Source organism: Niveibacterium sp. (assembly GCF_041909475.1).
In the GTDB taxonomy this organism is placed as follows: domain Bacteria; phylum Pseudomonadota; class Gammaproteobacteria; order Burkholderiales; family Rhodocyclaceae; genus Niveibacterium.
This window is the reverse complement of the sequence record NZ_JAYRDJ010000005.1, coordinates 1-112,396: the sequence shown is the minus strand read 5'-3', so window position 1 is coordinate 112,396 and position 112,396 is coordinate 1. Positions and strand designations below refer to the sequence as shown.

General features: G+C 65.0%; 103 protein-coding genes and 1 other annotated feature (1 of these 104 cut by a window edge). Of the genes, 38 read left to right on the top strand and 65 right to left on the bottom strand.

Annotation, left to right across the window (positions count from 1 at the left end; translation table 11 throughout):
- The 6 genes from mfd to serB form a co-directional block, all read left to right on the top strand.
- Positions 1-3,387, top strand: the 3' portion of a protein-coding gene (mfd, locus tag ACE3P0_RS06065; protein WP_374400890.1) for a transcription-repair coupling factor. 48 nt of this gene lie to the left of the window's left edge; only the last 3,387 of its 3,435 coding nucleotides appear in the window; its start codon lies off the left edge, out of view; it ends in the stop codon at positions 3,385-3,387.
- Between the two features lie 216 nt (positions 3,388-3,603).
- Complete coding sequence (rquA, locus tag ACE3P0_RS06060) at positions 3,604-4,323, top strand: rhodoquinone biosynthesis methyltransferase RquA (RefSeq protein WP_374400888.1); 720 nt, start codon at positions 3,604-3,606, stop codon at positions 4,321-4,323.
- A 139-nt stretch (positions 4,324-4,462) separates the two neighbouring features.
- Positions 4,463-5,806 carry an HD domain-containing phosphohydrolase gene (locus tag ACE3P0_RS06055; protein WP_374400886.1) on the top strand — a complete coding sequence of 448 codons (1,344 nt, stop codon included), beginning with the start codon at positions 4,463-4,465 and terminating at the stop codon, positions 5,804-5,806.
- Between the two features lie 95 nt (positions 5,807-5,901).
- Positions 5,902-6,837: an acyltransferase gene (locus tag ACE3P0_RS06050; protein WP_374400884.1), complete on the top strand. Its 936-nt coding sequence runs from the start codon at positions 5,902-5,904 to the stop codon at positions 6,835-6,837.
- Between the two features lie 111 nt (positions 6,838-6,948).
- Positions 6,949-8,022, top strand: a complete 1,074-nt coding sequence (locus ACE3P0_RS06045) for a 3-deoxy-7-phosphoheptulonate synthase (protein WP_374400882.1) — start codon at positions 6,949-6,951, stop codon at positions 8,020-8,022.
- Positions 8,019-8,858 carry a phosphoserine phosphatase SerB gene (gene serB, locus ACE3P0_RS06040; RefSeq protein WP_374400880.1) on the top strand — a complete coding sequence of 280 codons (840 nt, stop codon included), beginning with the start codon at positions 8,019-8,021 and terminating at the stop codon, positions 8,856-8,858. The genes ACE3P0_RS06045 and serB overlap by 4 nt, the downstream gene beginning before the upstream one ends.
- 57 nt (positions 8,859-8,915) lie before the next feature.
- Here the strand turns inward: serB and clpB are convergent, their stop codons facing one another.
- A complete protein-coding gene (clpB, locus tag ACE3P0_RS06035) occupies positions 8,916-11,498 on the bottom strand; it encodes an ATP-dependent chaperone ClpB (RefSeq protein ID WP_374400878.1) in 2,583 nt (860 codons plus the stop codon).
- Positions 11,499-11,668: 170 nt separating this feature from the next.
- Here clpB and ACE3P0_RS06030 point away from each other — a divergent pair, with 170 nt between their 5' ends.
- Entirely contained in the window at positions 11,669-12,175 is a 507-nt protein-coding gene (locus ACE3P0_RS06030; protein ID WP_374400876.1) for a phasin family protein, read from the top strand.
- Between the two features lie 17 nt (positions 12,176-12,192).
- Here the strand turns inward: ACE3P0_RS06030 and ACE3P0_RS06025 are convergent, their stop codons facing one another.
- The 6 genes from ACE3P0_RS06025 to mobB all read right to left on the bottom strand — a co-directional run bounded on the left by ACE3P0_RS06025 (position 12,193) and on the right by mobB (position 18,371).
- Entirely contained in the window at positions 12,193-14,046 is a 1,854-nt protein-coding gene (locus ACE3P0_RS06025) for a diguanylate cyclase (protein ID WP_374400874.1), read from the bottom strand.
- Positions 14,039-15,868 carry a diguanylate cyclase gene (locus ACE3P0_RS06020; protein ID WP_374400872.1) on the bottom strand — a complete coding sequence of 610 codons (1,830 nt, stop codon included), beginning with the start codon at positions 15,866-15,868 and terminating at the stop codon, positions 14,039-14,041. Before ACE3P0_RS06020 ends, ACE3P0_RS06025 begins: the two co-directional genes overlap by 8 nt.
- A 92-nt stretch (positions 15,869-15,960) precedes the next feature.
- Positions 15,961-16,410, bottom strand: coding sequence for a molybdopterin synthase catalytic subunit MoaE (gene moaE, locus ACE3P0_RS06015; protein ID WP_374400870.1), 450 nt, complete (start codon positions 16,408-16,410; stop codon positions 15,961-15,963).
- Positions 16,411-16,419: 9 nt separating this feature from the next.
- Entirely contained in the window at positions 16,420-16,674 is a 255-nt protein-coding gene (gene moaD / locus ACE3P0_RS06010; protein ID WP_374400869.1) for a molybdopterin converting factor subunit 1, read from the bottom strand.
- Positions 16,675-16,677: 3 nt separating this feature from the next.
- A complete protein-coding gene (gene glp / locus ACE3P0_RS06005; RefSeq protein ID WP_374400867.1) occupies positions 16,678-17,880 on the bottom strand; it encodes a gephyrin-like molybdotransferase Glp in 1,203 nt (400 codons plus the stop codon).
- Positions 17,877-18,371 (bottom strand): molybdopterin-guanine dinucleotide biosynthesis protein B, encoded by a 495-nt coding sequence (mobB, locus tag ACE3P0_RS06000; RefSeq protein WP_374400865.1) that lies wholly within the window; start codon positions 18,369-18,371, stop codon positions 17,877-17,879. The genes glp and mobB overlap by 4 nt, the downstream gene beginning before the upstream one ends.
- A gap of 152 nt (positions 18,372-18,523) precedes the next feature.
- Here mobB and ACE3P0_RS05995 point away from each other — a divergent pair, with 152 nt between their 5' ends.
- Positions 18,524-19,297 carry an enoyl-CoA hydratase gene (locus tag ACE3P0_RS05995; RefSeq protein WP_374400863.1) on the top strand — a complete coding sequence of 258 codons (774 nt, stop codon included), beginning with the start codon at positions 18,524-18,526 and terminating at the stop codon, positions 19,295-19,297.
- Positions 19,298-19,366: 69 nt separating this feature from the next.
- A complete protein-coding gene (locus ACE3P0_RS05990) occupies positions 19,367-20,716 on the top strand; it encodes a hypothetical protein (protein ID WP_374400861.1) in 1,350 nt (449 codons plus the stop codon).
- A gap of 9 nt (positions 20,717-20,725) precedes the next feature.
- Here ACE3P0_RS05990 and ACE3P0_RS05985 read toward each other — a convergent pair whose 3' ends face one another.
- The 6 genes from ACE3P0_RS05985 to mltG form a co-directional block, all read right to left on the bottom strand.
- A complete protein-coding gene (locus ACE3P0_RS05985; protein WP_374400859.1) occupies positions 20,726-21,361 on the bottom strand; it encodes an ankyrin repeat domain-containing protein in 636 nt (211 codons plus the stop codon).
- Positions 21,358-22,128, bottom strand: a complete 771-nt coding sequence (locus tag ACE3P0_RS05980; protein WP_374400857.1) for a TatD family hydrolase — start codon at positions 22,126-22,128, stop codon at positions 21,358-21,360. The genes ACE3P0_RS05985 and ACE3P0_RS05980 overlap by 4 nt, the downstream gene beginning before the upstream one ends.
- 90 nt (positions 22,129-22,218) lie before the next feature.
- On the bottom strand, positions 22,219-22,584 hold the full coding sequence (locus ACE3P0_RS05975) for a PilZ domain-containing protein (RefSeq protein WP_172200366.1): 366 nt from the start codon (positions 22,582-22,584) through the stop codon (positions 22,219-22,221).
- Positions 22,581-23,624 (bottom strand): DNA polymerase III subunit delta', encoded by a 1,044-nt coding sequence (holB, locus tag ACE3P0_RS05970; protein ID WP_374400855.1) that lies wholly within the window; start codon positions 23,622-23,624, stop codon positions 22,581-22,583. Before holB ends, ACE3P0_RS05975 begins: the two co-directional genes overlap by 4 nt.
- Entirely contained in the window at positions 23,621-24,238 is a 618-nt protein-coding gene (gene tmk, locus ACE3P0_RS05965) for a dTMP kinase (protein WP_374400853.1), read from the bottom strand. Before tmk ends, holB begins: the two co-directional genes overlap by 4 nt.
- Positions 24,235-25,242 carry an endolytic transglycosylase MltG gene (gene mltG, locus ACE3P0_RS05960; protein ID WP_374400851.1) on the bottom strand — a complete coding sequence of 336 codons (1,008 nt, stop codon included), beginning with the start codon at positions 25,240-25,242 and terminating at the stop codon, positions 24,235-24,237. Before mltG ends, tmk begins: the two co-directional genes overlap by 4 nt.
- Before the next feature lie 126 nt (positions 25,243-25,368).
- Here mltG and ACE3P0_RS05955 point away from each other — a divergent pair, with 126 nt between their 5' ends.
- Genes ACE3P0_RS05955 through ACE3P0_RS05945 form a run of 3 tightly spaced genes read left to right on the top strand, consistent with a single transcriptional unit; the run spans position 25,369 to position 27,439 of the window.
- Positions 25,369-26,409, top strand: a complete 1,041-nt coding sequence (locus ACE3P0_RS05955) for a folate-binding protein YgfZ (RefSeq protein WP_374400849.1) — start codon at positions 25,369-25,371, stop codon at positions 26,407-26,409.
- Between the two features lie 32 nt (positions 26,410-26,441).
- Positions 26,442-26,735 carry a DUF4936 family protein gene (locus ACE3P0_RS05950; protein ID WP_374400847.1) on the top strand — a complete coding sequence of 98 codons (294 nt, stop codon included), beginning with the start codon at positions 26,442-26,444 and terminating at the stop codon, positions 26,733-26,735.
- The gene (locus ACE3P0_RS05945) at positions 26,726-27,439 is read left to right on the top strand and encodes an NRDE family protein (RefSeq protein ID WP_374400845.1); all 714 of its coding nucleotides are present in this window, start codon (positions 26,726-26,728) and stop codon (positions 27,437-27,439) included. The genes ACE3P0_RS05950 and ACE3P0_RS05945 overlap by 10 nt, the downstream gene beginning before the upstream one ends.
- Here ACE3P0_RS05945 and ACE3P0_RS05940 read toward each other — a convergent pair.
- From ACE3P0_RS05940 to ACE3P0_RS05880, 13 genes are all read right to left on the bottom strand, one after another.
- Positions 27,436-27,876, bottom strand: coding sequence for a GNAT family N-acetyltransferase (locus ACE3P0_RS05940; RefSeq protein ID WP_374400843.1), 441 nt, complete (start codon positions 27,874-27,876; stop codon positions 27,436-27,438). The genes ACE3P0_RS05945 and ACE3P0_RS05940 overlap by 4 nt on opposite strands.
- Positions 27,873-28,772 carry an LD-carboxypeptidase gene (locus tag ACE3P0_RS05935; protein WP_374400841.1) on the bottom strand — a complete coding sequence of 300 codons (900 nt, stop codon included), beginning with the start codon at positions 28,770-28,772 and terminating at the stop codon, positions 27,873-27,875. Before ACE3P0_RS05935 ends, ACE3P0_RS05940 begins: the two co-directional genes overlap by 4 nt.
- Before the next feature lie 13 nt (positions 28,773-28,785).
- Complete coding sequence (tadA, locus tag ACE3P0_RS05930) at positions 28,786-29,250, bottom strand: tRNA adenosine(34) deaminase TadA (RefSeq protein WP_374400963.1); 465 nt, start codon at positions 29,248-29,250, stop codon at positions 28,786-28,788.
- Between the two features lie 20 nt (positions 29,251-29,270).
- Positions 29,271-29,501: a DUF6116 family protein gene (locus tag ACE3P0_RS05925; RefSeq protein WP_374400839.1), complete on the bottom strand. Its 231-nt coding sequence runs from the start codon at positions 29,499-29,501 to the stop codon at positions 29,271-29,273.
- A gap of 22 nt (positions 29,502-29,523) precedes the next feature.
- Positions 29,524-30,132, bottom strand: a complete 609-nt coding sequence (locus ACE3P0_RS05920; RefSeq protein ID WP_374400837.1) for a 2'-5' RNA ligase family protein — start codon at positions 30,130-30,132, stop codon at positions 29,524-29,526.
- A gap of 1,055 nt (positions 30,133-31,187) precedes the next feature.
- Positions 31,188-32,413, bottom strand: a protein-coding gene (locus ACE3P0_RS05915) for an IS3 family transposase (RefSeq protein WP_374400835.1) whose coding sequence is annotated in 2 segments (ribosomal slippage) — positions 31,188-32,125 and positions 32,125-32,413 — 1,227 coding nt in all. Because the reading frame shifts where the segments join, the coding sequence is not laid out codon by codon here.
- Positions 32,019-32,135, bottom strand: a sequence feature (AL1L pseudoknot). (Overlaps the previous gene by 117 nt.)
- Positions 32,414-33,305: 892 nt before the next feature.
- Positions 33,306-33,710, bottom strand: coding sequence for a hypothetical protein (locus tag ACE3P0_RS05910; protein ID WP_374400833.1), 405 nt, complete (start codon positions 33,708-33,710; stop codon positions 33,306-33,308).
- A gap of 283 nt (positions 33,711-33,993) precedes the next feature.
- Positions 33,994-35,397 carry an efflux transporter outer membrane subunit gene (locus tag ACE3P0_RS05905; RefSeq protein ID WP_374400831.1) on the bottom strand — a complete coding sequence of 468 codons (1,404 nt, stop codon included), beginning with the start codon at positions 35,395-35,397 and terminating at the stop codon, positions 33,994-33,996.
- Positions 35,390-38,521, bottom strand: a complete 3,132-nt coding sequence (locus ACE3P0_RS05900; protein ID WP_374400829.1) for an efflux RND transporter permease subunit — start codon at positions 38,519-38,521, stop codon at positions 35,390-35,392. Before ACE3P0_RS05900 ends, ACE3P0_RS05905 begins: the two co-directional genes overlap by 8 nt.
- A 9-nt stretch (positions 38,522-38,530) precedes the next feature.
- Positions 38,531-39,679 (bottom strand): efflux RND transporter periplasmic adaptor subunit, encoded by a 1,149-nt coding sequence (locus ACE3P0_RS05895; RefSeq protein ID WP_374400828.1) that lies wholly within the window; start codon positions 39,677-39,679, stop codon positions 38,531-38,533.
- Between the two features lie 125 nt (positions 39,680-39,804).
- The gene (locus tag ACE3P0_RS05890) at positions 39,805-40,470 is read right to left on the bottom strand and encodes a DUF3313 family protein (protein WP_374400826.1); all 666 of its coding nucleotides are present in this window, start codon (positions 40,468-40,470) and stop codon (positions 39,805-39,807) included.
- Between the two features lie 129 nt (positions 40,471-40,599).
- Positions 40,600-41,169 (bottom strand): glycine zipper 2TM domain-containing protein, encoded by a 570-nt coding sequence (locus ACE3P0_RS05885; protein WP_374400824.1) that lies wholly within the window; start codon positions 41,167-41,169, stop codon positions 40,600-40,602.
- Between the two features lie 37 nt (positions 41,170-41,206).
- Positions 41,207-42,040, bottom strand: coding sequence for a hypothetical protein (locus ACE3P0_RS05880; protein ID WP_374400822.1), 834 nt, complete (start codon positions 42,038-42,040; stop codon positions 41,207-41,209).
- A gap of 170 nt (positions 42,041-42,210) precedes the next feature.
- Here ACE3P0_RS05880 and ACE3P0_RS05875 point away from each other — a divergent pair, with 170 nt between their 5' ends.
- Both ACE3P0_RS05875 and ACE3P0_RS05870 read left to right on the top strand, forming a co-directional pair.
- A complete protein-coding gene (locus ACE3P0_RS05875) occupies positions 42,211-43,752 on the top strand; it encodes a hypothetical protein (RefSeq protein WP_374400820.1) in 1,542 nt (513 codons plus the stop codon).
- A gap of 745 nt (positions 43,753-44,497) precedes the next feature.
- Entirely contained in the window at positions 44,498-45,694 is a 1,197-nt protein-coding gene (locus ACE3P0_RS05870) for an STAS-like domain-containing protein (protein WP_374400818.1), read from the top strand.
- 419 nt (positions 45,695-46,113) lie between these two features.
- Here ACE3P0_RS05870 and ACE3P0_RS05865 read toward each other — a convergent pair whose 3' ends face one another.
- Positions 46,114-46,938, bottom strand: a complete 825-nt coding sequence (locus ACE3P0_RS05865) for a GNAT family N-acetyltransferase (RefSeq protein ID WP_374400816.1) — start codon at positions 46,936-46,938, stop codon at positions 46,114-46,116.
- Between the two features lie 95 nt (positions 46,939-47,033).
- On the opposite strand from ACE3P0_RS05865, the gene ACE3P0_RS05860 reads away from it, so the two are divergent.
- Entirely contained in the window at positions 47,034-49,196 is a 2,163-nt protein-coding gene (locus ACE3P0_RS05860) for a 3'-5' exonuclease (protein WP_374400814.1), read from the top strand.
- A 67-nt stretch (positions 49,197-49,263) separates the two neighbouring features.
- Here ACE3P0_RS05860 and ACE3P0_RS05855 read toward each other — a convergent pair whose 3' ends face one another.
- Together ACE3P0_RS05855 and ACE3P0_RS05850 are read right to left on the bottom strand one after the other, a co-directional pair.
- Positions 49,264-49,587 carry a hypothetical protein gene (locus ACE3P0_RS05855; protein ID WP_374400813.1) on the bottom strand — a complete coding sequence of 108 codons (324 nt, stop codon included), beginning with the start codon at positions 49,585-49,587 and terminating at the stop codon, positions 49,264-49,266.
- 98 nt (positions 49,588-49,685) lie between these two features.
- Positions 49,686-50,768, bottom strand: coding sequence for an AraC family transcriptional regulator (locus ACE3P0_RS05850; protein WP_374400811.1), 1,083 nt, complete (start codon positions 50,766-50,768; stop codon positions 49,686-49,688).
- A gap of 98 nt (positions 50,769-50,866) precedes the next feature.
- Here ACE3P0_RS05850 and ACE3P0_RS05845 point away from each other — a divergent pair, with 98 nt between their 5' ends.
- From ACE3P0_RS05845 to ACE3P0_RS05835, 3 genes are read left to right on the top strand one after another with little or no spacing between them, the layout of a single operon-like run.
- Complete coding sequence (locus ACE3P0_RS05845; protein WP_374400809.1) at positions 50,867-52,468, top strand: FAD-binding oxidoreductase; 1,602 nt, start codon at positions 50,867-50,869, stop codon at positions 52,466-52,468.
- A gap of 2 nt (positions 52,469-52,470) precedes the next feature.
- On the top strand, positions 52,471-54,012 hold the full coding sequence (locus ACE3P0_RS05840) for a glycerol-3-phosphate dehydrogenase/oxidase (protein ID WP_374400807.1): 1,542 nt from the start codon (positions 52,471-52,473) through the stop codon (positions 54,010-54,012).
- Complete coding sequence (locus ACE3P0_RS05835) at positions 54,009-55,583, top strand: FGGY-family carbohydrate kinase (protein WP_374400805.1); 1,575 nt, start codon at positions 54,009-54,011, stop codon at positions 55,581-55,583. The genes ACE3P0_RS05840 and ACE3P0_RS05835 overlap by 4 nt, the downstream gene beginning before the upstream one ends.
- 6 nt (positions 55,584-55,589) lie before the next feature.
- Here ACE3P0_RS05835 and ACE3P0_RS05830 read toward each other — a convergent pair whose 3' ends face one another.
- From ACE3P0_RS05830 to ACE3P0_RS05810, 5 genes are all read right to left on the bottom strand, one after another.
- The gene (locus ACE3P0_RS05830; protein WP_374400803.1) at positions 55,590-56,081 is read right to left on the bottom strand and encodes a hypothetical protein; all 492 of its coding nucleotides are present in this window, start codon (positions 56,079-56,081) and stop codon (positions 55,590-55,592) included.
- 155 nt (positions 56,082-56,236) lie between these two features.
- The gene (gene bfr / locus ACE3P0_RS05825) at positions 56,237-56,716 is read right to left on the bottom strand and encodes a bacterioferritin (RefSeq protein ID WP_374400801.1); all 480 of its coding nucleotides are present in this window, start codon (positions 56,714-56,716) and stop codon (positions 56,237-56,239) included.
- Complete coding sequence (locus ACE3P0_RS05820) at positions 56,670-56,921, bottom strand: (2Fe-2S)-binding protein (RefSeq protein WP_374400799.1); 252 nt, start codon at positions 56,919-56,921, stop codon at positions 56,670-56,672. The genes bfr and ACE3P0_RS05820 overlap by 47 nt, the downstream gene beginning before the upstream one ends.
- A gap of 205 nt (positions 56,922-57,126) precedes the next feature.
- Entirely contained in the window at positions 57,127-57,774 is a 648-nt protein-coding gene (locus tag ACE3P0_RS05815; RefSeq protein WP_374400797.1) for a BON domain-containing protein, read from the bottom strand.
- Positions 57,771-58,364, bottom strand: a complete 594-nt coding sequence (locus tag ACE3P0_RS05810; protein WP_172204554.1) for a phosphoheptose isomerase — start codon at positions 58,362-58,364, stop codon at positions 57,771-57,773. Before ACE3P0_RS05810 ends, ACE3P0_RS05815 begins: the two co-directional genes overlap by 4 nt.
- A 24-nt stretch (positions 58,365-58,388) precedes the next feature.
- Here ACE3P0_RS05810 and ACE3P0_RS05805 point away from each other — a divergent pair, with 24 nt between their 5' ends.
- Both ACE3P0_RS05805 and ubiA read left to right on the top strand, forming a co-directional pair.
- Positions 58,389-59,063: a chorismate lyase gene (locus ACE3P0_RS05805; protein ID WP_374400795.1), complete on the top strand. Its 675-nt coding sequence runs from the start codon at positions 58,389-58,391 to the stop codon at positions 59,061-59,063.
- A complete protein-coding gene (ubiA, locus tag ACE3P0_RS05800; RefSeq protein ID WP_374400793.1) occupies positions 59,060-59,932 on the top strand; it encodes a 4-hydroxybenzoate octaprenyltransferase in 873 nt (290 codons plus the stop codon). The genes ACE3P0_RS05805 and ubiA overlap by 4 nt, the downstream gene beginning before the upstream one ends.
- 3 nt (positions 59,933-59,935) lie before the next feature.
- On the opposite strand, the gene ACE3P0_RS05795 is transcribed toward ubiA, so the two are convergent.
- The gene (locus ACE3P0_RS05795) at positions 59,936-61,225 is read right to left on the bottom strand and encodes a tetratricopeptide repeat protein (RefSeq protein ID WP_374400791.1); all 1,290 of its coding nucleotides are present in this window, start codon (positions 61,223-61,225) and stop codon (positions 59,936-59,938) included.
- Between the two features lie 83 nt (positions 61,226-61,308).
- Entirely contained in the window at positions 61,309-62,334 is a 1,026-nt protein-coding gene (locus ACE3P0_RS05790) for a PEP-CTERM sorting domain-containing protein (protein WP_374400961.1), read from the bottom strand.
- A gap of 244 nt (positions 62,335-62,578) precedes the next feature.
- On the opposite strand from ACE3P0_RS05790, the gene ubiD reads away from it, so the two are divergent.
- Both ubiD and ACE3P0_RS05780 read left to right on the top strand, forming a co-directional pair.
- Positions 62,579-64,060, top strand: coding sequence for a 4-hydroxy-3-polyprenylbenzoate decarboxylase (gene ubiD, locus ACE3P0_RS05785; RefSeq protein ID WP_374400789.1), 1,482 nt, complete (start codon positions 62,579-62,581; stop codon positions 64,058-64,060).
- A 21-nt stretch (positions 64,061-64,081) separates the two neighbouring features.
- Complete coding sequence (locus ACE3P0_RS05780) at positions 64,082-64,654, top strand: phosphoribosyltransferase family protein (protein ID WP_374400787.1); 573 nt, start codon at positions 64,082-64,084, stop codon at positions 64,652-64,654.
- 5 nt (positions 64,655-64,659) lie between these two features.
- Here ACE3P0_RS05780 and ACE3P0_RS05775 read toward each other — a convergent pair whose 3' ends face one another.
- The 3 genes from ACE3P0_RS05775 to ACE3P0_RS05765 form a co-directional block, all read right to left on the bottom strand.
- A complete protein-coding gene (locus tag ACE3P0_RS05775) occupies positions 64,660-65,304 on the bottom strand; it encodes a response regulator (RefSeq protein WP_374400785.1) in 645 nt (214 codons plus the stop codon).
- A gap of 4 nt (positions 65,305-65,308) precedes the next feature.
- Positions 65,309-66,673, bottom strand: a complete 1,365-nt coding sequence (locus tag ACE3P0_RS05770; RefSeq protein ID WP_374400783.1) for a cache domain-containing protein — start codon at positions 66,671-66,673, stop codon at positions 65,309-65,311.
- Positions 66,674-66,865: 192 nt separating this feature from the next.
- On the bottom strand, positions 66,866-67,807 hold the full coding sequence (locus ACE3P0_RS05765; RefSeq protein WP_374400781.1) for a hypothetical protein: 942 nt from the start codon (positions 67,805-67,807) through the stop codon (positions 66,866-66,868).
- 234 nt (positions 67,808-68,041) lie between these two features.
- Between ACE3P0_RS05765 and ACE3P0_RS05760 the strand changes: the two genes are divergently transcribed.
- From ACE3P0_RS05760 to ACE3P0_RS05750, 3 genes are all read left to right on the top strand, one after another.
- Positions 68,042-70,105 carry a carbon starvation CstA family protein gene (locus tag ACE3P0_RS05760; RefSeq protein WP_374400779.1) on the top strand — a complete coding sequence of 688 codons (2,064 nt, stop codon included), beginning with the start codon at positions 68,042-68,044 and terminating at the stop codon, positions 70,103-70,105.
- A 16-nt stretch (positions 70,106-70,121) separates the two neighbouring features.
- A complete protein-coding gene (locus ACE3P0_RS05755) occupies positions 70,122-70,319 on the top strand; it encodes a YbdD/YjiX family protein (RefSeq protein WP_172204574.1) in 198 nt (65 codons plus the stop codon).
- Positions 70,320-70,399: 80 nt separating this feature from the next.
- Positions 70,400-71,428, top strand: a complete 1,029-nt coding sequence (locus tag ACE3P0_RS05750) for a GTP-binding protein (protein WP_374400777.1) — start codon at positions 70,400-70,402, stop codon at positions 71,426-71,428.
- A 13-nt stretch (positions 71,429-71,441) separates the two neighbouring features.
- Here ACE3P0_RS05750 and ACE3P0_RS05745 read toward each other — a convergent pair whose 3' ends face one another.
- Entirely contained in the window at positions 71,442-72,314 is an 873-nt protein-coding gene (locus ACE3P0_RS05745) for an endo alpha-1,4 polygalactosaminidase (RefSeq protein ID WP_374400775.1), read from the bottom strand.
- A 27-nt stretch (positions 72,315-72,341) separates the two neighbouring features.
- Complete coding sequence (locus tag ACE3P0_RS05740) at positions 72,342-73,307, bottom strand: potassium channel beta subunit family protein (protein WP_374400773.1); 966 nt, start codon at positions 73,305-73,307, stop codon at positions 72,342-72,344.
- 151 nt (positions 73,308-73,458) lie between these two features.
- Here ACE3P0_RS05740 and ACE3P0_RS05735 point away from each other — a divergent pair, with 151 nt between their 5' ends.
- Positions 73,459-73,845: a thioredoxin family protein gene (locus ACE3P0_RS05735; RefSeq protein WP_374400771.1), complete on the top strand. Its 387-nt coding sequence runs from the start codon at positions 73,459-73,461 to the stop codon at positions 73,843-73,845.
- Positions 73,846-73,863: 18 nt separating this feature from the next.
- Here ACE3P0_RS05735 and dacB read toward each other — a convergent pair whose 3' ends face one another.
- On the bottom strand, positions 73,864-75,285 hold the full coding sequence (dacB, locus tag ACE3P0_RS05730) for a D-alanyl-D-alanine carboxypeptidase/D-alanyl-D-alanine-endopeptidase (protein ID WP_374400768.1): 1,422 nt from the start codon (positions 75,283-75,285) through the stop codon (positions 73,864-73,866).
- 161 nt (positions 75,286-75,446) lie between these two features.
- On the opposite strand from dacB, the gene ACE3P0_RS05725 reads away from it, so the two are divergent.
- Positions 75,447-76,031, top strand: coding sequence for a hypothetical protein (locus ACE3P0_RS05725; RefSeq protein ID WP_374400766.1), 585 nt, complete (start codon positions 75,447-75,449; stop codon positions 76,029-76,031).
- Positions 76,032-76,176: 145 nt separating this feature from the next.
- Here ACE3P0_RS05725 and ACE3P0_RS05720 read toward each other — a convergent pair whose 3' ends face one another.
- The 10 genes from ACE3P0_RS05720 to ACE3P0_RS05675 form a co-directional block, all read right to left on the bottom strand.
- Positions 76,177-77,376, bottom strand: a complete 1,200-nt coding sequence (locus ACE3P0_RS05720; RefSeq protein WP_374400764.1) for an NnrS family protein — start codon at positions 77,374-77,376, stop codon at positions 76,177-76,179.
- 122 nt (positions 77,377-77,498) lie between these two features.
- Positions 77,499-78,332 (bottom strand): caspase family protein, encoded by an 834-nt coding sequence (locus ACE3P0_RS05715; RefSeq protein ID WP_374400762.1) that lies wholly within the window; start codon positions 78,330-78,332, stop codon positions 77,499-77,501.
- A gap of 145 nt (positions 78,333-78,477) precedes the next feature.
- Positions 78,478-78,924 (bottom strand): phosphate-starvation-inducible protein PsiE, encoded by a 447-nt coding sequence (locus tag ACE3P0_RS05710; RefSeq protein WP_374400760.1) that lies wholly within the window; start codon positions 78,922-78,924, stop codon positions 78,478-78,480.
- Between the two features lie 127 nt (positions 78,925-79,051).
- Positions 79,052-80,116: a class II fructose-bisphosphate aldolase gene (gene fba / locus ACE3P0_RS05705; protein WP_374400758.1), complete on the bottom strand. Its 1,065-nt coding sequence runs from the start codon at positions 80,114-80,116 to the stop codon at positions 79,052-79,054.
- A 233-nt stretch (positions 80,117-80,349) separates the two neighbouring features.
- Positions 80,350-81,426, bottom strand: coding sequence for a class II fructose-bisphosphate aldolase (gene fbaA, locus ACE3P0_RS05700; protein ID WP_374400756.1), 1,077 nt, complete (start codon positions 81,424-81,426; stop codon positions 80,350-80,352).
- 39 nt (positions 81,427-81,465) lie between these two features.
- The gene (pyk, locus tag ACE3P0_RS05695; protein ID WP_374400754.1) at positions 81,466-82,902 is read right to left on the bottom strand and encodes a pyruvate kinase; all 1,437 of its coding nucleotides are present in this window, start codon (positions 82,900-82,902) and stop codon (positions 81,466-81,468) included.
- A 171-nt stretch (positions 82,903-83,073) separates the two neighbouring features.
- Positions 83,074-84,258, bottom strand: coding sequence for a phosphoglycerate kinase (locus ACE3P0_RS05690; RefSeq protein ID WP_374400752.1), 1,185 nt, complete (start codon positions 84,256-84,258; stop codon positions 83,074-83,076).
- Positions 84,259-84,481: 223 nt separating this feature from the next.
- Positions 84,482-85,480, bottom strand: coding sequence for a type I glyceraldehyde-3-phosphate dehydrogenase (gap, locus tag ACE3P0_RS05685; RefSeq protein WP_374400750.1), 999 nt, complete (start codon positions 85,478-85,480; stop codon positions 84,482-84,484).
- A gap of 111 nt (positions 85,481-85,591) precedes the next feature.
- On the bottom strand, positions 85,592-87,595 hold the full coding sequence (tkt, locus tag ACE3P0_RS05680; protein ID WP_374400748.1) for a transketolase: 2,004 nt from the start codon (positions 87,593-87,595) through the stop codon (positions 85,592-85,594).
- 180 nt (positions 87,596-87,775) lie between these two features.
- Positions 87,776-88,651: a phosphoribulokinase gene (locus ACE3P0_RS05675; RefSeq protein WP_374400746.1), complete on the bottom strand. Its 876-nt coding sequence runs from the start codon at positions 88,649-88,651 to the stop codon at positions 87,776-87,778.
- Between the two features lie 122 nt (positions 88,652-88,773).
- Here ACE3P0_RS05675 and ACE3P0_RS05670 point away from each other — a divergent pair, with 122 nt between their 5' ends.
- On the top strand, positions 88,774-89,013 hold the full coding sequence (locus ACE3P0_RS05670; protein WP_374400744.1) for a hypothetical protein: 240 nt from the start codon (positions 88,774-88,776) through the stop codon (positions 89,011-89,013).
- Positions 89,014-89,030: 17 nt separating this feature from the next.
- Here the strand turns inward: ACE3P0_RS05670 and ACE3P0_RS05665 are convergent, their stop codons facing one another.
- Both ACE3P0_RS05665 and ACE3P0_RS05660 read right to left on the bottom strand, forming a co-directional pair.
- The gene (locus tag ACE3P0_RS05665) at positions 89,031-89,831 is read right to left on the bottom strand and encodes an inositol monophosphatase (RefSeq protein ID WP_374400742.1); all 801 of its coding nucleotides are present in this window, start codon (positions 89,829-89,831) and stop codon (positions 89,031-89,033) included.
- Between the two features lie 2 nt (positions 89,832-89,833).
- The gene (locus tag ACE3P0_RS05660; RefSeq protein ID WP_374400740.1) at positions 89,834-90,391 is read right to left on the bottom strand and encodes a thioredoxin family protein; all 558 of its coding nucleotides are present in this window, start codon (positions 90,389-90,391) and stop codon (positions 89,834-89,836) included.
- 40 nt (positions 90,392-90,431) lie between these two features.
- Here ACE3P0_RS05660 and ACE3P0_RS05655 point away from each other — a divergent pair, with 40 nt between their 5' ends.
- The 5 genes from ACE3P0_RS05655 (at position 90,432) to ACE3P0_RS05635 (ending at position 95,833) form a co-directional block, all read left to right on the top strand.
- Complete coding sequence (locus ACE3P0_RS05655; RefSeq protein ID WP_374400738.1) at positions 90,432-91,154, top strand: 16S rRNA (uracil(1498)-N(3))-methyltransferase; 723 nt, start codon at positions 90,432-90,434, stop codon at positions 91,152-91,154.
- Between the two features lie 109 nt (positions 91,155-91,263).
- Positions 91,264-92,586 carry an amino-acid N-acetyltransferase gene (gene argA / locus ACE3P0_RS05650; protein WP_374400959.1) on the top strand — a complete coding sequence of 441 codons (1,323 nt, stop codon included), beginning with the start codon at positions 91,264-91,266 and terminating at the stop codon, positions 92,584-92,586.
- 10 nt (positions 92,587-92,596) lie between these two features.
- Complete coding sequence (locus ACE3P0_RS05645; RefSeq protein ID WP_374400736.1) at positions 92,597-94,300, top strand: diguanylate cyclase; 1,704 nt, start codon at positions 92,597-92,599, stop codon at positions 94,298-94,300.
- Positions 94,301-94,380: 80 nt separating this feature from the next.
- Positions 94,381-94,653 (top strand): oxidative damage protection protein, encoded by a 273-nt coding sequence (locus ACE3P0_RS05640; RefSeq protein WP_374400734.1) that lies wholly within the window; start codon positions 94,381-94,383, stop codon positions 94,651-94,653.
- A gap of 157 nt (positions 94,654-94,810) precedes the next feature.
- Positions 94,811-95,833 (top strand): phospholipase A, encoded by a 1,023-nt coding sequence (locus ACE3P0_RS05635; protein ID WP_374400732.1) that lies wholly within the window; start codon positions 94,811-94,813, stop codon positions 95,831-95,833.
- Positions 95,834-96,597: 764 nt separating this feature from the next.
- On the opposite strand, the gene ACE3P0_RS05630 is transcribed toward ACE3P0_RS05635, so the two are convergent.
- The gene (locus tag ACE3P0_RS05630) at positions 96,598-97,386 is read right to left on the bottom strand and encodes a sugar nucleotide-binding protein (RefSeq protein ID WP_374400730.1); all 789 of its coding nucleotides are present in this window, start codon (positions 97,384-97,386) and stop codon (positions 96,598-96,600) included.
- A gap of 181 nt (positions 97,387-97,567) precedes the next feature.
- On the opposite strand from ACE3P0_RS05630, the gene ACE3P0_RS05625 reads away from it, so the two are divergent.
- Positions 97,568-98,041 carry a bacteriohemerythrin gene (locus tag ACE3P0_RS05625; protein ID WP_374400728.1) on the top strand — a complete coding sequence of 158 codons (474 nt, stop codon included), beginning with the start codon at positions 97,568-97,570 and terminating at the stop codon, positions 98,039-98,041.
- Here ACE3P0_RS05625 and ACE3P0_RS05620 read toward each other — a convergent pair.
- The 7 genes from ACE3P0_RS05620 to ACE3P0_RS05590 all read right to left on the bottom strand — a co-directional run bounded on the left by ACE3P0_RS05620 (position 98,013) and on the right by ACE3P0_RS05590 (position 104,898).
- On the bottom strand, positions 98,013-98,975 hold the full coding sequence (locus ACE3P0_RS05620; RefSeq protein WP_374400726.1) for a sugar phosphate isomerase/epimerase family protein: 963 nt from the start codon (positions 98,973-98,975) through the stop codon (positions 98,013-98,015). The genes ACE3P0_RS05625 and ACE3P0_RS05620 overlap by 29 nt on opposite strands.
- Positions 98,972-100,786: a putative bifunctional diguanylate cyclase/phosphodiesterase gene (locus ACE3P0_RS05615; protein ID WP_374400724.1), complete on the bottom strand. Its 1,815-nt coding sequence runs from the start codon at positions 100,784-100,786 to the stop codon at positions 98,972-98,974. Before ACE3P0_RS05615 ends, ACE3P0_RS05620 begins: the two co-directional genes overlap by 4 nt.
- Before the next feature lie 173 nt (positions 100,787-100,959).
- Positions 100,960-101,352 carry a YidB family protein gene (locus ACE3P0_RS05610; RefSeq protein ID WP_374400722.1) on the bottom strand — a complete coding sequence of 131 codons (393 nt, stop codon included), beginning with the start codon at positions 101,350-101,352 and terminating at the stop codon, positions 100,960-100,962.
- Between the two features lie 60 nt (positions 101,353-101,412).
- Entirely contained in the window at positions 101,413-102,561 is a 1,149-nt protein-coding gene (locus ACE3P0_RS05605) for a glycosyltransferase family 4 protein (protein WP_374400720.1), read from the bottom strand.
- A gap of 10 nt (positions 102,562-102,571) precedes the next feature.
- A complete protein-coding gene (locus ACE3P0_RS05600; RefSeq protein ID WP_374400718.1) occupies positions 102,572-102,940 on the bottom strand; it encodes a diacylglycerol kinase in 369 nt (122 codons plus the stop codon).
- Positions 102,907-104,115: a glycosyltransferase gene (locus ACE3P0_RS05595; protein ID WP_374400716.1), complete on the bottom strand. Its 1,209-nt coding sequence runs from the start codon at positions 104,113-104,115 to the stop codon at positions 102,907-102,909. Before ACE3P0_RS05595 ends, ACE3P0_RS05600 begins: the two co-directional genes overlap by 34 nt.
- A 3-nt stretch (positions 104,116-104,118) precedes the next feature.
- Positions 104,119-104,898, bottom strand: a complete 780-nt coding sequence (locus ACE3P0_RS05590; RefSeq protein WP_374400714.1) for a UDP-2,3-diacylglucosamine diphosphatase — start codon at positions 104,896-104,898, stop codon at positions 104,119-104,121.
- 153 nt (positions 104,899-105,051) lie between these two features.
- Between ACE3P0_RS05590 and rpiA the strand changes: the two genes are divergently transcribed.
- Together rpiA and phoU are read left to right on the top strand one after the other, a co-directional pair.
- Positions 105,052-105,726: a ribose-5-phosphate isomerase RpiA gene (gene rpiA / locus ACE3P0_RS05585; RefSeq protein WP_374400712.1), complete on the top strand. Its 675-nt coding sequence runs from the start codon at positions 105,052-105,054 to the stop codon at positions 105,724-105,726.
- A 48-nt stretch (positions 105,727-105,774) separates the two neighbouring features.
- Positions 105,775-106,452 carry a phosphate signaling complex protein PhoU gene (gene phoU, locus ACE3P0_RS05580; protein WP_374400710.1) on the top strand — a complete coding sequence of 226 codons (678 nt, stop codon included), beginning with the start codon at positions 105,775-105,777 and terminating at the stop codon, positions 106,450-106,452.
- A gap of 70 nt (positions 106,453-106,522) precedes the next feature.
- On the opposite strand, the gene ACE3P0_RS05575 is transcribed toward phoU, so the two are convergent.
- On the bottom strand, positions 106,523-106,696 hold the full coding sequence (locus ACE3P0_RS05575) for a hypothetical protein (RefSeq protein WP_374400709.1): 174 nt from the start codon (positions 106,694-106,696) through the stop codon (positions 106,523-106,525).
- Positions 106,697-106,857: 161 nt separating this feature from the next.
- On the opposite strand from ACE3P0_RS05575, the gene galE reads away from it, so the two are divergent.
- Entirely contained in the window at positions 106,858-107,895 is a 1,038-nt protein-coding gene (gene galE / locus ACE3P0_RS05570; RefSeq protein WP_374400707.1) for a UDP-glucose 4-epimerase GalE, read from the top strand.
- Positions 107,896-107,906: 11 nt separating this feature from the next.
- A complete protein-coding gene (locus ACE3P0_RS05565; RefSeq protein ID WP_374400705.1) occupies positions 107,907-109,343 on the top strand; it encodes a mannose-1-phosphate guanylyltransferase/mannose-6-phosphate isomerase in 1,437 nt (478 codons plus the stop codon).
- 82 nt (positions 109,344-109,425) lie between these two features.
- On the opposite strand, the gene secF is transcribed toward ACE3P0_RS05565, so the two are convergent.
- Positions 109,426-110,364, bottom strand: coding sequence for a protein translocase subunit SecF (gene secF, locus ACE3P0_RS05560; protein ID WP_374400704.1), 939 nt, complete (start codon positions 110,362-110,364; stop codon positions 109,426-109,428).
- 63 nt (positions 110,365-110,427) lie between these two features.
- A complete protein-coding gene (gene secD, locus ACE3P0_RS05555) occupies positions 110,428-112,284 on the bottom strand; it encodes a protein translocase subunit SecD (protein WP_374400702.1) in 1,857 nt (618 codons plus the stop codon).
- Between the last annotated feature and the right edge of the window lie 112 nt (positions 112,285-112,396).

Below are 112,396 nucleotides of genomic sequence, written 5' to 3'. Positions count from 1 at the left end.
ATTCCGGCCGCCGGCCGCCGCATCGATCTGCCACGCCTGCATGGCTCCGCCGACGCGCTGGCGCTTGCGCAACTTGCCAGCAAGCAAGCGCTGGCAGTCATCACCGCCAACCCCCTCGACGCGCAGCGTCTGCGTGACGAAATCGCGTGGTTTGCGCCCGGCCTGCGCGTGCATCTGCTGCCGGACTGGGAAACGCTGCCGTACGACGCCTTCTCGCCGCACCAGGATCTGGTGTCGGAACGCTTGGCAACGCTCTACGCGATCCAGCGCGGCGACGCGGACATCACGTTGGTGCCCGCCTCCACCGCGCTCTACCGGCTCTGCCCGCCCTCCTTCCTCGCCGCGCACACCTTCTTCATCAAACAAGGCGATCGGCTCGATGCCGACGCGCTGCGCGCGCAAATGGTCGTGGCCGGCTACGAGCATGTGACGCAGGTGGTGCGGCCCGGCGAATTCTCGGTACGCGGCGGGCTGATCGATCTGTTCCCGATGGGCTCACAGCTGCCCTTCCGGATCGAGCTGTTCGATGAAGACGTCGACACGATCCGCACCTTCGACCCCGATTCTCAGCGCACGGTCTACCCGACCAAGGAAATCCGCCTGTTGCCGGCACGCGAGTTTCCGCTCGACGAAAAGGGCCGCACCGCGTTCCGCGCGCGCTTTCGCGAAGTCTTTGAGGGTGATCCGTCGCGCAGCCCGATCTACAAGGACGTGTCGAACGGTCTGGCGCCGGCAGGGATCGAGTACTACCTGCCGCTTTTCTACGAGCAGACGGCAACGGTGCTCGATTACCTTCCGGCCAACGCGGCGCTGACGCTGCATGGCAACGTGCCCGCCGCGTTCGACGACTTCTGGCGCGAGACCAACAGCCGCTACAAGCTGATGGCGGGCGACCCGGCCCGGCCGCTGTTGCCGCCGGCGCAACTATTCCTCTCTGCCGAGCAGTTCTTCTCCGCCACCGGTGAGCGCCCACGCATCGTGATCGGAGACAAAGGGGCCGGCGAAGCCTCGGCGGCACTGCCCGAGTTGGCGGTCGAGCGCCGCGCCGCAGACCCCCTGCATCGGCTCAAAGGCTTTATCGGCGGGTTCGCCGGTCGAGTGCTGGTGGTCGCCGAGTCCGCGGGTCGCCAGCAAACCCTGCTCGACTACTTTGGCGAGTACGGCGTGGCGGCGAGTGCGTCGGCCGACCTTGCCGCCTTCGTTGCCGGCGACGCACCGCTCAGCGTCTTGCATGGCCCGATCGCGAGCGGCTTTGTGTTGCCGCAAGCCAAGATTGCGATCGTGACCGAGGCGGAGCTCTACGCCACCCAGGCACGCACCCGTTCCCGGCGCGACAACCGCAAAGCCGCCACGATGGAAGGTTGGCTGCGGGACTTGTCCGAACTGCGTGTCGGCGACCCGGTGGTACACGTCTCGCATGGCATCGGCCGCTACCTTGGCCTGGTACACCTGGATCTCGGCGAGGGCGAGACCGAGTTTCTCGATCTCGAGTACAACGGCGGCGACAAGCTGTATGTACCCGTATCGCAGCTGCATGTGATCAGCCGCTATGCGGGCGCAGACCCCGAAAACGTGGATCTGCACCGGCTCGGCAGCGGCCAGTGGGACAAAGCCAAACGCAAGGCGGCGCAACAAGTGCGCGATACCGCTGCCGAGCTGCTGGCGCTCTACGCCAAGCGCGCGGCACGCGAAGGGCACCGTTTCGATTTCAAGCAGCACGATCTGGAGGCGTTCGCCGAAGGTTTCGGCTTTGAGGAAACCCCGGATCAGCTTGCCGCCATCGAGGCGGTGGTTGCCGACATGCGCTCGGGCCGCCCGATGGATCGCCTGGTCTGCGGCGACGTCGGGTTCGGCAAGACTGAAGTCGCGCTGCGCGCCGCGTTCATCGCGGTGGCCGACGGCAAGCAGGTTGCGGTACTCGCGCCGACCACCCTGCTCACCGAACAGCACTATCAGACCTTCGCCGATCGCTTCGCCGACTGGCCGGTGAAGATTGCGGAGCTTTCGCGCTTCCGCAGCGCCAAGGAACAGGCGGATGCGCTGAAGTTGTTGTCCGAAGGTAAGGTCGACATCCTGATCGGCACGCACCGGCTGTTGCAGAAAGACGTCGAATTCAAGCGCCTCGGTCTGGTGATCATCGATGAGGAACACCGCTTCGGTGTGCGGCAGAAGGAGGCGCTGAAGACCCTTCGTGCGGAAGTCGACATCCTCACGCTGACCGCTACCCCCATCCCCCGCACCCTGGGCTTGGCGATGGAAGGATTGCGCGAGTTCTCGGTAATCGCAACGGCTCCGCAGAAGCGCCTTGCGATCAAGACCTTCGTGCAGAAACACTCCAAGGGCGTGGTGCGGGAAGCGGTGTTGCGCGAGTTCAAGCGCGGTGGCCAGGTGTATTTCCTGCACAACGAGGTCGAAACGATTGAAAACGTGCGCCAGCAACTCGCCGAGATGCTGCCCGAAGCACGCATTGTCGTGGGCCACGGCCAGTTGCCGGAGCGTGAGCTCGAACGCGTGATGCGGGACTTCACGACCCAGCGCGCCAACCTGCTGCTGTGCACGACGATCATCGAGACCGGCATCAACATCCCGACCGCAAACACCATCATCATCCACCGCGCAGACCGCTTTGGCCTGGCGCAACTGCACCAGTTGCGCGGCCGCGTCGGGCGCTCGCACCACCAGGCCTACGCCTACCTGTTGACCGACCCGCACGCCAAGCCAACGCCGCAGGCACAGAAACGCCTCGAGGCGATCTCGATGATGGAAGAGCTCGGCTCGGGCTTCTACCTCGCGATGCACGACCTGGAGATCCGCGGCGCCGGCGAGGTGTTGGGCGAAAACCAGAGCGGCGAGATCCAGCAGATCGGTTTCTCGCTCTACAGCGAAATGCTCAAGCGCGCGGTGAAGGATCTTCAATCTGGCAAGGAGCCGGATCTCGCGCAACCGCTGGATGTGACCTCCGAGATTAACCTACACGCACCGGCCTTGCTGCCGAGCGACTACTGCAGCGACATCGGCGAACGTCTGACGCTCTACAAGCGCATGGCCAACGCAGACAGCAACGATGACCTGCTGGCGATCCAGGAAGAACTGATCGACCGCTTCGGTGAAATGCCGGCGCAAACGCAGACCTTGCTCGATACCCACCGCCTGCGCATCGCGGCGCGGCCGCTGGGCATCATCAAGATCGACGCGTCGGAGTCGCGCATCAACCTGCAGTTCGTGCCAAATCCGCCGATCGAGCCGATCCGTATCATCCAGTTGATCCAGAAACATCGGCACTACAAGCTCGCCGGGCAGGACAAGCTCACGGTGACCATCGCCTCCGAAACGCTGAAGGATCGCGTCGCTCGCATCCGCGACGTGCTGAAGGCGCTGGCGGGCTAGCCCTTGTTTGGTTGATCAACAGGGAGCGGCACTAAGCAAGGGCCACTCGCGTGCCGACGCACCGGGGTCTGCTGCTGAGACAGGCTTCTTTGCGCATTCGCAAATGCGGCCTTTGTTGTGGCCGCAACGCTGGGGGGCAGCGTTTGCCATGGCGCAAGCGGACTCGGAACGAGCGGTGCTAACCTGCGAACTCCCAGAAACAGCCGGCGAAAAACGATGACCAACGAAGCCATCGCAACACAGCGAGCCCCTGCGGCCCGCGCGCCCGAAGCGGGCCTGCCCGACTACATGACGGAAGTCTATGACTGGGCCTATGTGAATCCGCGCTGGGTGCGCTTCCTCGACCGCAATGCAGTTGTCAGCACCCTTCTCTTCGGTAATGCAGGCCGTCTGATGCGTGCTTACCTGAAGCGGATCAAGCCCGGCATGCGCGTATGGCAGGTCGCTCATGTGTACGGCGACCTCGTAAAACAGGTTGCGCAACGCGTCGGGGCAGAGGGTCACTTCGACCTGACCGACGTCACGCCGATCCAGATCTCACAGGCCCGCGGCAAACTTGCCGGGGTGCCGCAAGCGCATGTCACCGAGCACGATGCCTCCACCTGGGCGGGCAATGCGGACTACGATCTGGTCTGCAGTTTCTTCCTGCTGCACGAGGTTCCGGACGCACTCAAGCATGCCGTGGTCGATCGCATGCTCAGTCGCGTTGCGCCGGGCGGAACAGTGTTCTTCGTCGACTATCACCGCCCTGCCCTCTGGCAGCCGGTGGGGTGGCTGCTGCGGCTGGTCAATCACTACCTCGAACCGTTCGCCTATGCGATGTGGCGCCGCGAGATCCGCGACTTTGCCAGCAACGCCGAGGCCTTCACCTGGCACAAGACCACCTACTTTGGGGGCGTGTATCAGGCCGTTGAAGTTCGGCGCCGCGAAGCCTGACGTAGCCAGCGCGAACCGGGGGCTGCGGGCGTGAATTGCCAAGGCAGCCACCGCACCATCCATCGCCTGCTCTGCCGTTCTCCTCTCAAGCCGGCGGCCGCACGGCCGTTGACTGCGGCAGGAGGACAATTTGGCCGTCATGTCGGGACCCACTGAAGCCCACTACATCCACCCTGACCAGCTGCGGATCGGGCTCTACATCCATCTCGACCTGTCGTGGATGGATCACCCCTTCTCGTTCTCGTCGTTCAAGATCCGCAACGACGGGCAGATTGCCCAGATACGCGCACTGAAACTGGCGCGCATTCGTTATTCGCCAGAGCGCAGCGACGCCGAGCCCGCGCCCGCGCTCGTCCCAACGGTAAGCACCATCGTCGAGGCAGAGGCTGTTGGGGACACGGACGCCGTGCCTAGCGCCGACCAGCGTGCTGTCGCCCCCGTTGGCGAGGACCCTGCGATACAGGCCAAGCGCGATCGTGCGGCACGTCTTAGAGCGCGACGTGATCTTTTTGCGCGTTGCGAGCGCGACTTCATGCGCGTCACGCACACGGTCAAGCTCGTCGCCCAGAACGTCATCAACAAACCGGAATGGGCCAAGGAAGAGACCACAGTGCTGGTCGGCTCCTTGGTAGACAAGTTACTGGCGGACGGTGACATGGCGGTCAACCTGATGGCCGACCGCATCGGCGGCGAAGACGTCTACGTCCATTCGTTGAACGTTGCCGTGCTGTCATTGATGCTGGCGCGTGAGCAAGGCATGGCGCGCGACGAGCTGGTATCGCTTGGCCTTGGCGCTTTCTTCCACGACATCGGCAAGCTCGACGTGCCCCCCAAGGTGCTGCTCAAACAGGAGCCGCTGACCCACGCTGAGAACCTGCTGCTGCGCGAACACGTTGTATTCGGCAGCAAGATCGGTGCGCGTATCGGCCTGACGCCCGATGTGCTCGCAGTCGTTGCGCAACATCACGAGCACGTCGATGGCAGCGGCTATCCGCGTGGAGCAACGGGCGAACGGATCACGCTGCTGGCGAAGATCGTTGCCATCGCCAACACCTACGACAACTTGTGCAACCCGGCAAACCCGCAACGGGCGATGACGCCTCATGAGGCGCTGGCGCTCATGTACGCGCAGTACCGCAACCGCTTCGAGGCTGCGCCGCTGAACACCTTCATCCGGTGTCTGGGGGTCTATCCGCCAGGCACGATCGTGGTGCTGAACAATGACGCATTTGGCCTGGTTGTGTCGGTCAATTCCAGCCGCCCGTTGAAGCCGGATGTACTCGTCTACGATGCTGCGATTCCCAAGGACGACGCGATCATCCTAAGCCTTGAGCAGGAACCTGAGATCCAGATCGCGCGCACCCTGCGGCCAGGCCAGTTGCCGAAGACAATTTTCGACTACCTTTCGCCGCGCAAGCGGGTGGCCTACTTCTTCGACACCCCACGCCCTGCGGCCAGCGAGCCCGCTGCTGCAAGCACATGAAGTGAGGGCTGCGAGAACGCGGCGCGGTGATTCAGTGCTGCGATTGCGCAGCTATCAACCCGAGTTGGCCCCGCATACTTTAAAATCTGTCGCCTATGACGCGACAACTCCAACTCCCCAAGCCCTCACCCGCCCAACACATCGTTGGCCTCATCAAAGGGTGCATTACCAGCCTGATCGTTGCCCTCAACACGCTGATCGTTTTCTCGGCAATGATCCCGTTCGCACTGCTGAAAGCGGCGCTTCGCACCGCCGGCGTACGGCGTTTTTGCGACCGTATCCTCAATGCGCTCGCGGCCACCTGGGTGCGCATCAACGGCGGATGGATCAGCGCGGCTCAGCCGATTCGCTGGGATGTGGAGGGCGTTGATACGCTCAACCCGCGTGGCTGGTATCTGGTCAGCAGCAACCACCAGAGCTGGGTCGACATCCTCGTGCTGCAAAAGATCTTCCTGGGGCGGATCCCCTTCCTTAAGTTCTTCCTCAAGCGCGAGCTGATCTATGTGCCGGTGATCGGCCTTGCATGGTGGGCTTTGGACTTCCCCTTCATGCAGCGCAAGGGTGGCATGAGCCGCGGCAAGACCGATCTGGCAACGACGCGCAAGGCCTGCGAACGCTTCCGTCTGATCCCCACTTCGGTGATGAATTTCCTTGAAGGCACCCGATTCACGCGCGAAAAGCACCGTACGCAGCGCTCGACCTTCAAACACCTGCTCAAGCCGCGCGTGGGTGGTATCGCCACGGCGCTGGGGACGATGGGCGACATCTTCGACGCGCTGCTCGACGTAACGATCGTGTATCCGCAAGGCGTGCCGACGTTCTGGGACATCCTCTCCGGACGTGTACGCGAAATCATCGTGCGGGTGCGCTCGCTCGAAATCCCGCGAGATCTCCTTGACGGCGACTACGAACGTGACGCCGCCTACCGCGCCCGAATCCAGGCGTGGATCGTCGACATGTGGACGCACAAGGACCAGCAGATCGACGAATTGCTCGCGCAATTCTCAGCTTCTGCCAAGCCGCGCGTCTGATCGTCCCCCGCTGTTCCGCCCGCGAATAACGCGGGCGATCCTGCCGGCGCGAGAGGTCGCGCGCCGGATCGCGTAAAATCTCGCCTCCGCAGTTTTTAGCAGGAGAGCGAGATGATCGCCCAAACCGAAAACCTCAATGTGCTCGGGCTCGACCCGATGCCGTCGCCGGCCGAAATCAAGGCGCACGTCCCGCTTACCGAAGCTGCCGCAGCAACCGTGGTGCAAGGCCGTACGGTGCTTGGCCGCATCCTCGACCGCCAGGATCCGCGTCTGATCGTCGTTGTCGGCCCGTGCTCCATCCACGATCCGATCGCCGGGCTGGACTACGCGAAACGCCTGAAGGCGCTGGCTGATGAGCTCTCGGATACCCTCTACATCGTGATGCGGGTGTACTTCGAAAAGCCGCGCACCACGACAGGCTGGAAAGGCTTCATCAACGACCCGCATCTGGACGACTCCTTCCGCATCGTCGAGGGCATGGAACGCGGCCGCCACTTCCTGCGCGACGTCGCGGAGATCGGACTGCCGGCCGCCACCGAAGCGCTCGACCCGATCGCCCCGCAGTACTACGGCGACCTCGTGAGCTGGACTGCGATCGGCGCCCGCACCTCCGAATCCCAGACGCACCGCGAGATGGCTTCGGGCCTGTCGACACCGGTCGGCTTCAAGAACGGCACCGATGGCTCGCTCGATGCGGCGATCAACGGCATCCTGTCGGCCGCGGCGGCGCATAGCTTCCTGGGCATGAACGATCGCGGCGAGGCTTCGATCATCCGTACCGGCGGCAACAAGTACGGGCACGTCGTGCTGCGTGGTGGCGGTGGTCGCCCGAACTACGACAGCGTTTCGGTGAAGCTCGCCGAGCAGGCGCTCGCCAAGAGCGGGCTGCGGCAGAACCTGATGGTCGACTGCTCACACGCCAATTCCTGGAAGAAACCCGAGTACCAGCCGCTGGTGCTGCGCGACGTGGTGCATCAGATCCGCGAGGGCAACAGCTCGATCATCGGCGTGATGATCGAGAGCTTCATCGAAGCCGGCAACCAACCGATCCCGAAGGATTTGTCCGAACTGCGCTACGGCTGCTCGGTCACCGACGCCTGCGTGAGCTGGGAGACTACCGAGGAGATGCTGCGCCACGCGCACGAGGTGCTGGCGCCGGTCATCGCTGCACGAGGCCGCGGGTGAGCGACATCCTGATTCTGCAGGGGCCGGAAGTATCGACCCCTGCCCTGAAGTCCATCGCCCGCCTCACCGGCGCGTCCGCGATCGAGCAGATTCATCCGGCTGCCTTTCGCCTCGTAGGCGCACAGCCCCATGACGAACTCGCCGAGCAGTGCGTCGCGGCGCAGCTCGATTTCGGCTGGGTACCCGCCGGACGCAAGCTCGGCGATTTCGGTCTCTTTGTCACCGATATGGATTCGACGCTGATCACGATCGAGTGCATCGACGAGATCGCAGACATGATCGGCGTGAAGCCCCAGGTGTCGGAGATCACGGAAGCAGCCATGCGCGGCGAGTTGGACTTCTCGGAGTCCCTCACGCGCCGCGTGGCGCTGCTTGCCGGCCTGGAAGTAAGTGCGCTAGACCGTGTGTATACCGAGCGCCTCGCGCTCAACCCGGGTGCTGAGCAGCTGATGCGCCGGCTCAAAGCGGCCGGGCTACGCACAGTACTGGTGTCCGGCGGCTTCACCTTCTTCACCGATCGCTTGAAAGAACGCCTCGGCTTCGACCACACGTTTGCGAATCGCCTCGAAGAGCAAGACGGCAAACTCACGGGTCGCGTGCGCGGCGCGATCGTCGACGCGGGCGCAAAACGCAACGCGCTGGAAACCTTGCGCGACGAGTACGGCATCGCCCCCACGGCAACCATTGCTGCCGGCGACGGCGCAAACGACCTCGATATGTTCGGCGTGGCAGAACTCTCCTTTGCATTCCGAGCGAAGCCCGTAGTGCGCGCCAAAGCAAGCTACGCGCTGGATTTCAGCGGCCTCGACGGCATACTGCCCCTGTTGGGAGCCTGAACAGAAAAGGCCCGGAAGACTCCGGGCCTTTTTGTTAAAGCCACGCTGGATTGACGCTCAGCTGGGTTTGCGGAACGTAATGGTACCGCCCTCGGCATCGACGACAACCGTATCCTTCGCACCGAACTTGCCCTCTAGGATCAGTTTCGCGAGTGGGTTCTCGATGTGCTCCTGGATCGCGCGCTTGAGCGGTCGGGCGCCGAACACCGGATCGAAGCCCGCCTTCGCGACTTCGTCCAGCGCCGCATCCGAGGCCGTCAAACCGATTTCCAGCCGCGCGAGGCGTTTCTCCAGATACGCCAACTGGATCTTGGCGATCGAGCGGATGTGCGTGTCGGCCAGCGCGTGAAAGACCACCACCTCATCGATCCGGTTAATGAATTCCGGCCGGAAGTAGGTCTTCACCTCCTGCATCACCGCGTCCTTCACCGCCTCGTAGGTCTGCCCCGCCATCGCCTGGATCATCTGGCTACCGAGGTTGGAGGTCATCACGATCACGGTGTTCTTGAAGTCCACCGTGCGGCCCTGGCCGTCGGTCATGCGGCCGTCGTCCAGCACCTGCAGCAGCACGTTGAAGACGTCCGGGTGCGCCTTTTCAACCTCGTCGAACAGGATCACCGAGTACGGCTTGCGACGCACCTGTTCGGTCAGGTAGCCGCCTTCCTCGTAGCCAACGTATCCCGGCGGCGCGCCGATAAGACGCGCGACCGAGTGCTTCTCCATGAACTCGCTCATGTCGATGCGGATCAGGTGCTCCTCGCTGTCGAACAGGAAGCCGGCGAGCGTCTTGCACAGCTCGGTCTTGCCCACGCCCGTCGGGCCGAGGAACAGGAAGGAGCCATACGGGCGGTTTTCTTCCGACAGGCCGGCACGCGAGCGGCGAATGGCATCCGACACCCGTTGCACCGCCTCGTCCTGCCCGATCACGCGCTCGTGCAGCTTCTCCTCCATTTTCAGCAACTTCTCGCGCTCGCCCTGCATCATCTTGGCGACCGGGATGCCGGTTGCGCGCGACACCACTTCAGCGATCTCTTCGGCACCCACCTGGGTGCGCAGCAGTTTGTTCGGCTTGGTATCGCCCTCCTTGCCTTCCGCCGCCTTCAGCTGCGCTTCGAGCTTGGGCAGCTCGCCGTACTGAAGCTCGCTCATCTTCTGCCAATCGCCTTTGCGTTTGGCTTCATCCATCTGCACGCGCAATTTGTCGATCGCTTCCTTGATGTGCTGGCTGCCGGCTACTTGTGCCTTCTCGGCTTTCCAGATCTCGTCGAGGTCGGCGTATTCCTTCTCAAGCCGTGCGATTTCCTCTTCGATCAGGCCCAGGCGACGCTGCGAGGCTTCGTCCTTCTCCTTCTTCATCGCCTCGCGTTCAATCTTTAGCTGGATCAGCCTGCGGTCAAGCTTGTCCATCGCCTCCGGTTTGGAGTCGATTTCCATCTTGATGCGCGCTGCGGCCTCGTCGATCAGGTCGATCGCCTTATCCGGCAGGAAGCGGTCGGTGATGTAACGGTGGCTCAATTCCGCCGCCGCGACGATCGCCGGGTCGGTGATGTCGACACCGTGGTGCAGCTCGTATTTCTCCTGCAAGCCACGAAGGATCGCGATGGTGGATTCAACCGTCGGCTCGTCGACCAGAACCTTCTGGAAGCGCCGCTCAAGTGCCGCATCCTTCTCGATGTACTTGCGGTACTCGTCCAGCGTGGTGGCGCCGATGCAGTGCAGTTCGCCGCGAGCCAGCGCGGGTTTGAGCATGTTGCCGGCGTCGATCGCGCCTTCGGCCTTGCCCGCGCCCACCATGGTGTGGATCTCGTCGATGAAGACGATGATGCGGCCCTCTTCCTTCGCGATGTCGTTGAGCACCGCCTTCAGGCGTTCCTCGAACTCGCCGCGGTACTTTGCACCGGCGAGCAGCGCGGCCATGTCGAGCGACAACACGCGCTTGCCCTTCAGGGTTTCCGGTACTTCGTCATTCACGATGCGCTGCGCGAGGCCCTCGACGATGGCCGTTTTGCCGACGCCCGGTTCACCGATCAGCACCGGGTTGTTCTTCGTACGGCGCTGCAGGATCTGGATCGCGCGGCGGATCTCGTCGTCGCGGCCGATCACCGGGTCCAGTTTGCCGCTACGCGCCCGCTCGGTCAGGTCCAGGCAGTACTTCTTCAACGATTCGCGTTGCGCCTCGGCATCCGCACTGCCAACGCTGGCACCGCCACGCACTGCTTCGATGGCGTTCTCCAACGGCTTGCGCTGCAGGCCGTGCTCCTTCGCAAGGCGCCCCGCTTCACCTTTGTCCTCGGTCAGCGCGAGCAGGAACATCTCGCTGGCGATGAACTGGTCACCGCGCTTTTGCGCTTCCTTGTCGGTGAGGTTAAGCAAGTTGCCAAGGTCGCGCCCAATCTGCACTTCACCACCCGCACCCTGCTGTTTGGCGATGCGATCGAGCGACTGCTCCAGTGCCCGCTTCAAGGGCGGCACGTTGGCACCGGCACGCTGCAGCAGTGATACCGTGCTGCCGTCGTCCTGGTTCAGCAGCGCCAACAGCAGGTGTTGCGGCTCGATGGTCGGATTGTCGTTACCCACCGCGATGCTCTGGGCATCCGCGAGGGCGGACTGGAATTTGGTCGTTAGCTTGTCGAAACGCATGGTGGCATTCCTCCCTGTTTCATTGAAGCGAACATTGGGGAGGTCTGCCGGCATTTCAACCGGCCTCATTCATCGCTTGACGACTATCAACCGGCCGCCGTCATATTTTGCAGTGCAGCAATCAAGCTGCTATGGTTAAAGAAGTAATGCCAACCAAAACGGGAGACACTATGAGCAACAAAGCCGACGCCGGCATGCAGGCCATCCATCAGCGCAATCTCGAGCTCGCAGCCAAGATGGCGCAGATGTCGTTCGAGAATGCCCGCAAGATCATCGAGTTGCAGGTGAACCTCGCACGTGAGCTGTTCGAAGACGGGCTCGCCAACGCCACGGACGCCAGCAGCGTCACCGACCCTGCCGAAGCGCTGCAGGTACGTTCACGCCTGGCGCAGAAGACGGCTGAGCGCATGCTCGGCGTGACCCGCGAAATCGCCGGCATGACGGCGAGCGCACAGGCCGAATTCGGTAAGATCGTTGGTCAGCAGTTGACTGGCGGCACCGACCTCACAGATGCCATGCAGCAAGCATTCAAAGGCGCCGGCTTCAACCCGACGGATGCGATGGCGGTGGCGCAGAACGCCTTCGACGCCGCACGCGGCATGTATGAACAGATCGCCAAGGTGTCGATGGACGCCCTCTCGGCGACTACTCAGGCGGCTACCCGCAAGGGCAAGTGACCGCTGGCAGGCCTTGATCAGGCTGGCTCGCCCGGCCTGTCGAGGCTGGGTTCGCTCTGGTAAACGCGCCGCTTGCCGGCGCGTTTTGCTCTCAGCAAGGCTGCATCGGCCAACGCAAGAACGGTATCTGCATCGGGCGAGTGCGCCGGATATGCTGCAATACCGGCTGAATAGCTCAAACCCTTCAAGACCTCACCCGTCGAGAGCTCAAAGAAAAGTTCGGCGAACGATTCGAGAATGCCCCGAATCCGGATCGCCGCTGCTTCCGCATCCAACCCTGTCAGCAGCACGCAGAATTCTTCGCCACCAAAGCGGCAACAGTAATCCGTGCCGCGCGTGTTTTCTCGCAGCAGCGTGGCAAGCCGCCGCAGCACTTCGTCACCCACCGCATGGCCGTGCAGGTCGTTCACTCGCTTGAAGGCGTCCAGATCGATCAGCGCGACGGCTACCGGATGCCCGTCGCGGGAAGCGCGCTCGATCTCGCGTGGTAGCACTTCGGCGAGGAAACGCCGGTTGTAGAGGCCGGTGAGCGGATCGGTGATCACCTGCTCCTGCAACGCGGCCTGCAGTACCTGGATTTCATCCAGACGCTGCGAGAGGCTCTGGTTGAGTGCCTGTACCGTTGCGTGGGCGGTTTCAGCCGCTTCGCGCTTGCGCCGCTCGAAGTCGCGCTCGACCTGGTTGCGATACAGCTCGTAACGGGCCTGCAGCGACAGGCGCTCGGCGCGGGCAGCAACCTTCTGCAGCGCGACATAGCGGTCGCGATGACGCCGCTCATACTCGTAAGCCAGATCCCATTCCTCGCGGTCCGCGAACAGCGAGGCTGCTTCGGAAAACAAGCGTAGCGCGTGAGTGTGCGTAACGAATGCCGGCGGATCGGCTTCCAGGCAGCGGAGCTCTGCGAGCGCTTCGTCAAGTCGCCCCTCGGCGCGCAGCAGCGACAGGCTGGATAGATGAATCTGCGGAACAAGTTGGGCTGTCGCGCTGGATTCCATCGCGCGCATCACGGCATCGAGCCATTCGCGCGATTCGCCGAGCCGGCCCAGTTCGCGCAGCGCGTCGGCCATCATCAACTGGTAATGCAGCCGGTCATTGCCGACATCGGCCAGATCGACCAGGGGCGAGAGTGTTTCCAGTGCGCGCGGCGCCGCGCCTAGCTCAATCGCTGCGGCCGCGACGTTGCTCGCTACGAGGTAGTAGCGCTCCTGCATGCCGAGCTGTTGTGTCACCGCCCAGGCCTCCGACAACAGCGCCTCAGCGCTGCGCAAGTTGCCAAAGCGCAGATGCGTGACACCGAGGTTCATCAGCGTGAACACCAGTTCCGGCGCGGGCTCCACCCGTCTTAGCAACTCGATGCTGCCGTAGCGCAAGCGGAATCCATCCTCCTCCTGCCCCTTGCTGATCAGCAGACCGCCGAGGGCGGATTGCGCCCAGGCTTGATCGTGCAGCGCCGCGCGTCGTCCGCATCCGTCGATCCATTCGCGCATCGCGGACTCCGCCGCAGCGTCATCTGCGAGTAACAGGTCGCGCGCGGCATGCAGGCGCGCCAGTGTCAGCCAAGCCTCGTCGCCAGCAAGCTCGAAAACGCCGGCGAGGTTGTGCGCATAGGCCGTCTGCTGGCGCACGGCTTGGCGATCGAACTGCTCGAGCGAGAGCAGCACCAGATCGATCCGGGCGGTGTCTACGGCCGCACCACGTCGCACCGTGCGCTCACGGATCGGCAATGCGAGGCGCCGTACCGTCTGTGGCCAGCCAAGACGCGCGCGCCAAAGGTGTTCCGCGATGGTCCGCCAGTCGCCTTCTATCGAGGCGAGTTGTTCCAGACCACGCGGCAAGGGGGTGTGCTGCATGCGATCCTTCGAATCAATCATCCTGCGGCTGTCCGGCCGCGATCGCGATGCGGTTTCGCCCGCTTTGTTTGGCGCGGTACAGCGCCTCATCGGCGGTCGCAATCCAGCGGTCGACCGCGCGCGGGTGCTGGTGAATCCAGTCGCTTAACGGTGCGACGCCGCCCGAGAAGCTCACGCGTAGCGCGCCACTCTGCTCCGGCAAGGGCGAACGCGAGCCGAATGCCGCACGAAGTTGGTCCAACAGTTGTGCAGCTGTGAGCGCGTCGCAGTCCGGCATCACCACGCAGAACTCCTCGCCGCCAAAACGGGCGACGACGAGGCCGTCAACCGGCAGCGTCGTCAGCGCGGCAGCCAGCGCGCACAACACGCGATCACCTTGCGCATGTCCAAACTGATCATTGATCTGCTTGAAGTGGTCTGCATCGACAAGGCACAGACTCAGTGGCCTGCTCTCGCGCACGCAGCGCGCGATTTCGGTTGGCAGCAGCTCCTGCAGAAAACGTCGGTTGTACGTGCCGGTGAGCGGATCGCGGATCGCTTGTTCGCGTAGTTCGCCCTGAAGGCGTTCGATCTCCTGCACGCGGGCCGCCAGCGCCGCGTTCAGCGCTTCAATTTCGAGCCGCGCGAGCTCGGTTTCTTCACGCCGCCGCACCTCGAAGTCACGGTCGACGATGGTCTTGCGCACCTCGTAGCGGGTGTGCAGAGATAGGAAATCGGCCCGCTGGAACTCGCGGTCCATCTCGATCGAATACATGTGATGCTGGCGCGCATAACGGAAAGCGGCACGGTCATCACCACAGCCATGCATGATCTCGGCCGCTTCGAGCAGCAGCTGCAGCTCGTAGATCGGGTCGTCGATGTGCATGGGTTCCGCCTCGGCCCTGAACAGCGCTTCCCGGGCCTCGTCGAACCGCCCCTCGCGACGCAGCAAGCGCATCGCGGCGATGCGCAAATAGAGCGCGTTCTGCAGATCGATCGCGCTTGTACCGAGCCCGACGACTTCATCGAGACATTCGCGGGCGGCATCCGTCTGGCCAATCGCCGATCTGGCCTCGGCGCGCACGATCTGGAAGAAGGCGTACTCACGCAGGTCGTAGTCGCGCTCCACCCGCGGCGCGAGCGCCTCCATGAAGCGCGATGCCTCGTCGGCGCGACCGAGCTGGATAAGGTCGTACGCAAGGTTGCCGGCGCAGATGTTGGTCATGCCCAACAGGGATTGCTCCTCGACCAGGCTGAGTGCGTCGCGCAGGTGGGGTTCGGCCGCCGCAAAGTTGCCAAAGCGCACATACATCACGCCGACGTTGAGCATCACCATCGCCAGCACGGCGGTCGGCGGAATGCCATTCAGCAGCTCAAGCGCCTCGTACCAAGCGGTAACGGCTTCGACATGGCGCCCCTCGTCCACCTCGATGGCGCCGCAGGAATTCAGCAGGCGCCCAAGATCGGCCGGATCGAGCAGTTCGCGAGCAGCGGGTAGCGCCTCGCGGATCAGCGCCAGCGCCTCCGCCCGGCGTTCCAGATCGGCCAGCGCGTTGGCCTCGGTCACGACGCAACGCAGGGCATTGCGCAGATCGCCCTGCGCGGCGAGGCTCGCCCGGATGCGTTGCGCCTCGGCGACCACGGCAACCGGATCGTGCGCCATGCGCGCGCGGATCGTCAGCAGCAGAAGCTTGCCGAGTAGCAGGGTATGTGGATCGCCCGCCATGCGGCCGGCACGTTCCAGCCCCAAAGCCAGATCGTGCGCTTCTTGCGGCTCGCGTAGCAGCAGGCCCCAGACGCGCTCGAACTGCGCATGCAGATCGGCCCAGCGGTGCGTCGAGTTTGTGGATGCCGCTGGGGTCACGTCAGGCGGGCGGGCTGTTTGAATGCGCTCAGTTTAAGCCAAGGCCGTGCAAGGCTGAAGTGCTCCGTGACGGCGGGCGCCACGCTAATGCATCAAGGCTGTTGCCAGCGTGCGGCGGCCTCGTCGTCGGCCTCCCGCGCATCCACCCATCGCGCGCCGGCCGGCGTTTCTTCCTTCTTCCAGAACGGCGCCTTGGTTTTCAGGTAATCCATGATGAAGGCGCAGGCGGTAAAGGCATCGCCCCGGTGCGATGCGGTCACACCGACGAAAACGATCTGCTCGCCCGGCATTAGGCGGCCGACGCGATGGATGATCCGAACATCCCCCAGGGCCCAGCGATCGCGCGCCTCGGTTTCGATCGCCGCCAGCGCCCGCTCGGTCATGCCCGGATAGTGCTCGAGTGTCATCGCCAGCACCCCGTCCGATGCACCGCGCACCAGACCCACGAAGCTCGCCAGCGCGCCGCAGTCCGAACGCCCGGCCGTCAGCCGCGCCGTTTCGGCCCCCACATCGAAGTCGTCTGTCTGGACTGAAACGCTCATCGTTCAGCCTCAACCGCCCGTTACCGGCGGGAAGAAGGCAACCTCGTCGCCATCCATCAGCGGGTGTGCGGCGCCCACCATGTCCTGGTTGACCGCAGTGCGCACCGCGCGGCCAGGTGCCAGTGCAAGCCAGTCACCCCCTTGTGCGGCGAGCGATTCGCGCAGCGCGCCGACACTGGCGATCGCTGGCGACAATTCGTAGCTCAGCGCGCTGACACCAAGCGCTTCGCGCAGCGAGGCGAAGAACAGAACCTGGATTGCCATGACTTAGTACGTCTCCCGCAAGCTGATGTATGGCAGCCGTTCGCCCGCTGTAAAGCTGCGGCCCGGTGCGATATCGAGCAGCCCGTCAGCCCAGGCGCACGAACTCAGCACGCCCGAGCCCTGGCGCGGGTGCTGGACTGCGCGGCCTTCGGCATCGAGTTGCACGCGCACGAATTCGCGCCGGCTTTCGGCGCGCGGCCAGTCAAACCCGGCCGGCACTTCACGGCGCGCCGGCATCGGGTCTTGCAAGCCCATACGTCGCAGCAGAAATGCTTGCACCAGCATCACGAAGGTCACAAAGGCGGATACCGGGTTGCCGGGCAGGCCGATAAAGTCCGCGTCACCGACGCGGCCGAATGCGAGCGGCTTGCCCGGCTTGATCGCGATCTTCCACAGCGACAAGGCGCCTTCGGCTTCGACCGCGGCCTTCACATGATCTTCCTCGCCGACCGACACGCCGCCGCAGGTCAGCACCACGTCGTGATCGGCCGCAGCACGGCGCAGCGCGTCCCGCGTTGCGCCAAGATCGTCGCGCACGATGCCAAGATCGGTCACGTTACAACCCAGCGTGGCCAGCAGGCTGCGGACCATGTAGCGGTTGGAGTTGAAGATCGCACCGGGTACCAGCGCCTCGCCCGGTTCGCGCAACTCGTCGCCGGTAAAGAACACCGCCACCCGCAAGCGACGCAGCACACTCACGGTCGGAACGCCGATCGACGCGGCAAGGCCGATGCCCGCGGCGTTGAGCCGCGAGCCGACGCTCAGCACCGGGGCACCAACCTCGATGTCTTCACCCCGACGACGGATGTTCTGCCCGATGCGCGGCAGTTCATCGACGACGACGCCATCGCCGTCGGCGCGACAGCGCTCCTGCATCACGACTGCATCGGCGCCGGGCGGAATTGGCGCGCCGGTGAAGATGCGAGCCGCTGTACCCGCCACCAGCGGCACCGGGTCAGCGCCGGCCGGCACGCGCTGACTCACTGGCAAACGGATTGCCGGTTGCGTTACGTCCTCGACACGAAGGGCATAACCGTCCATCGCGGAATTGTCATGAGGCGGTACCGCAAGGGCAGACACCAGATCAGCCGTGAGTACGCGGCCGCTTGCATCGAGCAAGCCCACCGACTCGCGCTCGGCAACCGGGCGCGCCGCCGACAGCAACTGGCCAAGCGCTTCTTCAAAGGTCAGCAAAGGGGCTTTCATGCGAGCTCGACCGCTTTCAGGATGAACATGGCAATTTGACCCGGATCGTTCAGATCAAGTTGCGGCAAAGACACGTCGAGCGGCGCGTCGGATGCAATCGCGACGATGTTCGGAAACTTGTCGTGCAGCATCGGATGGCCGGCCGCCGGACGGTGGATCTCGATCTTCGGGATCGGCGTTGTCCGGAAGCCTTCAACGAGAACCAGATCGACCGCCGCAAGGCGCGCCAACTGATCGTCCAGTGTCGGCTCGGCCTCGTCGCGCAATTCGTGCATCAGCGCCCAGCGCTGGCCGCCGGCAAGCAAAACCTCGCAGGCACCTGCTTCACGGAAGCGGAAGGAATCCTTGCCCGGTTTATCGATGTCGAAACCGTGGTGGGTGTGCTTGATCAGCGATACCCGCAAGCCACGCTCGCGGATCAAGGGGATCAGGCGCTCGATCAGGGTTGTCTTGCCGGAGCCGGAATAGCCGGCAAATCCGAAAACCTTCATGGGATACGTCGATGCGGGAAAAGGCGAAGCATCGCAGAAGCGCCCCGCCCTGCCAACGGCGCGGATCAAGGCGAAATCGGTCGCCGCTTGGATTTCAGGGTCAATTCACGATACCGTACCGTATGGAGAGCGCGCTTGCAGACGGGAGACACATGCCACAGCACTCAACGATTGCCACTGAAACGCTGGATCGCGTCGGGATCATCCGGCTCAATCGACCGGAGAAGAAGAATGCGCTCACCGCGCAGATGTACGAAGCACTGATCGCGGCGCTGCAGCAGGCCGAGGCCGATCCGCAGATCCGCGTGCTGCTGATCGCAGGTTCCGACGAGGTCTTCAGCGCCGGCAACGACATCGTGGACTTCCTGGCCAATCCGCCGCTTGATGATCAGGCGCCCGTCATGCGCTTACTGGCGCTGCTGACCGAATTGCGCAAGCCGCTGGTTGCCGCGGTGTGCGGGCCGGCGGTCGGCATTGGCACGACGCTGCTGCTGCACTGTGATCTGGTCGCCTGTGGCGAACGAACCACCTTCGCGATGCCTTTCGTGAATCTCGGTTTGTGTGCGGAAGGCGGCTCCAGCCTGCTGCTGGCGCAACGAGTGGGCAGCGCGCGCGCGAACGAGTGGTTACTGTTGGGGGAACCCATCACCGCCGCGCAGGCTGCGACGGCGGGCCTGGTGAACGTCGTGCTGCCAAATGCCGAGGTGTTCGCTCATGCGCTCGATTGGGCAAAGCGTTTGGCGAGCAAGCCGCCCAGGGCGCTGCAAGGCACCCGCGCGCTGATCCGCCATGCTTCGGCCGCCGCTGCGAGGCAGGCGATTTCGAGCGAGGGCGCGCTGTTCCGCGAGTTGCTGCAATCGGAGGAAGCGAAAGAGGCCTTCGCCGCCTTTGTCGAGAGGCGCAAACCCGATTTCAGCCGTTGCTGAACGCGGCGGGGCTTGACTCCGCCTTATCCGCCCCGATACTCGGCTCAGCCCCCTTCAGGAGCCCGTATCGTGGCCACGCCCCAAGCCAGGCTTTCCGGCAGCGCCTCGCTTGCATCCTGGCTGAACCAGCGCTGCGCGTGCGTGACGCTCGATCGCGGCGAGTTACTGCACGAGCTCTGCGGCGATCCGCAAGACGGTGCGCTGCTGGCGATGATCGAAGATGCGCGCCCCAACCTGTTTTCGGACACCACCGTGTTCGTCGCAGAGCGCGATCTGGCGGCGATGCGGGCCTTTGTCGCCGCGCACGAGCGCATCGTCGCCCTGCCCGGCTGGCATGCCCGCGCGCTCGCCGATGCCCCGCCCGCCGCGGGCATATCGAGCCGCGCGCGCAGCGTCTTCATGGGCTACGACTTCCACCTTGGCGACGACGGCCCACGGCTGATTGAAATCAACACCAACGCCGGTGGCGGTTTGCTCAACGCAGCACTCGCGCGGGCTCAGCTGGCGTGCTGCAACGCCGTTCGTGGTGACGGGGCCTCGCTCGATTCCGGCGCGGGCGTCGCGGCCGGATTCCTGGCGATGTTCCACAACGAATGGCGGCTCGCGCGTGCTGACGCGCCGCTGACCCACATCGCGATCGTGGACGAATCGCCGTCCTCGCAATACCTGCTGCCGGAATTCCTGCTCTTCCAGCGGCTCTTCGAGCGCTCGGGAATCCGCGCCAGCATCTGTGACCCTGCCGAGCTTCGGTTGCGCGACAGCAAGTTGTGGCTTGGCGAACTGGTGGTGGATCTGGTCTATAACCGCAGCACCGACTTCGCATTTGATCAGGCAGCGAGCAGCGCTTTGCGCCTTGCATGGGAGCGTGATTCAGCCGTTGTGACGCCGCATCCTCGCGCCCATGCGCTGTACGCTGACAAGCGCCATCTTGCGCTGCTGTCCGACGCTGCTTTCCTCGAATCGATCGGCACGGCACCGGCTGACGTGGCCCTCTGCGCACAGGTCGTTCCGCACACGCGCCGGGTCACACGACATGACGCTGAAGCACTCTGGCAGACACGGCGGGAATGGTTCTTCAAACCGGCGAGCGGATTCGGCAGCAAGGCCGCCTATCGCGGCGACAAGCTCACCCGACGCGTGTTCGAGGAGATCATTGCGGGGGACTACGTGGCGCAACACATCGTGTCACCCTCCCCCCGCGTCAAACGGGTCGATGGCAGTCCGGTCGAGCTCAAGAGCGATCTGCGTGCCTACGCCTACTGCGGTAAAGTCCAGCTCTTCGCTGCACGCCTCTACCGCGGGCAGACCACGAACTTTCGTACGCCCGGGGGCGGTTTTGCGGCCGTCGCGGCAGTAGCTGAAGCGCCTCATGCAGCGGCCGGAGAGGCGCAAGAAGCAGACGCGCCGATCGAGCGCTGAGGTGTGGCGCTAGTCCGCCGCGCCAGCGCGGCGCAGACGGGCCGCGACCTCGGCCCGGTCGTTTGCCAACGCCCAGCCCAAGGGTGTGAGGCCTCGATCGCTGCGCAGCGTGATATCCGCGCCCGCCACGAGTAGTTGCTCAACGATCGCGAGGTAGCCACCGCGGGCCGCCAGCATCAGAGCCGTCGCGCCGTTATCCGCCCGTGCATCAACGCGCGCGCCAGCGGCAAGCAGGCGTTGCACGATTCGCTCGTGCCCCATATAGGCCGCGTAGTGGAGCGGCGACCAGGCATTCGGGATTTCCAACGGTGCGCGGGCCGCAATGAAGGCGTCCACCGTATCTAGATGGCCGTTCATGGCTGCGAGTGCAATCGCGCTCTCACCCGCGCTGCTGTGCAAGGCCGGGTTCGCGCCGCGCGCGAGCAGCAGCGCGACCACCTCGGTCTGCCCGTTTCGCGCAGCCTGGATCAGCAGCGTGCTGCCGCGAAAATCCAGCGCATCGATCGCGCCGCCTTCGTCCAGATAATCGCGCACGACGGACACCCGGCCCATTTCCGCGCCGGTGCGGGCTGCGTCAAGGCTGGTTGCCGTTGCCGGGCCTGCCAGGCAGAGCGCAAGCAGCAGGAGCCAGAGCCGCTTCCTCATCGGCTGGCGGCGGAGAAAAGGCGGAAGAAGTTTTCGGTCGTCGCGGTCGCGATCTCGTCGACCGACACGCCACGCAGCCGCGCGATTTCCTGCGCAACGTGGGGCACGTAGGCCGGCTGGTTCAGTTTGCCGCGATAGGGAACTGGCGTCAGATAGGGCGAATCCGTTTCGATCAGCATCCGGTCAAGCGGCATGCGGGTGGCGACGTCCTTGATCTGCGCTGCGTTCTTGAACGTCACGATGCCCGAGAAGGAGATGTAGAAGCCCAGCTCCATCGCGCCGGCCGCCACGTCCCAGGATTCGGTGAAGCAGTGCATCACACCACCGCAGGCATCTGCCCCTTCTTCCCGCATCAGGCGCAGCGTGTCGTCCGCGGCGTCACGGGTATGCACGATCAGCGGCTTGCCGCAGGCCTTGGCGGCGCGGATGTGCTGGCGGAAGCGCTCGCGCTGCCATTCCGGCTTGTCCTTGTGCCAGTAGTAGTCGAGCCCGGTTTCGCCGATCGCCACCACCTTGGGGTGCTGGGCGAGCGCCTGCAGGCGGGCCGCGTCCGGGTCCTCACCTTCGCTGTGTTCAGGGTGCACACCCACCGAGCAAAACACGTTCGGGCGGGCCTCGGCGATGGCGAGTACACCGGGCAGGCGCTCGATGCTGACGCCGGCGCACAGTGCATGCGTCACGCCCACCTCGCGCATATCGGCGAAGAGCTTGTCGCCGAGGTCAACGAGGTCAGAGAAGTCAATGTGGCAGTGGGAATCAACGAACATGGCTATCCAGACGTGTGGCGCGCACACGCGGCGATGAGGTGTCGGGCACGATCAGTGCGCAGGCGCCGCAGCGCTTGCGCCAGCGAACGATCAGATGGTGTGGGTCGGGCGGTTCGAACCGATGTGCGCGCCGAGCACCTGCTCGATCTTCGCGCGCACAGTCGAACCGCTTTCATCTTCGGTGAATTGCACACCGACGCCCTGCGTGCGGCCGGCCTGCGCATTGGGCGGCGTACACCACACCACCTTGCCCTTGACCGGCAGCTTGGCCGGGTCATCCATCAGTTGCAGCAGCATGAACACTTCGTCGCCCAGACCGTAGGTCTTGTTCGTGGGGATGAAGAGGCCGCCGTTGCGGATGAAGGGCATGTAGGCCGCGAACAGGGCGGACTTCGAGTTGATGCTGAGCGACAGCACCGCGGGACGCGCAATGGTGGATGGCTGAGGCGTACTCATGCGGTTCTCCCGGTAGCGAGGCGGCGACAGTATCGCAGCAGGGTATCTTCGAGCAGCAGGCGTGCGTTGAGCGGATGCGCCGCAACACGGCGCAGGTTCAGGCCGTCATTGTAGCAACCGAGCGCTTCTTCGGCGCTCCAGCCGCGGACCAGGCCACGCAGCGCGGATTCAGCGTCGGCGAAGTAGCGAAGTGGCGCATCGGAAGCCGCCGCGGCGAGGTCGGCGTACCAGCGCAACAACCAGTCGGCGAGCCGTGGCATGTCGAAACCAGCCGCCTGCGCGTCCTTGCTGCGCAACCAAGTGTCCCAGCCGCCCGCCAGTTCCACCGGATCGCGTTGCGGCAGCGTCGTGATGTCCTTGACGAAGCGTGCGCGGCAGGCGGCAAGTGGCCCCGAAGACAGTTCTTCTGCCGCGACCGGCATGCCGCCGGCGAATCCAAGCCACACCGCTGCGTCCTTGATGCCGCGATCGGCCAGCCAATCGGCCGCTTGCGCCGCCTCGGGCGCGGGGAAGTCCCAGCGCTGCGCGCGGCTGCGAATCGTCGGCAGCAAACGATCCGGCGCTCGCGTGATCAGCAGGAACAGCACCCCCGTGGGCGGCTCCTCAAGCAACTTCAGCAGGCCGTTGGCGGTGACTGCGTTCATCGCTTCCGCGGGATCGACCAGCACGACACGGCGATCGTCGCGATGGCCCTTGCGGGTCAAAGCATCTTGCAGTTGGCGGATCTGTTCGACCTTGATCTGCCGTGACTTGGCGCTCTCCTTGTCGCTGTCGCCCGCTTCGTCGCCCGCATCGTCCGCTTCCGGCACCAGACGGAACAGATCGGGGTGCGTGCCGGCGACGCGCCAGGTGCAGGCCTCGCACTTTCCACACGCGTAGCCTTCGCTATCCGGTTGGTCGCACAAACGCGCGGCCGCAACAGCCTCGGCAAACTGGCGCTTGCCCCCTCCGGGCGGGCCGGCAAACAGCAAGGCGTGATGACCCCTTTCGCCCGCCGCGGCCAAGCGTTTCCAGAGCGTTTGATGCCACGGAAGAATCATGCGAAGAAACGCCTCCGGATTACGTCTTCCACCTCGCGCTGGATGTCGCCCGGTGCGCACGTTGCGTCCAGCACATGGAAGCGGTGGGCGCATTGTTGCGCCCGCGCAAGGTAGGCGGCGCGCACGCGCGCAAAGAAATCGGCCTGCTCGCGCTCGAAGCGGTCGCCTTCGCTGCGGCTGGCGGCCATCCGCGCGGCGGCGATGGCCGGATCGAGGTCGAACAGGAAGGTGAGGTCAGGCTGGCGATGCGGATGCACCCATTGTTCCAGCACTGCGAACTTCGCCGCATCGAGGCCGCGCCCGCCGACCTGGTAGGCATAGGTCGCATCTGAGAAGCGGTCGCATACGACCCACTGCCCCGTGGCAAGCGCAGGCTCGATGCGTGCAGCGAGGTGCTCGCGCCGCGCGGCGAACATCACGAGCGCTTCCGTCTCAAGATGCATTGCTTCATGCAGCGCCAGTTCACGCAACTTTTCGGCGAGTGGCGTACCGCCCGGCTCACGGGTTTGCACCACGTCGCGCCCTTGGCTTGCAATCAGCGCCACGGCCGCGGCGATCTGGGTGCTCTTGCCGGCACCGTCAATTCCTTCAAACGTGATGAAGCGTCCGCTCATCGGTTGTTGCCCTTGCGTTTCTGATAGCGCGCGACGGCGCGATTGTGTTCATCCAGCGTACGGGAAAATTCGCTCGACCCATCACCGCGCGCCACGAAATACAGGTAAGGCGTGCGCGGCGGATGCAAGGCTGCGGCCAGCGCTGCCTCACTGGGCATCGCGATGGGGGTCGGCGGCAAGCCGCGACGGGTGTAGGTGTTGTACGGCGTATCGGTCTGCAGATCGATCTTGCGCAGGTTACCGTCGAAATTCTGGCCCAGCCCGTAGATGACGGTCGGGTCTGTCTGCAGCGGCATGCCGATCCGCAGACGGTTGTAGAACACCGATGCGATACGCGGCCGGTCTTCGGCAGTGCCGGTTTCCTTTTCGATCAGAGAGGCCATGATCAGGGCTTCGTAAGGCGAGCTAACCGGCAGATCGGCATCGCGTTTCGACCACGCATTATCGAGGTGCCGCGCCATCGCCCGCTGCGCGCGCGCCAGCAAAGCGAGATCGCTGCCCCCCTTGGCATAGAAATAGGTGTCGGGCATGAACTGGCCCTCCGCGCTGCTCGCATTCACGCCCAGGCGCGCGAGCACCTCCTGATCGCTGAGGTTGGCCGTGTCGGCCTTGAGCCCCGGCAAACGGGCCAGCTCCTCGCGCAAGCGCCGGAAGGTCCAGCCATCAACGAGAACAAATTCGCCTTGCGAGGCATCGCCGCGAACCAGCTTCTGCAACAAGGACCACGGCGTCACGCCCTCGGTGATTTCGTAGCTGCCGGCCTTCACTCGCGATGCGTGCCCGCTTGCGCGCGCCAGTGCCTCGAACAGCCAGGGATTGATGTCCACCCCGGCTGCGGCGACCTGCCGCGCAACCTGGCGCATCGAACTACCCTGCTCGATCTCGATATCCAGCGGAGAACTGCGCAGCGCAAGCGGACTGGTAGCCCGCCACGCAAGCAACAGCAAGAAGATCAAGCCCAGAAATGTGAGGGCCAGCAGCAGGCGACGAAAGAAAAGACGCATCAAGGGAACCGCGTGACGGATTAAGGGCCGAATACGCAAAGGCGCCCCGCGGGGCGCCTCTTGTGGGCTCGTATAATAGCCCCACATCTGCATTACCTGAATCCCGAAACGAGGATCGATCACTCCATGCAATCACCTTGGCTGCTGCACCTTGACCAGATTGGCGCCCGCTTCGCGGAAGACGCACCCGGCACGGTTTCGTTTTCGGACGACCCGCGATCCGAGGTGGCGCGTGCGGCAAGCGGCACTGTGGTGGTGCCGCTGACTCACCTGGGCACCTTGCGCGCATCCGGCGAAGATGCGTCCGCCTTCCTGCACAACCTGATGTCCAACGACATCAAGAAACTGGAGCTGCATCGCGCGCACTGGAATAGCTTCAACAGCCCCAAAGGGCGGATGCTGGCGAGCTTCCTGGTGTGGCGTGACGGGGCAGATTTCCTGCTGCAGCTCTCCGCCGATCTGCTGGCTGCGATGCACAAGAAGCTCGGCATGTATGTGCTGCGTTCGAAAGTGCGCTTGACCGACGTAACGCTCGACTACGCGGTCATCGGGCTTGCAGGCCCGGCGGTGGCCACAACGCTTGACGCTGCTGGACTGACCCTGCCGCCGGAGGCGATGAGCGTGTCGCAGGGCGCGATTCAGGTGATCCGCATCGACGCCGCACGCGTCGAAGTCCACGCGCCGGTCGCGCAGGCCGGCGACCTGTGGAAGAAATTCGTCGCTGCAGGCGCTGCGCCGGCAGGCACGGCAGCCTGGCGCTGGCTCGACATTCGCGCCGGTGTTCCGGTGATCACGGCGGCGACGCAAGACGAGTTCGTCGCGCAGATGCTCAACTTTGAACTGATCGGTGGTGTGAGCTTCCAGAAAGGCTGTTACCCCGGTCAGGAAATCGTCGCCCGCACGCAATATCTTGGCAAACTGAAGAAGCGGATGTTCCGCGCACGGCTGGTGAGCACCGAGCCGCCGCGGCCGGGGGACGATCTTTTCGCGCCGGATTTCGGCGAGCAGTCGTGCGGCAAGATCGTCACTGCGACGGCTGCGCCGGATACCGGCTACGAAGTGCTTGCCGTGGTCCAGCTTGCGAGCCGCGAAACCAACGAAGTGCATCACGGTGCGCCGGCAGGCGACCTGCTGCAGTTCGAGCCCCTGCCCTACACGGTTTCGTAGGCGCACATTCCAAACTCGCGCCCCGGCACGCGGTGAGCCACCTCTACATCTACTACCGCATCCAGCCCGGCGCCGACGACACGGCGTCGGTGCTGGCGCACGCGTTGCTCGCGTCGCTCGCGCCCCACGCTCGCCATGTCAGTTTGATGCGGCGCGCCGATGACGCAGCGACTTGGATGGAAGTCTACGAGAACGTGGCCTCGGTCCCCCACTTGCTGGCTGCACGCGAGCTTGCGGTGTCTGACTGCGGCCTTGCCGATTTCATCGTCGGTGGCGCCACCCACGTCGAGCATTTCGTGCCGCTGGAAGCGCCTACGTGTGCCTGATCCTGCTGGCCTGGCAGACGCACCCCGATTTTCCGCTGCTGGTCGCTGCCAACCGCGACGAATTCCATGAACGCCCGACACAGCCCGCGCACTGGTGGCCCGATGCGCCGGAAATCTATGCTGGCCGCGATCTGCGGGCTGGTGGCACCTGGACGGGCATCACGCGCAGCGGCCGCTTCGCCGCACTGACAAACATCCGCGCGCCGGCACAACAGCGCAGCGATGCGCACAGCCGCGGTCAGATCGTCACGGCGGCCTTGCAGGCGCCGCAGATCGAGGCGTTTCTGCTGGAAATCGAACAGACCGCCTCGCGCTACAACGGTTTCAACCTACTGGTGGGTGATCGCGAAGCGCTGTGGCACTTCAACAGCGAGCAGGCGCGAGCCGAGCGCGTGGCACCGGGCATACACGGACTTTCCAACGCAAACCTCGATACGCCGTGGCCCAAGCTCACCCGCGGTTCGGCCGGGCTCGCTGACGCGGTGAAGCGGCGAGCAGGCCCCGAGGCCTTGTTCACGGTGCTGTCAGATGAGCAACTTGCGCCCGACGACGCGCTGCCAGATACCGGTGTGCCGCTGGAATGGGAGCGTTGGCTCTCGGCGATCCGGATCAATGCACCCGGCTACGGCACCCGCAGCCAGTCGGTCGTCCTGCTTCCACGCGAGGGCGAACCGCGCTTGATCGAGCGGGTGCTGATCCCCTAGCCCGCGTTCAGCGCGAGACTCATCGGGACGTGCGGAATACCCGCCTCCCAGAACGCCTCGCCGTCGACATGGAATCCCAGGCGCTCGTAAAAACCGGCTGCGCTTTGCTGCGAATTGAGCGCGACATGCGAATGCCCCGCTTCGCGCGCCGCGTCGATCATCCAGTGCATCAGCGCCAAACCAACGCCGCTGCCGCGCCACGGCGCGAGCACCGCGACGCGGCCGATATGGCCGTCCGGCAAGAGCCGCGCGGTGCCGATGGGGCCGCCCGCGCCATCCACCGCCAGCGCATGCACACACAGCGGGTCCATCGCGTCCCATTCGATCTCGGCGGGTACATGCTGCTCCTCGACGAAGACCGTCGTTCGCACAGCCTTCAGCAAGGGTTGCTCGGTTGCCCAATCTGCGCGGCGCACCGCAAACATCCGTTCGTTCATGACTTCGCCGATCCTTCAAGCCGATAGTCGAGAGACCAGCCACTCTCATCGCTTTCGAGCACCGCCTGCCCGCCAAAGGGCAGCGTCAACTTGTCCGCTACATGCCCGATCGGTAGACCGGTCAGGATCGGTAGATCGAATCGCTCGCGCAGGTAGCGCAGCATCGCGTCGAGGTCGAATCCATTGTCAGTCGCGCCAGGGCGGTAGCCGCCGAAGTCACCCAGCAGTAGCGCGCGCTGACGGCCGAGCACGCCGGAAAATTGGAGTTGATGCAGCATGCGCTCGATCCTGAACGGCGGTTCGGCCACGTCTTCGAGGTACAGGATTCCGCCCTCTAGCGCCGGCATCCATGGTGTGCCGACCAGATGCGCGAGCATGCTCAGGTTGCCACCCCAAAGCGGTCCGGCAAGCTCGCCACGCCAGGCTTGCGCCACGTCGACCCGCACTGCATCTCGCCGCCCGTCGAGCATTCGGCTGAAATGCTCAAGGGTGAACGCACTGACTGATTCGCTACCGAAATCCGGCGCCACCATCGGCCCGTGCAGGCTAACGCCACCAGCGCGCAGCAGGCCACACTGCAACGCCGTGAAATCGCTATGGCCGACCCACAACTTGCCGCTGCGGGCCAGGCGCGCGAAATCGATGCGATCGAGCAGACGCGTCAGCCCATAACCGCCGCGCAGCGCGACGGCAACATCGACGCGCGGATCTGCCGCCATGCGCTCGATCGACGCCAACCGGGTCTCGTCGTCGCCGGCAAAACGCGTGTCGCAGCACAAGAGCGATTCGTCCAGCACAACCGTGTGACCCAGCCCACGCAGTCGCTCTGCGGCGCGCTCGACACTCTGTTGATCACGAACGAAGCCCGAGGGGGCGAAGAAACCGAAGCAGGCCATGCCAGACGAACTCTCAGGTGCGATCGCGGCGCTTGCGGCGCATAGCGAAGAAGTTAGAGAGCATCGCACCGCATTCGCTGGCCAACAAGCCACCGCGAATGCCGGCGTGATGGTTCAGCTGTGTCTGCGCGTAGAGGTCAATCACGCTGCCGGCGACGCCGGTCTTCGGATCAGTCGCGCCGAACACGATGCGTTCGACGCGCGCGTGGAAGATCGCACCGGTACACATCACGCAGGGCTCCAGCGTCACATAGAGCGTGGTGCCAGGCATGCGGTAGTTCTGAAGTTGCTGCCCGGCGTCACGTAGCGCGATGACCTCGGCATGCGCTGTCGGATCGTTGGCGAGGATGGGTTGATTGAAACCGCGACCGACGACGCGCCCGTCCAGCACGACCAGCGCGCCAACCGGCACCTCGCCAGCGTCCGCCGCCCGTTGCGCGAGCACCAGCGCCTCGCGCATGAAGGCTTCGTCCGCCATATCAAACAAGGCGTCGCCGCTCATCGTTTCGGCGTCGATTCTTCAGGCTCCCGCCGTTTGCGGATCGATGCCAGCAGCAGCGTCCCGAGCGCCAGCAACAGTTCGTCGACAAAGGGGACGAAATCCGGGATCAGCAGATCGAAAACGAACAGGCCCAAAGTCAACAGAAAGAGCTGCGGAAAGCGCAGCCGTTCCGCGAAGCGCAGCAGTGCGCCGGGTAGCAGGCGTACAAGGAAGCCGGGGATTGCCATCAAAGTCTCCCAGAGCGGGGCGTCAGTCGCAGAGCGGCCAGCGACCGAGAATTTCGTAGGGGCACCCTGAACCGACCCGGTTGCGAATCAGCACGAATTCATGCGCCGACCAGCCGATCGGTTCAATCGCATGCTCCGGCACGACTTGCGCATCGTAGGCCAGCGTCAGATGTGGCGTGGCGACGGCGGCGCTGGGGCGTCCCATCGCCGCCGCGAGCGCTGCGCCCAGGTTCGCAGCGCCAGCGTTGCCGCACTCTCCCCTCAACACCACCGGGGACACCGCACCGGGCGGCTTGCGCCCGGCAAAACTCAGCGCGCGCTCAAAACTCAGATCAACAGCAGTTCGGCGGATCTGCGCGGCAACACGAACTGCGTCAGTGGCGAGCACATCCGATTGATCCGCAGCAATCTTCACACCCCACAGCGAAACATGCAGTCGATCCGTTCGCTGCATTCGGCCGGAGAGCCGATACTCGATGTGCAAAGCCCGAGCGGCCGCCATGATTGCCGGGATGACGTCCGCCGGCGGCTGAAGCGCGAAGAACAGGTCGTCGCGCTCCGCCTGCTCGGGCTGCGGTTCAAAGCCGGCCAGCATCATCTGGCCGGCCCCGGCACCTTTGCTTTTCCTCATCGCGAGTGCACGCGCACGAACGCGGTTATTCCCACTCGATCATCAACTGAGTCGCTAAGCCCTCGCCCCTTATAAGTTGTAGAACGCACAACCCTTCGCATACCGTCATTATTACCGTCAGAACACAAGGGGGTGTTTGGCACAGCGAAATCGCTACGCTTCACTGATGGAGGACTCAATCGACCTATGGCTTGCTCCCACTTGCAACGCAAGCCTCGCAGACAGAATGTCTGATTCGTGCCGCCTGCCGATAGCTGGCAACCGCAGCAAAGGCGAGCCTCCGTCACATTTCCACTCCAGGCTCGCTGCAGAAAGGCGCCGGGATCGTCGGTTGCGCGCAAATAAGATCGCCGCGTGCCCGACTAACTCTCCAGTCAGGCCAATCACTCACCTCCTGAGCTAAGTCCTCTATACAACGGACCGCCGCGTAGACATAGCCGAGGAGCTTAAAGTCTAAGGCGTAACCGCTGCATGTCTCCACACGTCGCCTTTCCTTCGTCCCAATTCGGAAGAGTAATCGGATTGCAACGCGAGCGAATCTTCGCTGCGGCCAATGACCGTCGATTGGGGTAAGCAAGCGCTTGGCGAGCCCTTGAGATTGCTGATTCAAGCCAACCCCGAACCAGCATCAAATAACCGTCTTGGCTGACGGACTCGCGGATCGGGGGCGACTTCGGAAGGCAGCGACCCCACAGACAGTAGAACTCCACCTACTCAGAGAAAACCGACAGCATCGTCGGCGCCAGTTATCTTTGGCAGTGACCTCCGCTTACGCAGAGAAACCGTAACCAGCCCCTGCGAGGATTGGAATCCCCGTTAAGGTTAACCTCCGAGTAAGCGGAGAGTTGAAGTATACCAAGTTGTTGGGCTAGCAAAAAGGTCGAACTCATCCGTTCGGCCGCGACGCCGCCCGATCTGCACCGCACTTGAACCTTCAACCGCCTAGGTAAAAGGTCAGAGCGCAGCGCCTGCGTTCATTGATCAACTGACTCGGCGTGACAACGGTCCTCTAGCTTTGAATCACCCCGGCTTTCGCGGAGGCCAGTTGGTTTAAGTCAGACGGTCGCGGCCTGACCAGCGCGTTGTCGATGGTAATGGGTTTCGAATTCGGCAGGAGGGACGTGGCCCAGCGGACCCATCAGCCGATGATGGTTGAACCAGGCCACCCATTCGAGCGTCGCGAGTTCGACGGCCTGTTTGGTCTTCCATGGACCACGGCGGTGAATCACCTCGGCCTTGTAGAGGCCGTTGATCGTCTCGGCCAGCGCGTTGTCGTAGCTGTCGCCCTTGGATCCGACTGAAGGTTCGATGCCCGCCTCAGCCAGCCGCTCGCTGTAGCGAATTGAAAGGTATTGGGCGCCTCTATCGGAGTGGTGCACCAAGCCATCCTGTTCGCTGGGCTGGCGGTCGTAGAGCGCCTGTTCGAGCGCATCGAGCACGAACTCGGTGTGCATCGAACTGCTCTGGCGCCAGCCCACGATGCGACGGCTGAACACGTCGATGACGAAGGCCACATAGACCCAGCCCTGCCAGGTCGAGACGTAGGTGAAGTCCGACACCCAGAGCTGATTGGGCCGCTCGGCTCGGAACTGCCGATTGACGCGATCGAGCGGGCACGGTGCCTTCGGGTCCCCCACGGTCGTACGCTGTGCCTTGCCCCGGCGCACGCCCTGTAGCCCGAGCTGACGCATCAACCGCTCCACGGTGCAGCGCGCCACGGCGACGCCCTCGCGGTTGAGTTGGCGCCAGACCTTCTCGGCTCCATAGACCTGCAGGTTGGCCTGCCAGACGCGCTGCACCTGCGGCAGCAGACTTGCGTCGCGTTGGGCTCGCGGCGAGCACAGCGCCGGGCTGCGATGACGTGCGGCATGGCGCCAGTACGCCGATGGGGCGATCCGCAGGACACGGCAGATCGACTCGACCCCAAACTGCGTTCGGTGCTGATCGACGAAAGTCTTCAGGACTTGATGCGGCGGTCGAGCTCCGCCTGCGCGAAAAACGCGCTGGCCAGCTTGAGGATCTCATTGGCTTTGCGCAGCTCGCGCACCTCACGCTCCAGATCCTTGATGCGCTGCGCCTCGGCCGTCGTGACGCCATCACGCACGCCGGCGTCGACCTCATGTTGCTTGACCCACGTGTGCAGCGTCTGCGGCACGCAGCCGATCTTGCCGGCGATCGACTCGATGGCGGCCCACTGCGACGGGTATTCGCTGCGGTGCTCTTGCACCATGCGCACCGCGCGCTCACGCACCTCAGGGGAAAACTTCGGGGAATTCTTCATGGCTCCATCTTCTCAAGAGTGGGAGCCTCCTCAAAACCCGGGGCGATTCAGAGGACGGGCCTAACGGTGTTGCCAAGCAAGAACAAGCGATGCTTACGATGCGAGACTTTCTCGCCAAATCAGGAGTGGGTCAGGTTCTTCTCGACAAGATGATGGCCAGTGCATCGAACAAGATCTATTGGTTGAGTTCTGCTGACATTCGTGATCTTGGGACGTATTCCCCCGGTGTCGAAGAACAACTTATTGCTAACTGCAACTACGACGCCGACAGAGACGAGACGCTTAACGCCATGGAATTTGCTAAGTCTTCCAAGGACGGGGTTCTCGCTTGCGTTCGAAGGTATACCGAGCGGCACTATGGCTCGCTTAGGGAGTCCGCCATTAAGCGCATGCGTAAGGGGTGGCGGCCATGGATTTGAGGGCCGTAGGTTGGGCTAGGTGCTGCGAAGCCCAACGTCACCATCAACCGCAACGCCGTTGCGCAGGTTCGTTGGCCGGGTTCCCGCACCCGGCGGGCGTGTTACTTCTTTTGCTTCGCCAAAAGAAGTAACCAAGAAAAGACGACCCGAAATAGTGCAGTGTCTGCACACACTGCCCGCTCCAGCGGCGCGGAGCAGTGCTCCGCGAAACCCCGCTTACGCCGTTCGCGGTCAGACACTGCGTGTCTGACTTCCCTCGCGTGCTCGCGAAGTCGGGCGGCTGCGGAACTCGGCCCTGTGGGCCTCAGACAGTCCTCGCCGTCGGCGCTATGCGCCGATCCCCCGACCCTGCTGCGCCACTCGGCGCTCTCGATGGGAATAGTCGGAGGCGTCGGTCGAACAACGCCGGTGTGCTGTCCTTAGCAGGTTGGCTGGGCTCGTACCTACCTGCCCGGCGTCGCGCAGCAATCACCTTATGGCTTGTACGCCGGCTCGAGTTCGGCAAGCGCTTTCTGAATTGCGGTGCGCACGGCGGGTTTGTCGATGATCTCGCCGCAGTAGAGCAGCGGAAGTGCCTTATCTGGTTCCGGGCCGGCCTCATTGCGGATCACGGCCATGTCACCACTCGCGGTTTCGTGCGCCACTTGCTCTGCGATGCCAGACAAGGCTTCGATATCGCCTTTCATGCGTTGCACAATCACGGCCGCCCACGCGTCACCTTGATCCTTGAGTAAGGGCTGGGGCTGGTGAGTCAGGCAACTTGCGATCGCATAGCCTTCGACATCGCGCAGCACTTCCGGTCGCTCGGCACCGACTGGCGATTGAGTGGCACACCCGACCGCAGCGAAGCCGAACAGCAGCAAGATGATTCGGGTCATGTCAGCTCCCAGAACTCTCCCAGCGACGTTTTGATGTTGGGATAGGTTGAATTGACGTAGGTTGAATAGGGCCGTAGCTTGGGCTGAGTGCAACGAAGCCCAACGTCACTATCAACGGCAACGCGATTGCGCAGGTTCATTGGCCGGGGTCCCGCCCCCGGCGGGCGTCTTAGCTGCCAAATGAGCCTTGGGGGCTACCGGTTGCCCGCACTACGCCTCTGCGCTCGCCAAGGCCGATTGCCGCTGGGCAGGCTCTCGGCGCACTGCGCCAGCGGAGTGATGCTCACTGCACGGCTTCCCACCCCCCGCCCAGCGCTGCGAACAGGCTGACCGTATAGGCCAGTTGCTGGTTCTGCAGGTTCACGACGTCGAGCTCCGCCTGCAGTTGGTTGCGTTCGGCGTCGAGGACATCCATGAAGCTGGTGAGTCCCTCCTGGTAGCGCAGGAAGGAGATGTGCTGCGCTTCGCCGAGTGCGGTGGCGCGCTGGCGTTTGCCGTCGACCTGCTCGCGCGTCTTGCGCAGATTCACGAGGCCGTCTTCGGTTTCGCGGAATGCGGTCTGCACGGTCTTCTGGTAGTTGGCGACCATTTCGCGCTCGCTGGCCTCGGCCTGGCGCAGCTGGTTTTTCAGCTGGCCGCCCATGAAGATCGGTTGCGCGAGGCCGGCGGCGAGGCTCCACAACGCGCTGCCGGGGTCGCCCAGCTTGTGCAGGTCGCTGCTCTCGTAGCCGGTGGCGCCGGTGAGCGAGATCTTGGGGAAGAAGGCGGCGCGCGCGGCGCCGATGTTGGCGTTGGCGGCGCGCAGCTGGGCTTCGGCGGCGAGCACATCCGGCCGGCGTTCGAGCAGCTGCGAGGGCAGGCCGGCGGGGATGTCGAGATCGGCGGTCAGCGTGTCGATGCCGCGACCGCGCGGCACCGGCCCCGGGTTGCGGCCGAGCAGGATGCTCAAGGCGTTTTCCTGCAGCGTGATCTGGCGCTCCAGATCCGGGATCGTGGTGCGGGTCTGCTGCGTCTGCGCACGCGCCTGGGCGTAGTCGTAGCCCGAGGCCACGCCGCCTTCGAAGCGCCGCTGCGTCATGTGCTGGGTTTGCTCTTGCGTGGCGAGGTTGATGCGGGCGATTTCGAGCTGGCGGTCGAGCGCGAGCAATTTGAAGTAGGCAGTGGCGACCTGCGATTCGAGCGAGATGCGCAGCGCCTGCTGGCTGTATTCGCTGGACAGCAGTTTCTCGCGCGCGGCGTCGCTGGCGTTGCGCAGGCGGCCCCACAGGTCCAGCTCGTAGGACACGCCGATGGTCGCCTTGATGTCTTCGCCGTGCCGGTCGCCCGGCAACCGCGGCGCGGCTTCGGCGCTGCGCATCGTGTGCTGGTCGCTGAGGCCGCCGGTGACCTGCGGGTAGCGCTGCGCATCGGTGATGCCCAGTTGCGCGCGGGCCTGCTCGATGCGGGCGTAGGCGACCTTCATGTCCTTGTTCTCGGCGAGCGCGCTGTCGATCAACTGGTTCAGCGCGTCGTCGCCGAAGAGCTTCCACCATTCGCTGGGCACAGCGGCCTCGCTGCGGGCGCCGGTGTGCTCGGCCTGGCCCCATTGCGGGGGGGCTTCCACATCCGGGCGCAGATACACCGGGGCCATGTTGCAGGCGGTGAGGCTCAGCAGCAGCGGCAGGATCGCAAAGCTTGTCTTACGCATGGTCATGCTCCTTCGTCGCGGCGGCGGGCTGCTTGGCTGCGCCCTTGCCGGACACCAGGGAAAAGAACATCGGAACGAACAGCACGGCGAGGAAGGTGGCGGCGAGCATGCCGCCGATGACGCCGGTGCCGATCGAGTGCTGGCTGTTGGCGCCGGCGCCCAAGCTGATCGCGAGCGGCACCACGCCGAGGATGAAGGCCATCGAGGTCATCACGATCGGGCGGAAGCGCAGGCGCGCGGCCAGCAGCGCGGCGTCGCGGGCACTGTGGCCCTGCTGGTGGAGCTGGTGCGCGAACTCGACGATCAGGATCGCGTTCTTCGCGGCCAGCCCGATCAGCGTGATGAGGCCGATCTGGAAGTAGATGTCGCAGTTGAGCCCGCGCAGCCACACCGCGGCGAAGGCGCCGAAGATCGCGAAGGGCACGGCGGTCACCACCACCAGCGGCAGCTTCCAGCTTTCGTACTGCGCGGCGAGGATCAGGAACACCACCACCAGGCCGAACGCGAAGGCCAGCGTGGCGGCGCTGCCGGCGCGCTTTTCCTGGAAGGCGGTGCCGGTCCAGGCCAGCGCGTAGCGTTCGGGCAGCACTTCCTTGGCGACGCGCTCGATGGCGGCAATCGCCTCGCCCGAGCTGTGCCCCGCCGCCGGGTTGGCCATGAGCTTCGCGCCCATGAAGCCGTTGAAGCGGTTGATGATCTCCGGCCCGCTGATCTGGCGCACGTCGGCGACCGCGCCGAGCGGAATCATCTGGCCGCCACTCGAACGCACATACACCTTGCCTACGTGCTCCGGCCGCATGCGGGCATCCGCTTCGGACTGCAGCAGCACGCGGTAGGTCTGGCCGAACTTGTTGAAGTCGTTCACATAGAGGCTGCCGAAGGTGGCCTGCAACGCGTCGAAGATGCTGTTGATCGGCACACCCAGCGCCTTGGCGCGGTCGCGATTCACATCCACATAAATCTGCGGCACGTTGGCGCGCATCAGTGTGGTGACGCCGGTGAGTTCCGGCTGCTGGCCGGCCTTGGTGATGAAGTCCTGCGTAACCTTGGCGAGCTGCTGGATGTCGCCTTCGCCGCGGTTCTGGATGTAGAACTCGGCGCCGCCGGTGGTGCCCAGGCCCGGAATCGGCGGCGGGTTGAAGCCGAGGATCATGGCTTCGCGGTTGCCTTGCGTGCCGTGCATGAAGTCGTAGATCGCGTTGCGGATGTTGAGCGCGACGCCGCGTTCCTCCCACGGCTTCATCACCGAGAACACCGTCGCGGCGGACGTCTTCAGGTTGCCGGTGAGGATGTCGTGGCCGGAGAGCACCACCACATCCGCATTGCCTTCGAAGCCCTTGGCGGCGTCACCCGCCTGTGCGGCGACCTGCTTCGTGCGCGCGAGCGAGGCGGCGTCCGGAAGCTGTACGGTGGCGAGATAGTAGCCCTGGTCTTCCGGCGGAATCAGCGCGGTCGGCACCGTCTTCACCAGGCCGCCGAGCATCAGCAGCACACCGCCGGCGCACAGCAGCGCCAGCGCCCAGCGGCGGATGATCGCGGCGACCGCGGCGCCGAAGCGCTCGGTGGCCTTGTCGAACAGGCGATTGAACCAGCGGAAGACCGCCGCCGGCTCGGTGTGGCCGGGCTTGAGCAGCAGCGCGCACAGCGCCGGGGTGAGCGTCAGCGCGACGAAGCCGGAGATCGTGACCGACACCGCGATCGTGATCGCGAACTGCTTGTAGAGCTGACCGGTGAGGCCGCCGAGGAAGCCGACCGGCACGAACACCGCGCACAGCACCAGCACGATCGCGACGACCGGGCCGGTGACTTCCTGCATCGCGCGCAGCGTGGCTTCGCGCGGTGGCAGATGCTCGTCGCGCATGATCCGCTCGACGTTCTCCAGCACCACGATCGCGTCGTCGACGACGATGCCGATCGCCAGCACCAGGCCGAACAGCGTCAGCGTGTTGATCGAGAAGCCGAGCAGGTACATGCCGGCGAAGGTGCCGACCAGCGACACCGGCACCGCGATGCAGGGGATCAACGTGGCGCGGAAGTTCTGCAGGAACAGGAAGACCACGAGGAAGACCAGCACGATCGCTTCGAGCAGGGTCTTCACCACTTCGTGGATCGAGGCCTTCACGAAGGGCGTGGTGTCGTAGGGCACGCTGTAGCTCACGCCTTCGGGGAAGCTGGTCGCCAGCTGCGCCATCGTGGCCTTCACCGCGTTGGCCACGTCCAGCGCATTGGCGCCGGGCTGCAGGTAGGTTGCGACCATCACACCCGGCTCGCCGTTGAGCGTGCCGGACATCGAATAGTCGCGCGCGCCGAGCTCGACGCGGGCGACGTCGCGGATGCGCACGTTCGAGCCATCCGGATTGGCGCGCAGGATGATGTTCTCGAAGGCCTCCGGGTCGGTCATGCGGCCCTGGGCGCTCATCGTGTAGGTGAATTGCGGGCTGCCGTCGTTGGGCGTGTCGCCGATCTTGCCGACCGCGAACTGCGCGTTCTGCTCCTTGATCGCCTGCACCACGTCGGCGGTGGTCATCTTCAGCTCGGCGAGGCGGTCGGGTTTGAGCCACACGCGCATCGCGTAGTCCTGCGCGCCGAGAATGGTGGCGTCGCCCACGCCGGGCAGGCGCTTGAGTGCGTTGACCACGTTCAGGTAGGCGTAGTTGGAGAGGAACACCGTGTCGTACTTCCCCTCGGGCGACGACAGGGTGACGATCTGCAGCATGTTCGTGGACTTCTTCTGCACGATCACGCCGTTCTGCTTCACGCTGTCCGGCAGCACCGGCAGGGCGGTCTGCACCCGGTTGTTGACGTTGGTCGCGGCCTGGTCCGGGTCGGTGCCGATGTCGAAGTAGACGTTCAGCGTCATCGTGCCGTTGGCGGCACTGGTGGATTCCATGTAGATCATGTTCTCCACGCCGTTGACCTTGTCCTCGATCGGCGCGGCGACGGTCTTCTGCAAGGTGTCGGCATTCGCGCCGCTGTACTGCGCGGTGACCGAGACGACCGGCGGCGTGATGTCCGGGAACTGCGCGATCGGCAGGTTGAAGATCGCCGCCGCGCCGGCCAGCATGATCAGGATGGACAGCACCGATGCGAGGATCGGGCGGTCGATGAAGGTTCTGGAAATCATCGTCGTTCCTCAGCGCGCAACGGCCACCGGCTGGTTCGGCGGAACCAGCTTGACCGGCTTGTCGGCGCGCACCTTGGCGAGCCCTTCGACGACGACTTTGTCGCCGGCATCCAGCCCCTTGCTGATGAAGAAGCGGTCGCCCTGCGTGCCGGCGGTTTCGACCGGGCGGCTGTGGGCCACGCCGTCCTTGTCGACGACGTAGACGAACTGGCCGTGCGCGGAGGTGCCGACGGCCTTCTGCGGGATCACGATCGCGTCCTTCGCTTCGATGCCCTTGATCGACACCTTCACGAACTGGCCGGGCAGCAGCTGTGCCTTGGGGTTGGGCAATTCGGCGCGCAACTGCAGCGTGCCGGTGGAAGTCGAAATCAGCGTGTCGGAAAAATTCAGACGCCCGGACACCGGGAACACCGTGCCGTCGGCCAGGGTGAGCTGCACTTCGAGCGGTGCCCGTTGTGGCAGATCGAGCATGCCGGCGGCGCGCTTGCGCTCGAAGTAGAGTCGCTCGCGCTCGGGCAGGCTGAACATCACGTACATCGGGTCGATCTGCACCACCTTGGTCGGCAGCGAGTTCGGGCCGTTGACCAGCGAACCTTCCGACATCAGCGACAGACTCGCGATGCCCGACACCGGCGACGCGACGCGGGTGTAGTCGAGATTCAGGCGCGCCTTGGTAACGTTGGCCTGCGCGGTGAGCAGTGCGGCCTGCGCCTGTTCCATCGCCGAGCGGGCGTCATCGACATCCTTCTGTGCGACGGCCCTTTCCTTCAGTAGCGGTTCGACGCGGGCGAGATCTCGGCGCGCCTTGTCGAGCACCGCCTTCTGCTGTGCGTACTGCGATTCGGCCTGGTCCAGCGCGGTCTTGAACTCCGCCGGATCGATCTGGTACAGCTGTTGCCCTTCGGTGACGGTGTGGCCTTCGCGATAGCTGCGCTTGAGCAGGATGCCGGTCAAGCGGGGGCGCACCTCCACTTCGCGCGAGCCCATGGTCTGGGCCGGATAGGTCGCTTCGATGGCGACGTTGCGTCGCACCACCGTTTCGACCACGACTTCGGGTGTGCCCGCTTTGGGGGCCTCCGGCGCCTTGCAGCCGCCGAGCCCGGCGGCGATGACGGGGCCGGCAAGCAGTGCCGACAGGAATGCGTTGGTGGCTTTCATGAGAGACCCTGAGTGATTTGTACGAGGTTCAGCTGCCGTGACACACCGCCATGTAGCCTGACGTGGCTTGCCTGGCACTGGTTTGTGCCAGCGCAAGCGCGGCGGGGTTCGCGGGCCGGCAGGGCTCAGCCGGCAGCGGAGGGCAGCACCATCAGGCGGCAGTCGGTCGTGCTGGCGCAGGGGTTTTCACCCTCGCGGGCTTTGCCGAGCGCCTTGCTGAAATCGGCGGCGCTGCGGTCGATGGCGGCCTTCATTGCGGCGTCCTGGCTGAAGACGGCGTCCAGATTCATCGGGTCAGGGGTGGCTTGGGTGCGGAACGAGGCGACCAGCGCGCCGCTGCGGGCGTCGCGCAGTTCGCCGACGATGGTGACCGAACCCATGCTGCGTGAGGCCCCAGTGCCTGCAACGCTCTTGCCCAGGTTCGCGACGAGGCCGATCGGCGTGAGGTGGCTGATGACCGAGCGGGTGGTGTTGGCGGGTTTGACGTCTTCCACCGTCAGGCTCAGGCGCAGGGTGTCGTTCGCCGCCGGTGCGGGCTGCGTGGCGTTACCGGACGTGGCGCGGCCGAAGCTCTCGCGGGTGAGCGCCACGGCCTGCTGACGCTGCGCCTCGCTGACGCCGTCCCAGCGGCCGTCTCCGGGCACCGTGACGTCGACGGTGTCGAGCTGTACGCGGCTGTAGCGGCTGAGGTTCTGCGCAGGATGCGTCGTGGCGGCTAGCGCCATCGCTTCGTGTGCCATGACGGCCATGGCGATGACGGAGAGGATTGCCTTGAGGGTTTGCCGTTTCATGATGATTTCCTTTCTGGAAGTCAGGGGCTTTGGGTGTCTGCCGCGACGCCTGCCGCGGCGGACTTGATGGACTGCATTCTGCGAAGTCCCCTGACGACGCGGCAGTGATTTACGGTAAGCGCGCCGGCATCACGCATGGCCGCCGAGCGCGGTGGTCACGCTCAGCTGCACGTCGTCGCCGGCGTGGAAGGTGGGCACGTAGGGCAGGGTTTCCGACATCGTGCGGCCGTGCCAGGTGTAGGTGACGATCGCGCCGCTCTGGCGCTCGACCCAGCTATCGACGTAGTAGCACTGCGTCACCATGGTCGGCGCCTGGGCTTGCGCTTGTGCGGCGGCCGCCTGCTTCTGCATGTGTTCGCCGACCATCGCGCCGATCACTGCGCCACTGGCGGTGGCCACATCCTTGCCCGAGCCCTCGCCGGCCGTATGCCCGATCAGGCCGCCCGCCACGCTGCCGATCACCGCACGGCCGTACGGATGCTTGGGCTGTGCCTTGGCCTGCGCCGGCGCACCCGGTACCTGGTTGCAGATCTGCTGCGGTTGATTGACGCGCTGGGTCAGGATGCGGATCTCGGTGATGTGGGCGGTGTCGCGATAGGTGCTGCCTTTTGCCGGCGGCTGCGTGCTGGCGGCCTGTGCGTTGGCGGCGGTCGAGGTCAGCAGCAGGGCGATGATTGCGAGCTTGGCTTTGGTGTGCATGACAGGGTCCTTCCTTATCGAGGGGGTAAGACGGGGTTCATCCGTTGACGCTGGCGCGTTCAAGATCGGCCAGCAGTGCAGGAAGCGGGGTGCGTGCGAGGGTTCCGGATTCGAGTCCGTTGGTTTCGCGGGGCAGCAGGTCGAGCAATCGGTACCACTGCGCCCAGTTCGGGCGGCCGTCCGCATTGCTGTGCGCAATCTGATAGGCGCAGCGCCACAACAGCCGCTCGCGGCCGTGCACCAGGCGCGAGTTACTGTGGCCCTTGAGGTAGGCGCGGCCGAGGCTGGCGAGGCGCTGAAGTTCGGGTGGCCGGTGCCCGGCGCACATGAAGCGGCCTGTGAAGGCCAGCAGATATCGTGTCGGCAGGACCTCAAGCCCGCTGGCAAGATCGCTCAGACGCTTGCACAGGTATTCGCCACTGGTGAGCAGGAATTCGATGACGCGGTCGCTGGGGCTGCGATCCAGCCACGCGATCTCGACCAGCGGCAGCAGCGGCGCGAAATACACGGCCGGCCCCGCGAGCCCATGATCGGTGCGCAGCGTTTCGAGGATCTGCGCCGGCACCTCGTCGGGCTGTGCCGAACAGGCGTTGCGTGTGATGTCCCACGCGTGGCGCAGGTAAGCGCGGATCTCCGATTCCAGTTCGCCGAGCGTCTGCAGGTATTCGAAGCGGCGCGATTCGGCCTTGGCGCTGTTGTCGCTGATCCAGTACTTGAGGCCCAGCTGGGCCAGCACATAGTCATCCCACAGGGTGCGGAAGGCGGGTCGGTCCTGGTATAGCTGGGACAGCTGCTCGGTGCTGATACCCAGGCGTTGTGGCGTGCCGGCGAATACCAGCAATTGGGTGGGGCGGGGACGGTCGGTGCGCATTGCATGTCTTCCAGTCGGTTGCATGCGGCGCATTCTGGTCAGCGCGACGTGGCCGCCAGAGTGATTTACCGTAAATCTCCGCCCCGATCTGTTGATGTGGCCGGCTTGGCGCGCCACGGCGTTGAGGCATCATCCGCAGCAGAACTTGCCCGATCCAACCTGGGGGCCGCATGCATTTCTCGCACGAGCAGATCCGTCAGCAGGTCGCAGCCATCGCCGCCAGCGAGGGCTTCGTGGCCTCGCAACGCAGCCGCCGCCTGCTTGAGTTCCTCACGAATGAAACGCTCGCGGGGCGAGGTGAGCGCCTCAAGGGCTTCTACATCGCCAGCGAGTTTCTCGGCCGCGGTGTCGACTTCGATCCGCTCGTTGACCCGATCGTGCGCATCGAGATGGGCAAGCTGCGGCGCGCGCTCGAGCACTACTACCTCACTGCCGGGCGCAAGGATTCGCTGCGGGTTGAGCTCGCGAAGGGCAACTACCAGCCACAGTTCTGCAGCGCACTCGAAACGCTCGTCAGCGACGAGCCCTCGCCCGCACAGGATGGCCTGCCCCTGCTTGGCCGCGCATCCGTCGTGATCCGCTGTACCGGCCAGCCGCCGGGTGGCGTGGCCGATGACTTCGCGGGCGGCCTTGCGCACCAGTTGGCGGCGCTCCTGAATCGTCTGGATGACGTCTACGTGCTGTCGCCCGAGCTCGAAGACGCAGCCAGCGCCCGCTTCCTGCTGAGCGCGAACGTGCGTGGCGACAGCCAGCGGCTTCGCGTTGCGGTGCAGCTTGAAGATCGCCTGCAGGGGCTGCAGGTGTGGGCCGACACGTATACCGAGGCCGCCGGTGACCTGTTCGCGCTGGAAGACGAACTGGCGCGACGCATCGTCAACCGCATCGCCGATCCGAACGTCGGCGAGATGTTCCGAGCGCTCGGCGGTGCTGCGGACGGAGCGGAGGCGTCGTCGCCGGAGGCGATCGTCGCGCGCTTCAATACCGAGCACATGCGGCGTCTGAACGATTCAGCATGGCAGCGCGAAGCGCGGGCATCGCTGGAGGCGCTGGTCACCGCGCAGCCGGCATTTGCGGCGGCGCGGGCGGCGCTGTCCAAAGCGCTGCACGACGCCTTCCTGCTCGGCGAGGCGGACCACGATGCAATGCAACGCGCCTTGGATCACGCCACCGAGGCCGTACGACTCGAACCCGAAAGCCAGCACGCGCTGGCGGCACTGACCAATGCCTGCATCGCACTCGGGCAGAACGATCGCGCGCTGCAAGCGATCGAGCGCAGCGTGCGCCTGAACCAGACCGGTCATTCCGCGCGGGCGATTGCCGCGGTCAAGCTGATCATGCTCGGCGAGGCCGAACGTGCCGAGGCCTTGCTGGCCGAATGTGCCCAATCGCCGGGCGATGCGTCACCGGTGATCGGCGTCGGCCTCGCCTTGCTCGCCTGGTTTCGCGGCGACTACGCAGGCGCCCTGGCGGCCGTGTCACAAGACCTGCTCGCGAGCAACTTCTGGGGCGGCCTGGTGCAGACCGTCAGCCTCGCCGAGTGCGGCGAACTGTTCGCAGCACGCCGTAGCCTCAGCAGCACGCTGGCGATCAACCCGGCCTTCGCCCGCGCGCCGGCGCGCTACCTCGCCGTGAGCCTCTATCGCCGCGACTGGCAGGAGCGGCTGCTGGCGGCGCTGGAAAAGGCCGGCCTGCCGCGCGAGGCGGAAGGCTAGAGAGCGCTTGAGATTGGCGGTGTCGCGTTGCGACCGCAGTGCCGCTGAAGCCGGGTCCCGCCCCGGCGGGCGGGTTCCTTTCTTGTGCCGACAAGAAAGGAACCAAAGAAGCGGCCCCCGCTTCAACGCCCCTTGCTGCGCAAGGGGTTCCCAGCGCTGCTCGAATCATCGGGTGGCTGCGCAACTCGCCCTCGCTACGCTCGGAGCTCGAACAGTGCTCGCCACCGCCACGCTGCGCGTGTCGGAACCCGATGCTTCTGCGCTGCTCGGCGTTTCAGAGGGGGTTGGAAAAGCGTCGATGTTCAACCGTTGTGCTTCTCCGCGATGTGCGAATGAACGACTTGCGATGACGCCGGATTCCGCTGCGCTGCATCCAGGCTGCGAATGCGCGATGCACGGAGAAACGTCGATGGTTTTGACTTTGGGCCCCGTCGAGAGCGCCGAGTGGCGCAGCGGGGGCGGGGGATCGGCGCGCAGCGCCGACGGCGAGGACTGTCTGAGGCCCGCAGGGCCGAGTTCCGCAGCCGCCCGACTTCGCGAGCACGCGAGGGAAGTCAGGTGCGCAGCACCTGACCGCGAAGGCCGGGTCGTCTTTTCTTGGTTACTTCTTTTGACGAAGCAAAAGAAGTAACACGCCCGCCGGGGCGGGACCCGGCTTGACCGGAAAATCCGGAGCAAGGCGGCGTGGCCCATCGCGAGCCGAAGCGTTGGGCTTCGCTGCGCTCAGCCCAACCTACCGAGCTGTTTGGCGAACCGACGCAACACCAGCGCGCGGGCAACTGATTTCGCGGCAAAACGTCCGTGGCGCTTGGTGCCCGGGCAACCTGAAGTCCGCCAGACGGTGGGCGCGGTTTACCATTGCCTGCAACTATCTTTACGATTAACAACCAATTTCTTTACCATCGAAGGAAAAACACTTTACTATCAACGCATGGACACAAAGACCAAGGAACTTCTCGAACACGTCGAGCGCGATGGGATCAATGCCGGGTTTGTATCTCGGCTCGCAAAGACGATGGGACTCTCTCGGCAGACGGTATCTGCTCGCCTCCGCAAGATGGTCGACGACGACCTAGTTGTCGCAACGGGCACTGGAGCGGGGCGTCGCTATTGGCTCAAGACAACCATCAAGCGTCGGTGGACCTTTGATCTTAAGGACCTAAGTGAAGACATCGTGTTTCGCGAGACTGTTGCCCCTTTGATTGCCGATTTGCCTGATAACGTCAGAAGCATTTGGCATTACGGCATGACAGAGATGGTCAATAACGCAATCGATCATTCAGAAGGCACATCCTTAGTTGTCGATTTCTGGCGGAACGCCTTGAATTGCGGAATGGTTATTAGCGATGACGGCGAAGGCATTTTTCATCGAATCCAACGGCTGATGGGCCTTTACGACGCGCGGGAAGCAATCCTTGAACTCGCAAAAGGCAAGCTCACGACCGACCCAACCAGACATAGCGGAGAGGGCGTTTTCTTCACGTCACGAGTGTTTGATCACTTCCTGATTCGCTCGCGCGACCTTCTTCTCGCGCACGACGACGGGCAGGATGACGTGCTATCAGAGCGCCCAAAATTCCAATCAAACGGTACGCTGGTGGACATGTCGATCGCAAACGACTCGCCACGAACGACAAAAGAGGTCTTTGATCGGTTTGCTGCACCCGACGAATTCAGCTTTGCGAAAACGATTGTGCCTGTCAGATTGGCGAGGCACGAAGGGGAAACGCTTGTATCGCGGAGTCAGGCAAAGCGCTTGGTCTTGAGGTTTGAACGATTCAAGATCGTGATTCTTGACTTCTCCGGCGTCACCGAGATTGGGCAAGCCTTCGCCGACGAAGTGTTTCGCGTGTTCGCCACAGCGCACCCTGATGTGGAACTTATCCCCACGCATGCATCACCCGCCGTCATCGACATGATCCAACGGGCTCGCTCGGGATAGCGAGTTTTGCGAATTGGCGGCGTTCGAGAATGCTCCGCCGTAGCCGAACGGAGAACAACCAATGAAACCTCGCATTGCGCCCCTTCTTGCGCCGCTGCTCATCAGCACTTGCGCATCCGCGAAAGACGCCAACGGCGATTGAAGCCCAACGTCGTCGTCGGGCCCTTGGCTTCCGGGCCGGATCCCATGCCACCCAGTAGGTCCGTAGCGCCAGGGCATCGCGTAGAAAGTCCCGGCGCTTGGGCTGAGTTTCGCGAAGCCCAACTGATTGCCACGGCCACCCTTATGGCCGCGGATGCCCTGAAGGGCAGGGACGTCGACGGCGCACCCGAGCGAATCTGGCGGTTGAGCGGGCTAAGTCTCGGGAAATGTGGGTTACGCGTGCGGCTAACTCGCCCAACCGGAGCCGCGCGATGCAATCACCCCAGGCTCCAGCGCATTTCCCGCTGCACGTTCACGACCGCAAGCCCGGCCGCGCTGAGAGTCTCGGCTAGCGGCCCGTCGGGCTCGTTGACCACACGCAGGCGGCGCCCATCCGCCGCCGCGGCGAGGGCGGCGAGCAGGGGGGCGGTCGCCGCCGGGGTGCAGGCGATGTCGATGATGCGCAGCCAGTCGCCGTCGATTCGGGTGAGGGCGACGCCAGTGGGCGCGGTGTCGGGGCCGACGCCTACGGGCACCAGGTCGGGCTGCGCGCGCAGCGCCGGCAGGTCGCGCTGCCAGCAGGCGGGGGCGCGTGGAAGGGTGGCGAGTGCTGCCAATGCGGCTTCGAACGCGGGGCGGTGGCCGGCGCGCGGCGTGCTGGTCAGCACCCCTTCGAGCACCAGCAGGCGTCGCGTGTCGACGAAGCCGGCGGCTGTATAGGTGCGCAGCGCCCAGTTCTGCTCCAGCGCTTCGAGCTGGATCGTGCTCGCGCCGGCGGACACCTGTAGCTGCATGAAATCCCGCACCAGCGGCAGCGAATGCCGCTGGCCGCGCCAGTCCGGTGCGATGCCCCAGCCGCCCAGCCAGGCCCGCGTGTCGCGCACCCCCGCGAGCGCCACCGCCATCGGCGTGTCGCCGTCGTACCAGACGCAGGAGCGATCGAGGTTGACGCTGCCGAGCGCGAGATGCCGGCGCAGCATGGTTTCGTCGAACTGGAAGGGTACGAAGTAGCCGCGGTAGGCCTCGTTCCAGATTGCGAGCAGGGCGTCGAAAGCGAGCGCGCTGGCGGCGCTGCGGGTGAAGGGGTGGGGGCGCGTGTCCATGGTGAGAAGCGTAGCGCTGCCGGCGTGCCCTGTCCCGGGACAGTCGGCCCGGAGCGGGCCGGTACAATGTCGGCTTTCCTGCCCGGCCGCACCCCATGACTTCGCTTCTCGACAACCTGAACCCTGAACAGCTCGCCGCCGTGACGCTGCCGCCGCAGCCGGCGCTGATTCTTGCCGGGGCCGGGTCGGGCAAGACGCGGGTGCTGACGACCCGCATCGCGTGGCTGATCTCGACCGGGCAGACCACGCCGCACGGTTTGCTGGGGGTGACCTTCACCAACAAGGCGGCGAAGGAGATGCTGGCGCGGCTGTCGGCGATGCTGCCGATCAACACCCGTGGCATGTGGATCGGCACCTTCCACGGCTTGTGCAACCGGCTGCTGCGCGCGCACTACCGCGATGCCGGCCTGCCGGAGACCTTCCAGATCCTCGATTCGGCGGATCAGCTTGCGGCGATCAAGCGGCTGTTGAAGGCACTGAACGTCGATGATGAGAAGTACCCGCCGCGCGATCTGCAGCACTTCATCAACGGCAACAAGGAAGCCGGCCTGCGCGCGGATGCGGCGGAAGCGTGGGACGACTGGACGCGCAAGAAAGTCGCGCTGTATGCCGAGTACGAGCGCCAGTGCCAGAAGGAAGGCGTGGTCGACTTCGCCGAGTTGCTGCTGCGCGCCTACGAGTTGCTGACCCGCAACGAGCCGCTGCGCGCGCACTACCAGAGCCGCTTCCGCCACATCCTAGTGGACGAGTTCCAAGACACGAACCGCCTGCAGTACCTGTGGCTCAAATTGCTCGCCGGCCACGGTGGCCCGGCGCCGGCAGCGGTGTTCGCGGTGGGCGACGACGATCAGTCGATCTACGCCTTCCGCGGTGCGGACGTTGGCAACATGCGCGACTTCGAGCGCGAATTCGCGGTCAAGAGCGTGATCCGGCTGGAGCAGAACTACCGCTCGCACGGCAACATCCTCGACGCGGCCAACGCGATCATCGCGAACAACAGCCGGCGCCTCGGCAAGAACCTGTGGACCGAGGCCGGCGCGGGCGAGCCGATCCGGCTCCACGAAGCGCTCACCGACATGGACGAGGCGCGCTGGATCGTGGAAGAGATCCAGTCGCTGATCCGCGACGGCGCGGCGCGATCCGACATCGCGCTGCTCTACCGCAGCAATGCGCAGTCGCGGGTGCTGGAGCATCAGCTCTTTTCCACCGGCATTCCGTACCGCGTGTATGGCGGCCTGCGCTTCTTCGAGCGGCAGGAGATCAAGCACGCGCTGGCCTACCTGCGCCTGATCGCCAACGCCGACGACGACACCGCGTTTGCGCGCGTGGTGAACTTTCCCACGCGGGGCATCGGCGCCCGCTCGCTGGAGCTGCTGGCCGACTCGGCGCGCACCTACAACACCAGCCTCTACGCAACGGTGCCGCATCTCGCCGGCCGGCCAGCAGCCTCGCTTGCAGTGTTCGTGCGCCTGATCGAAGACATGCGCCAGGCGACGCGCGAACTGCCGCTGCCGGAAGTGATCGACCATGTGCTGGAGCACTCTGGCCTGCGTGCGCATTACCGCGCTGAGCGCGAAGGCGAAGAACGCCTCTCCAACCTCGACGAACTGCTGAACGCCGGCGCGAACTTCATTTCGGAAGCCGAAGACCCGACGCTCAGCGGCTTTCTCGCGCACGCCTCGCTGGAAGCGGGCGAGCACCAGGCCGACGCGGGGCAGGAGGCGATCCAGCTGATGACGGTGCATGCCGCCAAGGGCCTGGAGTTCGATGCGGTGTTCCTGACCGGCGTCGAGGAAGGCCTGTTCCCGCACGAGAACAGCATCCAGGAAATCGACGGCCTGGAGGAAGAACGACGCCTGATGTATGTCGCGGTGACGCGCGCGAGGAAACGCCTGTACCTCACGCTGGCGCAGAGCCGCATGCTGCACGGCCAGACGCGCTATTCGCTGAAGTCGCGCTTCATCGACGAGATCCCGCCGCAACTGATCAAGTGGCTGACGCCGCGGCAGAGCGCAGCGCGCTACTACGAACCCTCGCAGGAGTCGGCCCACCGCACGCCGCCCCGCAGCGCTGCGGCGCCGTCACGCGACCTCGGCGGTTTTCGCATCGGCCAGCTGGTGCGCCACGCCAAGTTCGGCGAAGGCGTGATCGTGTCGGCCGAAGGCAGCGGCGGGGATGCGAAAGTGCAGATCAACTTCGGCGGCGCCCATGGCATGAAGTGGCTGATGCTGGGCATGGCGAAGCTCGAAGCGGCTTGAACGCTGCGCCGGCAAATGAAAAGGCCACCCTGCGGTGGCCTTTTGCGTTTCGGCACGGCTGCGGTGCTTACTTGTCCTTGTCCGACTTGACGGTGTTCGCCCAGTCGTTGAATTCCTTGATCGCGGCATTGCCTGCTTCAACTTCGGCCTTGTACAGATCGCCGATCTTGTTTGCGGCAGCCTGGCGGTCCTTGATATAGGTTTCCATGCACGCCTTGTAGGCGTCGAAAGCCTTGTTGTAGCTCTTGATCTGCGCGTTGGACGGTTCCATGCCCAGTGGGGTCGGTTGCTTGCACTCGTGCTTGGGCGGCGGATTGATAGTGACCGGGTCGGCATGGGCGACGGTGGCCGACAGTGCCAGCGCGGTCGCGGCGATCAGGCGGATGTTCACGGGCTGTCTCCTTGTGAGAGCGAAAACCCGCATCCTACTCCGGCCCCCGGGGGCGGAACTTGCGCCAGGTCGGCAACTGATTGTGTCGAGGCGACCTGTCAGCCGGTGCTACGCGCCCGTTCCCGCCAGGCCGCCGGCGTGGTGCCGTACCAGTCGCGGAAGGCGTGGTTGAACGAACTCTGCTCGCGGTAGCCGAGCAGGAAAGCGACTTCAGTCATCGTCATGCCGGGTTCGCGCAGGTACTGCTCGGCCAGCTCGCGCCGCGTTGCGTCCAGCACGGCCTGGTAGCTGGTGCCCGCATCCGCAAGCTTGCGTTGCAGCGTGCGCGGCGTGCAGGCCAGCGCGTCGGCCACGTCCGCGAGCCGCGCGCAGTCGTGCGCCAGCAGCGCAACGATCTGCTCGCGCACTGCGTTGATGATCTCGGGCTGGCGTGCCTCTCGCTCGCGCGCGGCGAGCAGTTGCTCGGCATGCCGAGCCAGCACCGGGAACAGGCTCACATCCGCATTCGGCACCGGCCAGTCGAGGATTTCGGCCGGGAATCGCGCGCAGGTCTGTGGCGCATCGAAGCGCACCTGCGCGCCGAAGAACTGCTCGTAGGCCGGAATCAGCGAGGCATCCGGCGCCGGGTGTGCGAAGGCCACGTCGATCACCGGCACCCGGGTATGCGCGAGCCAGTTCGCGAAGCTCAGGATGCCGGCCATCACGCTTTCCGGCAGGTGGCGGCAGGGCAGGGCGGCCAGCCACGGTGACTCCCACACGTAGTGAGCGACGGCCCCATGTTCCTCGATGCGCGAGCGGCCCAGGTCGTGCGCGAGGCCCTCGAAGCGGCGTGTCTGCTCGGTGGCGGCGCGGAAGTTGCGGCAGGAGCACAGCACCAGGCCGTAGACCGCGAAGGTCGACAGCCGCGTGCGTTCGCCGACATGCAGGCCGAAGAGCGGGTCACCGCACAGTGCCGAGGCCGTATCCAGCAGCCGGATGTAACGCTCGACGCTGAGGTTTTCGGTGGCCGGTGCGAGCGATTCGGCGGGAAGCCCGAGCTCTACGGCAAGCCGTGCGGGCGACACGCCCTGCTCGGCTGCGGTGTCGATGGCGGTTTGTGCATAGGGGCCAACGACGCGCGCAAAGGCGAGGTTCGGAATCGGCGCGGCGGCTGTGGTCGTCGGTCGGGCGTGCTCTGTCATCTTCAGACAATCCTTGTGTCGGCGGCCGACAAGCCACGGTGTGGGGGCGTGCGGAGAATCCACCGGCAATTGAAGACTCGGGGACGGGAGTATTACAGATGCGACGCTGGAACGGCTGGGGCGATACCGCCATCGATCAGCCCCTCAAACCCGAGGCGCTCGCCTTCCTGCGTGAAGCGGTCGGGCCGGGCGCCACCCCTGTCGATGCGGCTTACGAGGCGGCGCTGGCGCAGGTGGCGGCACAGCCGGGCCGCTTGCCGCCGCATCCACTGATCGACGTTTCGCCCGCCGCACGGCTTGCGGCGAGCTTTGGTCAATCCTGTGCCGACTGGCTGCGGCTGCGCTTCGGCGTGCTGGGACGGGTGACCGATGGCGTCGCCTTCCCCGAGAGCCGCGAGGCGGTGCGCGAGCTGCTCGATCGGGCGGCGCGGCAGGGCGTGGCCGTGCTGCCCTGCGGTGGCGCGACCTCGGTGGTCGGGCATCTGAGCCCGGCGGGTGACAAACCGGTGCTGACGCTGAACCTGACCCGCATGATGCGGCTCACCCACCTTGACCGCGCCGCCCAGCTCGCCAGCTTCGAGGCCGGCGTGCTGGGGCCGGATCTGGAAGCGCAGTTGCGCGCCCATGGCTACACCCTGGGGCACTTCCCGCAGAGCTTCGAGTATTCAACACTGGGCGGCTGGATCGTCACGCGATCCTCCGGCCAGCAGTCTTCCCGATTCGGCCGCATCGAACAGTTGTTCGCCGGCGGCCATCTGGAGACGCCGCTGGGGCCGCTCGATCTGCCGACCTTCCCGGCCTCCGCCGCCGGGCCGGACCTGCGCGAATGGGTGCTGGGTTCGGAGGGCCGATTTGGCGTGCTGACCGAGGCGACCGTGCGCGTGACCCGGCTGCCCGAACGCGAACAGTTCATCGGCGTGTTCTTCCCGGACTGGGCGCGTGCGCAGGCCGCGGTGCAGGCGCTGGCGCAGGCGCGCGTGGGCCTGTCGATGCTGCGGCTTGCGAACCCGATCGAGACGCTGACCACGCTGAAGCTCGCCGGCCACGCGCGCGCGATCGGCTGGCTGGAGCGCTACCTCGCGCTGTGCGGCGCCGGGTCGGAAAAATGCCTGCTTTTCGCAGGCTTCACCGGTAACAAGGCGCAGGTCGGCGCGATGCAGCGCCAAGCCAAGGCCATCATCGCTGCCCACGGCGGCGTTTCGACCGGCACGCTGCTGGGCGACAAGTGGCGTGCCAACCGCTTCCGCGGCGTCTATCTGCGCAACAGCCTGTGGGCCGCCGGTTACGCGGTCGACACCATGGAAACGGCCTGCGACTGGCCGCGGGTCGCGCCGATGATGGCGGCGATCGAGGCGGCTGGGCGCGACGCGCTGGCGGCATTCGGCGAACGCACCCACTGCTACACCCACTTGTCGCATGTCTACCCGCAGGGCTCCAGCGTCTATTCGACCTTCGTGTTCCGCGTCGGGCCGGATTTCGACACCAGCTTCGCGCGCTGGCAGGCCCTGAAGCGTGCGGCGTCGGCGGCGATCGTCGCGCACGGCGGCACGATCAGCCACCAGCACGGCGTTGGCAAGGACCATGCGCCGTGGCTCTCGGCTGAGAAGGGCGAGGCCGGGCTGGCCGCGCTCGCAGCCGCGCAGCGGCATTTCGATCCGCAAGGCGTGATGGCGCCCGGCAACCTGCTCGGCGACGCGTGACCGTGACGACTGATTGTGACCTGCTGGTCATCGGCGGGGGCATCACTGGTGCCGGCATCGCACTGGAGGCAGCGCGGCGCGGCCTGTCGGTGATATTGGTGGAGACCCGCGATTTCGCCTGGGGCTCCTCATCGCGCTCATCCAAGCTGGTGCATGGCGGTCTGCGCTACCTGAAGGAAGGTAAGCCCGGGCTCACCCGCGAATCGGTGCACGCGCGCGCCGCACTGATGCGCGACCTCCCCGGCCTGGTCGAGCCGCAGCCCTTCTTCATGGCGCATTACGCTGGCCGCGCGCAGGGCCGCTGGCTGCTTGGCGCCGGGCTGGCCGTCTATGACGCCTTCGCTGGCGTCCGTACCCGTTGCTACCACGCTGCCGACCCGGCGGCGTGGCTGGCGCCCCATGTCGGCAGAACCGGCCTGCGTGGCGCCACCACCTATCTCGACGCGAAGACCGACGACGCGCGGCTGGTCTTGCGCGTGCTGCAGGAGGCGCGTGCGCACGGCGCGCGGCTCGTGAACTACACACGCGTCGAATCGCTGCTGCGCGACGACGGCGGCGTCTGCGGCGCCCTGCTGCGCGGCGAGCAGGGCAAGGCGTGCGAGTTGCGCGCCCGCAGCGTCGTCAACGCCACTGGCGCCTGGGCCGACAGCCTGCGCGGCAGCATGGGCGCGGCGCCGAGACTGCGCCCGCTGCGTGGTAGCCACCTGCTGTTCCCGCTGTGGCGCCTGCCGCTGGCGCAAGCGATCGCCTTCATGCATCCGCGCGACGGCCGGCCGGTGTTCACCTACCCGTGGGAAGGGGCCGCTTTGGTCGGCACCACCGACGCAGATCACCGCGAGGATCTGGCGCAGGAGCCCGGCATCACGCGCGCCGAGGCGGACTACCTGTTCGAGGCGCTGGCCTGGCAGTTCCCGGCGCTGGAATTGACCGACGCGGATGTACTGTCGGCCTACGCCGGCGTTCGTCCAGTCGTCGCCAGCGGCCATGCCGATCCGTCGAAGGAAACGCGTGACCACCTGCTGCTCGACGAAGCCGGCCTGCTGACGGTGACCGGCGGTAAGCTGACCACCTTCCGCGCGATTGCCCGCGATGCGCTGGCGCGTCTCGCGCCTCGCCTGCCGGCTGCCGCGCATGACGGCCGCCCGGTGTTCGCCGCGCCGCCCGTTTCGGCGGCACTCGCGGCCTTGCCCGCACCGCTGCGCGAACGCCTCGTCGCCCGCTACGGCTGCGCCGCGGTCGAGCTGGTGGCCGCGGCGCAGCCAGGCGAACTGGAAACGCTTGCCGGTACCGCCACCGTGTGGGCGGAACTGCGCCATGCGGCGCGCCGCGAGCAGGTGCGGCATCTCGACGATCTGCTGCTGCGCCGCACCCGGCTCGGCCTGCTGCTGCGCGACGGTGCCGCCGCTATCCTGCCGCGCGTGCGGCAGATCGCGTCGCAGGAGCTGGGCTGGGACGACGCGCGCTGGGCGCAGGAGCTCACCCGCTACCGCGACCTCATCGCGCGTTGCTACGCGCTGCCGGCTACCGCAAGATCCGCGTCATGACCCAAGCGAAACCCGACGATCTGTTGCTCTCGCTGGATTGCGGCACGCAAAGCGTGCGCGCGCTGCTGTTCGACCTTCGCGGCAATCTGGTCGCCAAGGCGCAGGTGCGCTTCGACGATTACGTCGCGCGCGAGCCCGGCTGGCTGGAGCACGACCCCGAGGGCTTCTGGGCGGCGACCGCGCAGGCCTGCCTGCAGCTGTGGGCCTCGCACGCACACCTGAAGCCCGCGGTACGCGGCGTCGCGGTAACCACCCAGCGCGGCACGGTGATGCCGATCGACCGCGAGGGTCGGCCACTGCATCCGGCGCTGATCTGGCTCGACCAGCGCAAGGCACAACGGCTGCCGACGATCGCGCCCTGGTGGCGGGCGGCCTTCAAGGCGGCCGGCGTCGCCGACACGATCCGCTACTTCCAGCGCGAGGCGGAGGCCAACTGGTTTGCTGAGCGCGAGCCCGCGCTGTGGGCGAAGACCCACAAGTTCCTGCTGCTGTCGGGCTGGCTCAACTTCCGGCTCACCGGTCGCTATGTCGATTCGATCGGTGCGCAGGTCGGCTACCTGCCCTTCGACTTCAAGCGCCAAGCCTGGGCGCGCGGGTGGGACTGGAAGTGGCAGGCGTTGGCGATTGCGCCGGAACTGCTGCCCGAACTGCTGCCGGTCGGCGCCCTGCTGGGGCAGGTGAGCCGCACGGCGGCCATAGCGACGGGCATCCCGGAAGGCCTGCCGGTGATCGCGGCGGCGGCGGACAAGGCCTGCGAGATCCTCGGCGCCGGCGCACTGACGCCGGAGGTGGGCGCGCTGTCCTACGGCACCACGGCCACGGTGAACGTCACCACCGCGCGCTACTTCGAAGCGCTGCCCTGGGTGCCGCCGTACCCCGCGGCGGTGCCCGGCCAGTACAGCAGCGAGGTGCAGATCTTCCGCGGCTACTGGATGGTGCGCTGGTTCAAGGAACAGTTCGGACAGGCCGAGCAGCTTGCCGCCGAGCAGGCCGGCATCGTGCCCGAATCGCTGTTCGACGAGATGGTCGGCACCGTGCCGCCCGGCTCCATGGGCCTGATGCTGCAGCCCTTCTGGTCGCCGGGTATCCGCCATCCGGGGCCGGACGCCAAGGGCGCGGTGATCGGCTTCGGTGATGTGCATACCAAGGCGCATCTGTACCGCGCGATCCTCGAAGGCCTGGCCTATGCACTGCGGGACGGGCGTGAGCGCATCGAAAAACGTGGCGGCGTCGCGATCCGTGAGCTGCGGGTGTCGGGCGGTGGTTCTCAGTCCGACGCGGCGATGCAGCTGACCGCCGACATCTTCAACTTGCCGACCTCACGCCCGCACACCTACGAGACCTCCGGTCTTGGTGCGGCGATCGATTGCGCGGTCGGGCTTGGCCTGCACCGCGATTTCGATACCGCGGTGGCGGCGATGACCCGCGTGGCGCAGACCTTCGAGCCGATCCGCGCCAATGCTGAGCTGTACGAGGCGCTGTACTCGCGTGTCTACCGCCACATGTACGAGCGCCTCGCGCCGCTGTACGCCGAGATCCAGCGCGTCACCGGCTATCCGAAGCTCGACTGAGCCGGCTCAGCGCGGCGCACGCCAGCCCGGGTGCTCGAAGTTGTCGCCGTAGTTGCGCAGCGCCTGCGCCAGGGCAAGTGCGCCGGCGCGTTGCAGATCAGGCTTTGCGCCGCGCATCAGGCCAAGGGCGTAATTCATGTCGCCGAGGATCTGGTGAAAGGCGTGGTCAGCATCCTTCGGCAACTGGCAACGGCTGACGGTGTTGGCGATTTCACCCTCGATGCGGCCGGCGATCGTCAGATAGGTTTCGTGCGGCAGCCCATGTTTCTGGATTGCCTGCCAGTGCGGCTGCAACGTGCCCGCAATCGTACTCATGCCTTGGCGCAGCGTTGCGTCGGTCGGCCACTTGCTGCCATCGGGTGCGCGCAGCGATACAGCGGCGCTGTGTTCCTTGTGTTCGTCGTGTTCCGACGCGAAGGCCGGCAGGCTGCTCAGTGCGAGCGGTAGCGCCATCGCTGCGGCGAACAGGGTGCGACGGATCTTGCAGGGTGTTGGCATTGCGCTTCCTCCAGGTTTCGGGGGCTTTTCGCCCGGTCTGACGCCGGGACGCAAGCCATGCTGGAAGCGCTGCATTAAGCGCGGCTTAACCGGGTGCGCGCCGAAACGAAAACGCCCCGCACGGGGCGGGGCGCTTGCTTGAGCCGCGAGGCGAATCAGGAATCCGCCGGCTTCATCTGCGACTGAAGGTAGTTCTGCAGGCCGACCTTCTCGACCAGTTCGAGTTGGGTTTCGAGGTAGTCGATGTGCTCCTCGGTGTCGTCGAGGATCTCCTGCAGGATGTCGCGCGACACGTAGTCACGCACCGACTCGCAGTGGGCGATCGCGTCCTTCAGGTCGCCGTGCGCGGTCTGCTCCAGTTTCAGGTCGCCCTGCATGCACTCGACGACGTTCTCGCCGATCATCAGCTTGCCGAGGTCCTGAAGATTGGGCAGGCCCTCGATCATCAGGATGCGCTCGATCAGCTTGTCGGCGTGCTTCATCTCCTCGATCGACTCGTGATACTCGTGCGAGCCGAGCCGCTCGAAGCCCCAGTTCTTGTAGATCCGGGCGTGCAGGAAATACTGGTTGATGGCGGTGAGTTCGTGCTTAAGCTGCTTGTTGAGCAGCTGGATGACCTTCTTGTCGCCTTTCATGTAGGGCTCTCCGTTCTTGCGCAGGGGCTTGCGCGTTGGGGCAGGCATGGCAATCGCGCAGGCACGCCAAGGCATGCTGCGCGCAACGGCCGCATTGTGTGGCCACGCCCAGCGTCGCGCTCAAGTCGCGCAGACGACGCGCACCGTTGCCGGCGGCTTGCTGGACTTGCCGCTCAGTGACGGCATTGCAGACACACACATACATAGCCTAGTCCCGCGGAGAGCATTGCCACAAGCCCGTCTTCACAGATTGGATGCGGCAACATGAATAGGAATGGTTCGCATTCTAGATTGTGTGGCAGTGAAGGTCAAATGGCGGCGTTTGAGGTTGCGGCGGTACCAATGAAAACGGGCCGCAGAAGCGGCCCGTGATGGGAGCGACCAATAAACGGCCGCGAGTCGCGATACGGCTACTGAGCGGGCTTCGCTGGCGCCGGCATGCTGCTGTTCAGCGATTCCTGAACCACATCGAGCTGGCGGATCTGTTCCGGCGTCATGACTTCGAACAGGCGCACGACCTTGCGCACGCCGGTCGTCGTGGTGCCAACGAAAGTGGCGACTTCCTGCTCGCGCGGCGAGACGATGCCCATCAGATAGGCAACGCCGGATTCGGTCACCACCTTGACCTGCGTGGACGAGATTTCCTTCGTTTCGACCAGACGCGCCTTGACCTTGGACGTCGTCAGCGCATCGCCGCTCTGCTGCGAGAAACTGGAGCGGGGGCCGATCGTGAGCTCGTTGTAGACCGTTCTGATCTGATAGGGCAATGCACGCAGTTGCCGTTCCGCTTCGGCCTTTGCCGCTTCGTCAGGCACTTCGCCACTCAGCAGCACGACGCGGTTGAAGCTGGTGACCGACACGCGAGCCGTCGGCCCGAGCTTCGTACTGATTGCCGACGAGGCCTTCGCCTCGATCGTAGAGTCTTCCACCTGTACGCCGTAGGAGCGCCGATCCATCGTCGCCGTGACGCCGACGGCGGCGCCGGTGACGACCATGGGTACGCAGGCGGGCAGCGAGGCCGCCATCGCTAGCGCCAACGCGATGTTGCGCAGCCTCATGCCTCGGATCCCAAAAGCAGGCAGTCGATGCCGTCGCAGATGCAATGGATCGCGAGGATGTGGACTTCCTGGATGCGTGCGGTGCGGTCGTGCGGCACGCACAGATGCACATCACCATCGCGCAGCATCGCGCCGATCTTGCCGCCGCCTTTGCCGGTCAGGGCGACGACACGGATGTCGCGCTGATGTGCCGCTTCGATCGCCGCCATCACGTTGCCGGAATTGCCCGAGGTGGAGATCGCGAGCAGTACGTCACCCGCCTGGCCGAGGCCACGGACCTGCTTGGCGAAAATCTGTTCGTACGAGTAGTCGTTCGCAATCGCAGTGATCGCCGATGTGTCCGTCGTCAGCGCAACGGCAGCGAGTTCCGGGCGCTCGCGCTCGAAACGGCCGATCAGTTCGGCGGCGAAGTGCTGGCAATCGGCCGCAGAGCCGCCGTTGCCGCACGCGAGGATTTTTCCGCCGTTCATCAGCGCGTGGGTCATTGCTTCGATCGCGCCAGCGATCGGGGCTGCCATCGCGTCAACCGCCGCGATCTTGGCGTTGGCGCTGTCTTCAAACTGCTGAGCGATATGGGCAATCAGGTCCATCGTGGCCCCCTTGTCGGTGTCTGAATGGGCGTGCGTCCTAGGATGCGGCGGAGTTTAGCATGCACCTCCAAGCCTCCTTTCGCGGATCTGAAACAGGATGAAACCGCGCTCATCCGGGTATCATCCGCGCCCAGCATGATGCCAAGAACCTTGCGTCACCCGCGTCACGAGCGCTGGCTGGCGAACACCCCCTGTGTCCCGCGTACCGAGATGCGAGCCTGGCTCACCGGCAGGGGGTCGCTGACCGCACGTATCCGCGCTCGCTGCACTGACTTCGAGGTCCGCGTGCAGCAGCAGCGGCTCGGCTTGCCGCTGCCCGACGAGCGCCGATTGATCGGTGTGCGCTGGCATGCATCGGCGCTCGTGCGCGAAGTGCTGCTGTGTGCCGACGGCGTGCCCGTCGTGTTCGCACATTCGGTCGTGCTGCCACAGCATCTGCGCGGCGCTTGGCATTTGGTCGCCGGTCTGGGAACACGGCCACTCGGGGCGGTACTGTTTGCAGATCAGTCGGTCCGCCGCGGCCCGCTGCGCCTCAAACTGCTTGATCCGCGCGACCGGCGCTGGCAGCGCGCCGTGGCGGCCAGCGGTATCGCGTCGAGCGAGGCTCTTTGGGCGCGGCGCAGTGTGTTCAAGCGTGCCGGCCGCCCGATCTTGGTGACCGAGGTCTTCCTTCCGACCCTGGCGAGGCTATTCAAATGACGATTTACGAACGCCTGCGGACGTATGAGCGCCTGATGCGGCTCGATAAGCCGATAGGGATTCTGCTGCTGCTGTGGCCTACCCTGTGGGGTCTGTGGTTCGCTGGCGCGGGCAAGCCGAGTCTTTGGGTTGTATGGATCTTCGTGCTTGGTACCGTGCTGATGCGCTCGGCAGGTTGTGTCATCAATGACTATGCCGATCGCGACTTCGACGGGCATGTGGAGCGCACTGCGCAGCGCCCTCTGGCGACTGGCGCCATCGGTACAACTGAGGCGCTGCTGCTGGCGGCCGTGCTGGCGGCACTGTCGTTCTGTTTGATCCTGCCCTTGGAGCGGCTGGTCTGGTACATGTCCGTGCCGGCGGTCTTTCTTGCTGCCAGCTATCCGTTTACGAAGCGCTTTTTCGCGATTCCGCAGGCCTACCTCGGGGTGGCGTTCGGATTCGGTGTTCCGATGGCATTCGCCGCCCTGTGGAACGAAGTGCCTGTCGTTGCCTGGTGGCTGTTGTTGGCCAACGTCTTCTGGTCGGTCGCCTACGATACCGAGTATGCGATGGTTGATCGACCTGATGACCAGAAGATTGGCATCAAGACCTCCGCCATCACCTTCGGTCGCTTTGATGTGGCGGCGGTGATGCTGTGCTACGCGGCAACGATCGGCTTGCTCGCTTGGGTTGGCTGGCTATTCCAGCGTGGTCTGTACTTCAATCTCGGACTCGCGCTCGCAGCCGGTATTGCTGTCTATCACTACACCCTGATCAGGACACGTGACCGCGCCCTGTGCTTCAAGGCCTTCCTGCACAACACCTGGTTCGGTGCGGCAGTATTTGCTGGGCTGGCGCTCGATTACGCCCTACTCGGCGTGCATTGAGGTTCAGCGTTTCCTGTCGAGCTGCGCGATGCGGGTGTTCGCATCGCGCGCACCAGCGAAGGCCGGGTCGATCTGCAGCGCGCGCCGGTAAGCCTGCACCGCTTCCTTGTTCTGACCGGCCGCCTGGCGGAGCAGGCCCAGCTGATACAGCGAGTCCGCCTGCGGATGTTCCGACGCCGCGATTTTTTCCAGCAGCTTGGTTGCTTCCGCTCGGTTGCCGCGTGCGATGTGAACGCCGGCAAGTGTGTCGAGATAGGTATTCTCGTTCGGCGACAGCGCCACCGCTTTCTGAGCCCAGGCCAGCGCGTCGTCAAGGCGCTCCTTGCGTGACGCGGCGAGTGCCGCAGCGTTGTTGTAGGCCAGCGCGAACTTCGGTTCGGCTTTGATCGCCGCGAGATAGCCCGCGTAGGCGCCGCCTGCATCGCCGGCCGCATGATGCAGCATGCCTTGCTTGAAACGAACCTGAGCGGACTTCGGATCGACCACCGCTGCTTTGTCGACGAGCTCGACAGCCCCTTTGAGATCGCCCGATGCCTGCCGAGCTTCAGCGCCTGCGACCATCGCCGTGCTGAACTTCGGATCAAGTGCGATCGCGCGGTCGTAAGCGCGTGTTGCTGCGCGATAGTCGCCGCGTGCGGCTTCTGCCTGCCCGAGGCCGTAATGAGAGAGCGGATTCTCGGGCGCCAGTCGGACGGCCTCGTTCATTGCGCGCGCCGCATCCGCTGGATTCTGTTTTGCCAGCAGAGCCATGCCCAGGCCGAAGCGCGCGCCAGCGTGATCCGGCTTCAGTTCAGACGCTTTTTTGAACGCCTCGGCAGCAAGATCCGGCTTGTGCTGCACGTTCAGGTACAACTCGCCCAGATCGAGTTGCGGCGCTACGGCTTTCGGATCTGCTTTCGCTGCTTCCAGAGCAAAACGCTCCGCTTCCTTCCACTGCTTTGTCGCTATGCTCAGGCGCGCCATCGCGACCAGCGCATCGACCGATTGCGGCGCGGCCTTATAGGCCTTCTTGACCCAGTCGGCGGCCTCTGCGTCTTTGCGCTGCAGTCGAGCAATATCCGCCAACCCGAGCAGTGGGAGCGGGTTGGCTGGTTCAGCCTTCGCCGCTTCACTGAACAGTTGTCTCGCCTGATCGTACTTGCCCTCATTGAGGGCGTCATACCCTTTGTCGAGTGGGGTTGCCGCCTTGGTCACTGCGCGCGGTTCGATATCCAGGAAGTTATGGATCGGCGTTGCGATCGACGCGAGTGGCGCGAGGCCAGCGAGCAGTAATGCGATGTGACGGAGTTTCATGGCGGGCGAGAGTCTGAACACAAAAAAAGAATACCCCTTTCCGGAAACCGGAAAGGGGTACTTTTGCGTACTGCAGAGAAAACTTACTTCGCGCGGCGACGGCGTGCAGCGGCCAGACCGGCAAGACCCAAGCCAGCCAGAGCGAGGCTGCCCGGCTCCGGTACGTCACCACCCGGCGGGATGAACACGCCAGCCGAGGCGCCGAAACCGAAGATGAAGGTATTCGGCACGCCGGTCGTCGGGCCGCCTGCCACATTGGCCTGACCGTAGGAGTAGATGCCGATTTCGACATCGGACGCGTCGCCGTCCACCATGCGGCGGGCCAGATCGGCATCAGCTTCGGTGCCGGCGGCGCCGTAGTAGGTGGTGAACTTTACGCTGTCACCGGCGCCAACCGCGGCAAAGTTGAAGTCGAACAGCGCGCCGTGGTCATCCGGGCCGCAGTCGGTGAAATTGGCGTCGTCCTGAGCACAGGCTGTTGCGCCGAGCAGGCGGTGGCTGGAGTCAAGCGGGTTCGATGATGCGAAGCCGTCACGCGTCGTGTGCAGCAGGTTGCTGCCGTTGGCGATACCCAGCGCGCCGGGTACGCCCTGAATCGTCACAAACTCGTTGAAGGCGGTCGGGTAGATATCCCAGTCCATCACGCGGCGATAGCGCAGGTCGCCCGAGGCGATCGCAAACGTCTGAAGATTCTTGATCGTGACGTCCACTGCGTACAGTGCGGAGGTGGTGGCAATCGGGTGGTAATTGTGCGTGACTTCGAGGATTGCAGCACCAGCGGCGTTCAACACGCGGGTGACCGAGACTGCGGAGGACGCGGTGGAGGTGAAGGACACCAGGCTCAGGCCGCCGGTACCGACGGACGTGTTCTGGTAGCCGGCAACACCGGTCGAAGCGATTGCGGCGCCCCAGCCTTCGCAGGTGCAGCCATACACCGTGCTGTCGCCACCGGTGACGTTGTACTTGAGACCGACGCCGTCGTAGTTCAGCGCGCCGAGGTCGTTAACGCCAAGGCTGACGGTTCCGTTGGAGATGACTGCGCCGGCGCTAGCGGCCGTGGAGATTGCAGCTCCGCCGATCAGCAGGATGGCGGCAGCGAGTGATTTCATTTTCACGATTGAGCCTCGTTGTCGTTGGGTGGCAGGACGATGTCCCGACTCGCGGAGCATTAAGCAGGCGCCGTGCCAGCTTGGGGTTGGCGGCTAGCTTGTTGAAATAATTGATGTTTTCTGCGTTATTTTCGAGTCTGATGGCCATGGTGTAAGAATTTCCGTCGCACCTGAACCGCGTCGGTGAGACGCCAGCGGTATCATCTTTGTCCTGTTCGAACCCGTTTGAAAGACGCTGAATTCAATGCGCTACAAGGACCTGCGTGACTTTGTCGCGCAACTCGAAACCCGCGGCGAGCTCAAGCGTATCGCCCAGCCGGTGGATACCCACCTCGAAATGACCGAGATCGCCGACCGTGTGCTGCGAGCAGGGGGGCCGGCCCTGTTGTTCGAGAAGCCGCATACACAGGGGCGTGCATGCGCGATGCCGGTATTGGCCAACCTGTTTGGCTCGCCGCAGCGTGTTGCGTACGGCATGGGTGAGGACGGCGACTGGAAAACGACCTTGCGTGAAGTGGGCAAGCTGCTTGCCTTCCTGAAGGAGCCGGAGCCCCCGAAGGGTTTGAAGGATGCGTGGGAGAAGCTGCCGATCTTCAAGCAGGTAATGAACATGTCGCCGAAGGTGGTCGGCTCCGCACCGTGCCAGGAGGTGGTGTGGGAGGGCAGGGACGTCGACTTGGCGCGCCTGCCGATCCAGCACTGCTGGCCGGGCGACGCTGCGCCGCTGATTACATGGGGGCTGGTCGTTACCCGAGGCCCGCACAAGAACCGCCAGAACCTTGGCATCTACCGCCAGCAGGTGTTGGGACCGAACCGCGTGATCATGCGCTGGCTGGCGCATCGCGGTGGCGCGCTGGATTTTCGCGAGTTTCAGCAGGCCAATCCGGGAAAGCCCTTCCCGGTTGCGGTGGTGCTTGGCTGTGATCCGGCGACGATTCTCGGCGCGGTCACGCCGGTGCCGGATTCGCTGTCTGAGTATCAGTTCGCGGGACTCTTGCGCGGGGCGAAGACCGAACTGGTGAAGTGCGTGGGATCGGATCTGCATGTGCCCGCTTCGGCGGAGATCGTGCTGGAAGGCGTGATTCACCCCGACGACATGGCGCCCGAAGGCCCTTACGGCGACCACACCGGTTACTACAACGAGGTGTCGAACTTCCCAGTGTTCACGATCGAGCGCATCACGATGCGGCGCGATCCGATCTACCACAGCACCTACACCGGCAAGCCGCCGGACGAACCGGCGATGCTCGGCGTGGCGCTCAACGAGGTCTTCGTGCCGTTGCTGCAGAAGCAGTTTCCGGAGATCGTCGACTTCTACCTGCCACCGGAGGGCTGCTCTTACCGCCTGGCGGTGGTCAGCATCAAGAAGGCCTACCCGGGCCACGCCAAACGCGTGATGTTCGGCATCTGGAGCTTCCTGCGCCAGTTCATGTACACGAAGTTCATCATCGTGGTGGATGACGACGTGGACGTGCGCGACTGGAAGGAAGTGATCTGGGCCATGACCACCCGTGTCGACGCCACGCGCGACACCACCCTGGTCGACAACACGCCGATCGACTACCTGGACTTTGCGTCTCCGGTGGCCGGGCTGGGCAGCAAGATGGGGCTGGATGCGACCAACAAATGGCCGGGCGAGACATCGCGTGAGTGGGGGCGCACGATCGAGATGGACGCAGCGGTGAAACAGCGGGTCGATGATATGTGGGGCGCGCTGGGGCTGTAGGCCCGGCGAAGGGGGCAAGCGATGGATACCACGGTGCCCGGAGATCGGTTCACGCTTTACGACGCGCCGCGTCTGGACAAGGTTGTGGACTGGATGGCGGCGCAGGCCTTTCCGTTGCTGGCCGGGGCCGAGGATCCACTGTTGCTCGGCATCCTGCGGCGCGGTGGCCCGCTTTCGACGATGTTGCAGTTGCGTCTGCAGGCGGTTTACGGGCTGAGCTTGCCGCGCTACGAGATCAAACTGAAACGTTACGGCGACGATTTGTCGCTGCTGCACGCCGACACGCAACTGACCGAGAACGTCGACTTCGCTGCGCGTGATCTCTCCCGTGCGACGGTACTCGTCGTGGATGACGTGCTCTACCAGGGGCACTCACTCGCGCGCGTGCTGGGCTACCTGACGCAGCGTGGGGCGCTGGCGGTGCACGCCGCGGTGCTGGCGGATCGCTGTGTCGCATCGCTGCCGGTGAAGGCCGATTTCGTCGGGCTCTGCCTGCAGCTGTCAGACCGCGATGTGGTCGAGTGCCATGTGCCGCCGTACGAGCCGGAGTTCAAGATCGAGTTGCTGCGGCCCCATCATTTCGGCGGGCGCTGAGCGGTCTACAGGCCGGTCCGCTTGCGTTCGACCGCGAATCGGGCCAGCGCGGCCGAGCCATCGAGTTCAAGTTTGCGTTTGATGTTGAGGCGGTGCGTTTCGACCGTGCGCACCGACAGATCGAGCCTTTGGGCGATCTCCTTGCTCGAGAGGCCTTCAGCGATGAAGGCCAGCACTTCCTTTTCACGCTGCGTCAGCAGCGGATCCGGCGTTGTGCCGTGTGCCAGTGCGTCAGCCACACCGGCGGAGTAGTAGCGGCGGCCGGCCATCACGGTTTCGATGGCGGCGACGATCTCTTGCGCCGGGCTGTCCTTCAACACATAGCCGCGTGCGCCGACGCGGAAGGCTTCGACAACGACCTGTGGCTGGTCGTGCATCGTCAGCATGACGATGCGTAGCGCCGGGAAGCGCTCGTGGCATTGGCGGGCGAGTTCCACGCCATTGGTGCCCGGCAGGCCGACATCCATCAGCGCGATATCGGGCGAGTGCTGTTCGACCATCGTCAGCGCTTCGGCCGCCGAGCCGGCCTCGGCGACGACGCGAAAGCCAGGCACCGCTTCGAGCCGCGCCCTCACGCCATCCCGCACCAGTGGATGGTCGTCGACGAGCAGGATGCGGATGGAGGAGGAAGTGCCGGAAGGAAGCGTCATCGTGTCAGGGCCGCAGCGCAGATTCGGGAAGCAGGGCTTCAATCGTCGTGCCCTCCGGGCCGGAACGCAAGTCGAAACGGCCTCCCAGTGTTTCGACCCGCTCGCGCATGCTGGACAGGCCCAGACCGCCGCGCGGATGTTCGTGCACCTCTTCGACATCGAAACCCTGGCCGTCATCGATCACGCGCAGGCGTGCACCACCCTCCGCGCGGGTGAGCTCGACCCTGACCGAGTGGGCGCCGGCGTGTCGTTCGATGTTCGCCAGCGCTTCCTGCACAACGCGGAAGAGGGCGGTTGCCACGGCTTCCGGGATGGGGATGTCGCGGTCGGTGTCGCATTGCACCGCGATCTGGGTGCGCGCGCCGAACTCGTCGACGATCTGTGTCAGCGCCGGTGCAAGTCCTAGGTCGTCCAGCAGCGCGGGGCGCAGGCCGTGCGAGATGCGGCGGATCTCGCGCAGCACTTCGTTCAGGCGCGTGATGCCGCGCGCCAGCGATTCGGCGACCGGCGCCAGATCGTCGTGCCGGAGCGCTTCGAGGCGTACCTGAACCGACTCGAACATGTACTTCACCGATACCAGCCACTGGCTCACGCCGTCATGCAGTTCGCGGGCGACGCGGGCGCGCTCGGTTTCCTGCGAGCGCACAACCTGGTGGGCCAGCGCGCGCATGCGTGCTTCGGCGTCGCGCTGATCGGACAGATTCAAGGCGAGCCCGCCCACGGCAACGAGCAGGGCTGCGACAACGGCGATGCCGGCGATCACGCCCAGCGTAGCGTTGATCGCACGCGAGGCTTCGCGGTCGATTCGCGCGCGGGCTTCGGCAAGGTCATCGAGGTAGATGCCGGTGCCGACCATCCAGCCCCACTTCGGCTCCAGCGCAACGTAGCCGAGCTTGCGTTCAAGCCGGCCGGTGGAAGGGCGCTGCCACATGAACTCGACGAAACCGCCGCCGGCCTTGGCTTGTGCGACCAGGCGCTGGATCGTCGGCGTGCCTTGCGGATCGCGCAGGTTCCACAAGTCTCGGCCCACCAGTTCCGGCTGGCGCGGGTGCATCAGGTTGCGGCCCGCCATGTCATAGACGAAGAAGTAGCCGTCGCGTCCGTAGTCCAGCTTGCCCAAGGTGGCGAGCGCGGCGTTGCGCGCTGCTGCGTCGTCGGGCTGATCGCGCAAGTGTGCCAGTGCACCCAACGCGAGCTCGACGTAGTGCTGCAACTCGGCCTTGCGTGCGGCAACCAGCACCGGTTCAACCGCTGCCAGCTCGGCTTCTGCAAGCGCACGTGATTCGATGCGCACGACCGCGGCGACGGCAGCGATGGCGAGCAGCAGCGGCGCGACGGCGAGGATCAGGACTTTCAGGCGGAGTTGCATGGTGCGGTGTTAAAGGCGATCGCGCTTTATAGCACCAGCGACCGGCGCTTGTGCCCGCGAATGGGCCGTGCATCAGGGGCCGTGCATCAGGGGCCGCGGCCGATCGACGCTACCGCAGGGGCGCGGCTTCGAGTTGTTCTTGAGCGCCCGGCCAAGCGTGCGGCGGCGAGCCTATGGCTGGGTGCTGCCCTATCAGCGGCGAGGCGGCGCTGTCCGCACGTCTTGTTTGAGCGGGTCGAAGAAGTACTGGCGGTAGTCGAAGTCCACGTCCTTGAGCAACGGATTCTCGATCCAGAACACACGGCGTTTATCGAGTCGCGCAAGGTCGACGCTGTCGCCGTATTTCTCGCGCCAGAGAACTTGCAGACTGCCGTCCTTGTGGGCGAGCCGGATGCCTTCCTGGACGCGCGCGATCGCGGCGGCGTTGCGTTTGTGGGTGTAGAAAAAGCGCGGCAGCGGGTATGCGATCGAAAAGCTCTCGTCGTAGCTCAGGCCTGGCAAGTCCTGGTGTGCGTTGTACTCGTCGAGCAATTCGTTGGTGCCCCGGCAGAACAGATCGAAGCGGCGCGCGGCGACCATGCGGAACAGGCTTTCGTATTGGTCCACCTCGACGACGTTGAACCCGTTGCCGCGCAGGATGCTCACGTCGGCCCAGTCGCGCCCCTGGCCAATCGTGAATCGCCGCAGCGCATCAAGACTCGTGGCCTTTGCCAGTTCGGCTTTCAGGTCCGGGTGCATGAAGCACACCCGGTAGCCGACGATGCCCAGATCGACCGGAAAGCGCACGTAGTCCAGGTTGAGCGCGTCGACATAACGTGCTTCGTAGCTCAGTTTGATGAAGAAGTTCGGATAGGTGTCGGTGCTTGCGGAGGCGATCGCGCGGGAGAAATTCATCGGCGGCGCGGTGACGATGCGGTAGTTGCCGTACCGGGCGCGCGTTTTCTCGAGCGCAAGGCGCAGCACACCGGTGTCGTAGTCGTAACGCGTGTCACCCGGGCCCTCCGGGCCGCGTACCGTGACCTCGAGCGTTGCCGGTGCTGCTGCACGTGCTGCTGCCGCGAACAGGCTGCCAGCCAATGCAAGGACCATACACAGCCACCGTACCGAGCGCTCGCAGGGGCTGCGGGGGTTCATTTACACCTCATCGGGCGTGGGGCTCATCAGAACAGTGTGGATCAAGGATACCCATATCACCAGAGTGGGATGGGGTTCTGCTACGTAGAACTACTGGCCTCCGCTCGGTAGTCGTGCGGATGTGCAATCAAATCTGCTTATCGATACTTAAGGCAACGTCGCAGTTAGAGCGCTGACGTCGACTGATATCGATAACCCATGCGGCTTCTGTTCGGGCCAGCACTGGAGGAGACCATGAAACGCTTTCTGCCGCACCTCGGTTGGGCCGCACTTGCCCTGCTCGGTGCATCCGCACTTGCTGTTGTCGCGCTGAGCCGTGGCGAGACCATCAACGCCCTGTGGGTGGTGGTGGCCGCGGTTTCGGTATATCTGATCGGCTACCGCTACTACGGCCTCTTCATCGCCAACAAGGTGGTTGGCGTTGACGGCTCGCGCATGACCCCGGCCTGGAAACACAACGATGGTCTGGACTATGTGCCGACCAACAAGTACGTGCTCTACGGCCACCACTTCGCGGCCATCGCTGGCGCCGGCCCGCTCGTCGGCCCGGTGCTCGCCGCACAGATGGGCTACCTGCCCGGCATGCTGTGGATTCTGGCTGGCGTGATCTTCGCCGGCGCGGTGCAGGACTTCATGGTGCTGTTCATTTCCACACGCCGTGATGGCCGCTCGCTGGGTGACCTGATCAAGTCCGAACTCGGGCCGATCCCCGGCGTGGTGGCGCTGTTCGGCACCTTCATGATCATGGTGATCATCCTCGCGGTGCTTGCACTGATCGTCGTGAAGGCGCTGACCGATTCGCCCTGGGGTTCCTTCACGGTGGCCGCGACGATCCCGATCGCGATCTTCATGGGCATCTACCTGCGCTTCATCCGCCCGGGCAAGATCGGCGAGATCTCGATTGTCGGATTCGTGCTGCTGATGGCCGCGATCGTGTTCGGCGGCGATGTGGCGGCGAGCCCGACCTGGGGCCCGATGTTCACGTTCGACGGCAAGCAACTCACCTGGCTGCTGATTGGCTACGGTTTCATCGCCTCGGTGCTGCCGGTGTGGCTGCTGCTCGCGCCGCGTGACTACCTTTCGACCTTCCTGAAGATCGGCACGATCATGGGCTTGGCGATCGGTATCGCCTTCGTTGCGCCGCACATGAAGATGCCGGCCCTGACCAAGTTCGTCGACGGTACCGGCCCGGTGTGGGCAGGCCCGCTGTTCCCCTTCCTCTTCATCACCATCGCCTGCGGCGCCGTGTCCGGCTTCCATGCGCTGATTTCTTCCGGCACCACACCGAAGTTGCTGGAGACGGAAAAGCACGCCGCTTTTATCGGCTACGGTGGCATGCTGATGGAATCCTTCGTCGCGATCATGGCGCTCGTTGCTGCATCCTGCGTTGAGCCGGGTGTGTACTTCGCGATGAACAGCCCGGCCGCGGTGCTTGGCAAGACCGCGGAAACCGCCGCTGTCGCGATCTCGCAGTGGGGCTTTGTGGTGACGCCGGAAATGCTCACGCAAGTCGCGGCCGACGTTGGCGAGAAGACCATCATCTCGCGTGCTGGTGGCGCACCGACGCTCGCTGTGGGTATGGCGCAGATCCTCTCCGGTGCGATCGGTGGCAAGGCGATGATGGCCTTCTGGTACCACTTCGCGATCCTGTTCGAAGCGCTCTTCATCCTGACCGCGGTCGACGCCGGCACACGTGCAGGCCGCTTCATGCTGCAGGATCTGCTGGGCACCTTCGTGCCTTCGCTCAAGCGCACCGAGTCGCTCGTGGCCAACCTGCTCGCGACCGGCCTCTGCGTTACCGCCTGGGGTTACTTCTTGTATCAAGGCGTGGTTGATCCGCTTGGTGGCATCAACACCTTGTGGCCGTTGTTCGGTGTGGCAAACCAGATGCTCGCCGCCGTGGCGCTGATCTTGGCCACCGTGGTGCTGGTGAAGATGAAGCGCGAGCGCTATGCCTGGGTCACGATCGTGCCGACGATCTGGCTGCTGGCCTGCACGCTGTCCGCTGGCTGGCTCAAGATCTTCAGCGAGAACCCGAAGGTGGGCTTCCTTGCGCACGCCGCCAAGTTCAGCGGCGCGGCCGAACGCGGCGAAGTGCTGGCACCGGCGAAGAGCATCGAGCAGATGCAGCAGGTGATCTTCAACGACTATGTCGACGCCAGCTTGTGCGGCCTCTTCATCGTCGTCGTGCTGACCGTGCTGGTGTTCGGTATCCGTGCTGCGCTGCGCGCTTACCGCATCGCTCACCCGACGGTGCAGGAATCGGCCTACCAGCCGATGCCGGCCAACGCTGCGTAACTGAAACAGGCGAACGATGTTTCGCGACCTCGCTCGCATGGGGCAAACCCTCCGTCAGGCAGCCCGCCTGATGGTGGGGCAGCCTGACTACGACACCTATGTTCAGCACATGCGCCTGACGCATCCCGAGCAAACGCCGATGACCTACGAGGAATTCTTCCGCGAACGTCAGGACGCGCGCTTCGGTGCGAAGGGCAACGGAAAGTGTTGCTGAATCGCTGAACACCCCCGAGTGCTCGGGGGCCTGCACCGGTTGCGATGCAGACCCGCGCGCACTCCATCGAGGACTCCGCCATGAACTCCAATGTTGCCCCGATTCCCGTCACCCTGCTTACCGGCTTCCTCGGTGCCGGCAAGACGACGCTACTCAATCGCCTGCTTGCGGCGCCACATGGCGAGCGCATTGCCGTGGTGGAAAACGAGTTCGGCGCCGAGAGCATCGACGGCGATCTTGTCGGCCCGGGTGCGACGACGGTCGTGGAGCTCTCGAACGGCTGCATCTGTTGCAGCGTGCAGGGCGAACTGGCCGCCGCGCTGGTCGACCTCGCCGAGCGGCGCGACATGGGGCTTGTCACGTTCGACAGGCTGGTGATCGAGACCACCGGCCTCGCCGACCCCGGCCCGGTGATCCAGAGCTTCTTCTGGGACGAAGCGCTGCGCGACATCTATGCGCTGGACGGCGTCATCACGCTGGTCGATGCCTGCCACGCCCTTGCCCAAATCGATCGAGAGCGCGTCGCCAGCGCGCAGGTGGCCTACGCCGACCGGTTGCTGGTGACCAAGGCCGACTGCGCCGATGCGCTGGCCCCGAGCGCGCTCTTCCCGGCGCTGCGCAACATCAACGCCCGTGCGCCCTTGTTGCGGGCGGGCTCGGCCGACGAGGACTGGCGCGATCTGCTGAACATCGGCGGGTTCTCGCTCGACGAGCGCGGCCTGCCGCCGCGCAAGCCGGTTCATCGCTTTGTGCCGAGTGCAAAGGGTGCTGCCGGCATTCAGGCGCCGCGCCACGATGCGGCGATCGGCTCGATCGTGCTGGAAGCGGATGGCGAACTCGACCTCGATGCGGTATCCGGCTTCGTCGAGTCGCTGATCGATACGCACGCCAACGATCTGCTGCGCTACAAGGGCATCCTGTCGATCGCTGGCGAGGCGCGGCGTTTGATCTTCCAGGGCGTGCATCGGATTGCCGGCTTCGACTACGGCCGCGAGTGGGCGCACGGCGAGCAGCGCGACAACCGCATCGTGCTGATCGGGCGTGACCTGCCGTTCGACGCGCTGCAGGCGCGCTTCGCCGCGTTGGCCATGGAGCGCCGCGCCGCCTGACACTGAACGTGCGTCAGGGGCAGGCGTAGCGGTAGCTGTCGTCGAGCTGTTGCGCGAGCACCAGCGTGAGGATCTGCGCTTGCTGTGCTGCGGCACACAGCACGGTGCGCGCACCGTTGGTGTTCTGCTGATAGCGCGCCGCGTACTCGGCGTTGAACACCGGCTTGCCGATCGCGATGAAGCTGGCGTAAGCGCCGCATTCATTGAGCGCAAAGCACTCTTCATTGACCGCGAAGTCGAAGTCGCCCTGCAAATCCGCGAGTTGTTCCAGATCGTTCTTCAGGGCGACGGCAAGCTTCCTCGCGTGCGCTTGCGTGGCGAGCCAGCGGTTGTAGTCCAGCTGCGTGGCGGCGCTGAGCGGGAGGCCGCTCGCGTTGGCGTAGCCGTCAACGTTGTCCGGCTCTACGCCGTCGCAGCGCTTGCTCGCCGCCAGATCGAGCCGCGCCGCCATGACGCTGCGAACGCTGGCTGAGCGGGTGTCGAGCCAGCGTTCGCCGGCCCAGCCGGCCAGTGCGGCGCCCAGATCCGCCGCGGCGAAGCCGGCATAGTCCGGCCGCCAGTCTTCGCCGCTGCCGGCTGAGAAGTAGCACACCACCTTGCGCCCCGCGGCATGCAGTGCGTCGATGGTGGCTTGCGGCGTGTCGAACAGGTCGATGTCGTACACGCTGACGATATAGCTCGTGTCCACGTTGCCATTGAGCTGCCACTGCCAGGTGTCGCTCAGCGTCGGCGTCCAGCGTCCGCTGGCAGGCGGCGTGGGTGTCGGTGCGGGCGGCGTGGCTGCGGTGCCGTCGCCACCGCCGCCGCCACAGCCACCCAGTGCGAAGAGCATCAGCCCGATCAGCAAGGCGACGCGCAGGCGCGCCACATGGCGTGCTGTGTTCAACAAGCTTTCGACCATGTCGCGCGGCGCTCAGTTTGCCTGGAAGATGGCGTCGAGCTGCTGTCGCACCGTGGCATCTAGTTTCGGCAGTACCGCCAGCGCGCCGAGGTTGTCGGCCAGTTGCCCGGCCGACGAGGCGCCGGTGATCACGCTCGACACCCGCGGGTTGGCACTGCACCAGGCAATCGCGAGCTGCGCCGGTGTGCAAGCGAGTGCCGCGGCGAGCTCGGCGAAGCGGGCGACGGTTGCATTCCTGGCAGGGTCGGTCAGCGCATCGCGCAACCACGCCATGTTCTCCAGCGCGCCACGGCTGCCCGCGGGTACGCCGTTGCGATACTTGCCGGTCAGCAGGCCTGAGGCCAGCGGGCTCCAGGTCGTCAGGCCGAGTCCGATGTCGTCGTACAGGCGGGCATACTCCTGCTCGACGCGGGCGCGGTGGAACAGGTTGTACTGCGCTTGCTCCACGACGGGCTTGTGCAGGTGATGGCGCTCCGCAATCTCCCATGCGGCGCGGATCTCGTCCGCGGCCCACTCCGAGGTGCCCCAGTAGAGCGCTTTGCCCTGTTCCACCATGTCGTGCATGGCCCAAACGGTTTCCTCGATCGGCGTGTGCGGGTCGGGGCGGTGGCAGTAGGCCAGATCGACGTAGTCAAGGCCGAAGCGCTGCAGCGAGCCATCGATCGCCTGCCGCAGGTATTTGCGGTTGAGCGTGTTGCGCTGGTTCGGGCCATCCGACAGGCCCCAGTAGAACTTGGTGGACACCACGTACTTCACGCGCGACCAGCCCAGCTCGCGCAGCGCGGCACCCATGATCGTTTCCGACTGCCCGTTGGCGTAGGCCTCGGCGTTGTCGAAGAAGTTCACGCCCTGATCGAAGGCCGCAGCCATCAGCTCGCGCGCGGCACGCGTGTCTACCTGATTGTGATAGGTCACCCATGAGCCGAGCGAGAGCTGGCTCACTTGCAGGCCGGAGCGGCCGAGACGACGGTTTTCCATTGCTTGCTCTCCTTACGCGTGGAGGGCGGTGCTAGATTGGCACTTTGCCCCACCCTCGAATCTGACCGACATGCTACGCGCCTCACGCCTTGCCCTGAATGCCTTCCTTCTGTTCGCCTGTTTCGCGCCGCCTGCCTGGTCGGCAGACGCGATGTCTTACGACGAAGCCGCCAACGCCCGTGCCGACATCGCCGCATCGCTGAAGCAGGCGAAGGCGCAGAAGAAGCAGGTGCTGCTGGTGTTCGGCGCGAACTGGTGCAAAGACTGTCGCGAACTCGCGCGCAAGATGGGCGAGGGCTCGCTGGCACAGCATGTGACCCGGCAATACATCGTTACCAAGGTCGACATCGGTAACTGGGACCGCAATCAGGACGTGGCAGCCGACTACGGCAACCCGAGCAAGAAGGGCATACCGGCGGTCGCGGTGCTGGATGCGAAGGGCAAGCTGCGCCATGCGACCTCGGCAGGCGAACTCGCCTCAGCCCGCGACATGGGCGATGCGGAACTGATGGCGGTGTTCGCACAACTCTCGAAGTAGGCCCGGCGCGCCAGCGGCTCAGTCGGCGGCGTAGAGGCGGGTCAGCAGCGCCTCCAGCGCGGCGTCACCCGCGTCGGCGTTGGGGTGGTTGATCAGCCAGGCGAAGGCGATCCAGCGCCCGCGCGCATCCAGCAGGTAGCCGGCGGCGCTCTTCACGCCATCCAGCGTGCCGGTCTTCACGTAGCCGCGCCCGGCGACCGGCGTACCCGGCAGCCGCTTCTTCATCGTGCCGTCGATGCCGATCACCGGCTGCGCGGCAACGAATTCCGGCATGCGCGGGCTTGCCCACGCCGCGCGCAGCAGCGTGCCGAGCTGGGCTGCGGTGGCGCGTTCCTGGCGCGAAAGGCCGGAGCCGTTCTCGATCACCCACTGCTGCGGGTCCAGCCCGCGCGTTGGCATCCAGCTGCGCAGCCGCGCTGTCGCCGCCTCCAGTGTCGCGGGCGTTGTCGCATCCGGCAGCGCGAGGCTGAGGAAGATCTGGCGCGCCATCAGGTTGTTCGAGTACTTGTCGGTTTCGCGCAGCGCGTCGGCCAGCGGCGGCGACTGCCAGCTTGTCAGCAGGTTCGCGTCGGCGGGCGTGGGCGCGCTGCGCACTTGGCCGCTGAAGCGACCGCCGAGTTCTTGCCAGATCGCGCGGATCACGCCATTCGCCATCAGCACCGGATCTGGCGCCGCAAGGTTCAGCATCTTCTCGCCGCACGCCGTCGGGAAGCGTCCCGGCAGGCGGATGTTGATCGTCTCGCCCTTTGCGCTGATCTCCGGTGCCACCAGGTCGCGCCAGCTCGGGCAGCTGTCGCCGGCCTGGGCGCGCAAGCCGTTGTCGATTTGCAGGCCAGCAAACGGCAGGGTTGGCACGGCGTCGATGCCGCCGTCGGCGCGCGGGTTGATCCGTAGCGTGATGGCGTTGAAGTTAACCGCCAGCGCATCAGGCGCTGCGTTGTAGGCGCGCACCGCGCGCCCGTCGAAGGCGGCGGGGTCGTGCTGGGGCAGCGCGAAGAGGCTGCGGTCGAGCACGATGTCGCCGTGGATCTCGCGTACGCCACGGCTGCGCACATCGCGCAACAGCCCGCCGAGCCGGTCCCAGGTCAGGAACGGGTCGCCGCCGCCGCGAAGGATAAGATCACCCTCAAGTACGCCTGCGCTCAGCGTGCCGCGCGTCAGCACTTCGGTCTTCCAGGTCCAGGCAGGGCCCAGCAATTCGAGCGACGCGAGGCTGGTCAGCAGCTTCATCACCGACGCAGGGTTGCGCGGCGTATCGCTGCGATGCGACCACAAGGGCTTGCCGCTCTCCGGCGGGGCTACCCACAAGGACACCGCAGTTTCCGGGATGTTGCCGGCGCGCAGCGCACGGGCGACATCCTCCGGCAGGGCGGCGCGAGCTGCAGGGTTGTTCAGGCAGACGAACGCGGCGGCGAGGGTGAGGCGAGTCAGGGGCTTCATGCGGCATACCGTACCACGGCACTTACAAAGCGTTGCAATGGCTCACGCCGCCGAAACGCCTGCGCTGCGGCAGTCGGGCACGATGCAGTCACGCAATGACGACCGGGTAGCCGGTGTCAGCGAAACGGCAGCAAGCACGCGCACCGCGCAAGGAGATCCGAATGAACACGACGCTTCGACTGATGGCCGTGCTGTTTGCCGGCCTCCCTGCCGCCGCTGCGATGGCGGCCGATACGACGGCGGTGGACCGCAACGTCAAACAGCAGGAACGCATCGAGCAAGGCCTGCAGAGCGGCGCGCTGAATACCCGCGAGGCCGCACGCCTTGAAAAGCAGCAATCGAAGATCGAACAGATGGAGGCCCATGCCGCCAAGGATGGGCAGGTCAGTGGCAAGGAAGCGGCGCGCATCCAGCAGGCGCAGAACGCCGAAAGTCAGCTGATCCACAGCGAGAAACACGATGCCCAGCGCGGCAATCCGAATTCCGCATCGAGCCAGCGTATGCAGAAGGACGTCGCGCGCGACATCAATCAGCAGACGCGGATTCGCAACGGGCTTGCCGACGGCAGCCTGACCACGCACGAAAGCGCCCGCATGGAGCGCCAGCAGGCATCGGGTGATCGCAGGCTGGCGGGTGCCGGCAGTGATGGTTACGTTGGCCCGGGTGAACAGCGTCGCGTGGCGAGTGCGGACAACCGCCAGTCCCGCCATATCTGGCACCAGCGTCACGACGCACAACACAACTGAATCCGGGCCGTCGTCCCGGGGCTGAGGGCTGGCTGGTCCTTGTCGGGTGCTAGTCGGCGCTCAGCCCAAAACGACACTCAGGTGCATCTCCAATCCCTTACGGGGGGTGAGGGTTTCGCTCCTCGCCCGATCCCCCCAATCTTTTTCACCCCGGACGCCCGTCCACGCGTGGGTTGATCAAGATCGGCGCATACCTGAACAGGTACAGCGCGAAAGCCCCACTCCAGCACAGCATCGCAATCCCCAGCACTGCACCCATCGCGCCCGGCAGTATCAGCGGACCGACGACGCGAACCAGCGCGCCGGCATGCAGCAGCGCATAGGCGGCGGTTTCGCTGCGACCAGCCAGCAACAGGCGCCCGGTGTGGCCCAGCGCCGTACGCGTGATCATGCCGAGGATCAGCGCGCTCATCGCGCCAAAGCCGAAGGCATGCCAGGCCGGTGACTGGGGGATCCAGCCGAGCGCCGCAACCGCAAGCAAGGCAAGGCCGACCGACAGCCACAGGTGCCCCAGATGCAGCACCCACAGCAGCGGCGTCTTGCGTGTCGCCCACGGATTCCAGCCCCAGGTGCGCACGGCCTGCAGGGTGGCTGCGATCAGCGCGACGATGGCGGCCAGCACGCTGTTGGCGCTACCGACCGATAGCGCCAGCGCACAGCCGGTGAAGCCGATCGCGCAGGCGTTGATCTGGTCGTTCTGGAATTGCTTCACGCCTTTCAGCGCATTGGCGGTGAAACTCGGCACGATGCGGCCAGCGATGATCGTGACCAGCATCACCACCAGCGCCAGCGCGCCATGCATCACGCTCAGCGGATCAGCGGCGACCAAGCCATGCACGCTGGCGTGGAACAGGCCATTGGTGGCGGTCAGCGCTAGCAGCAGCGCAACGGTGAAGTAGTTGCGTTGGCTCTTGGCCCGCCACAGCACACGGCCGAGCGCAATCGCCGAAACGGGCAGGAAGGCCAGATCCAGGATCGCGGCGAGCAGCGGCGGCGCGGCGTAGATGCCGATGCGGCCGACCAGCCACAGGGCGGCAAAGGCGGCGAGCGGCGCATCCTTCGGCGTGGGCAGACTTGTCCAGTTCTGCGCCGCGGTGAACAGAAAGCCGACGATCACGGCGACGGCAAAACCGAACACCATTTCGTGCGCATGCCAGAACAGGCCGGGCATCCACGGCGGTGCCGGCAGCAGACCGTGGAACTGTGCCAGCCAGATTGGCACCGCCAGCGTGGCGAACAGCGCGGCCAGCAGATAGAAGGGGCGGAAGCCAAGGGCGAAGAGCGCGAAGCCCTTGGGCGGCGTTTTGGGGCGGACGGTGGGTTCGTCCAGTCGAATCAAGGCCATTATTGTGTGCTCTGTTTTGGGGAGAGGCGAGCTTGATCCGGCGCGGGCGCTAGCGCCTTGCCTGCCATCAAGCGACGGGGCGCGCCGTAGCGCGCCCCGATGATGGGTCTGCCGTGCCGCGCTCAGGTGCCGAGCAGCTTGGTCTTGGTCGCGCGGTCGGAATTGAGTTCCGGCACTTGCGTGTAGCGATTCGTCTTGAGGTCTTCACGCACCTGTTTGAGCAACTCGCTGCGCTTGATCTGGCCTTTGGCCGCTTTGATGCGGGCGGTCAGGTAGTAGGTGAAGGCGCCGGCATAGGCTTTGCCGATCTTCGCGTCTGCGCTGGTCTGGCTGGCCTTGCACGCCGCCCACAGGATCGCGTGGTCGATACCGGCGTCGTCCAGCCGTTTGCGCAGGCCCGGCGCGCTGCGCCCGGTCATGTTGTCGACCGCGATCGGCGTCGGCGGTGGCATCCAGCGCGGCTTGCGCGTCGGGATCAGGTCGAGCGCCTTGAGGCCGGTGCCGCTGTGGCAGGTGTCGAAGTAGCACTCCACCAGTACGGTCTTCGGCACCTTGGCGAAGAGTGCGCGCAGTTCGTCGTCGACAATCACGCGGTCGCGGTCCCACTCGCCGTTCTTCTCGGCGAGGTCGTGCATGCAGAAGGCCTCGTCGGCGTTGTCGGCCTCGTCGTCATTGAGATCCGGCACTTGCGTGCCATGCGACGAGATGCTGAAGACCAGATGCGAGAGCTTGCCCGCCACCGCCGCGTCGACCAGCTTGCCCAGCGCACCCATCACCTTCGCCTTGGTGGCCTGCGCGTCGGTCAGCGTCTGGATGTTCTCGGCCGGGAAGCCCAGCTGTTTCACCAGCATGTCCTGCATGCTGGCAACGTCGTTCACGCAGCCGTTGAGTTGCGCACCGGGATAGTTCTTGAACTGGTTGATGCCGACACAGAGTGCACGTTTGGCGCCCGCCATGGGAAGCTCCTTGCTGGTTCGGGGATGCAGAGGGAAGGGATGCGCGCAGCGCATTCCATTCGTATAGCCCCGCAAGTGCCGCAGCGCAAGGCTTACCGCGCGGCAGGGGCTGATTTGCCGCGTCGGGTTGCCGTGTGCGCGGGGGTCATTCCCTTACATAGGGCTTCTTGGCGGGCGTGTCGCGATCCTCGTTGTACGGGAAGCGGACATGGCCGTAACGGATCACCAGCACACCGATCGCCAGCAGCAGGATCGCGCCCGAAATGGCCAGCATGCGCCATTCGGTGAGCTCCTTGAGATCGAGGATCAGGTAACGGGCGAGCGCCACCATGCCGATGTAGAGCGGAAAGCGCACCGGTAACTGCCCGCTCTTGAAGTACTGCGCGATCATCGTCAGCACTTCGAGGTAGAGGAACATCAGCAGCAGATCGGTCAGCGTAACGCGGCTGTTGCGCCACATCGCGACGACCTCTTCGCCCATTGCGATCGAGGTGGCGACGCCGACCACGGCGAGGCCGAAGAATTCGACCCATTCGAGGCCGTACTTGAATACCGCGCGGGCGCGGTGCAGCGGAGAACCTTCTGGTGTCATGGTGTGCCGGGGGGAGGGGCTGCGCGAATTGCGCGCCCCGACTATACCGCCCGGCCGCGGGGCGCGACACCCCGCGTCGCGTGAAGCGGCTGGACGAGGGCTGCGCCGCCACCCGCCAGCCGACGGATCAGGCGATCTTCTGCGCCAGTTCGCCGGACTTGTAGCGCACCGCCATGGTGTCGAGCGAAATCGCGCGGATCTTCTGCGCCTGCCCGGCGCAGCCGAAGGCCTCGAAGCGAGCCTTGCAGATCGCCTTCATCGCGTTCTTCGCTTCGACGAAATACTTGCGCGGGTCGAAGTTCTTGCCGTCCTTCGCCAGATGGCGGCGGATCGCACCGGTCGAGGCCATGCGCAGATCGGTGTCGATGTTCACCTTGCGCACACCGTGGCGGATGCCTTCGACGATCTCTTCGACCGGCACGCCGTAGGTGCTGCCCATGTCGCCGCCGAATTCGTTGATGATCGCCAGCCAGTCCTGCGGCACCGACGACGAGCCGTGCATCACCAGATGCGTGTTCGGGATGCGGGCGTGGATTTCCTTGATGCGGTCGATGCGCAGCACCGCGCCGGTCGGCGGGCGGGTGAACTTGTAGGCGCCATGCGAGGTGCCGATTGCGATCGCGAGCGCATCGACGCCGGTTGCGCGCACGAATTCGGCGGCCTCATTCGGGTCGGTCAGCAGCTGGTCGTGCGACAGCGCGCCTTCCGCGCCGTGGCCGTCTTCGGCTTCACCGTGGCCGGTCTCCAGCGAGCCGAGACAGCCGAGCTCACCCTCGACCGACACGCCAACCGCGTGCGCAAGTTCAACCACCTTGCGCGTGGTCTCGACGTTGTACTCGAAGCTCGACGGCGTCTTCGCGTCTTCCTGCAGCGAGCCGTCCATCATCACGCTGGAGAAGCCGGAGCGGATCGCTTGGATGCACACCGCCGGGCTGGCGCCGTGGTCCTGGTGCATCACGACCGGGATATCCGGGTGCGTCTCAAGCGCAGCGAGGATCAGGTGACGCAGATAGGCCTCACCGGCGTACTTACGCGCGCCGGCCGAGCCTTGCATGATGACCGGGCTGCCGGTTTCCTGCGCGGCCTCCATGATCGCTTGGACCTGTTCCAGGTTGTTGACGTTGAAGGCAGGCAGGCCGTAGCTGTGTTCTGCAGCGTGGTCCAGCAACTGGCGCATCGAGACGAGAGGCATCGGGTTTCTCCATTTCAGGGTAGTAAGGCCGCGAAACGGGGGGATGTCGCAGGCAATCGTTGGTAGGCGCCGGGGCACCGAAGGCGCGCATTCTCGCTGATTTGGGCCGCGAATTCGCGTCAGGATTTTCCATAACTCGGCCGCGGCAGCAATTCGTCGCCCGGCCTTGTCGCATGAAAAAAGGCGCCGCCCTTTCGGGTCGGCGCCTTTCGGCTGAGCCGGATGCGGGTGCGTTACAGCACGTCGATCGCGTTCAGTTCCTTGAAGGCCTGCTCGAGGCGGGCGATCATGGTTTCCTGGCCCTTGCGCAGCCACACGCGCGGGTCGTAGTACTTCTTGTTCGGACTGTCCGGGCCTTCCGGGTTGCCCAGCTGGCCTTGCAGGTAGGCTTCCTTGGCCTTGTAGTACTTCAGGATGCCTTCCCAGCACGCCCACTGCGTGTCGGTGTCGATGTTCATCTTGATGACGCCGTAGGACACCGAATCCTGGATCTCCTGAGCCGTCGAGCCTGAACCGCCGTGGAACACGAAGTCCAGGGTCTTGGCCGGCACGCCGAACTTCTCCGACACGTACTTCTGCGAGTTGTCGAGGATCGACGGGGTCAGCTTCACGTTGCCCGGCTTGTACACGCCGTGCACGTTGCCGAACGAGGCCGCGATGGTGAAACGCGGGCTGATCTTGATCAGCTTCTCGTAGGCGTAGGCCACGTCTTCCGGCTGCGTGTACAGCGAGGACTGGTCCATGTGGCTGTTGTCGACGCCGTCTTCCTCACCACCGGTGCAGCCCAGTTCGAGCTCCAGCGTCATGCCCATCTTGGCCATGCGGGCGAGGTACTTTTCGCAGATCTCGATGTTCTCTTGCAGTGACTCTTCCGACAGGTCGAGCATGTGCGAGGAGAACAGCGGCTTGCCGGTTTCGGCGAAGTGCTTCTCGCCAGCGTCCAGCAGGCCGTCGATCCACGGCAGCAGCTTCTTCGCTGCGTGGTCGGTGTGCACGATGACCGGCACGCCATAGGCGGCGGCGACGGCGTGCACATGCTTGGCACCCGAGATCGCGCCGATGATGGCGGCTTGCTGGCCTTCGAGCTTGAGGCCCTTGCCGGCGATGAACTGTGCGCCACCGTTCGAGAACTGAACGATGACCGGTGCCTTCGCCTTGGCGGCGGCTTCCAGCACAGCGTTGATCGAGTCGGTGCCGACGCAGTTGACGGCGGGCAGCGCGAACTTGTTGGCCTTCGCGACAGCGAAAACCTTCTGCACGTCGTCGCCGGTGATGACGCCCGGCTTCACGAAATCAAAAATCTTGGACATGGATTCTTCCAATCTCTGGGTTGGATGGGGAGGTCCGGATCAGCCGTTTTCGCCGATACGGACGATCTTCAGGCTGTTCGTACCGCCGGACTGGCCAACCGGGTCACCACAGGTGAAGACCACGATGTCGCCCGGCTGCACAACCTTGTTCTTCAGCAGGATCTTTTCAGCGTCGCGCAGCAGGCGCTCACGATCGACGTTGTCTTGCGGCGGCGTCAGGATCGGGTAGACCTCGCGCATCAGCGCACACTTGCGAACGGTTTCCTGATCCGGCGTCAGCGCATAGACCGGCACGCCGCAGTTCAGACGGCTCATCCACAGCGCGGTCGAGCCGGACTGGGTCAGCGCTGCGATTGCCTTGGCGCCCATGTGGTGCGCGGTGAACAGCGCAGCCATTGCGATCGACTGGTCGATACGGCTGAAGGTGCGATCGAGGAAGTGCTGATCCAGCGTGATCGGGTTGAACTTCTCGGCTTCGGTCGCAACGCGCGCCATCACCTCAACCGTTTCAACCGGGAACTTGCCGGCGGCGGTTTCGGCCGACAGCATCACCGCGTCGGTACCGTCGAGCACCGCGTTCGCGACGTCGGACACTTCGGCACGGGTCGGCACCGGGCTGGAGATCATCGATTCCATCATCTGGGTCGCGGTGATCGTCAGCTTGTTCATCTCGCGCGCGATGCGGATCATGCGCTTTTGCAACGCCGGCACAGCGGCTTCGCCCACTTCAACAGCCAGGTCGCCACGGGCAACCATGATGCCGTCGGAGGAGTTCAGGATCTCTTCCAGCGCCTTCAGTTCAACGGCTTCGGTACGCTCGATCTTCGCGATCGTCAGCGCATGGCCGCCGGCCGCGCGCATCAGCGTCTTGGCCATGTACATGTCGGCCGCGCTCTTCGGGAAGGACACGGCGAGGAAGTCGACGCCGATCTGCGCGGCGGTCTTGATGTCTTCCATGTCCTTGGCGGTCAGCGCCGGTGCGGTCAGGCCGCCACCCTTGCGGTTGATGCCCTTGTTGTTCGACAGCTCGCCGCCTTGAACAACCTTGGTGTGGATCTCGGTGCCCTTGACCTTCTCCACTTCCAGCGTGATCTTGCCGTCGTCCAGCAGCAGGACGGTGCCCGGCGACACGTCGCGCGGCAGTTCCTTGTAGTCGAGGCCCACGCGATCCTGGTTACCCATTTCGCAGGTGGCATCGAGGATGAACTTGGCGCCGTTGGCCAGCGTGATCTTGTTCTTCTCGAACTTGCCGACGCGGATCTTCGGGCCTTGCAGGTCACCGAGGATGCCGACGTTACGACCGACCTTGGCGGCCGCTGCACGCACCATGTTGGCGCGGGCGATGTGGTCTTCCGGCTTGCCGTGCGAGAAGTTCATGCGAACTACGTCGACGCCTGCAGCGATCATGCGCTCAAGCGTTTCCGGATCCGACGACGAAGGTCCGAGGGTGGCGACGATTTTGGTATGGCGTTGCATCCGAGCTCCTTTTTGGGGGGATGTCATGACGGTCATTCCGTCATCAGGGGGGAGAGGAACCGGGAGCGGAAAGCGCCGCAACGCACTTCCCGCGCACCGTTGATTCTAGTTTGCAGCGTTAAGGTCTGCCCCAAATGTGCGCGGCGACCAAGGCCACCGCGCTCATCCGCGTCAGGCCTCGGCGCGCTTCATCAGCGCGTCGACCGCCGGCAGGGTCTTGCCCTCGAGGAACTCGAGGAAGGCACCGCCGCCGGTCGAGATGTAGCTGACCTTGTCGGTGATGCCGAACTTGCCGATCGCAGCGACGGTGTCGCCACCGCCAGCGATCGAAAAACCTTCGGAGTTCGCGATGGCTTCGGCAATTGCCTTCGTGCCACCAGCGAACTGCTCGAACTCAAACACGCCAACCGGGCCGTTCCACACGATGGTGCCGGCTACCTTGAGTTGCGCGGCCAGCGCAGCCGCCGTATCCGGGCCGATGTCGAGAATCATCTCGTCGGCGCCGACATCGGCCGCAGCCTTGGTCGTGGCCGCTGCATCCGCCTTGAATTCGGTGGCAACGACGACATCGGTCGGGATCGGCACGCCGGCACCGCGCGCCGCCATCTTTTCGATGATGCGCTTGGCTTCCGGCACCAGATCGGCTTCCATCAGCGACTTGCCGACCGGCAGGCCCGAGGCCGCCATGAAGGTGTTGGCGATACCGCCGCCGACGATCAGTTGATCAACCTTATCCGCGAGGCTGTCGAGAATCGTGAGCTTGGTCGACACCTTCGAACCGGCGACGATCGCAACCAGCGGGCGCTTCGGATTACCCAGCGCGCGGCCGATGGCATCGAGCTCTGCGGCCATCAGCGGGCCGGCGCAGGCCACCGGGGCGGCCATCGCGAGCGCATGCGTGGTAGCTTCGGCGCGGTGCGCGGTACCGAAGGCATCATTGGCGTAAACATCGCAGAGCTTGGCCATCTTGGCGGCCAGCTCTTCGTTGTTCTTCTTTTCGCCCTTGTTGACGCGGCAATTTTCGAGAACGACCACTTCGCCCGGCTTCACATCGAAGCCGCCATCGACCCAGTTCTGCACCAGGCGCACCGGCATGTTCAGCAATTCGGACAGACGTTGTGCGCAAGGGGCAAGCGAATCATCGGGTTTGAACTCACCTTCAATCGGACGACCGAGGTGCGAGGTCACCATCACACCGGCACCTTTTTCCAGGGCCAGCTTGATGCCGGTGACCGAAGCACGGATACGGGTGTCGTCGGTGATCTTGCCGGCGTCGTCCTGCGGGACGTTCATGTCGGCACGAATGAATACGCGCTTGCCTGCGAGGTCCAGATCGGACAGCTTCTTGAATTGCATGGCGTTGTTCTCGATTTCAAGGGGTGAAAATCCGGGGCCGCGCGCCGCTCTAGGCGTCAGCGCTCGCGCAACCGCCAGTCTGCCTGCGAGCGTGCCGGAGCACGTTGCGCAAACTCAAACCGGCTGAGGGGCGGCGACCGGAGGGTCGAGGCCAGAAAAAACACGGAGGTCCCAGCGACGTCAGACGCCGGGAGCTCCGTGTCAGTTCATGCAGTCAGACCAATCACTTGGCGACGACGCGAACCATCTCCAGAACCTTGTTGGAGTAGCCCCACTCGTTGTCGTACCAGGCAACCAGCTTGACGAAGGTGCCGTCCAGCGCGAGGCCGGCTTCAGCATCGAACACCGAGGTGCAGGCTTCGCCACGGAAGTCGGTCGACACAACCTTGTCGGTGGTGTAGCCGAGCACGCCCTTCATCGGGCCTTCCGACGCGGCCTTCACGGCAGCGCAGATTTCTTCGTACGTGGCTGACTTGTTAAGTTCGACGGTCAGGTCGACCACCGAGACGTCCGAGGTCGGAACGCGGAACGCCATGCCGGTCAGCTTGCCCTTGACTTCTGGGATCACCACGCCGACAGCCTTGGCAGCGCCGGTCGACGACGGGATGATGTTTTCCAGGATGCCGCGGCCACCGCGCCAGTCCTTGTTCGACGGGCCGTCAACGGTCTTCTGGGTGGCGGTAGCAGCGTGCACCGTCGTCATCAGGCCGCGCTTGATGCCGAAGGTGTCGTTGATCACCTTGGCAACCGGAGCCAGGCAGTTGGTGGTGCAGGAAGCGTTCGAGATGATCGCCTGGCCAGCGTAGGTCTTGTCGTTCACGCCGTAGACGAACATCGGGGTGTCGTCCTTCGACGGGGCCGACATGACAACCTTCTTGGCGCCGGCGGCCAGGTGCATTTCGCCGGTTTCCTTGGTCAGGAACAGGCCGGTCGATTCGACGACGACATCAGCGCCGACTTCGTTCCACTTCAGTTCGGCCGGGTTCTTGACGGCCGTCAGGCGGATCTTCTTGCCATTGACGATCAGGGTGTTGCCCTCGACCGACACTTCACCTTTGAAGCGGCCGTGCACCGAGTCGTACTTCAGCATGTAGGCGAGGTAGTCGGGCTCGAGCAGGTCGTTGATGCCAACGATTTCGATGTCAGAGAAGTTCTGAACGGCAGCGCGGAAAACCATACGGCCGATACGGCCAAAACCATTGATACCAACCTTGATCGTCATTGTTTTCTCCTGGTAAAGGGGGTAGTGCTATGTCCCTGAACGACTGCCGCGCTGCGCGCGACCGGCACCGGACCGGGGGAGTCCATGTGCGCCTAAGAAATCACATCGACTTTACAGCAGCGCTTCGACTGCCTTTTTGACGTAATCGGGGGTAAACCCAAAATGTTTGAACAATTCGCCGGCCGGAGCGGACTCGCCGAAGGTGTCCATGCCGATTACGGCACCGTCTGAGCCCACATAACGGTACCAATGGGCCGAAACACCAGCTTCGACAGCCACTTTCGGCAGATTTGCCGGCAAAACCGAGGCTTTGTACGCGGCATCCTGCTTGTCGAACTGGTTGGTGCAGGGCATCGAAACGACGCGCACCGGCACGCCCGCGTCGGCAAGCAGTTTCTGTGCTGCCAGCGCCAGCGCGACTTCCGAGCCGGTCGCCATGATGATGGCCTTGGCGCCTTCGGCGTCGGACAGCACATAGCCACCGCGGCGGATGTCCGCGATCTGCTGGGCGCTGCGCGCAACGAAGGGCAGGTTCTGGCGCGACAGCGCGAGCACGGTCGGGCCGTCGGCGCGTTCGATCGCGTTGATCCAGCCGGCCGTCGTTTCCACGGTATCGCAGGGGCGCCAAACGTCGAGGTTCGGGATGATGCGCAGGCTGGCAACGTGCTCTACCGGTTGGTGCGTCGGGCCGTCTTCGCCGAGACCGATCGAATCGTGCGTGTAGACCATGATCTGACGTTGCTTCATCAGCGCGGCCATGCGGATCGCGTTGCGGGCGTAGTCCGAGAACACCAGGAAGGTTGCGGTGTAGGGGATGAAGCCGCCGTGCAGCGCGAGGCCGTTTGCGATGGCGGTCATGCCGAACTCGCGCACGCCGTAGTTGATGTAGTTGCCGCCCGCGTCGCGGGTCACGCTCTTCGAGCCAGACCACAGCGTCAGGTTGGAGCCGGCGAGGTCGGCCGAGCCGCCGAGCAGTTCCGGCAGTGCGGGCGCCAGCGCCTCGATCGCGTTCTGGCTGGCCTTGCGGGTGGCGATGGTCTCGCCTTTCTCAACGATCTTGGCAAGCGCGGCGTCGCGCTTGGCCGACCAGTCGGCGGGCAACTCGCCTGCCATGCGGCGCAGGAACTCGGCAGCCAGCTCCGGGAAGGCGGCCTTGTATGCGGCGAAGCGGGTGTTCCACTCGGTTTCGCGGGCGGCGCCGGCGTCCTTGGCACTCCACTGCGCGTACACCTCGGCCGGGATCTCGAACGGCGCATGGTTCCAGCCGATCACCTTGCGGGTGGCTTCGATTTCCTCTGCACCCAGTGGCGCGCCGTGCGAATCGTGGCTGTCGGCCTTGTTCGGCGAGCCCATGCCGATGATGGTCTTGCAGATCACCAGCGTCGGCTTGCTCGTCTCGGCCTTGGCGGCGACCGTGGCGGCGTCGATGGCGGCAGCGTCATGGCCGTCGATCGGGCCGATTACGTGCCAGCCGTAGGCTTCGAAGCGCTTCTTGGTGTCGTCAGTGAACCAGCCCTCGACGTGACCGTCGATCGAGATGCCGTTGTCGTCGTAGTAGGCGATCAGCTTGCCCAGGCCCAGCGTGCCGGCCAGCGAGCAGGCTTCGTGCGACACGCCTTCCATCAGGCAGCCATCGCCGAGGAAGCTGTAGGTGTAGTGATCCACCACGGCGTGGCCGGGGCGGTTGAATTCAGCGGCGAGCAGTTTCTCTGCGAGTGCGAAACCCACGGCGTTGGTGATGCCCTGTCCGAGCGGGCCGGTCGTCGTTTCGACGCCAGGCGTGTAGCCGACTTCCGGGTGACCCGGCGTGCGCGAGTGGAACTGGCGGAAGTTCTTCAGATCGTCGATCGAGACGTCGTAGCCGGTCAGGTGTAGCAGCGCGTAAATCAGCATCGAGCCATGGCCGTTGCTGAGGATGAAACGGTCGCGATCGGCCCACTTCGGGTTGGCCGGGTTGTGGCGCAGGTGGCGGCGCCACACGACTTCGGCGATTTCCGCCATGCCCATCGGCATGCCGGGGTGGCCGGAGTTGGCCTTCTGAACGGCATCCATGGCAAGCGCGCGAATGGCGCCGGTCAGCGCGTTGAATGCGGGAAGCGGGCGATTGGTCGACATCTTGAACACTCTGGGTTGGTCCGGGATGGCCTGGCGCGACTTTCGGACGGACGCGTCTCAGACGGCCGATGCACCATTGCGGTGCAGCAAAGACCGTAATTATGAGCGAAAACCGTTTATCGGCGTTAGCTGGTTTTCCTTATGGCCCTCTGCCGGGGCAGACGGGGTGGGCCGCGGCGCTCAGAGCAGCGCGCGCCGCCGCTCGATCAGGCGCAGCACAAGCGGCGTCATGATCAGCTGAATCGCTAGATCCATCTTGCCGCCCGGGACTACGATGGTGTTCGGACGGCTCATCCACGATCCATCCAGCATGGCCAGCAGATAGGGGAAATCGGTGCTTTTCGGATCGCGAAAGCGGATCACCACCATCGACTCATCGAGGGTTGGAACGTTGCGCGCGATAAAAGGATTTGAAGTATCGACCAACGGCACGCGCTGGAAGTTGATGTGCGTGCGCGAGAACTGAGGGACGATGTAGTGCACATAGTCCGGCATCCGTCGCAGGATCGTGTCCTGCACGGCGTCGATCGAATAGCCCCGCACCTTGGTGTCGCGCAGCACCTTCTGCACCCACTCGAGGTTGATGATCGGCACCACGCCGATCAGCAGGTCGACATGGCGCACGAGGTCGATCTCGTCGGTCACGATGCCGCCATGCAGGCCTTCGTAAAACAGGCAGTCGGTGTCGGGTGGGATGTCCTCCCACTGCGTGAAGGTCCCGGGGCGCTGCTTCCATTGCGAGGCCTCGGTTTCGTCGTGCAGATACCAGCGGCGTTGGCCACTGCCGTTGTCGCCGTAGCTGCGGAAGCAGGCCTCGAGTTCTGCGAACAGATTGCCGTCCGGGCCGAAGTGCGACAGAGGTGGGCCTCCCTTGCGCTCGACCTTGGAGATCGCGCGCCGCATGCCCTCACGGTCGTAGCGGTGGAATGCGTCGCCGGCGACGAAGGCGGCCTCGACCATCTCGCGCCGGAAGATCCATTCGAAACTCTTCTGCACGGTCGTCGTGCCTGCGCCAGACGAGCCGGTAACGGCGATGATCGGATGCTTCGCGGACACGGCGCCTCCTCCGATGGTCAGAATTTCATGGTAGCGCAAGCCTGCTTCGGGCGAACAGGGCTCGCGGCGTGGCGCTGCTCGTTACAATCGCAGACTTACATCAAGGCGCCAGGAGGCTCCGGATGCGTTTGATCCTGATTTTGATCGTGCTGGCCATCGTGGGCTGGCTTGCGGCAACGAATCTGAAGACGCAAGGGGCGGCCGTCAGCAATGCCGCGCGGCAGGCGGGCGTCGAGGTGTCGCAGAGCGCCACGCCACGCGAACAGGTGGAGGCGGTGGGCAAGGCGGTCGAGAAGATCCAGGCGCAGGAGGCGGAAAAACGCCAGCAGCTGCTCGATCAGGCCGAGGGCGGCGCCAAGTAATTCGCCGCGGTAGGGCTTCAGCCGCCAGCGCGCAGCAACCAGCCCAGCCACTGCGCGTGCAGTGCGGGGCTGGCCGCAACGACCACCGATTGCTTGCCGCTTGGGCTGGCCCGCAGCGGATTGCCGTCGAGCGCACTGGCGATGCCGCCGGATTCCTCCACCAGCAGGCGGCCTGCGGCGTAGTCCCACAGCATCTGGCCGCCGTGCAGGTAGACGTCAAGCCGACCGGCCGCGACAAAGCACCATTCGAGCGCACTGGAGCCAAAGTTGCGCAAGGAAAAACACGGCGAGTTCACGGCCAGATGCGCGGCCAGCGCGGGCGGCACGCGTTTGAAGTCGACGCCGCCGACCGCGGCCGACAGCGTGCCGGGCGGCTGGCGCAGCGGTAGCCGCTGGCCATTCAGCCATGCCCCGGCGCCGCGCCCGGCGTAGAAGGCTTCGTCGGCGATCGGGTTGTATACCACCCCGAACTGCGTTTCGCCGTTCACCAGAAACCCCACCGACAGGCCGAACAGCGGGATGCCGTTGGCGAAATTGGTCGTGCCATCGATCGGGTCGATCACCCACAGACCTTGCGCGCCCTGCGCCCAGCAGTCGCGCTGCTGTTCCGCGCTCATTTCTTCACCCAGCACCGGGGCGTCGACGACATCCATCAAACGTTCAGCGAGTGCGCGCTGCGTGGCGCCATCGGCTTCGGTCAGCGAGCTGCCGTCCGATTTGTGCAGGCGCCCGCTTTTCAGATACAGCGGCATCGTCACTTCACGCGCCACCTCGCGAACGACGGATTCGAGCGCGCGGGCGCGGGCAAACATCGGCATGTTCAGGTGCTCCGCCACTTGATCGAACAGCCGATCGACGGGATCTGCTCGCGCGGCCCATGGCCGGATTCCGCCACCTGCCGCATTGCGTTGAACAGGTCGCGGGGTGCGTCGTCGGGCGCCGTTTCCTTGCGCGAGGCATCGAGCCGGCCGCGGTACTGCAGGCCGAGGCTGGCGTCGTAGCCGAAGAAGTCCGGCGTGCACACGGCGCCATAGGCGCGCGCTACCGATTGATCTGCGTCGAGCAGGTAGGGGAAGGGGAAGTCCTTGTCGCGCGCAAGGCGGACCATCTCGTCCCAGCCGTCTTCCGGGTAGTCGGTCGGATCGTTCGACATGACCGCGACGCAGCCGATACCCAGTGCCGCAAGATCGCGCGCGTCGCGAATGATGCGATCGAGCACCGCTTTCACATAGGGGCAGTGGTTGCAGATGAACATCACCAGCAGGCCGTTCGGCCCGCGGCAGGACGCAAGCGTGTGCCGCTGCCCGTCGGTGCCGGGCAGATCGAAGTCGGGCGCAGGGGTGCCAAAGGCACACAAGGGCGTTGCGGTGCTGACCACGGTGAGGTCCAAGGGGGTGCGTAAAACTTATAATAGTACGATGCACGCTCGCTTCTTCTGCCCGGACCTGCCCGCTGCGGGGCATGAATTCACGCTTCCACCGGAAGTCGCCCACCATGCGGATCGGGTGCTGCGCCTGCGCGCGGGCACTCGTGTCACGCTCTTTGACGGCGCAGGGCACGAAGCCGAGGCGGTGTTGCTGCAACTGGGCCGCGACCCACTCGCGAGGATTGAATCGGTTGTCGCGCTGAATCGTGAGGCGCCGCTGACGGTAACGCTGGTGCAGGCGCTGGCGACGGGCGACAAGATGGACTGGATCGTGCAGAAGGCGGTGGAGCTTGGTTTCGCCGCAGTGCAGCCCGTGGCGGCCGAGCGCAGCGTGCTGAAGCTGGACGGCGCGCGCGCTGAGAAACGGGTGGAGCACTGGCGTCAGGTCGCCGTGTCGGCCTGTGAACAGAGTGGCCGCAACCGCGTGATGCCGGTGGCTGAATTGCTGACACTGCCGCAGTGGCTGGCGCAGCCGGTGGCGGGCGAACGCTGGATGCTGTCGCCCGAGGGCGGCGAACGCTTGTCGCAGCTTGCCGCACCAAGCGCGCCGGTCGCGCTGATGATTGGCCCGGAAGGGGGCTGGTCCGAGCGCGAGCTCGCCGCCGCGCGCGCTGCCGGCTGCAAGCCGCTGGCGCTCGGGCCGCGCATCCTGCGCACGGAAACCGCCGGCATCGCCGCAATGGCTGCGATGCTGGCACTTTGGGGTGATTTCTAATCGGGCCGCTGGCCCATTACACGAGGAAGGATCAATGCCGCACACGCAGTCGGATCAGCAAGCGGACCCGGACGCAAGGGTCATCAGCGACAAGGTATCGGCCGCCACGATGATGCGCGAGTCCGATGCGATCCGATTCGTCGAATGGGTGCGAGGTGCTGCGCCCTATGTGCATGCCTTCCGCGGCAAGACTTTCGTGCTCGGTTTCGGCGGCGAGGTGGCCGAAGGCGATCTGCTCGAAAAGCTGTGCTACGACTGCAACCTGCTCGCCGCGATGGGCGTGCGGCTGGTGCTGGTGCATGGCACCCGCCCGCAGATCGAGGAAGAACTCGCGCGCCGCAAGCTGCCTTCGCGCCTGCACGAAGGCGTGCGGGTCACCGATGCCGATGCGCTCGAATGCGTGAAGGCGGCGGTGGGCAGTACGCGCATCGAAGTTGAGGCGCGCCTCTCGCAAGGCCTGCCGAACACGCCGATGGCTGGTGCGCACATGCGCGTGACCGGCGGCAACTTCATCACCGCGAAGCCGATCGGCGTCGTCGACGGCATCGACTATCAATACACCGGCGCGGTGCGCAAGGTCATCGCCGACGAAATTGCGGCCGACCTCGACCAGCAGAATGTCGTGCTGATTTCGCCTTTGGGGGTGTCGCCCTCCGGCGAGATCTTCAACCTCGCGATGGAAGAGGTGGCTGAGCAGGTCGCGATTGCGCTCAAGGCGGAAAAGCTCATTTACCTCTGCGACGCCCCAGGCCTGCTCGACGAGCAGGGGCGCCTGATCGAGACGATCACCGCGGATGAGGCCGAGCGCATGTTCCGCGACGGCCGCGGCCTGACCGAAGACCTGCACCTGTTCCTGCCGCGCGCGATTCGCTCGGTGCGCTCGGGCGTCAATCGCGCCCACTTGCTCGATCGCGACAAGGACGGTGGCCTGTTGCTGGAGTTCTTCACCCGGCAGGGTGTCGGCACCATGGTGTCGAAGGAATCGCTCGCCCGCTTCCGCGAGGCAACGATCGAGGATGTCGGCGCGCTGCTGTCGATCATCGCGCCGCTGGAGGCCGACGGCACCCTGGTGCGGCGTTCGCGCGAGCTGATCGAAATGGAGATCACCCGCTTCTCGGTGGTCGAACACGATGGGGTGATGGTCGGCTGCGCTGCGCTGTATCCCTTCTCGGAAGAGCGCGCCGCGGAAATGGCCTGCCTTGCCGTGACCCAGCAGTTCCGCCGCAGCGGGCTGGGTGAGCGGCTGATGCAGCACATCGAAGCGCGTGCCCGCAACGGGGGGCTCGAACGCCTGTTCGTGCTGACGACGCGGACCGAGCACTGGTTCCGCGAACGCGGATTCCGTGAAGTCTCGCCCGATCAGTTGCCGCAGGAAAAACGCGAGCTTTACAACCTCCAGCGCCGTTCCAAGGTGCTGATGAAGCTGCTCTAGGCACCGCCGCATGACGCACCGCAGCCGCTTCGCGCGGGCCTTGATTGCTGCGGTGTCGTTTGCGGCGCTCTGGGGCGCGCTGACTTCGCTGCTGGCGGCGACGACCGTCACCGGCCCGGGTGCCTGGCCGCTCGGGCTGGTGGTGGTCGTGTCGGGTTTGTTTGGCTCGCTCGGCGCCTTGATCGCGTTGTCGCTCGCGCGGCGCTGGATGCAGCAGGTGTTCGACGATCTGCGCGACGCCGTGCGGGCGAGCGACCGCTCCGGCGGCGCGTTGGCGGGCGAAGCCGCGGGCTGGGCGGCCTTCGATGCGGTGGTGTCGGAGTTCGACCGCCTCGCGCGCTTGCGCGCACTGCGCATCGGCGCACTGACGCGGCAGGAGGCGCGCTTTCGTGCGCTGGCCGATTCCACGCACAGCGTGGAAGCGTGGTTCGACCGTACCGGGTCGCTGGTGTGGATCAGCCGTTCGGTGGAGCGTGTCAGCGGCTATTCGCGCGCCGAATGCCTGCTTGCACCGAGCCTGATCGAACTGATGGTGCCACTGAAGGATCGCCCCCAGCTCACGTCGCTGGGGCGCAGCGCACTCGCCGGCGAAGGGCGCAGCGATTTCGAGATCCGCATCCAGCGCAAGGATGGCGGCCTGCGCTGGGTCGCTTGCCACTGGGTGGCGATGAAGAATGCGGACGGGCGCATGCTGGGTGTGCGGCTCTCGGTCGAAGACATCCAGGCGCGAAAGGATGTCGAGGCCCGCTTGCTCGACACTGTGGCTGAATTACGCCGCGCGCAGGCGCTTACCGGCCACTATCTGCAGCGCACCGAAGACGAACGCCTGCGCCTCGTGTCACTGCTCGACACCCTGCGCGTCGGCATTCTTTTCGTCGATCGCGACCGGCGCGTTTATTACTGCAACCATGCGCTGCGCGAGATGTGGGGATTCGCGCCGGATGAAAACCTCACCGGCTTGCGCGACGAGGCGCTGATCGAACGCAGTGCGGCCTTGCGCGCCGACGATACCGCCTACCACTTGCATCTTGACGCCGTGTTGTCGCGGCAAGCCTCATCGCCACCGTACGAGATCCCGCTCAGCGACGGGCGGGTGCTTGAAGAGGTCTCCGCGCTCGTGAGTTCGGACGACGGCGCGCGACGCATCGGCCGAGTGTGGGTGTACGAAGACGTCACCGAACGCAAGCACACGGCGCAGCGCCTGATCGAAATGGCCGAACACGATGCGCTGACCGGCCTGTACAACCGTCGTCGCTTCCATGAGGAACTGGATCGGATGCTGGCGGTCGGACAGCGGCATGGCGAGCAGGTCGCGCTGCTGTCTTTCGATCTCGACGGATTCAAGCTGGTGAATGACCGCTTCGGTCACCAGGCGGGCGACAAGGTGCTGGTTGGCGTTGCGGAGGGCGTGGCGGCCATCGTGCGTCGGAACGAACTGCTGTTTCGCCTCGGTGGCGACGAATTCGCGGTGCTGGTGCCGGAGGCGAGGCCGGAAGAGGTGATGACGCTCGCACAGCGCATCAACCGCAGCATCGCCTCGCAGCGTTTCAGTTTCGACGACGGCGTGGCGAGTGTCGGCGTGAGTATCGGCGTCGCCTTGTTCCCGCAACACGCACGCGTTGCCGAGGCGCTGATCGAAGCCGCCGACACCGCGCTCTATGCGGCAAAGGCGGCCGGCAAAGGCACCCAGGTGCTTTATCAGCCGCCGGCCTGAAGCGCACCGGCGGGCGCGATAGAATGCGAGGCTTGTCGTGGCGCAGGCCACGCACCCATTTGGCAGAAAGGATACTTACGATGACGCGCACGGTTCAGTGCATCAAGCTTGGCCGCGAGGCCGAAGGGCTTGACCGCCCGCCTTACCCTGGCGAGCTGGGGGTGAAGATCTACGAGCAGGTGTCCAAGGAGGCTTGGGCTGCGTGGATCAAGCATCAGACCATGCTGATCAACGAAAACCGGCTCAACCTGATGGACGCACGCGCGCGCAAGTACCTCGCCGAACAGATGGAGAAGTATTTCTTCGGCGGCGGGGCGGATCAGGTACAGGGCTACGTGCCGCCCTCGGCCTGATCGGCCTTGTGCGAATGCAAGGGGGCTGCGGCCCCCTTTTTCATGGGCGCGGTGTTGTCGCTGCGCCGCAACGGCTGCGATGGAAGCGCTTGAGCGTAGCCACTGCATGACGACAGAATCCGTCATCGACTTCAACAAACGACCCAACGGAGCACGTATGAAGACCCACGCCACCGGCCTCGGCCTTGTCGCGATGCTCGCGGCGACGCCGGCGTTGGCCGACATCCAGGACTGTATCGGTGTGGCTGCCGACGCCCAGCGGCTGGCCTGTTATGACCGCGAATCCGGCCGCAATACGCGCCTCGCGCTGGCACCGGCATCCGAGCGGCCGGTCGAGGGTGTTGCGCCTTCGCCCCTTTCCGAGCGCTGGGAGCTGGACCCCAAGCACAAGACGGGCACCTTCCAGTTCCGTTACCACACGCCGATCTACTTCCTTGCCGCGCACTATTCGACCGACATGAATGACGATCCGTACTCGCCGACGCGCGGTTACGTGACGAGTAATTCGCGCGAGGCCTCGGGCGGCAAGATCCCCTACGACTCGACCGAGGTGAAGTTCCAGATCGGCTTCAAGGTCAAGCTGTGGGAGAACATGATCGGCGACAACGGCGACCTGTGGATGGGCTACACGCAGCAGTCGTACTGGCAGCTCTACAACAAGGATTTCTCGGCGCCGTTCCGCGAAACGAATTACGCGCCGGAGCTGATCAACACCTGGCGTACCAACCTGCAGATGGGCGGCGTGAAGCTCAGCATGGTCAACCTTGGCCTGATCCATCAGTCCAACGGCCGTACCGAGCCGATCTCGCGTTCTTGGAACCGGCTGTATGCGCAGGCCGGGCTTGAGGCGGGCGATTTCGCGATTCTGGTCAGGCCCTGGTACCGCCTCAAGGAAGATGCGGAAACCGACGACAACCCGGACATCGAGAATTTCGTCGGCCGCGGCGATCTGAATGTGATCTACAAGTACAAGGAGCAGGAGTTCGCGCTGCTTGCGCGCCACAGCCTGCGCGGTGGCGACGAGAGCCGCGGCAGCCTGCAGTTCGACTGGTCCTTCCCGATCCACGGCAACCTCAAGGGCCATGCACAGCTTTTCACCGGCTATGGCGAATCCCTGATCGACTACAACCACCGGCAGACCACCTTCGGCCTCGGTATTTCGCTGGCCCAGTGGATGTGAGCGTGCGGAGCTCATTGCTGGGCCTGCTCGAACAAGAGGATTCGCGCAGCGACGCGCCACATTCGTCCCGCCTCCGCAAGGCGGGGCAGTCGATGCCCAATTTGCCCCGCGCCGGTCTGCCGGGCGGGGCTTTTCTTTGCTTGATCGCGCACGCTGTCCGCGGCGGACAAGCCGCTGGCTCGCGGTGGCATGGTTGCGAGCGACGTGCAGCAGGAGAATGACTCCGTCGTCACCGCAGTCTCCGCTGTGTGCTGACAGACCTCTCCTCTAGTGGTTTCTTCACCCCGCCGTGCGAAGCACCGCGGGGTTTTCTTTTTGCGCGGCGGCTTGCCGTGCGCGCGTCGGCGGGTGTCCGGGGCCGCGGGCCACCGATCTTGCTGTGCGCCCTGGCGCTCGGCGTGGCGGTCTCGCGGGACAAGGCGTTGGCGCGCCATGGCATGGTGGTGCGAGCATCCCAGGCAGAGAATGCACTTGTCGTCAGCGCAGTCTCCTCGACCGGCTGACAGCACTCTCCTCAAGTGGTTTCTTTACCCCGCCGTGCCAAGCATCGCGGGGTTTTCTTTTGTGCAGCGCCGGCGTTCGATTGCGAGTTCCGCGCTGGGCGCTGCAGACAAACGTCTGGCCGCGTGGGGCGTGGGCGCCCGCTCAGGCGCGCCGCAGAATGAGTTTGTCGCCGGCCACGTCTTCGTGGCGGGTGACGGTTTTCATTGTGTGCGTAGCCCTTTTGCCCCGCCGTGCCTGTGCACGGTGGGGTTTTCTTTTTCTCAGCCGCGCAGCGCGGGCAGGCGCGAGTCGAGATCGGGCAACGCCGGGCGCGGATCGATCAGGCGCTGGTCGTAGATGTAATCCTCGTTGCGCGAAATCCGCCAGTTGAAGCGGTATTGCTCGGACAAGGCCTGCAGGATGTCGGCGAAATTCGTCCCGCGATTCGAGTCGAGCATGTAGAGCCCGGGCGGCGAAGTGAGCAGGGTAAGCAGCGCTGCCGCGGTGTCGTCGATGAACGAGCAGGCGGGCTGCCACCGTGTTGATGCGCCGATCGCGCCGTGCGCCGCCATCTCGCGGTGGGCGTGCGCCACCATGTTGTTGCCATCGCCCGCTGGATCGATCTGCCAGCCGAGCCGTGCAACGCGTGCGCCGCTCGGGTGACGCAGCAGCACACCATGTTCGGCGCAGCGCTTTTCAAAGCCGTAGCCTTCGCGCGCGTTGCTTGCCGAAGCCAGCGTGAAGGGGCCGCTGACACTGTTGTCGAACACCAGTGCAGTGCTCGTGAACAGGAACGGCAAACTGCGCTGCGCCGCCAGATCGGCGAGCGCGAGTGACCAGTCGACCGTGGTGCGCCAGCCTTCGTTGTCACGGCCGGTCGGCGTTGCCGCCACGCCGAGATGGATGATCGCGTCGGCACCGACCTCGTCGATGTAACGGCCGTGACTCACCGGATCGAGCGGATCAGCGGCCTTGCGGTCCCAGCCGATGGCGGTATGCCCGCGGGCCTGCGCGGCATGGGTGACGGCGCGGCCGACGGTGCCGTTACTGCCGGTAATCAGGATCTTCATGGTGGCCAATGCGCCCGCAAGCGCGCTGTAAATGGGGGAAAACCGCAAGGGTACCCGCATCGGCGGCGCTTGATGCGGCTCAAGCCTGCGTGGCGCCCAAGCGCTAAGGTTCTCGCCCTATGCGGCCCGAGCAGTCTTTGTGCGGGCCTTGGTCCTTTCGGGGGAAGGGGGAGTAGTAGTCATGACGGAACTGTTTCACTGGTCCGACGATTTTTCTGTCGGCATCGAGGAGATCGACGCGCAGCACAAGGAGCTGGTCGATCTGCTCAATCAGTTGCACGACGCAATCCACGAACACCACGGCCGCGATACCTCGCGCGCGATTCTCGACAAACTGGCCGACTACACCCGCACGCACTTCGCGGTGGAAGAGAGCCTGATGCGGGTCAGCAACTATCCGGACTTCGCGCAGCACAAACAGAATCACGAAGACCTGATCGCCCAGGTGCATGCGCTGCAGGAGAAACTCGACAGCGGTCAGGCAGCGATCACTTTCGAGCTGCTGCACTTCCTCAAGGTGTGGCTGACGCGGCACATCAACGAGGCCGACAAGCGCTTCGGCGCCTTCTTCATCACGGCCGGCGTGCAGCCGCAGTGGTCGCCGGAGGTGAAGCGCTCGATGGAAGCTAAGAAGTGGTGGTGGAAGTTCTGGTAGCCGAACGGCGCTCGCGCAGCGACAGGGCGCGCATCCAGCGCGCCGTGGTCGCAATCGCTTCGGTCGCTGGCGCGTAGCCTTCATGCTCTATCGATAGCGCGCCGCAGTAATCGATTGCGTGCAGGGTATCGAGGATGCCCTGCCACGCGTTGGCGTCGTGGCCCTCGCCGGGCGGTGCGAAGTACCACGCACGCTCGTCCATGCGCGCGTGCGGCGTGCAGTCGAGCAGACCGGCGTCGTCCATCACATCGGGCCGGAAGCAGACGTCCTTCAGATGCACATGGAAGACTGCATCGCCCAGGCGCTGGATCGCGCGCGCCGGGTCGATGCCTTGCCACCACAGGTGGCTGGGGTCCACATTGGCGCCGAGTGCCGGGCCACAGGCCTCGCGCAGGCGGCGCAGCGTGGCGGGCGAATGCACCGCGAAGCCGCCATGCAGTTCCAGCGCGATCTTCACGCCGAGCGCGCGGGCACGCTCGGTGAGCGGCTGCCAGTAGGGGATCAGCGATTCGTGCCACTGGTGTTCAAACTGATCGGCGTATTCCTGCGGCCAGCCGATGACTGGCCAGTTGAGCACGCCGCCGGTGCCGGGCTGGCCGGAGAACCCGACCACTACCGGAATTTCCATTTCGCTGGCGGCTTCCAGTGCAGCGCGAAAGTCGCTGTCGTGAGCGGCCGCAACGCTGGCGTCCGGGTGCAGCGGGTTGCCGTGGCAGGACAGCGTCATCAGTTCCACGCCGTGCGCCTGGCAGGTGTCACGCAGTCGCGCCCGCGCCGAATTGTCGCTGGCCAGTAAGCGGGCATCGGCATGCCGCGTGCCGGGGTAGCCGCCGACACCGAGCTCCAGGCCATAGATATCGTGCGTGACGAGGTAATCGAGCGCGCCGTCGAGCGTGTTGTGCGGCAGGCAGGATGCGAACGCGGCGAGTTTCATGCACTGAGCTCCGGGGCCAGCAGGTCCGCAAAATCGGTCGCTGCGCGTGCCGGGCTGAACAGGTAGCCCTGCACCGCGGGGCAGCCCGCCTCGCGCAGGAAATCGAGCTGCGCTTGCGTCTCGACCCCTTCGGCGGTGACTTCGAATCCGAAGGTCTGCGCCAGATGCAGGATCGAACGCGTGATCGCGATATCGCCCGGATGCACCGGCAGGCCTTGCACGAAGCTGCGGTCGATCTTCAGCCGGTGAATCGGCAATTGCTTGAGATAGGCGAGACTGGAGTAACCGGTGCCGAAGTCGTCTACCGCGAGCGCGACACCCAGCGCTGCAATGCGCGCGAGGGTTGAAATGTTGCCGTCGGCATCCGCCATCAGCACGCCCTCGGTCAGTTCCAGCTCCAGTGCATTGCCGGGCACGCCGGTTTCGCGCAGCCGGCTGCTGAGGCGTTCGACGAAGCGCGGGCTACCGAAATGCGTGCCGGAGATGTTGATCGCCAGCCGCAGGCTGAGATGCCCTTCGGCACGCCAGGCGGCGAGTTGGCGCAAGCCGGTGTCGAGCACCCATTCGCCGACTTGCTCGATCAGGCCGGTCTGCTCGGCGATCGGGATGAAGCGCGCAGGCGAAATCGGGCTGCCTTGCGCATCGCGCAGGCGCAGCAGCGCCTCGGCGCCGATGATCTGGCCGCTGCGCGCGTCATTGACCGGCTGGTAATGCAGCTCGAAGGCGTTGTCCTTCAACGCATCGCGGATCCGCAGTTCGATGCGGCGGCGGGCCGTGGTTTCGCTGGCCAGCGCTTCTTCGAACCAGCAGACGCGGTTGCGCCCCTTCTTTTTCGCCTCGTACATTGCGATATCGGCGTGCTTGATCAGGGTTTGCCGATCACGGCCGTGTTCCGGGTGCACCGCGATACCGATGCTGCTCGACACCACGTACTTGGTGCCGCCGATTTCGTACGGTGTGCCGATCGCCCCTTCGAGCCGGCTGGCGAGGTGGTCGAGCGCTTCCGGGCTGTCGGAGCCCAGCGGCGAGAGCAGCAGGAACTCGTCGCCGCCGAGCCGCACCAGCAGGTCGTTGCGGTCGATCTCGCCCTTCAGACGAGAGGCGAGCAGGCGCAGCAGTTCGTCGCCGATCGAATGGCCGTCGGTATCGTTGATCAGCTTGAAGTTGTCGAGGTCGAGGAACAGCGCGGCAAAGCGCGGGTGGCGCGCGGCGAAGGGCTCGAACTGCTCTTCGAGATGACGGCGGTTGAACAGCCCGGTCAGCGGGTCGTGGCGCGCGAGGAACTCCACCTCGCGTTGATAGCGTTTGCGCAGCGTGATGTCGCGTGCGATGCCCGCCGTGCCGACGACTTCGCCATCGGCGCCGAACACCGGCACCTTGATCGTTTCGGCCCAGCCGATTTCGCCGTCCGGCCGATGGATTTCTTCCTCGGTGCGCTCGACCTGGCGCGATGCCATCACCATGCGGTCGTGTGCCTGGTAATGCGCGGCCATGTCGGGCGGCGAGAGGTCGTAGTCGGACTTGCCGATCAGTGATTCGGGCGAAAGACTGAAGACCTCACCGAACTTGCGGTTCACCAGCATGAACCGGCAGTCGGCGTCCTTCAGCCATGCGAGATCGTCGATGCTGTCCATCAGGGCTTGCTGGTGCGCCTGTAGCAGGCGCAGTTGCGCCACCGCGGCGAGCGCTGCGGTACGGGCAGACTCCGAGACCTCTCGCTCGCGTTTCATCGCGTGATCGGCGCGCCGCGCACCGATCCAGAATGCGAGGGGCATACCCAGAGCGAATGCCGCGAGCGCCCAGCTAGACATGGTCCGACCTCGTCTGCTTGAACGTAAAGGCTGGCGCGTCGGGCCTTGCTGCGGACTGCGCAGGGGTAATGCGATGGGAGGGCATGCGAGTCGGGCGGGCCATGATCTGACGGATCTTACAGAAACGTCATTTTGCTGTGCGACTTGAGTTGCCCCTGCCGAGGCAGCCACGATCAGCGTCCGAACAGCGCTCCCAAGCCTTGTGCGAGCAGGTCGCCGTGGCCCTCCAGCGAGCCGCCCGGCGTGAGCTTGTCGACAAGTTGTGGCAGGCCTTCGGCAAGATGGTTGGATACGGTACCGGCATCAACGCCCAATGCGGTGCTCAGCTTGCCGAGCAAGTCGGGGCCGAGTGCCGCGGACAGTTGATCCGCGGATACCGGCAGGTTGGCACCCGTTCCGACCCAGGATTGCACCTGCTCGGCGAGCCCGCTCTGGTTGAGCTGAGCCAGCAGGCCAGCAAGCCCACCTTCGTGGTTCTGCAGCAGCTGTTGGGCGATCTGCAGTACCGGGCTTGTGCCACCGCTACCGCCCAGCAGTTCACCAGCAAGTTGGTCGAGGAGTCCCATGTCTGTCTCCGTGCATGTCTACCCCGTTAACTCAAGGCGAGATCGCCGGATTTGCCAAGCTCAATCTGCTTTCCGTGCCTGGCGGGAGATCGTCTCCCGCAGGCTGGCCTCGAAATCTGCGACCACGGCTTCCCATGCCAGCGGCAGCACGCTGCGGCGCGCCGCCTCGCCCAAGGTGGCGCGCAGTTCGGCCGCTTGCGCGAGGAGCACGGCGGTGGCGACGAATGCCGCTTCGTCGCCCTCGGGCACGGTGGCGCCGTTCTCGCCGTTGCGGATCAGCAGCGCGGCGGCCGCGCAGTCGTAGGCGGCCACTGCCAGCCCGCTGGCCATTGCTTCCACCGTGACGTTGCCGAAGGTTTCGGTGAGGCTGGGGAACAGGAACAGATCGGCCGAGGCGTAATGCGTCGCGAGATCGGCGCCGTAGCGCGCGCCGGCGAAGTGGTGATCGGGGTGGGCGCGGGCAAGGCCGTTACGGGCCGGGCCATCGCCGACCCACACCATGCGCGCGTTCGGCAGCGCGGCGTTGATGTGGCGGAAGCTCGCCTCGACCAGCGCAAGGTTCTTCTCTGGCGCGAGCCGGCCGACGTAGAGCACCGCAAGGCCCTCGGGTGCGAGACCCCAGCGCGCGCGCAGCGAGGCATCGCGCCGCATCGGCGAGTACAGCTCGGTATCGACGCCGCGGCCGACCACCCGCACGCCGGGGATGCCCTGTTCGCCAAGCGCGCCGGCGAGTTCCGGCGTCGGCACCAGGGTGGCATCGGCGCTGCGGTGGAAGTGCCGCAGCCAACGCGCGATGGCCGGCTTGAGCACACCGGCGCCGTAGTGGCGCGAGTAGCGATCGAAGTTGGTGTGGTAACCGGAGCTGATCGGAATGCCCAGCTTGCGCGCCGCCTGGATCGCGGACCAGCCGAGCGGGCCTTCGGTGACCACATGAACGGCGTCCGGCCGCTGGATTGCCCAGCCGCGCTGCAGGTAGCCGCTGGCGGGCAGGCCGAAGCGCAGGCCCGGGTAGCCGGGTAGCGGCAGGCCGCCGACCAGCCACTCGTCGGCAAGTGGCGTTTCGCGCCTTTGCTGGCGCGGGCGCACCACGGTGATGCGGTGGCCACGGCCGCGCATGCCGTGGATCAGGCGCTGCACCGTCATGGCGACGCCGTTGACCTCCGGCGGATGGGTTTCGGTGACAACGGCGATGCGGAGCGGGGTGGGCATGGACGATCCCTCAGGCAAGTAGCACACAGGCCCACACGACCAGCACATTGCTCAACGCGACGAACACGGCGGCGCTGCCGATATCCTTGGCGCGTTTGGAGAGCGTGTGGCTGTCGAGCGAAATGCGGTCGATCGCGGCTTCGATCGCCGAGTTCAGCAACTCCACGATCAGCACCAGCAGCACGCTGGCGATCATCATGGCGCGACCCAGCATGCTCACCGGCAGCAGCAGTGCGGCGGGGATCATCAGCGCGGCGAGCAGCGCTTCCTTCCGGAAGGCGTCTTCATGCCGGTAGGCGGCGCGGAAGCCATCCATCGAGTAATGAAAGGCGTTCCACAGACGCGTCAGGCCTGTTTTGCCTTTGAAGGGGCTTTCCATGCGGGCTCCTGGCTGGAATGGGCGAGCTGCACCTCGCGGTAGAGCGCGGCAAGGCGGGCGGTAAGGGTGTCGTCGGACCAGTCGCGTGCGAGCGTGCGGGCTTCGTCGCCGAGCCGGGCGCGCAGGGCGCTGTCGCCGGCAAGCTGCGCCATCGCGTCGCCGAAGGCGGTGACTTCGTAGTGCGGCACCAGCGCGCCGCGGCCGGCGCCGAGCAGGTCGCGGGTGCCCATCTCGGCCAGCGCGACGACCGGCAGGCCAACCGCCATCGCCTCGATCAGCACCAGGCCCTGCGTTTCCGTGCGCGAGGCGAAGGCGAACAAGTCCGCCGCCGCATAGCAATCGGGCAGTTCGCGGGCGCGATCGAGATAGCCGATGAAGCGCACATGCTCGCTCTGCCCGAGCGCATGTGCCTTCTCGCGCAAGGATTCAAGCGCCGGCCCTTCGCCGGCCACGACGAGTAGCAGGCGCGGCTGCGCGATGCGGGCGTGCGCCAGCGCTTCGATCAGGAAGCCGATGTTCTTCTCGTGGGCCGCGCGGCCGACGAACAGCGCGATCGGCTGGTCCGGCGGAATCCGGTAGCGGGCGCGGAAGCGCGCGCGGTGGCTGGCGCGATCACCGAGCGCGAACTGGCTGATTGGCACGCCGGTGGGCAGCACATGCAGCGGTGCAGTGATGCCGTAGTCGCGCAGGCGCTGCGCCATCGCATGGGACGGCACGATCGTCGCGTTCAGCGCGTTGCACTGGCTGCGAGAAAGGCGCCGTGCCAAGCCGCGCAGCCACGCCTCGGGCAGGAAACGCGCATACAGGTGCAGGTATTCCTCAAACAGCGTGTGGTAGGTGGCGACCACCGGCAAGCCGTAACGCCGCGCGGCGGCAAGCCCCGCGTAGTGCGCGGTGAAGGGCGTCTGGATATGGATCATATCGGCGTGCTGTGCGGCCGCCATCACCGCGCGGCGCACCCGATGCGGTGCGACGAAGCGGTCTTCCGGGTCCATCGGCACGCGCCAGCCGGGCAGGCGCGTGATGCGGGGTTCGCCGTCTTCGTCCTCATAACGCGGCACGATCAACTGCACATCCACGCCGAGCGCGGCGAGGCCGCGCCGATGGGTGTCGATGGCGGTCGATACGCCGTTGACGCGGGGGAAGAACACATCGGAAACCATCAGCACGCGCATCGATCAGGCTTCCTCAAGGAGTTCGGGGTTGGGCAGGGCGGCGGTTTCCGTGCCGCGCCAGCTCACCAGTTCAAGGCGGCCGTCGAGGTGCTCGACGATGCCGGTGCAGGAATCGACCCAGTCACCGCAGTTCACATAGGTCAGGCCGTCCACCTCACGGATCGCCGCCCAGTGGATGTGGCCGCAGATCACACCGTCCAGCTTGCGATCACGCGCGGCGTGGATCACCGACTCCTCGAAATCGAAGATGAACTGGAGTGCCGTCTTCACGCGCCGCTTCGCATAGCCGGCGAGCGACCAGTAGCCCGCCCAGCCGAGTCTGCGCCGCACCCATGACAGCACGATGTTGAGCCGCACCAGCAGCGTGTAGGACATGTCGCCCAACACCGCCACCCAGCGGTGATAGCGCGTCACCTGATCGAATTCGTCGCCGTGCACCAGCAGGAAGCGGCGGCCGTCTGCCGTGGTGTGCACATGTTCGTGCTCGACGCGGATGTCGCCGAACACGGTGCCGCAGTAGTCACGCAGCGCCTCGTCGTGATTGCCGGGGATGAAGATGATCTCTTCGCCGTGGCGCGCGCGTCGCAGCAGCTTCTGCACCACGGTGTTCTGCGCCGCGCTCCAGTGAATGCTGCGGCTCATCGCCCAGAAATCGATGATGTCGCCGATCAGGAACACTTTGTCGGCAGGGTGTTCGCGCAGGAAGTCGAGCAATTGCTCGGCTTGGCAGGCGCGGGTTCCGAGATGGATGTCGGATAGAAAGAGAGTTCTCACGCGCGGCATGGCGGCGGATCTTCCGGGCCGCGTGTTGCAGGGGCATGACGACGTCAAGCGATTTCAGTGACGCCCCTGCCCGACGCGCTGCGCCTTTCCGGCGGGCTCGCGCGGCCTTCGCTACAATCGCAATCCGACCGCTGCAACACTCAAGAACAGACCATGAACCAGGACCAACTCAAGCAACTCGTCGCGCAAGCCGCGGCGGACTATGTCGCGGCCAACGCACCGGAGGGCTGCGTGCTGGGCGTCGGCACCGGCTCGACAGCCAACCTTTTCATCGACGCGCTGGCGCCGATCAAATCGCGCTTTGTCGGTGCGGTGGCGAGTTCTGAAGCCAGCCGTGTGCGGCTGGAGGGCTTGGGGATCCGCGTGCTGGATCTCAACGAGGTCACCGAGATTCCGATCTATGTCGATGGCGCCGATGAGGTGGACCCGGGGCTCAACGCGATCAAGGGCGGCGGCGCAGCGCTGACGCGCGAGAAGATCGTCGCGGCGGTGGCGCGCGAGTTCGTCTGCATCGCCGATGCGAGCAAGAAGGTCGGGGTGCTGGGCAAATTCCCGCTGCCGGTCGAGGTGATCCCGATGGCGCGCGAGCATGTCGCGCGCGAGCTGCGCAAGCTCGGTGGTGATCCGCGTTGGCGCCAGGGCGTGGTGACCGATAACGGCAATGTCATCCTTGACGTGCATGGTCTCGCCATCACCGATCCGGTCGCGCTGGAAAGCACGATCGATCACATCACCGGGGTCGTCACGAGCGGGCTGTTCGCCCGCCGCGGTGTCGACCTCCTGCTGATCAGCAGCCCGAGCGGTGTCGAGCGACTGTCACGCAGTTGAAATCTTGGGTGCGTAACCTCTCCGGGTTATGCGTGAAAGGATTGAGGCATGACCGAACACACTTCAAAGCAGTTCGACCTTGAGCTGGAAAGCATCCGCACCCGCGTGATGCAGATGGGCGGACTCGTGGAACAGCAGATTTCGCGGGCGATCGAAGGCCTGATCGACGGCAATCAGGATCTGATCGAGCGCGTGATCGAAGACGATCATCGGGTCAATGCCCTCGAAATGGATCTCGACGAGGCCTGCTCGCAAGTCATCGCGAAGCGCCAGCCGGCGGCGATCGACCTGCGCCTGATCTTCGCGGTGCTCAAGGCGATCACCGATCTGGAGCGCATCGGCGACGAAGCGAAGAAGATCGCGAAGATGGCCAAGGCCATTCATGGCGGCGCACTGGCGGTGCCGCGCGTGCAGCTGTCGCACATGTCCGAGATGGCAATCAACGAATTGCGTCAGGCGCTCGATGCTTTCGCGCGGCTCGACACCGACGCCGCCGATGAGGTGGTGCGCTCGGACAAGCTGATCGACGCGGAATTCAAGGGCGTGATGCGTCAGGTCATCACCTTCATGATGGAAGACCCGCGCACGATCTCGGGCGGCATAGACATCATCTTCGTCGCCAAGGCGCTCGAGCGCATCGGCGATCATGCGAAGAACATGGCGCAGTACGTGTTCTACATGGCACGCGGCGAAGATGTGCGCCACGTGAAGTCGGTCGCGAACTGATCGCGGGCAGGCTGAATGAAAAAGGGCGGCTGGTGCCGCCCTTTTTCATTTCCGAGCCGGTTTAGACGACTCAGCTGACGCTTGCATCGTCGTCTTCATCGTCGCCGTACGGATCGGCGAGTTCGTGTTCGTGGAGTTCGGCGCGGCGCATCGCGCGTGCCAGTTCGGCATCGCTGATACGCAATACCGGATCGTTTGCAGCGGGGCCGCGATTCGGCACCGGAATGGGGGAGAAACAGATCATCTTGGGCCTCGTGTCGTGTGTTTGCCGCCCCACCATAGGCGCCCAGTGTTGCAGGCGCGTTTCATGCTAGAACGTTTCGCTGACCCGGCTGTGATGCTTCTCCTTTTGCAGCGCAGCAGAATCCATGACAATGGAAAGCTAGGTTTTCAAAGGACCACTCGATGATCTTCGTGACAGGTGGCGCCGGCTACATCGGCTCCCACACTTGCGTCGAACTGCTTCAGGCGGGCTACGACGTCACCGTTTTCGATAATTTCAGCAACAGCCATCCCGAGGCGCTCGCGCGCGTCGAACGCATCGCCGGTCGCTCGCTGCGCCATGTCCGCGGCGACATCCGAGACCGTGCCGCGCTGGTCGCCGCGCTGCGCGAATCCGGCGCCGAGGCGGTGATCCACTTCGCCGGGCTCAAGGCTGTGGGCGAGTCGGTCGAAAAACCGCTCAGCTACTACGACAACAACGTTGTCGGCACGCTACGTCTTCTCGAGGCGACGGCCGAATGCCAGGTCAAGTCGCTGGTGTTCAGCTCCTCGGCCACGGTGTACGGTGATCCGCAGCGCCTGCCGCTGACCGAGGATCATCCGCTGTCGGCAACGAATCCCTACGGCCGCACCAAGCTGGTGATCGAGGACATGCTGCGCGATCTCGCGCGCAGCGACCCGAACTGGCGTATCGCGATCCTGCGTTACTTCAACCCGGTCGGCGCACATGAGAGCGGCCTGATCGGCGAAGACCCTCAGGGCATCCCGAACAATCTGATGCCTTTCGTCGCGCAGGTCGCGATCGGGCGTCGCGAGTTCCTGAATGTCTGGGGCGACGACTACCCGACGCCGGATGGCACTGGCGTGCGCGACTACATCCATGTTGTCGACCTCGCGCTGGGCCATCTCTGCGCGCTGGAACGCCTGCGCCGCGAGCCGGGCTGCCTGGCGGTGAACCTCGGTACCGGTCAGGGTTACAGCGTGCTCGACATGGTTAGCGCGTTCGAGCGCGGCAGTGGGCGCAAGGTCGCTTACCGCATCGCGCCGCGCCGCGCCGGTGACGTTGCCGCCTGCTACGCTGAGCCAGCACTCGCGGCGGAGCTGCTTGGCTGGCGCGCGACGCGCAATCTCGATGCAATGTGTGCCGACACCTGGCGTTGGCAACAACAGAATCCCCATGGCTATGCGACCCACGCAGATGGCGTCGCCTCCCCCGCATAAGGAAAACAAGCATGACGATTCAATCCGTAATTCTGTCGGGCGGCTCTGGTACCCGACTCTGGCCGGCTTCGCGCGAGCAATATCCGAAGCAACTGCTGGCACTGACCGGCACCGATACGCTGCTGCAGGCAACCGCACGCCGGCTCGACGGCTTCAACGCCGCGGTGGCGCCGGATACCATCGTTGTTAGCAACGAGGAGTACCGCTTCGTCATTGCCGAGCAGCTGCGTCAGCTGGGCAAGCGTGGCCGCATCGTGCTGGAGCCGGCGGGCCGCAATACCGCGCCGGCCCTGACGCTGGCTGCACTGCTGGCCGTGCGCGGCAACGCTGATCCGGTGCTGCTGGTGATGCCGGCCGACCATGTGATCCCCGACATCGCCAGCTTCCAGACCGCCATCGCGGAAGGCGAGAGCCTCGCCGAGGCTGGCGCGTTCGTGACTTTCGGCATCGTGCCGGACCGTGCGGAGACCGGCTATGGCTACATCCGCAGCGGTGACGGCGTGGCAGGCGCCGCGAGCGCGCGTTCGATCGATGCCTTTGTCGAGAAGCCCGATGCGGCGACCGCCGCAAAGTATGTCGCCAGCGGTGACTACCTGTGGAACAGCGGCATCTTCATGATGAAGGCCTCGCGCTGGCTGGCGGCGATCGAGTGCTTCAACCCGGAGATGGCTGCGGCGTGCCGCCGTGCGATGGATGCTGCTACCGACGACGCCGATTTCGTGCGCGCCGACAAGACAGCCTTCCTCACTTCGCCGTCCGATTCGATCGACTACGCGGTGATGGAAAAACTGCCCTCGGCGCCGGAGTTGGGCCGCGGCGTCGTGGTGCCGATGGCTGCCGGCTGGTCGGACGTTGGCGCGTGGGACGCGCTGTGGCAGGTCTGCGAGAAGGACTCGGCCGGCAACGTTGGCCGCGGCGACGTGATGTTCGAATCCAGCGAAGACACCATGGTGATGGCGGAATCGCGCCTGGTGGCTGCGATCGGTCTCAAGGACATGGTGGTCGTCGAAACGCCCGATGCGGTGATGGTTGCGCACAAGCGCAACACGCAGGACGTGAAGAAGATCGTTGCCCGCCTGAAAGCCGAAGGTCGCACGCAAGCGAACAGTCATCGCAAGGTTTTCCGCCCCTGGGGTTGGTACGACTCGATCGACAACGGCGAGCGCTTCCAGGTCAAACGCATCGTCGTGAATCCGGGCGCCAAGCTGTCGCTGCAGATGCACCACCATCGCGCGGAGCACTGGATCGTCGTGAAGGGTACGGCGGAAGTGACTAACGGCGACCAGGTCTTCCTGCTGACCGAGAACCAGTCGACCTACATTCCGCTTGGGCATACACATCGTCTGGCCAACCCGGGCAAGGTGCCGCTCGAAATCATCGAGGTGCAGTCCGGCTCCTATCTTGGCGAAGACGACATCGTGCGTTTCGAGGATACCTACGGGCGCTGAGTGATCGTTGCGCCAGCGAGGGCGCGCTGAAAATGAAAAAGGGCCGCGCAAGCGGCCCTTTGTTTTGCCCGGAAGGCGCGCCTCAGACGACGGCTTCTTCCTTCTTCTTCGGCTGAATGATGAACTGTTCGCGCTTGACGCCCAGCCACTTGGCAAGCGGGGCTGCGACGAGCACCGAGGAGTAGATGCCGAACAGGATGCCGATCATCAGCGCGAGCGCGAAGTAGAACAGCGTTGGGCCGCCGAACACCAGCATCGACAGCACCATCATTTCGGTGGAGCCGTGCGTGATCATGGTCCGCGAGATCGTCGAGGTGATCGCGTGGTCGATCACTTCTTCGACCGACAGGCCACGCTTGCGGCTGTTGCGGAAGGTCTCGCGCACGCGGTCGAAGACGACCACCGATTCGTTTACCGAGTAGCCCAGCACCGCCAGCACCGCCGCCAGCACCGGCAGGGAGAACTCCCACTGGAAGAAGGCGAAGAAGCCCAAGATGATCACGACGTCGTGCAGGTTGGCGACGATCGCACTAACGGCAAGGCGCCATTCGAAGCGCACTGCGAGATAGGCGACGATACCGGCGACCACCAGCAGCAGCGCGAGGCCGCCGTCAGACGCGAGTTCCTTGCCGACCTGTGGGCCGACGAACTCGACGCGGCGGAGTTCGGCCGCCGGGCCTTCGACCTTTGCCAGCGTGGTCTTCACGCGCTCGGAAATCTGCGCGCTCGACTCGCCTTCGCGGTTCGGCAAACGGATCATCACGTCGCGCGAGCTGCCGAAGTTTTGAACCTGGAAGTCGACGAAGCCGTCCTTGGCGAGCGCCGTGCGAATCGGTTCCAGCTGCGGTGCGGTGGCGTAATTCACCTCCAGCACCGTGCCGCCGGTGAACTCGATCGAGAAGTGCAGGCCGCGCGTCGCGAGGAAGAACACGGCGGCAACGAATGTGATCAGCGAGATGACGTTGAAAATCAACGCATGCCGCATGAACGGGATGTCTTTCTTGATGCGGAAGAATTCCATGTTGGCTTCCGTTATGAAACAGGGTTCAAAGGCGGGCGACCGGAGCCGCCCGCATGTTCTTGCTTACTCTTGCGTGTCAGCAGCCGGGCGCCAGATCTGACCAATTGCGATCGACTGCAGCTTGCGACGGCCGCCGTAGATGAAATTGGTGACCATGCGCGACACCAGCACCGAGCTGAACATCGAGGTCAGGATGCCGAGGCAATGCACCACCGCGAAGCCGCGCACCGGGCCGCTGCCGAAGATCAGCAGTGCGATACCGGCGATCAACGTCGTCACGTTGGAGTCGAGAATCGTGCCGAAGGCGCGCTCGTAGCCGGCAGCAATCGCTGCCTGCGGGGTCGATCCATTGCGCAGTTCTTCGCGGATGCGCTCGTTGATCAGCACGTTCGCGTCGATCGCCATACCCAGCGTGAAGGCGATTGCCGCGATGCCCGGCAGCGTCAGTGTCGCCTGAAGCAAGGACAGCAGCGCCAGCAGCAGCAGCAGGTTCGAACCGAGCGCAATCACCGACACCAGACCGAACACCATGTAGTAGATCACCATGAACACGGCAATCGCGATGAAGCCCCACATCGTGGACTTGAAGCCCTTGGCGATGTTGTCGGCGCCGAGGCTCGGGCCGATCGTGCGTTCTTCGATGATGTCCATCGGTGCGGCGAGCGAGCCGGAGCGGATCAGGATCGCCAGGCTGGTCGTCTCGTCCGGAGAGAACTGGCCGGTGATCTGGAAACGGTTGCCGAATTCGCCCTGGATCGTGGCGACCGAGATCGCCTCGCCCTTGCCGCGTTCATACAGGATGATCGCCATGCGCTTGCCGACGCTGTCGCGCGTGACATCGCGCATGATGCGGCCGCCGGCGGCATCCAGGCTCACCGCAACGGCGGGCTGCTGGTTGCTGTCGAAGGTCGCGTCGGCGCCGTTGAAGCGGTCGCCGGTCAGCACGATCTGCTTCTTCACCGCCACCGGGATCACCGAGCCATCGCGACGACGCTCCGGAATCACGTCCACACCGACGCTGCTGCCGCTCTGCGTTGCGGCTTCGTCGACCATGCGCACTTCCAGCGTCGCGGTGCGACCGATCAGCGATTTCGCCTTGGCCACGTCCTGCACACCCGGCAGCTGCACCACGATGCGGTCCGCGCCCTGCTGCTGGATCACCGGTTCGGCCACGCCGAGTTCGTTGATCCGGTTATGCAGGGTGACGATGTTCTGCTTGATCGCGTCTTCCTGGATGCGGCGCTTGGCCTGTTCGGTCAGCGTGCCGACGATCAGTTGCTCGTCCGCTTCGGTCTTGTCGACCAGTTGCAGATCGGGCAGGCGATCGCGAATCACGTTGCGTGCCTTGTCGCGGGTCGCGACGTCGCGGAATCGCACAACCAGCGATTCGCCGTCACGCACGATGCCGCCGTGGCGGATGTCCTTCTCGCGCAGCATTGTGCGCATGTCGCCGGTGGTCGAGTCGAGGCGCTTGGTGATCGCGCCCTTCATGTCCACTTGCAGCAGGAAGTGCACGCCGCCACGCAGGTCAAGGCCGAGGTACATCGGCAGCGCGTGGATCGCGGTGAGCCATTTCGGACTCGCCGACAGCAGGTTCAGCGCAACCGTATGGCCGGGGTCTTTCGGATCCGGGTTGAAGGCGTGCTCCAGCGCGTCCTTCGCCTTGATCTGCGCGTCGGTGCTGGCTAGGCGCACACGCACCGAGTTGTTGTCGAAGAACACGCCGTCGTGGCTGATGCGCGCGTCCGACAAGGCCTTTTCGGCAGTCGCGAGCGCGGCATCCGTCAGGCGGATGGTCGACTTGGCGCTCGATACCTGCACCGCAGGCACTTCGCCGAAGTAGTTGGGCAGCGTGTAGAGGATGCCGAACAGCAGAACCACCAGAATCAGGAGGTTCTTCCAGAGGGGGTAACGGTTCATGGTTTGGGACCGGGCGAGGGGGCGGGCGGCGGGAGGCGCGGGCCACCCGTCCGGGGAAAGGCTCAGGCGCTCTTCAGCGTGCCCGTGGGCAGGACAGGGGCCCCGGCGGCCG

What these genes read in the sequence shown, in the direction of transcription:
- ACE3P0_RS05955 (WP_374400849.1), top strand. Translation starts at nt 25,369, where the DNA reads ATGCAATCACCTTGGCTGCTGCACCTTGACCAGATTGGCGCCCGCTTC.
- ACE3P0_RS06025 (WP_374400874.1), bottom strand. Translation starts at nt 14,046, where the DNA reads ATGATTGATTCGAAGGATCGCATGCAGCACACCCCCTTGCCGCGTGGT.
- ACE3P0_RS05810 (WP_172204554.1), bottom strand. Translation starts at nt 58,364, where the DNA reads ATGGACCTGATTGCCCATATCGCTCAGCAGTTTGAAGACAGCGCCAAC.
- ACE3P0_RS05995 (WP_374400863.1), top strand. Translation starts at nt 18,524, where the DNA reads ATGCCACAGCACTCAACGATTGCCACTGAAACGCTGGATCGCGTCGGG.
- ACE3P0_RS05985 (WP_374400859.1), bottom strand. Translation starts at nt 21,361, where the DNA reads ATGAGGAAGCGGCTCTGGCTCCTGCTGCTTGCGCTCTGCCTGGCAGGC.
- pyk (WP_374400754.1), bottom strand. Translation starts at nt 82,902, where the DNA reads ATGCAACGCCATACCAAAATCGTCGCCACCCTCGGACCTTCGTCGTCG.
- tadA (WP_374400963.1), bottom strand. Translation starts at nt 29,250, where the DNA reads ATGGCGGACGAAGCCTTCATGCGCGAGGCGCTGGTGCTCGCGCAACGG.
- ACE3P0_RS05820 (WP_374400799.1), bottom strand. Translation starts at nt 56,921, where the DNA reads ATGTATGTGTGTGTCTGCAATGCCGTCACTGAGCGGCAAGTCCAGCAA.
- ACE3P0_RS05755 (WP_172204574.1), top strand. Translation starts at nt 70,122, where the DNA reads ATGTTTCGCGACCTCGCTCGCATGGGGCAAACCCTCCGTCAGGCAGCC.
- ACE3P0_RS05740 (WP_374400773.1), bottom strand. Translation starts at nt 73,307, where the DNA reads ATGGAAAACCGTCGTCTCGGCCGCTCCGGCCTGCAAGTGAGCCAGCTC.
- ACE3P0_RS05980 (WP_374400857.1), bottom strand. Translation starts at nt 22,128, where the DNA reads ATGTTCGTTGATTCCCACTGCCACATTGACTTCTCTGACCTCGTTGAC.
- ACE3P0_RS06030 (WP_374400876.1), top strand. Translation starts at nt 11,669, where the DNA reads ATGAGCAACAAAGCCGACGCCGGCATGCAGGCCATCCATCAGCGCAAT.
- ACE3P0_RS05670 (WP_374400744.1), top strand. Translation starts at nt 88,774, where the DNA reads ATGCGTTTGATCCTGATTTTGATCGTGCTGGCCATCGTGGGCTGGCTT.
- ACE3P0_RS05850 (WP_374400811.1), bottom strand. Translation starts at nt 50,768, where the DNA reads ATGACAGAGCACGCCCGACCGACGACCACAGCCGCCGCGCCGATTCCG.
- argA (WP_374400959.1), top strand. Translation starts at nt 91,264, where the DNA reads ATGATGCGCGAGTCCGATGCGATCCGATTCGTCGAATGGGTGCGAGGT.
- ACE3P0_RS05600 (WP_374400718.1), bottom strand. Translation starts at nt 102,940, where the DNA reads ATGGAAAGCCCCTTCAAAGGCAAAACAGGCCTGACGCGTCTGTGGAAC.
- ACE3P0_RS05860 (WP_374400814.1), top strand. Translation starts at nt 47,034, where the DNA reads ATGACTTCGCTTCTCGACAACCTGAACCCTGAACAGCTCGCCGCCGTG.
- ACE3P0_RS06055 (WP_374400886.1), top strand. Translation starts at nt 4,463, where the DNA reads ATGTCGGGACCCACTGAAGCCCACTACATCCACCCTGACCAGCTGCGG.
- ACE3P0_RS05590 (WP_374400714.1), bottom strand. Translation starts at nt 104,898, where the DNA reads ATGCCGCGCGTGAGAACTCTCTTTCTATCCGACATCCATCTCGGAACC.
- ACE3P0_RS05790 (WP_374400961.1), bottom strand. Translation starts at nt 62,334, where the DNA reads ATGAAATCACTCGCTGCCGCCATCCTGCTGATCGGCGGAGCTGCAATC.
- mltG (WP_374400851.1), bottom strand. Translation starts at nt 25,242, where the DNA reads ATGCGTCTTTTCTTTCGTCGCCTGCTGCTGGCCCTCACATTTCTGGGC.
- ACE3P0_RS05615 (WP_374400724.1), bottom strand. Translation starts at nt 100,786, where the DNA reads ATGTCTAGCTGGGCGCTCGCGGCATTCGCTCTGGGTATGCCCCTCGCA.
- ACE3P0_RS05895 (WP_374400828.1), bottom strand. Translation starts at nt 39,679, where the DNA reads ATGAAAGCCACCAACGCATTCCTGTCGGCACTGCTTGCCGGCCCCGTC.
- ACE3P0_RS05565 (WP_374400705.1), top strand. Translation starts at nt 107,907, where the DNA reads ATGACGATTCAATCCGTAATTCTGTCGGGCGGCTCTGGTACCCGACTC.
- galE (WP_374400707.1), top strand. Translation starts at nt 106,858, where the DNA reads ATGATCTTCGTGACAGGTGGCGCCGGCTACATCGGCTCCCACACTTGC.
- ACE3P0_RS05735 (WP_374400771.1), top strand. Translation starts at nt 73,459, where the DNA reads ATGTCTTACGACGAAGCCGCCAACGCCCGTGCCGACATCGCCGCATCG.
- ACE3P0_RS05620 (WP_374400726.1), bottom strand. Translation starts at nt 98,975, where the DNA reads ATGAAACTCGCCGCGTTCGCATCCTGCCTGCCGCACAACACGCTCGAC.
- ACE3P0_RS05595 (WP_374400716.1), bottom strand. Translation starts at nt 104,115, where the DNA reads ATGCGCGTGCTGATGGTTTCCGATGTGTTCTTCCCCCGCGTCAACGGC.
- ACE3P0_RS06045 (WP_374400882.1), top strand. Translation starts at nt 6,949, where the DNA reads ATGATCGCCCAAACCGAAAACCTCAATGTGCTCGGGCTCGACCCGATG.
- ACE3P0_RS05605 (WP_374400720.1), bottom strand. Translation starts at nt 102,561, where the DNA reads ATGCCCACCCCGCTCCGCATCGCCGTTGTCACCGAAACCCATCCGCCG.
- ACE3P0_RS05750 (WP_374400777.1), top strand. Translation starts at nt 70,400, where the DNA reads ATGAACTCCAATGTTGCCCCGATTCCCGTCACCCTGCTTACCGGCTTC.
- ACE3P0_RS05610 (WP_374400722.1), bottom strand. Translation starts at nt 101,352, where the DNA reads ATGGGACTCCTCGACCAACTTGCTGGTGAACTGCTGGGCGGTAGCGGT.
- rquA (WP_374400888.1), top strand. Translation starts at nt 3,604, where the DNA reads ATGACCAACGAAGCCATCGCAACACAGCGAGCCCCTGCGGCCCGCGCG.
- bfr (WP_374400801.1), bottom strand. Translation starts at nt 56,716, where the DNA reads ATGAAAGGCGACAAGAAGGTCATCCAGCTGCTCAACAAGCAGCTTAAG.
- ACE3P0_RS05905 (WP_374400831.1), bottom strand. Translation starts at nt 35,397, where the DNA reads ATGCGTAAGACAAGCTTTGCGATCCTGCCGCTGCTGCTGAGCCTCACC.
- ACE3P0_RS05720 (WP_374400764.1), bottom strand. Translation starts at nt 77,376, where the DNA reads ATGGCCTTGATTCGACTGGACGAACCCACCGTCCGCCCCAAAACGCCG.
- ACE3P0_RS05925 (WP_374400839.1), bottom strand. Translation starts at nt 29,501, where the DNA reads ATGGCAATCCCCGGCTTCCTTGTACGCCTGCTACCCGGCGCACTGCTG.
- glp (WP_374400867.1), bottom strand. Translation starts at nt 17,880, where the DNA reads ATGAAAGCCCCTTTGCTGACCTTTGAAGAAGCGCTTGGCCAGTTGCTG.
- ACE3P0_RS05880 (WP_374400822.1), bottom strand. Translation starts at nt 42,040, where the DNA reads ATGCGCACCGACCGTCCCCGCCCCACCCAATTGCTGGTATTCGCCGGC.
- fba (WP_374400758.1), bottom strand. Translation starts at nt 80,116, where the DNA reads ATGCCTCTCGTCTCGATGCGCCAGTTGCTGGACCACGCTGCAGAACAC.
- ACE3P0_RS05690 (WP_374400752.1), bottom strand. Translation starts at nt 84,258, where the DNA reads ATGCAATTCAAGAAGCTGTCCGATCTGGACCTCGCAGGCAAGCGCGTA.
- secD (WP_374400702.1), bottom strand. Translation starts at nt 112,284, where the DNA reads ATGAACCGTTACCCCCTCTGGAAGAACCTCCTGATTCTGGTGGTTCTG.
- ACE3P0_RS05775 (WP_374400785.1), bottom strand. Translation starts at nt 65,304, where the DNA reads ATGACGCTTCCTTCCGGCACTTCCTCCTCCATCCGCATCCTGCTCGTC.
- dacB (WP_374400768.1), bottom strand. Translation starts at nt 75,285, where the DNA reads ATGAAGCCCCTGACTCGCCTCACCCTCGCCGCCGCGTTCGTCTGCCTG.
- ACE3P0_RS05890 (WP_374400826.1), bottom strand. Translation starts at nt 40,470, where the DNA reads ATGAAACGGCAAACCCTCAAGGCAATCCTCTCCGTCATCGCCATGGCC.
- secF (WP_374400704.1), bottom strand. Translation starts at nt 110,364, where the DNA reads ATGGAATTCTTCCGCATCAAGAAAGACATCCCGTTCATGCGGCATGCG.
- ACE3P0_RS05655 (WP_374400738.1), top strand. Translation starts at nt 90,432, where the DNA reads ATGCACGCTCGCTTCTTCTGCCCGGACCTGCCCGCTGCGGGGCATGAA.
- moaE (WP_374400870.1), bottom strand. Translation starts at nt 16,410, where the DNA reads ATGAGCGTTTCAGTCCAGACAGACGACTTCGATGTGGGGGCCGAAACG.
- holB (WP_374400855.1), bottom strand. Translation starts at nt 23,624, where the DNA reads ATGATTCTTCCGTGGCATCAAACGCTCTGGAAACGCTTGGCCGCGGCG.
- ACE3P0_RS05770 (WP_374400783.1), bottom strand. Translation starts at nt 66,673, where the DNA reads ATGCAACTCCGCCTGAAAGTCCTGATCCTCGCCGTCGCGCCGCTGCTG.
- ACE3P0_RS05645 (WP_374400736.1), top strand. Translation starts at nt 92,597, where the DNA reads ATGACGCACCGCAGCCGCTTCGCGCGGGCCTTGATTGCTGCGGTGTCG.
- ACE3P0_RS05575 (WP_374400709.1), bottom strand. Translation starts at nt 106,696, where the DNA reads ATGATCTGTTTCTCCCCCATTCCGGTGCCGAATCGCGGCCCCGCTGCA.
- ACE3P0_RS05845 (WP_374400809.1), top strand. Translation starts at nt 50,867, where the DNA reads ATGCGACGCTGGAACGGCTGGGGCGATACCGCCATCGATCAGCCCCTC.
- ACE3P0_RS05625 (WP_374400728.1), top strand. Translation starts at nt 97,568, where the DNA reads ATGACGGAACTGTTTCACTGGTCCGACGATTTTTCTGTCGGCATCGAG.
- ACE3P0_RS05780 (WP_374400787.1), top strand. Translation starts at nt 64,082, where the DNA reads ATGGATACCACGGTGCCCGGAGATCGGTTCACGCTTTACGACGCGCCG.
- ACE3P0_RS05885 (WP_374400824.1), bottom strand. Translation starts at nt 41,169, where the DNA reads ATGCACACCAAAGCCAAGCTCGCAATCATCGCCCTGCTGCTGACCTCG.
- mobB (WP_374400865.1), bottom strand. Translation starts at nt 18,371, where the DNA reads ATGAAGGTTTTCGGATTTGCCGGCTATTCCGGCTCCGGCAAGACAACC.
- clpB (WP_374400878.1), bottom strand. Translation starts at nt 11,498, where the DNA reads ATGCGTTTCGACAAGCTAACGACCAAATTCCAGTCCGCCCTCGCGGAT.
- ACE3P0_RS05630 (WP_374400730.1), bottom strand. Translation starts at nt 97,386, where the DNA reads ATGAAGATCCTGATTACCGGCAGTAACGGCACCGTCGGCCGCGCCGTC.
- ubiA (WP_374400793.1), top strand. Translation starts at nt 59,060, where the DNA reads ATGACGATTTACGAACGCCTGCGGACGTATGAGCGCCTGATGCGGCTC.
- ACE3P0_RS05805 (WP_374400795.1), top strand. Translation starts at nt 58,389, where the DNA reads ATGGGCGTGCGTCCTAGGATGCGGCGGAGTTTAGCATGCACCTCCAAG.
- ACE3P0_RS05910 (WP_374400833.1), bottom strand. Translation starts at nt 33,710, where the DNA reads ATGACCCGAATCATCTTGCTGCTGTTCGGCTTCGCTGCGGTCGGGTGT.
- ACE3P0_RS05795 (WP_374400791.1), bottom strand. Translation starts at nt 61,225, where the DNA reads ATGAAACTCCGTCACATCGCATTACTGCTCGCTGGCCTCGCGCCACTC.
- ACE3P0_RS05975 (WP_172200366.1), bottom strand. Translation starts at nt 22,584, where the DNA reads ATGAGTACGCCTCAGCCATCCACCATTGCGCGTCCCGCGGTGCTGTCG.
- tkt (WP_374400748.1), bottom strand. Translation starts at nt 87,595, where the DNA reads ATGTCGACCAATCGCCCGCTTCCCGCATTCAACGCGCTGACCGGCGCC.
- tmk (WP_374400853.1), bottom strand. Translation starts at nt 24,238, where the DNA reads ATGAGCGGACGCTTCATCACGTTTGAAGGAATTGACGGTGCCGGCAAG.
- ACE3P0_RS05635 (WP_374400732.1), top strand. Translation starts at nt 94,811, where the DNA reads ATGAAGACCCACGCCACCGGCCTCGGCCTTGTCGCGATGCTCGCGGCG.
- gap (WP_374400750.1), bottom strand. Translation starts at nt 85,480, where the DNA reads ATGACGATCAAGGTTGGTATCAATGGTTTTGGCCGTATCGGCCGTATG.
- fbaA (WP_374400756.1), bottom strand. Translation starts at nt 81,426, where the DNA reads ATGTCCAAGATTTTTGATTTCGTGAAGCCGGGCGTCATCACCGGCGAC.
- ACE3P0_RS05725 (WP_374400766.1), top strand. Translation starts at nt 75,447, where the DNA reads ATGAACACGACGCTTCGACTGATGGCCGTGCTGTTTGCCGGCCTCCCT.
- ACE3P0_RS05920 (WP_374400837.1), bottom strand. Translation starts at nt 30,132, where the DNA reads ATGAGGAAAAGCAAAGGTGCCGGGGCCGGCCAGATGATGCTGGCCGGC.
- ACE3P0_RS06050 (WP_374400884.1), top strand. Translation starts at nt 5,902, where the DNA reads ATGACGCGACAACTCCAACTCCCCAAGCCCTCACCCGCCCAACACATC.
- ACE3P0_RS05765 (WP_374400781.1), bottom strand. Translation starts at nt 67,807, where the DNA reads ATGAACCCCCGCAGCCCCTGCGAGCGCTCGGTACGGTGGCTGTGTATG.
- phoU (WP_374400710.1), top strand. Translation starts at nt 105,775, where the DNA reads ATGACCGAACACACTTCAAAGCAGTTCGACCTTGAGCTGGAAAGCATC.
- ACE3P0_RS05815 (WP_374400797.1), bottom strand. Translation starts at nt 57,774, where the DNA reads ATGAGGCTGCGCAACATCGCGTTGGCGCTAGCGATGGCGGCCTCGCTG.
- ubiD (WP_374400789.1), top strand. Translation starts at nt 62,579, where the DNA reads ATGCGCTACAAGGACCTGCGTGACTTTGTCGCGCAACTCGAAACCCGC.
- ACE3P0_RS05665 (WP_374400742.1), bottom strand. Translation starts at nt 89,831, where the DNA reads ATGCCGATGTTTGCCCGCGCCCGCGCGCTCGAATCCGTCGTTCGCGAG.
- ACE3P0_RS05760 (WP_374400779.1), top strand. Translation starts at nt 68,042, where the DNA reads ATGAAACGCTTTCTGCCGCACCTCGGTTGGGCCGCACTTGCCCTGCTC.
- ACE3P0_RS05940 (WP_374400843.1), bottom strand. Translation starts at nt 27,876, where the DNA reads ATGAACGAACGGATGTTTGCGGTGCGCCGCGCAGATTGGGCAACCGAG.
- ACE3P0_RS05935 (WP_374400841.1), bottom strand. Translation starts at nt 28,772, where the DNA reads ATGGCCTGCTTCGGTTTCTTCGCCCCCTCGGGCTTCGTTCGTGATCAA.
- ACE3P0_RS05865 (WP_374400816.1), bottom strand. Translation starts at nt 46,938, where the DNA reads ATGGACACGCGCCCCCACCCCTTCACCCGCAGCGCCGCCAGCGCGCTC.
- ACE3P0_RS05710 (WP_374400760.1), bottom strand. Translation starts at nt 78,924, where the DNA reads ATGACACCAGAAGGTTCTCCGCTGCACCGCGCCCGCGCGGTATTCAAG.
- rpiA (WP_374400712.1), top strand. Translation starts at nt 105,052, where the DNA reads ATGAACCAGGACCAACTCAAGCAACTCGTCGCGCAAGCCGCGGCGGAC.
- moaD (WP_374400869.1), bottom strand. Translation starts at nt 16,674, where the DNA reads ATGGCAATCCAGGTTCTGTTCTTCGCCTCGCTGCGCGAAGCGCTTGGT.
- ACE3P0_RS05900 (WP_374400829.1), bottom strand. Translation starts at nt 38,521, where the DNA reads ATGATTTCCAGAACCTTCATCGACCGCCCGATCCTCGCATCGGTGCTG.
- ACE3P0_RS05715 (WP_374400762.1), bottom strand. Translation starts at nt 78,332, where the DNA reads ATGGCGGGCGCCAAACGTGCACTCTGTGTCGGCATCAACCAGTTCAAG.
- ACE3P0_RS05835 (WP_374400805.1), top strand. Translation starts at nt 54,009, where the DNA reads ATGACCCAAGCGAAACCCGACGATCTGTTGCTCTCGCTGGATTGCGGC.
- ACE3P0_RS05830 (WP_374400803.1), bottom strand. Translation starts at nt 56,081, where the DNA reads ATGCCAACACCCTGCAAGATCCGTCGCACCCTGTTCGCCGCAGCGATG.
- ACE3P0_RS05640 (WP_374400734.1), top strand. Translation starts at nt 94,381, where the DNA reads ATGACGCGCACGGTTCAGTGCATCAAGCTTGGCCGCGAGGCCGAAGGG.
- ACE3P0_RS05875 (WP_374400820.1), top strand. Translation starts at nt 42,211, where the DNA reads ATGCATTTCTCGCACGAGCAGATCCGTCAGCAGGTCGCAGCCATCGCC.